This is a genomic window from Pseudomonas sp. NFPP28, assembly GCF_900115535.1.
GTDB classification, from domain to species: Bacteria; Pseudomonadota; Gammaproteobacteria; order Pseudomonadales; family Pseudomonadaceae; genus Aquipseudomonas; species Aquipseudomonas extremorientalis.
Map to the genome: position 1 here is coordinate 111000 of NZ_FOWT01000002.1, position 112262 is coordinate 223261.

116 protein-coding genes and 1 tRNA gene (2 of these 117 cut by a window edge) are annotated in these 112262 nt (G+C 61.2%); 57 read left to right on the forward strand and 60 right to left on the reverse strand.

Annotated elements, in window-relative coordinates:
* The 3 genes in view from BM110_RS05880 to BM110_RS05890 are tightly spaced (at most 10 nt apart) and all read right to left on the reverse strand, a layout consistent with a single transcriptional unit that may run on beyond the window.
* Window positions 1-1040, reverse strand: the 5' portion of a protein-coding gene (locus BM110_RS05880) for a carboxylate-amine ligase (RefSeq protein WP_093512727.1). 79 nt of this gene lie to the left of the window's left edge; the window shows 1040 of its 1119 coding nt (coding positions 1-1040); the start codon lies at window positions 1038-1040; the stop codon falls past the left edge of the window.
* Between the two features lie 5 nt (window positions 1041-1045).
* The gene (locus BM110_RS05885) at window positions 1046-1990 is read right to left on the reverse strand and encodes a methyltransferase (RefSeq protein WP_093512729.1); all 945 of its coding nucleotides are present in this window, start codon (window positions 1988-1990) and stop codon (window positions 1046-1048) included.
* A gap of 10 nt (window positions 1991-2000) precedes the next feature.
* Complete coding sequence (locus BM110_RS05890; protein WP_093123728.1) at window positions 2001-3380, reverse strand: iron-containing redox enzyme family protein; 1380 nt, start codon at window positions 3378-3380, stop codon at window positions 2001-2003.
* Between the two features lie 901 nt (window positions 3381-4281).
* Here BM110_RS05890 and BM110_RS05895 point away from each other — a divergent pair.
* From BM110_RS05895 to BM110_RS05905, 3 genes are read left to right on the forward strand one after another with little or no spacing between them, the layout of a single operon-like run.
* Window positions 4282-5523, forward strand: a complete 1242-nt coding sequence (locus BM110_RS05895) for a YcaO-like family protein (RefSeq protein ID WP_093512731.1) — start codon at window positions 4282-4284, stop codon at window positions 5521-5523.
* Window positions 5520-6401 (forward strand): class I SAM-dependent methyltransferase, encoded by an 882-nt coding sequence (locus BM110_RS05900; RefSeq protein WP_092245173.1) that lies wholly within the window; start codon window positions 5520-5522, stop codon window positions 6399-6401. Before BM110_RS05895 ends, BM110_RS05900 begins: the two co-directional genes overlap by 4 nt.
* The gene (locus tag BM110_RS05905) at window positions 6398-7264 is read left to right on the forward strand and encodes an alpha/beta fold hydrolase (protein ID WP_093512733.1); all 867 of its coding nucleotides are present in this window, start codon (window positions 6398-6400) and stop codon (window positions 7262-7264) included. The genes BM110_RS05900 and BM110_RS05905 overlap by 4 nt, the downstream gene beginning before the upstream one ends.
* Before the next feature lie 45 nt (window positions 7265-7309).
* On the opposite strand, the gene BM110_RS05910 is transcribed toward BM110_RS05905, so the two are convergent.
* From BM110_RS05910 to BM110_RS05935, 6 genes are read right to left on the reverse strand one after another with little or no spacing between them, the layout of a single operon-like run.
* Window positions 7310-9052, reverse strand: coding sequence for an ABC transporter substrate-binding protein (locus BM110_RS05910; RefSeq protein WP_093512735.1), 1743 nt, complete (start codon window positions 9050-9052; stop codon window positions 7310-7312).
* 32 nt (window positions 9053-9084) lie between these two features.
* The gene (locus tag BM110_RS05915; RefSeq protein WP_003232363.1) at window positions 9085-9357 is read right to left on the reverse strand and encodes a DUF2160 domain-containing protein; all 273 of its coding nucleotides are present in this window, start codon (window positions 9355-9357) and stop codon (window positions 9085-9087) included.
* Between the two features lie 10 nt (window positions 9358-9367).
* Complete coding sequence (locus BM110_RS05920) at window positions 9368-10168, reverse strand: carbohydrate ABC transporter permease (protein ID WP_071491788.1); 801 nt, start codon at window positions 10166-10168, stop codon at window positions 9368-9370.
* A 10-nt stretch (window positions 10169-10178) separates the two neighbouring features.
* Window positions 10179-11045: a carbohydrate ABC transporter permease gene (locus BM110_RS05925; RefSeq protein WP_010209674.1), complete on the reverse strand. Its 867-nt coding sequence runs from the start codon at window positions 11043-11045 to the stop codon at window positions 10179-10181.
* Window positions 11042-12139: an ABC transporter ATP-binding protein gene (locus tag BM110_RS05930; protein ID WP_093123738.1), complete on the reverse strand. Its 1098-nt coding sequence runs from the start codon at window positions 12137-12139 to the stop codon at window positions 11042-11044. Before BM110_RS05930 ends, BM110_RS05925 begins: the two co-directional genes overlap by 4 nt.
* Window positions 12139-13233, reverse strand: coding sequence for an ABC transporter ATP-binding protein (locus BM110_RS05935; RefSeq protein WP_071491790.1), 1095 nt, complete (start codon window positions 13231-13233; stop codon window positions 12139-12141). The genes BM110_RS05930 and BM110_RS05935 overlap by 1 nt, the downstream gene beginning before the upstream one ends.
* A gap of 255 nt (window positions 13234-13488) precedes the next feature.
* Here BM110_RS05935 and BM110_RS05940 point away from each other — a divergent pair, with 255 nt between their 5' ends.
* Window positions 13489-15306: a sigma-54-dependent Fis family transcriptional regulator gene (locus BM110_RS05940; RefSeq protein ID WP_093512737.1), complete on the forward strand. Its 1818-nt coding sequence runs from the start codon at window positions 13489-13491 to the stop codon at window positions 15304-15306.
* Here BM110_RS05940 and BM110_RS05945 read toward each other — a convergent pair.
* The 8 genes from BM110_RS05945 to BM110_RS05980 all read right to left on the reverse strand — a co-directional run bounded on the left by BM110_RS05945 (window position 15303) and on the right by BM110_RS05980 (window position 23150).
* Window positions 15303-16235: a FecR family protein gene (locus BM110_RS05945; RefSeq protein ID WP_092245161.1), complete on the reverse strand. Its 933-nt coding sequence runs from the start codon at window positions 16233-16235 to the stop codon at window positions 15303-15305. The two genes, BM110_RS05940 and BM110_RS05945, sit on opposite strands and share 4 nt — an antisense overlap.
* The gene (locus BM110_RS05950; protein ID WP_071491793.1) at window positions 16232-16774 is read right to left on the reverse strand and encodes a sigma-70 family RNA polymerase sigma factor; all 543 of its coding nucleotides are present in this window, start codon (window positions 16772-16774) and stop codon (window positions 16232-16234) included. Before BM110_RS05950 ends, BM110_RS05945 begins: the two co-directional genes overlap by 4 nt.
* A gap of 81 nt (window positions 16775-16855) precedes the next feature.
* A complete protein-coding gene (locus BM110_RS05955; RefSeq protein ID WP_093512739.1) occupies window positions 16856-18967 on the reverse strand; it encodes a TonB-dependent receptor family protein in 2112 nt (703 codons plus the stop codon).
* Window positions 18968-19157: 190 nt separating this feature from the next.
* Window positions 19158-19427 carry a hypothetical protein gene (locus tag BM110_RS05960; RefSeq protein WP_092245155.1) on the reverse strand — a complete coding sequence of 90 codons (270 nt, stop codon included), beginning with the start codon at window positions 19425-19427 and terminating at the stop codon, window positions 19158-19160.
* Window positions 19428-19563: 136 nt separating this feature from the next.
* Window positions 19564-20313, reverse strand: coding sequence for a hypothetical protein (locus tag BM110_RS05965; RefSeq protein WP_071491796.1), 750 nt, complete (start codon window positions 20311-20313; stop codon window positions 19564-19566).
* Between the two features lie 421 nt (window positions 20314-20734).
* Complete coding sequence (locus tag BM110_RS05970) at window positions 20735-21052, reverse strand: hypothetical protein (protein ID WP_170856081.1); 318 nt, start codon at window positions 21050-21052, stop codon at window positions 20735-20737.
* A 510-nt stretch (window positions 21053-21562) separates the two neighbouring features.
* Complete coding sequence (locus BM110_RS29730; protein WP_256575358.1) at window positions 21563-22129, reverse strand: hypothetical protein; 567 nt, start codon at window positions 22127-22129, stop codon at window positions 21563-21565.
* Between the two features lie 930 nt (window positions 22130-23059).
* A tRNA-Ser gene (locus tag BM110_RS05980) sits at window positions 23060-23150 on the reverse strand.
* Window positions 23151-23302: 152 nt separating this feature from the next.
* Here BM110_RS05980 and BM110_RS05985 point away from each other — a divergent pair.
* Window positions 23303-23974 carry a Bax inhibitor-1/YccA family protein gene (locus BM110_RS05985; RefSeq protein WP_093123758.1) on the forward strand — a complete coding sequence of 224 codons (672 nt, stop codon included), beginning with the start codon at window positions 23303-23305 and terminating at the stop codon, window positions 23972-23974.
* 62 nt (window positions 23975-24036) lie between these two features.
* Here the strand turns inward: BM110_RS05985 and murB are convergent, their stop codons facing one another.
* The 8 genes from murB to BM110_RS06025 all read right to left on the reverse strand — a co-directional run bounded on the left by murB (window position 24037) and on the right by BM110_RS06025 (window position 30867).
* On the reverse strand, window positions 24037-25056 hold the full coding sequence (gene murB, locus BM110_RS05990; RefSeq protein WP_092245147.1) for a UDP-N-acetylmuramate dehydrogenase: 1020 nt from the start codon (window positions 25054-25056) through the stop codon (window positions 24037-24039).
* Window positions 25053-25517 carry a low molecular weight protein-tyrosine-phosphatase gene (locus BM110_RS05995; RefSeq protein ID WP_071491863.1) on the reverse strand — a complete coding sequence of 155 codons (465 nt, stop codon included), beginning with the start codon at window positions 25515-25517 and terminating at the stop codon, window positions 25053-25055. Before BM110_RS05995 ends, murB begins: the two co-directional genes overlap by 4 nt.
* Window positions 25517-26281 (reverse strand): 3-deoxy-manno-octulosonate cytidylyltransferase, encoded by a 765-nt coding sequence (gene kdsB / locus BM110_RS06000; RefSeq protein WP_093512742.1) that lies wholly within the window; start codon window positions 26279-26281, stop codon window positions 25517-25519. The genes BM110_RS05995 and kdsB overlap by 1 nt, the downstream gene beginning before the upstream one ends.
* Window positions 26278-26463: a Trm112 family protein gene (locus tag BM110_RS06005; protein WP_003174668.1), complete on the reverse strand. Its 186-nt coding sequence runs from the start codon at window positions 26461-26463 to the stop codon at window positions 26278-26280. Before BM110_RS06005 ends, kdsB begins: the two co-directional genes overlap by 4 nt.
* A 24-nt stretch (window positions 26464-26487) precedes the next feature.
* Window positions 26488-27498 (reverse strand): tetraacyldisaccharide 4'-kinase, encoded by a 1011-nt coding sequence (gene lpxK / locus BM110_RS06010; RefSeq protein ID WP_093512744.1) that lies wholly within the window; start codon window positions 27496-27498, stop codon window positions 26488-26490.
* Window positions 27498-27926: an ExbD/TolR family protein gene (locus BM110_RS06015; protein ID WP_058425436.1), complete on the reverse strand. Its 429-nt coding sequence runs from the start codon at window positions 27924-27926 to the stop codon at window positions 27498-27500. The genes lpxK and BM110_RS06015 overlap by 1 nt, the downstream gene beginning before the upstream one ends.
* Window positions 27923-28558, reverse strand: a complete 636-nt coding sequence (locus BM110_RS06020) for a MotA/TolQ/ExbB proton channel family protein (RefSeq protein ID WP_058425437.1) — start codon at window positions 28556-28558, stop codon at window positions 27923-27925. Before BM110_RS06020 ends, BM110_RS06015 begins: the two co-directional genes overlap by 4 nt.
* Window positions 28559-28641: 83 nt before the next feature.
* The gene (locus BM110_RS06025; RefSeq protein ID WP_093512746.1) at window positions 28642-30867 is read right to left on the reverse strand and encodes a DNA internalization-related competence protein ComEC/Rec2; all 2226 of its coding nucleotides are present in this window, start codon (window positions 30865-30867) and stop codon (window positions 28642-28644) included.
* Window positions 30868-31002: 135 nt separating this feature from the next.
* Here BM110_RS06025 and BM110_RS06030 point away from each other — a divergent pair, with 135 nt between their 5' ends.
* Window positions 31003-31518, forward strand: a complete 516-nt coding sequence (locus BM110_RS06030; protein ID WP_071491867.1) for a DUF2062 domain-containing protein — start codon at window positions 31003-31005, stop codon at window positions 31516-31518.
* Here BM110_RS06030 and BM110_RS06035 read toward each other — a convergent pair.
* Together BM110_RS06035 and BM110_RS06040 are read right to left on the reverse strand one after the other, a co-directional pair.
* Entirely contained in the window at window positions 31515-32885 is a 1371-nt protein-coding gene (locus BM110_RS06035; protein WP_093512748.1) for a sensor histidine kinase, read from the reverse strand. The genes BM110_RS06030 and BM110_RS06035 overlap by 4 nt on opposite strands.
* Window positions 32872-33600: a response regulator transcription factor gene (locus BM110_RS06040; protein ID WP_093123780.1), complete on the reverse strand. Its 729-nt coding sequence runs from the start codon at window positions 33598-33600 to the stop codon at window positions 32872-32874. The genes BM110_RS06035 and BM110_RS06040 overlap by 14 nt, the downstream gene beginning before the upstream one ends.
* Before the next feature lie 205 nt (window positions 33601-33805).
* Here BM110_RS06040 and BM110_RS06045 point away from each other — a divergent pair, with 205 nt between their 5' ends.
* The 4 genes from BM110_RS06045 to BM110_RS06060 all read left to right on the forward strand — a co-directional run bounded on the left by BM110_RS06045 (window position 33806) and on the right by BM110_RS06060 (window position 38614).
* A complete protein-coding gene (locus BM110_RS06045) occupies window positions 33806-36559 on the forward strand; it encodes a response regulator (protein WP_092245126.1) in 2754 nt (917 codons plus the stop codon).
* Window positions 36560-36711: 152 nt separating this feature from the next.
* The gene (locus BM110_RS06050) at window positions 36712-37701 is read left to right on the forward strand and encodes a 2-hydroxyacid dehydrogenase (RefSeq protein WP_092245123.1); all 990 of its coding nucleotides are present in this window, start codon (window positions 36712-36714) and stop codon (window positions 37699-37701) included.
* Between the two features lie 71 nt (window positions 37702-37772).
* Window positions 37773-38213 carry a hypothetical protein gene (locus tag BM110_RS06055; protein WP_093512749.1) on the forward strand — a complete coding sequence of 147 codons (441 nt, stop codon included), beginning with the start codon at window positions 37773-37775 and terminating at the stop codon, window positions 38211-38213.
* A complete protein-coding gene (locus BM110_RS06060) occupies window positions 38210-38614 on the forward strand; it encodes an META domain-containing protein (protein WP_071491873.1) in 405 nt (134 codons plus the stop codon). The genes BM110_RS06055 and BM110_RS06060 overlap by 4 nt, the downstream gene beginning before the upstream one ends.
* A 78-nt stretch (window positions 38615-38692) precedes the next feature.
* Here BM110_RS06060 and BM110_RS06065 read toward each other — a convergent pair whose 3' ends face one another.
* The gene (locus tag BM110_RS06065) at window positions 38693-39154 is read right to left on the reverse strand and encodes a TlpA disulfide reductase family protein (RefSeq protein WP_071491874.1); all 462 of its coding nucleotides are present in this window, start codon (window positions 39152-39154) and stop codon (window positions 38693-38695) included.
* A gap of 115 nt (window positions 39155-39269) precedes the next feature.
* On the opposite strand from BM110_RS06065, the gene arsC reads away from it, so the two are divergent.
* The 3 genes from arsC to BM110_RS06080 are packed head-to-tail and all read left to right on the forward strand — an operon-like array spanning window position 39270 to window position 40625.
* On the forward strand, window positions 39270-39623 hold the full coding sequence (gene arsC, locus BM110_RS06070; RefSeq protein WP_093512752.1) for an arsenate reductase (glutaredoxin): 354 nt from the start codon (window positions 39270-39272) through the stop codon (window positions 39621-39623).
* Window positions 39620-40234, forward strand: a complete 615-nt coding sequence (wrbA, locus tag BM110_RS06075) for an NAD(P)H:quinone oxidoreductase (protein ID WP_071491876.1) — start codon at window positions 39620-39622, stop codon at window positions 40232-40234. The genes arsC and wrbA overlap by 4 nt, the downstream gene beginning before the upstream one ends.
* Window positions 40218-40625: a DUF2069 domain-containing protein gene (locus tag BM110_RS06080; protein ID WP_071491877.1), complete on the forward strand. Its 408-nt coding sequence runs from the start codon at window positions 40218-40220 to the stop codon at window positions 40623-40625. The genes wrbA and BM110_RS06080 overlap by 17 nt, the downstream gene beginning before the upstream one ends.
* Window positions 40626-40719: 94 nt before the next feature.
* Here the strand turns inward: BM110_RS06080 and BM110_RS06085 are convergent, their stop codons facing one another.
* Both BM110_RS06085 and ttcA read right to left on the reverse strand, forming a co-directional pair.
* Window positions 40720-41391 (reverse strand): DNA-3-methyladenine glycosylase I, encoded by a 672-nt coding sequence (locus tag BM110_RS06085; protein ID WP_093512754.1) that lies wholly within the window; start codon window positions 41389-41391, stop codon window positions 40720-40722.
* A 67-nt stretch (window positions 41392-41458) separates the two neighbouring features.
* Window positions 41459-42283: a tRNA 2-thiocytidine(32) synthetase TtcA gene (gene ttcA, locus BM110_RS06090; RefSeq protein WP_058425451.1), complete on the reverse strand. Its 825-nt coding sequence runs from the start codon at window positions 42281-42283 to the stop codon at window positions 41459-41461.
* 270 nt (window positions 42284-42553) lie between these two features.
* Between ttcA and BM110_RS06095 the strand changes: the two genes are divergently transcribed.
* Together BM110_RS06095 and BM110_RS06100 are read left to right on the forward strand one after the other, a co-directional pair.
* Window positions 42554-43156, forward strand: coding sequence for a Yip1 family protein (locus tag BM110_RS06095; RefSeq protein ID WP_058425452.1), 603 nt, complete (start codon window positions 42554-42556; stop codon window positions 43154-43156).
* Between the two features lie 127 nt (window positions 43157-43283).
* Window positions 43284-43778, forward strand: a complete 495-nt coding sequence (locus BM110_RS06100) for a SprT family zinc-dependent metalloprotease (RefSeq protein WP_071492040.1) — start codon at window positions 43284-43286, stop codon at window positions 43776-43778.
* A gap of 91 nt (window positions 43779-43869) precedes the next feature.
* On the opposite strand, the gene BM110_RS06105 is transcribed toward BM110_RS06100, so the two are convergent.
* On the reverse strand, window positions 43870-45033 hold the full coding sequence (locus BM110_RS06105; protein WP_093512756.1) for a CaiB/BaiF CoA transferase family protein: 1164 nt from the start codon (window positions 45031-45033) through the stop codon (window positions 43870-43872).
* A gap of 157 nt (window positions 45034-45190) precedes the next feature.
* Between BM110_RS06105 and tusD the strand changes: the two genes are divergently transcribed.
* From tusD to BM110_RS06135, 6 genes are all read left to right on the forward strand, one after another.
* Window positions 45191-45583 (forward strand): sulfurtransferase complex subunit TusD, encoded by a 393-nt coding sequence (tusD, locus tag BM110_RS06110; protein WP_093123798.1) that lies wholly within the window; start codon window positions 45191-45193, stop codon window positions 45581-45583.
* Window position 45584: 1 nt separating this feature from the next.
* A complete protein-coding gene (gene tusC, locus BM110_RS06115; protein ID WP_071491881.1) occupies window positions 45585-45935 on the forward strand; it encodes a sulfurtransferase complex subunit TusC in 351 nt (116 codons plus the stop codon).
* Window positions 45935-46213 carry a sulfurtransferase complex subunit TusB gene (gene tusB, locus BM110_RS06120; protein ID WP_071491882.1) on the forward strand — a complete coding sequence of 93 codons (279 nt, stop codon included), beginning with the start codon at window positions 45935-45937 and terminating at the stop codon, window positions 46211-46213. Before tusC ends, tusB begins: the two co-directional genes overlap by 1 nt.
* Complete coding sequence (locus tag BM110_RS06125) at window positions 46210-46545, forward strand: TusE/DsrC/DsvC family sulfur relay protein (RefSeq protein WP_093123803.1); 336 nt, start codon at window positions 46210-46212, stop codon at window positions 46543-46545. The genes tusB and BM110_RS06125 overlap by 4 nt, the downstream gene beginning before the upstream one ends.
* Complete coding sequence (locus BM110_RS06130) at window positions 46542-47543, forward strand: glycosyl transferase family protein (protein WP_093512759.1); 1002 nt, start codon at window positions 46542-46544, stop codon at window positions 47541-47543. Before BM110_RS06125 ends, BM110_RS06130 begins: the two co-directional genes overlap by 4 nt.
* Window positions 47544-47631: 88 nt before the next feature.
* On the forward strand, window positions 47632-48627 hold the full coding sequence (locus BM110_RS06135) for a glutathione S-transferase family protein (protein WP_092245104.1): 996 nt from the start codon (window positions 47632-47634) through the stop codon (window positions 48625-48627).
* A 105-nt stretch (window positions 48628-48732) separates the two neighbouring features.
* On the opposite strand, the gene cysG is transcribed toward BM110_RS06135, so the two are convergent.
* From cysG to BM110_RS29260, 7 genes are read right to left on the reverse strand one after another with little or no spacing between them, the layout of a single operon-like run.
* On the reverse strand, window positions 48733-50127 hold the full coding sequence (gene cysG, locus BM110_RS06140) for a siroheme synthase CysG (RefSeq protein ID WP_093123813.1): 1395 nt from the start codon (window positions 50125-50127) through the stop codon (window positions 48733-48735).
* Window positions 50128-51408 (reverse strand): serine--tRNA ligase, encoded by a 1281-nt coding sequence (gene serS / locus BM110_RS06145; RefSeq protein ID WP_093123817.1) that lies wholly within the window; start codon window positions 51406-51408, stop codon window positions 50128-50130.
* A gap of 16 nt (window positions 51409-51424) precedes the next feature.
* Entirely contained in the window at window positions 51425-51799 is a 375-nt protein-coding gene (crcB, locus tag BM110_RS06150) for a fluoride efflux transporter CrcB (RefSeq protein ID WP_071491888.1), read from the reverse strand.
* Window positions 51799-53121, reverse strand: a complete 1323-nt coding sequence (locus BM110_RS06155) for a replication-associated recombination protein A (RefSeq protein WP_071491889.1) — start codon at window positions 53119-53121, stop codon at window positions 51799-51801. Before BM110_RS06155 ends, crcB begins: the two co-directional genes overlap by 1 nt.
* 27 nt (window positions 53122-53148) lie before the next feature.
* The gene (gene lolA, locus BM110_RS06160) at window positions 53149-53772 is read right to left on the reverse strand and encodes an outer membrane lipoprotein periplasmic chaperone LolA (protein WP_071491890.1); all 624 of its coding nucleotides are present in this window, start codon (window positions 53770-53772) and stop codon (window positions 53149-53151) included.
* A 54-nt stretch (window positions 53773-53826) separates the two neighbouring features.
* A complete protein-coding gene (locus BM110_RS06165) occupies window positions 53827-56235 on the reverse strand; it encodes a DNA translocase FtsK (protein WP_071491891.1) in 2409 nt (802 codons plus the stop codon).
* Complete coding sequence (locus BM110_RS29260; protein ID WP_139212897.1) at window positions 56210-56452, reverse strand: hypothetical protein; 243 nt, start codon at window positions 56450-56452, stop codon at window positions 56210-56212. Before BM110_RS29260 ends, BM110_RS06165 begins: the two co-directional genes overlap by 26 nt.
* A gap of 282 nt (window positions 56453-56734) precedes the next feature.
* Between BM110_RS29260 and aat the strand changes: the two genes are divergently transcribed.
* The 3 genes from aat (at window position 56735) to infA (ending at window position 58497) form a co-directional block, all read left to right on the forward strand.
* Window positions 56735-57415 carry a leucyl/phenylalanyl-tRNA--protein transferase gene (gene aat, locus BM110_RS06170; protein WP_071491892.1) on the forward strand — a complete coding sequence of 227 codons (681 nt, stop codon included), beginning with the start codon at window positions 56735-56737 and terminating at the stop codon, window positions 57413-57415.
* Window positions 57416-57470: 55 nt separating this feature from the next.
* Window positions 57471-58178: an arginyltransferase gene (locus BM110_RS06175; RefSeq protein ID WP_071491893.1), complete on the forward strand. Its 708-nt coding sequence runs from the start codon at window positions 57471-57473 to the stop codon at window positions 58176-58178.
* 100 nt (window positions 58179-58278) lie between these two features.
* Window positions 58279-58497 (forward strand): translation initiation factor IF-1, encoded by a 219-nt coding sequence (gene infA, locus BM110_RS06180; protein ID WP_002553999.1) that lies wholly within the window; start codon window positions 58279-58281, stop codon window positions 58495-58497.
* A gap of 183 nt (window positions 58498-58680) precedes the next feature.
* Here infA and clpA read toward each other — a convergent pair whose 3' ends face one another.
* Together clpA and clpS are read right to left on the reverse strand one after the other, a co-directional pair.
* Window positions 58681-60951, reverse strand: coding sequence for an ATP-dependent Clp protease ATP-binding subunit ClpA (clpA, locus tag BM110_RS06185; RefSeq protein ID WP_071491894.1), 2271 nt, complete (start codon window positions 60949-60951; stop codon window positions 58681-58683).
* 29 nt (window positions 60952-60980) lie between these two features.
* A complete protein-coding gene (gene clpS, locus BM110_RS06190) occupies window positions 60981-61349 on the reverse strand; it encodes an ATP-dependent Clp protease adapter ClpS (protein WP_071491895.1) in 369 nt (122 codons plus the stop codon).
* A 218-nt stretch (window positions 61350-61567) separates the two neighbouring features.
* On the opposite strand from clpS, the gene cspD reads away from it, so the two are divergent.
* Entirely contained in the window at window positions 61568-61834 is a 267-nt protein-coding gene (gene cspD / locus BM110_RS06195) for a cold shock domain-containing protein CspD (protein ID WP_093512762.1), read from the forward strand.
* 76 nt (window positions 61835-61910) lie between these two features.
* Here cspD and icd read toward each other — a convergent pair whose 3' ends face one another.
* Window positions 61911-63167, reverse strand: coding sequence for an NADP-dependent isocitrate dehydrogenase (gene icd / locus BM110_RS06200; protein WP_028616796.1), 1257 nt, complete (start codon window positions 63165-63167; stop codon window positions 61911-61913).
* Window positions 63168-63660: 493 nt separating this feature from the next.
* On the opposite strand from icd, the gene BM110_RS06205 reads away from it, so the two are divergent.
* From BM110_RS06205 to BM110_RS06320, 24 genes are all read left to right on the forward strand, one after another.
* Window positions 63661-65886 carry an NADP-dependent isocitrate dehydrogenase gene (locus tag BM110_RS06205; RefSeq protein WP_093512764.1) on the forward strand — a complete coding sequence of 742 codons (2226 nt, stop codon included), beginning with the start codon at window positions 63661-63663 and terminating at the stop codon, window positions 65884-65886.
* Window positions 65887-66111: 225 nt separating this feature from the next.
* Entirely contained in the window at window positions 66112-66558 is a 447-nt protein-coding gene (locus BM110_RS06210) for an NUDIX hydrolase (RefSeq protein WP_093512766.1), read from the forward strand.
* A gap of 59 nt (window positions 66559-66617) precedes the next feature.
* Entirely contained in the window at window positions 66618-67742 is a 1125-nt protein-coding gene (gene mnmA / locus BM110_RS06215) for a tRNA 2-thiouridine(34) synthase MnmA (RefSeq protein ID WP_071491899.1), read from the forward strand.
* The gene (hflD, locus tag BM110_RS06220; protein WP_016969254.1) at window positions 67739-68362 is read left to right on the forward strand and encodes a high frequency lysogenization protein HflD; all 624 of its coding nucleotides are present in this window, start codon (window positions 67739-67741) and stop codon (window positions 68360-68362) included. Before mnmA ends, hflD begins: the two co-directional genes overlap by 4 nt.
* A 125-nt stretch (window positions 68363-68487) precedes the next feature.
* A complete protein-coding gene (purB, locus tag BM110_RS06225; protein ID WP_071491900.1) occupies window positions 68488-69858 on the forward strand; it encodes an adenylosuccinate lyase in 1371 nt (456 codons plus the stop codon).
* An 84-nt stretch (window positions 69859-69942) separates the two neighbouring features.
* Complete coding sequence (locus tag BM110_RS06230; protein ID WP_093512768.1) at window positions 69943-71109, forward strand: ribosomal protein uL16 3-hydroxylase; 1167 nt, start codon at window positions 69943-69945, stop codon at window positions 71107-71109.
* Window positions 71102-71524 (forward strand): GNAT family N-acetyltransferase, encoded by a 423-nt coding sequence (locus tag BM110_RS06235; RefSeq protein ID WP_093512770.1) that lies wholly within the window; start codon window positions 71102-71104, stop codon window positions 71522-71524. Before BM110_RS06230 ends, BM110_RS06235 begins: the two co-directional genes overlap by 8 nt.
* 229 nt (window positions 71525-71753) lie before the next feature.
* Window positions 71754-72491 (forward strand): secretin N-terminal domain-containing protein, encoded by a 738-nt coding sequence (locus BM110_RS06240; protein ID WP_071491903.1) that lies wholly within the window; start codon window positions 71754-71756, stop codon window positions 72489-72491.
* Window positions 72492-72982: 491 nt separating this feature from the next.
* Complete coding sequence (gene aceA / locus BM110_RS06245) at window positions 72983-74308, forward strand: isocitrate lyase (protein ID WP_093512772.1); 1326 nt, start codon at window positions 72983-72985, stop codon at window positions 74306-74308.
* Between the two features lie 599 nt (window positions 74309-74907).
* Complete coding sequence (locus BM110_RS06250) at window positions 74908-75321, forward strand: NADH-quinone oxidoreductase subunit A (RefSeq protein WP_003219575.1); 414 nt, start codon at window positions 74908-74910, stop codon at window positions 75319-75321.
* Window positions 75322-75331: 10 nt separating this feature from the next.
* Window positions 75332-76006: a NuoB/complex I 20 kDa subunit family protein gene (locus BM110_RS06255; RefSeq protein ID WP_003174719.1), complete on the forward strand. Its 675-nt coding sequence runs from the start codon at window positions 75332-75334 to the stop codon at window positions 76004-76006.
* 72 nt (window positions 76007-76078) lie between these two features.
* Entirely contained in the window at window positions 76079-77863 is a 1785-nt protein-coding gene (gene nuoC / locus BM110_RS06260; protein ID WP_092245059.1) for an NADH-quinone oxidoreductase subunit C/D, read from the forward strand.
* 2 nt (window positions 77864-77865) lie between these two features.
* Complete coding sequence (gene nuoE, locus BM110_RS06265) at window positions 77866-78363, forward strand: NADH-quinone oxidoreductase subunit NuoE (RefSeq protein WP_003174721.1); 498 nt, start codon at window positions 77866-77868, stop codon at window positions 78361-78363.
* Window positions 78360-79715: an NADH-quinone oxidoreductase subunit NuoF gene (nuoF, locus tag BM110_RS06270; protein ID WP_025858970.1), complete on the forward strand. Its 1356-nt coding sequence runs from the start codon at window positions 78360-78362 to the stop codon at window positions 79713-79715. The genes nuoE and nuoF overlap by 4 nt, the downstream gene beginning before the upstream one ends.
* 135 nt (window positions 79716-79850) lie before the next feature.
* On the forward strand, window positions 79851-82565 hold the full coding sequence (nuoG, locus tag BM110_RS06275; protein ID WP_093512776.1) for an NADH-quinone oxidoreductase subunit NuoG: 2715 nt from the start codon (window positions 79851-79853) through the stop codon (window positions 82563-82565).
* Window positions 82562-83569: an NADH-quinone oxidoreductase subunit NuoH gene (gene nuoH / locus BM110_RS06280; RefSeq protein ID WP_071491905.1), complete on the forward strand. Its 1008-nt coding sequence runs from the start codon at window positions 82562-82564 to the stop codon at window positions 83567-83569. The genes nuoG and nuoH overlap by 4 nt, the downstream gene beginning before the upstream one ends.
* Before the next feature lie 11 nt (window positions 83570-83580).
* Window positions 83581-84129 (forward strand): NADH-quinone oxidoreductase subunit NuoI, encoded by a 549-nt coding sequence (gene nuoI / locus BM110_RS06285; protein ID WP_003174725.1) that lies wholly within the window; start codon window positions 83581-83583, stop codon window positions 84127-84129.
* A 9-nt stretch (window positions 84130-84138) separates the two neighbouring features.
* On the forward strand, window positions 84139-84642 hold the full coding sequence (gene nuoJ, locus BM110_RS06290; protein WP_016974048.1) for an NADH-quinone oxidoreductase subunit J: 504 nt from the start codon (window positions 84139-84141) through the stop codon (window positions 84640-84642).
* Between the two features lie 2 nt (window positions 84643-84644).
* The gene (gene nuoK, locus BM110_RS06295; protein ID WP_003174727.1) at window positions 84645-84953 is read left to right on the forward strand and encodes an NADH-quinone oxidoreductase subunit NuoK; all 309 of its coding nucleotides are present in this window, start codon (window positions 84645-84647) and stop codon (window positions 84951-84953) included.
* Window positions 84950-86803 carry an NADH-quinone oxidoreductase subunit L gene (nuoL, locus tag BM110_RS06300; RefSeq protein ID WP_071491906.1) on the forward strand — a complete coding sequence of 618 codons (1854 nt, stop codon included), beginning with the start codon at window positions 84950-84952 and terminating at the stop codon, window positions 86801-86803. The genes nuoK and nuoL overlap by 4 nt, the downstream gene beginning before the upstream one ends.
* A 49-nt stretch (window positions 86804-86852) precedes the next feature.
* On the forward strand, window positions 86853-88385 hold the full coding sequence (gene nuoM / locus BM110_RS06305; RefSeq protein ID WP_010209575.1) for an NADH-quinone oxidoreductase subunit M: 1533 nt from the start codon (window positions 86853-86855) through the stop codon (window positions 88383-88385).
* Window positions 88386-88392: 7 nt separating this feature from the next.
* Window positions 88393-89856 carry an NADH-quinone oxidoreductase subunit NuoN gene (nuoN, locus tag BM110_RS06310; RefSeq protein WP_058425023.1) on the forward strand — a complete coding sequence of 488 codons (1464 nt, stop codon included), beginning with the start codon at window positions 88393-88395 and terminating at the stop codon, window positions 89854-89856.
* Between the two features lie 239 nt (window positions 89857-90095).
* The gene (locus BM110_RS06315) at window positions 90096-90446 is read left to right on the forward strand and encodes a type II toxin-antitoxin system RelE/ParE family toxin (RefSeq protein WP_093513166.1); all 351 of its coding nucleotides are present in this window, start codon (window positions 90096-90098) and stop codon (window positions 90444-90446) included.
* Window positions 90436-90750, forward strand: coding sequence for a helix-turn-helix domain-containing protein (locus BM110_RS06320; protein WP_093512778.1), 315 nt, complete (start codon window positions 90436-90438; stop codon window positions 90748-90750). The genes BM110_RS06315 and BM110_RS06320 overlap by 11 nt, the downstream gene beginning before the upstream one ends.
* A 354-nt stretch (window positions 90751-91104) precedes the next feature.
* Here the strand turns inward: BM110_RS06320 and BM110_RS06325 are convergent, their stop codons facing one another.
* Together BM110_RS06325 and BM110_RS06330 are read right to left on the reverse strand one after the other, a co-directional pair.
* Complete coding sequence (locus BM110_RS06325) at window positions 91105-91857, reverse strand: outer membrane beta-barrel protein (protein ID WP_093512780.1); 753 nt, start codon at window positions 91855-91857, stop codon at window positions 91105-91107.
* Window positions 91858-91983: 126 nt separating this feature from the next.
* Window positions 91984-92817, reverse strand: a complete 834-nt coding sequence (locus BM110_RS06330; protein ID WP_093512782.1) for an arylamine N-acetyltransferase family protein — start codon at window positions 92815-92817, stop codon at window positions 91984-91986.
* 120 nt (window positions 92818-92937) lie between these two features.
* Here BM110_RS06330 and BM110_RS06335 point away from each other — a divergent pair, with 120 nt between their 5' ends.
* The 4 genes from BM110_RS06335 (at window position 92938) to BM110_RS06350 (ending at window position 96014) form a co-directional block, all read left to right on the forward strand.
* Complete coding sequence (locus BM110_RS06335) at window positions 92938-93174, forward strand: DUF6555 family protein (protein ID WP_058425027.1); 237 nt, start codon at window positions 92938-92940, stop codon at window positions 93172-93174.
* A gap of 214 nt (window positions 93175-93388) precedes the next feature.
* Window positions 93389-94372 carry a DUF1852 domain-containing protein gene (locus BM110_RS06340; RefSeq protein WP_093512784.1) on the forward strand — a complete coding sequence of 328 codons (984 nt, stop codon included), beginning with the start codon at window positions 93389-93391 and terminating at the stop codon, window positions 94370-94372.
* 27 nt (window positions 94373-94399) lie between these two features.
* Window positions 94400-95434: a methionine synthase gene (locus BM110_RS06345; protein ID WP_092245041.1), complete on the forward strand. Its 1035-nt coding sequence runs from the start codon at window positions 94400-94402 to the stop codon at window positions 95432-95434.
* A gap of 70 nt (window positions 95435-95504) precedes the next feature.
* The gene (locus tag BM110_RS06350) at window positions 95505-96014 is read left to right on the forward strand and encodes a flavin reductase family protein (RefSeq protein ID WP_092245038.1); all 510 of its coding nucleotides are present in this window, start codon (window positions 95505-95507) and stop codon (window positions 96012-96014) included.
* A gap of 21 nt (window positions 96015-96035) precedes the next feature.
* Here the strand turns inward: BM110_RS06350 and BM110_RS06355 are convergent, their stop codons facing one another.
* Together BM110_RS06355 and BM110_RS29545 are read right to left on the reverse strand one after the other, a co-directional pair.
* A complete protein-coding gene (locus BM110_RS06355) occupies window positions 96036-96236 on the reverse strand; it encodes a DUF6021 family protein (protein ID WP_083351478.1) in 201 nt (66 codons plus the stop codon).
* A 14-nt stretch (window positions 96237-96250) separates the two neighbouring features.
* Entirely contained in the window at window positions 96251-96427 is a 177-nt protein-coding gene (locus tag BM110_RS29545; RefSeq protein WP_175486688.1) for a hypothetical protein, read from the reverse strand.
* Between the two features lie 113 nt (window positions 96428-96540).
* Here BM110_RS29545 and BM110_RS06360 point away from each other — a divergent pair, with 113 nt between their 5' ends.
* Complete coding sequence (locus tag BM110_RS06360; protein WP_093512786.1) at window positions 96541-97062, forward strand: DUF3087 family protein; 522 nt, start codon at window positions 96541-96543, stop codon at window positions 97060-97062.
* On the opposite strand, the gene BM110_RS06365 is transcribed toward BM110_RS06360, so the two are convergent.
* Genes BM110_RS06365 through BM110_RS06375 form a run of 3 tightly spaced genes read right to left on the reverse strand, consistent with a single transcriptional unit; the run spans window position 97059 to window position 100084 of the window.
* Window positions 97059-97526, reverse strand: a complete 468-nt coding sequence (locus tag BM110_RS06365) for an MEKHLA domain-containing protein (RefSeq protein WP_256572974.1) — start codon at window positions 97524-97526, stop codon at window positions 97059-97061. The two genes, BM110_RS06360 and BM110_RS06365, sit on opposite strands and share 4 nt — an antisense overlap.
* 16 nt (window positions 97527-97542) lie before the next feature.
* Window positions 97543-98673, reverse strand: coding sequence for an MFS transporter (locus BM110_RS06370; protein ID WP_093512789.1), 1131 nt, complete (start codon window positions 98671-98673; stop codon window positions 97543-97545).
* A gap of 46 nt (window positions 98674-98719) precedes the next feature.
* Window positions 98720-100084: an MFS transporter gene (locus BM110_RS06375; protein WP_092245025.1), complete on the reverse strand. Its 1365-nt coding sequence runs from the start codon at window positions 100082-100084 to the stop codon at window positions 98720-98722.
* A gap of 179 nt (window positions 100085-100263) precedes the next feature.
* Here BM110_RS06375 and BM110_RS06380 point away from each other — a divergent pair, with 179 nt between their 5' ends.
* Window positions 100264-100989 (forward strand): carbonic anhydrase, encoded by a 726-nt coding sequence (locus BM110_RS06380; RefSeq protein WP_092245022.1) that lies wholly within the window; start codon window positions 100264-100266, stop codon window positions 100987-100989.
* On the opposite strand, the gene BM110_RS06385 is transcribed toward BM110_RS06380, so the two are convergent.
* The 7 genes from BM110_RS06385 to BM110_RS06415 are packed head-to-tail and all read right to left on the reverse strand — an operon-like array spanning window position 100990 to window position 104815.
* Window positions 100990-101442 (reverse strand): alpha/beta fold hydrolase, encoded by a 453-nt coding sequence (locus BM110_RS06385; RefSeq protein WP_093512792.1) that lies wholly within the window; start codon window positions 101440-101442, stop codon window positions 100990-100992.
* Window positions 101435-102184 carry an HvfC/BufC N-terminal domain-containing protein gene (locus tag BM110_RS06390; protein ID WP_093123878.1) on the reverse strand — a complete coding sequence of 250 codons (750 nt, stop codon included), beginning with the start codon at window positions 102182-102184 and terminating at the stop codon, window positions 101435-101437. The genes BM110_RS06385 and BM110_RS06390 overlap by 8 nt, the downstream gene beginning before the upstream one ends.
* Window positions 102181-103005 (reverse strand): MNIO family bufferin maturase, encoded by an 825-nt coding sequence (locus BM110_RS06395; protein WP_071491920.1) that lies wholly within the window; start codon window positions 103003-103005, stop codon window positions 102181-102183. The genes BM110_RS06390 and BM110_RS06395 overlap by 4 nt, the downstream gene beginning before the upstream one ends.
* Window positions 103006-103059: 54 nt before the next feature.
* The gene (locus tag BM110_RS06400; RefSeq protein ID WP_093512794.1) at window positions 103060-103332 is read right to left on the reverse strand and encodes a BufA2 family periplasmic bufferin-type metallophore; all 273 of its coding nucleotides are present in this window, start codon (window positions 103330-103332) and stop codon (window positions 103060-103062) included.
* A gap of 26 nt (window positions 103333-103358) precedes the next feature.
* Entirely contained in the window at window positions 103359-104120 is a 762-nt protein-coding gene (locus BM110_RS06405; protein WP_093512796.1) for an alpha/beta fold hydrolase, read from the reverse strand.
* Between the two features lie 18 nt (window positions 104121-104138).
* Window positions 104139-104546: a DoxX family protein gene (locus tag BM110_RS06410; RefSeq protein WP_093123889.1), complete on the reverse strand. Its 408-nt coding sequence runs from the start codon at window positions 104544-104546 to the stop codon at window positions 104139-104141.
* Window positions 104543-104815, reverse strand: coding sequence for a BufA1 family periplasmic bufferin-type metallophore (locus BM110_RS06415; RefSeq protein ID WP_049712652.1), 273 nt, complete (start codon window positions 104813-104815; stop codon window positions 104543-104545). The genes BM110_RS06410 and BM110_RS06415 overlap by 4 nt, the downstream gene beginning before the upstream one ends.
* A 571-nt stretch (window positions 104816-105386) precedes the next feature.
* Between BM110_RS06415 and BM110_RS06425 the strand changes: the two genes are divergently transcribed.
* Both BM110_RS06425 and BM110_RS06430 read left to right on the forward strand, forming a co-directional pair.
* The gene (locus tag BM110_RS06425; protein WP_093513167.1) at window positions 105387-108203 is read left to right on the forward strand and encodes an ATP-binding protein; all 2817 of its coding nucleotides are present in this window, start codon (window positions 105387-105389) and stop codon (window positions 108201-108203) included.
* Between the two features lie 213 nt (window positions 108204-108416).
* Window positions 108417-108839 carry a hypothetical protein gene (locus BM110_RS06430; RefSeq protein ID WP_092245004.1) on the forward strand — a complete coding sequence of 141 codons (423 nt, stop codon included), beginning with the start codon at window positions 108417-108419 and terminating at the stop codon, window positions 108837-108839.
* 32 nt (window positions 108840-108871) lie between these two features.
* Here BM110_RS06430 and BM110_RS06435 read toward each other — a convergent pair whose 3' ends face one another.
* The 5 genes in view from BM110_RS06435 to sctQ are tightly spaced (at most 10 nt apart) and all read right to left on the reverse strand, a layout consistent with a single transcriptional unit that may run on beyond the window.
* A complete protein-coding gene (locus BM110_RS06435) occupies window positions 108872-109918 on the reverse strand; it encodes an EscU/YscU/HrcU family type III secretion system export apparatus switch protein (protein WP_093512798.1) in 1047 nt (348 codons plus the stop codon).
* 3 nt (window positions 109919-109921) lie between these two features.
* Entirely contained in the window at window positions 109922-110734 is an 813-nt protein-coding gene (sctT, locus tag BM110_RS06440; RefSeq protein WP_071491925.1) for a type III secretion system export apparatus subunit SctT, read from the reverse strand.
* A 6-nt stretch (window positions 110735-110740) separates the two neighbouring features.
* Window positions 110741-111010, reverse strand: a complete 270-nt coding sequence (locus tag BM110_RS06445; protein WP_093123897.1) for an EscS/YscS/HrcS family type III secretion system export apparatus protein — start codon at window positions 111008-111010, stop codon at window positions 110741-110743.
* Between the two features lie 10 nt (window positions 111011-111020).
* Window positions 111021-111674 (reverse strand): type III secretion system export apparatus subunit SctR, encoded by a 654-nt coding sequence (gene sctR, locus BM110_RS06450; protein ID WP_017137580.1) that lies wholly within the window; start codon window positions 111672-111674, stop codon window positions 111021-111023.
* Window positions 111671-112262: the 3' portion of a type III secretion system cytoplasmic ring protein SctQ gene (sctQ, locus tag BM110_RS06455; RefSeq protein WP_093512800.1), read on the reverse strand. It continues 410 nt past the right edge of the window; 592 of the gene's 1002 nt are visible here — the last part of the coding sequence; its start codon lies off the right edge, out of view — the gene reads right to left on this strand; it ends in the stop codon at window positions 111671-111673. The genes sctR and sctQ overlap by 4 nt, the downstream gene beginning before the upstream one ends.

The window sequence follows — 112262 nt, forward strand, 5'->3', positions numbered from 1 at the left end:
CGGGCGTCGGCATGGCAGCGCAATTGATCGACGGCGCTGTTGCCTGACGCCAGCAACCTATGCAGGTCATCAAACACCTGAGGCTCGCCCATGGCCCCGGCGGTGGCCGCGAAGATGCGTTGCGCCTCTAGCAGCCACTGTTCAGCAGTGCCCATCGTCCCCTGGTCATCCAGCGCAAAGCTGCCCGCAGCACCGTAGCGCTTGGCCTGCCAGCGATTCTCCTTGAGCAGCCAGCGCGCCTCGGCGGTGAACCCGGCGCCGGGATGTTCCAGGGCACAGGCATGAGTGACCATTACCCGAAATAAGGTGGCGAGCACCAACGCATCCGCCAGCCTGGGGCAGGCATCGGTCATGCGCAGTTCCAGGGTGGGATAACGCGCCGCAGGCCGAATGCCCCACCACCCGTTGCCATCGGACTTGATCGCACCGACGCGCTGCAGCAATGCCAAATAGCGCAAGTACGCCGACCAATCGGTGAAGTGCTCGGGAACGCCCATGCGTGGCCACTCATCGCACGCGGCCTGGCGATAGCTCATGAACCCTGTGGGTGCGCCCTCCCAGAACGGTGACGAGCAACTGAGGAGCAGCAATAACGGCAACCAGGGCGAGACCTGATTCATCACCGCGATGCGGTCGATTCCGGCCGGCACCTCGACATGCACGTGCAACCCACAGAGCACACTGCGACGCGCGACGTACTGGATGTCTTCGAACAATTGCTGGAAATGCACGCGGTCGGTGGCCGTTTGCTCGCGCCATGCCGCCAAGGGATGGCTGCCGGCACAGACCACACCGAGACCGAATGCGCCCAAGGAGCGGGCGAGGTTGTGGCGCACGGTGGCCAGGTAATCCGCCGCCTCACTGCTGGCCTTGAACACCGGGGATGCCACCTCAATCTGGCCCTGGAACATCTCGAGGGCGAAGCCCGGGCCAATCGCCTGCCGGCAGGCCGCCAGCACCGCCGCCGACGGTTCGCCGACCATGTGCCGCGTGTGCAGGTCGGTGATGAAGTATTCCTCTTCGATACCGAAAGTGAGCATGACCTTCAGCGCAGACGGGTGACGGTGAGCGCGACCACCGCAATCCGCTCTACCCGCTCGTAGCCCGGCTGATCCAACTCTTCGCCAAATACGTCAGGGTCCAGTTCACGGTAGGTCCAGCCGAACACATCGCTGCCGAGCAATGGCTTGACCGCCGCCAGGAACGGGTCCTCGCCCGCGACTATCGCCACACCGGTATACAGCACCAGGCTGCCGCCAAGGGCCAGGCGACCCAGGGATTCGCCGGCGATGCGCACCGACAACTGCTCACCCAATGCACCGCCACCGTGGCGATAGGCGCGTTGACGGTCATCATTCATGTACGGCGGGTTGGCCACGATCAAATCGAACTCGCCCTCCACGCTTGCCAGCACATCGCTGTGGTAGGCGCTGACATTGCTCAGCCCGGCCAGCTCGGCATTCACGGCGGTCATGCGCAGGGCGCGCGGGTTGATATCCACCGCCAACACCTGCGCGTCATGTCGAGCGCGGCCGATCACCAGTGCCCCTACACCCGCGCCGCAGCCGATATCCACGGCGCGCTTGAGCGGTTCGAAGCGCTGTTGCAGATGGGCTTCGATCACCTGGGCGAAGCGGTAGCTGTCGGGGCCGAAGAACACGGCATCCGGTTCAGTGGTGGGGTATGCGGAATGCGCAAACAGAAGATCGTCCAGGCTGGACCAACGCACCGCGCTGCGCCACAGCGCGCCATGCGGTTCGACGAGATCGGCTTGTTGCAGGTCCTCGCGGAAGGTGTCGGGCACCAGGTCGCGGTCAAACGGCATCGACCAGCCGAATACGTCGCGAATGTCCGATGCCTGGGAGGCAGCCCGACGTTGATAGACGCGTTCGTGGGTCAAGGGCGTCGGGGTGATGAAACGGTAGCCGCGCTGCTTCAACCCGCGGCCCAGGTTCAACAGGGCGCGATCGGCCAGGTGTTGTGCAAACATGGGAAGTTCCTTAGCGCAATCGCGCGCGCAATTGAATAAAGCGGCGGGTCGCGTACAACCCGGCGGGCGTGCAATGGCGTCGCGCCGACATCCACGGGATCAGTGCGTTGAGCTGCTGTTGATCGGACAGGTTGCACAATGAATCAACCAGCGCCTGGGTGTCCGGGTCCGTCGGGCGTTGCTGCTCGCGGGAAAACCGGCTGCCGCGCCCGGGCCGCACGGGCGGCACACGTTTGTCACTGATCCAGTCGCCGGCGATCCAATCGTGCAGCATCTGTTTTTCATAGCCGCTGAACACGCCGAACATCGCCGCGCCCGCGCCCTCGATCAGTTGCCAGAATCGACTTTCGGCCGGGTCCTGGTTGCGCTTGATCCAGCCCTTGTCTTCCAGTGCCTGGAGAAAGGCGCCGATCTGCCCCGGCTGACCCAGCCACTGGTTGACGGTCTTGCCTTCGAAGCGGCAATAGTCCGAGTGCATGTGTTGGCCGAAGCTGCGCTTGCGCTCGAGCATCGCGACCACTTCGTCCTGCAGGTTGAAACCGCTGATAATCGCGGTGGTTCCCGGGCCCAGGTCGTTGAGGCGGTACCCCTCGGCCACCCGGCGGTAGAAATCCGCCCTGCCCTCGCCCAGCGGCAGCAGGCTCAGTACCGACTGCGCTGCCTTGCAGGCGTGGCCGCTGCTGGCGTTGTCGATGGTCACGTGCAGGGTGAAGTAATACGGATCGATGCCCAGTTCGCTCAACTCGTAGGCGGTGATCAACAGGTGCAGGGGCAACTGTTCGTAGCCCAGGTTGAAGCCGATGATCTCGGGCAGAAAGTCCTGCGCGCACAGGCCCAAGGCCATTTGCAGGGCGCCCTGCAGGTAATGCGCGTCTTCAAGGCCGGCTTCGCTGTCGGCATCGTGCTCGCTGAGCAGTTTGCGGTAGATCACCACATGGTTCTGTGCAGCTATACCATCGCCCAGTTCCTCAAGATACGTGGTGAGCAGACCGTCAAAGCGGGGGTCCAGCCAGTGGCGCAGCAGGCCATTGAGCCAAGCGCCGTCGACCTGTTTGGTCGGGGCTACGTGTTGCAGGAAATACAGCGCATGGGCCTTGTTCTGGAAATAGCGACGTGGCCGACCTTGTTGGCGTTGTTCAAGGTAATCGGCATAGGCCTGGGCCACCTGCGCGCAACGCTGCTCGACCCAGGCGGGCAGTTCCTCGGGCACCGGGGGCAAGTCGCCGGGGCGGTCCTGCACCTGCGCCAACTGCGCTTGCAGGAACTCCCGCGCCGCCCGTTCAGCGCCCTGGGCTTCACCATAGAGCTGCTGATAAATCCCCTGGTACTGGCCAGGAGCTGAAGGGGTGATGGAGGCCGGCTGGCCCGACAACGCGGTAAGAAGCGTCATGATGGCAGTTTCCACAAAGTCCGATACAACCAGGCCTCCCGACAAGGAGGCCCCGCAAGAGCGCTCAGTACCACACGCTTCTAAAGTGAAGAGCATCGTGGTGTGCGGAAAATTCAATCGGGGTTGAAGAGGGGCGGATCGACGGTCAGGAGCGGTACGGTCTTGAATGCCTCCCGCCACGGTGGGGTCACTTTGCGGCACATGCTGCGCCTCCACCAGAGCGTTCAGCCGGGCGCAAAGGCTACCACCGGCGCGGGATACGGCGCGGACTCCAGGCGATTACAAACGCCAGCGGCGTAACAGCCAGTAAAGGCTGTATGCAGGAACCGGGCATGCCGCATCGGTTTTTTTGTAAACGATGTCGACAGGTTCTGTAGTACCCCGACGACGATCACCTCCCTGGGCGCTCACCACCGTTTCAACATCGCGAAAAGCCCAACGCGCCCGAAAGAATATCCAGCAGCTCCCCACGGCAACGCCCTAATGGGCGCATCGTTGGACGATGGCTATCACCGCAGGCGCAGCCCGTGGTTTTTGGGCATCCCCCCCTTTCGGCAATGGTCAACAATTGGAGTGAATGGATTTGTTTCCACCGCCCCGCGCCGTGGTCTTCGCAACAGTTGCTCACATTTGCCTGACAGTCCCCATTTTTTATAGGTTCTAGCCGTGCTCATCGAGAGCACGCGACTCCACCCAATCAAACAACAAAAGAGGTTCAGATATGGGATACATGGCTAGCTTGAACGCAAACAAAATCGCCGAGATGGAACAACTGGAGCAGGAGCATACGGACGACTTCATCGAGGCGCTGCAACTCACTGACACGGAAAAAGCCGAGCTGGAAGCCGAGTAAGTGAGTCGGGGAGAGGCGCTGCCTCTCCTCCTTCCGGGAGTCATCGTCATGCACACCACCCACGCCATCGCCCCTGAACGCAGCCAGTCCCTGGAGCATGCACACCAACAAATTCTCTCCCAGCTGAAGGCGCTCAAGTTGCGCTCACACCTGCGCACCGTGGGTGAAGAAGCGCTTTGCGTGCAGGCCTGCCTGTACGACGCGCAGTCAACCGAAGTCGCACGCGGTGCAGGCAAGGGCCACCTGGAAGCGGCACGCGTCGGCGCCCTCTATGAAGCACTGGAACATTATCTGAGCGACGACCTGCATGCATCGCCCCTTCATCGCCAGTCGTCCGGTTACTTTGCCAGTCACTCACGCTTTGAGGATGACGGCGCACTGGCATTGCTGGCCGTACAACAAGAAGACGCCATCGTCTGCCGCACCTACCGCAGCCTGGTGGATGATCAGTGGTTTTCCTACCCACTGGCGTTGACCTGCCCGCGCTACTGCGAACAACCGCTGCACGACGATCCGACTGACCTGCGCGCGCTGCGCCGTTATTCGAGCAACAGCGGAACCGCCATCGGCGCCACCCGCGACGAGGCATTGCTCCATGCCTTGAATGAAAATATTGAACGGGATGCCCTGTCTCTGTTTCTGCTGGAACACTTTTACTATCAGCACCCATCCGGCCTGCGCCGGGTCGAGCCACACAGCCTCGATCCCGAGTCCAGGAGCGTGCTGGATGCACTGCGTCAGCAGTTCAACGCCGAAGTGGTTGTGCTGGACATCAGCCGTGAGTTCTGTACGACCACCTGCCTGGCGTTCATCAATACGCCTTCGACAACGCCCGTGGTGTACGGCAGCGGCACCTCCCTGACGCCCACTCATGCGGCCTGGCGTGCGCTGGCAGAACTTGCACAACTGCAGGCGCTGGCGGCCGAACCGCTCTTGAGCCGCCACTTGCTCAATGCCCAGCGGCATCTTGCCCCATTCGCGCGCCTGCAACGCTGCCTGCAATTCTCCCCGGAACACCTGATGGCGCAACCTGTCGAGTGGGTGCTACTGCACGAGCACGAGCCCCTATCGGATCTCGGCGAGCAGATCACCCGTCTGGTGGACGACATGGCCCGCCACAACCTGACACCCGGTGTATGCAACCTGTTTCAAAGCCGGCTCGGTACTACGCTCGTGCAGGTAGTGATCCCTGGGCTGGAACGGTTTTTCCTGGTCTCTACCGGCAATATCGTGGTGCCGCAACAACGCGGCCGGCGCCTGCGCGGTGAGCCGCTGGGTGTCTCGCGATGAGCGCCGCGTCCTTGCAACGCCATCTGGAGCCGCTGGGGTTCGGGCTGGCTCGGCTGTTTGTACTGGATACCGGAAGCGTTCGCTGGGCTGGCCGCAACAGACCGTTGCCCGCCCACCAGGGGCAACGCCGCCTGAGCAGCATCTTGCACCCGGCCATGCTGCTGGGCCCGCTCACCGAGCAACACTGGAGCAATGAAGGTGTTGCGTTGTTTTATCAAGCCACGACAGCCGCGGCCAAGCATCATGCATTTATCGAAGCCCGACGCAATGCCCACAGCGAAGTGTGCTTTCCCTACCCACCACTGGGGCCGCACGCCGAGGAGTTCATCTGCCCGCCAGACTTCTGGGAGTGCGACGATGCGCGTGCCGCGCAGTTGAACATTGATGAAGCGCACTTTCGCGAACGCTGTGTCGCCGTACTGCGCGAACGCCTCAAGCCGGGAGCGCTGATCCATGACCCGGCGTGCTCAACCGGCGAGTTGATCGCTCATCTGGCCCAGGCACTCCCCCGCTGCCTGTGCCTGGGCTCGGACCTTTCGGTTTCGATGGTCCGCTATGCAGCGCAGCGCCACGCCGGCTTGCCCGTACGTTTCAGGCAAGCGGACGCCGCACGCGAAAGCCCTGCCTGTGATGCATTGATCCTGCGCTTCCTCAATGCCGAAGTGGTCACCCGGCATGATGCCGACACCTTGCTGCGCACGTTGCTCGGAAGCCTCAAGCCAGGCGGCGTGGCCCTGGTATTTGGCCATACGCCCGTGCTGCCGGCAGTTCGCTGGGTTGCACAAACACTGGGCATCACCCTGGAAGCCTGTATCGCGGCCCGGCCGGGCCAGCTTGAATTGTTCCAGTTCTACCAGCTCACCCGTCCTTCTGCATGACGCACCTTCAAAGCAGCGGTTACTTGCCGGTATCCGATAACCACCAGTTGTACTGGGAGCGACACGGTCGGGAAGGCGCCGAGCCGGTGTTCTTCCTGCACGGTGGACCAGGCGGCTGCTCCAGCCGTGATCACCTGGCGTTTTTCAACCTGGAGCACTTCGATATCGTGCTGTTCGACCAGCGCGGTGGCGGGCGCTCAACCCCTCACGGTGAGCGGCTAGGCAACGAAACGGAACGGATCATCGACGACATTGAGACGCTACGCGAGCATTTCGGTTTTGCCCAAATCACTGTGCTCGGGGTTTCCTGGGGCAGTTGGCTGGCGTTGAAGTATGCCTGGCAGCGTCCATCGCACGTACACCGGTTGGTACTGGCATCGCTGTTCGTCCCCAGCCCGGAGAATCTGGTGATCTACCACCACGCCGTGACTCGGTACTTGAGCGCCAAGGCGTTCACGTCGTTCGAGCAGGTGTGCGAGGACCTCGACCAACCTTGCCGGCAGCTGCAGCGCCAGGCGGCGCTGGCGTGGGTCGGCGCGGCGCTGCACCTGAATCGCCAACGCATGGACAAGGCCGCCCTGGAGCACTTTATCGACGATGTCGCCGTGCGCGCGATTCGCCTGGAAGTGCACTACCATCGTGCCGGCTATTTTTTTCACGAACAGGATCAAGGGCTGATGCTGCGCTGTAGCTGCCAAGTGATACAGGGCATCCATGACCCTGTCGGGTTGTCGAGCCTGCGTTGGTTGCGTCAGCGGGCATTGTTGAAATGCAGGCTGTTTCGCGCCGGGCATGACGCCTTCGATCCCGTACTGGTGAGTGGGATTGAGCAAAGCCTGATGGCGACAAACAGGGGACCGTAAAACGGCACGCAAGCGTGCCGTAATGCCCTCCTCCACTGACCGCTATTACTTGCGCGCAGCCTCCCACTGCTTGAGCAGGTCGCCGTAGGCCACGGTCTCGCCTTTCGGTTTCTCGTTGGCCAGTTTCGGCTTCGGCGCACCCGGCTGGTCGAACCAGTATTGCGCGTCACGCTCGGGGTTCATTTTCGGGCCACACACCGGTTGCACCTTGGAGCGTTCCAGGCGCGTCATGATCGCGTCCTGTTCCTTGGCCAGGTTGTCCAGCGCCTGTTGCGGGGTTTGCTCGCCGCTGGCAGCCCTGGCGATGTTGCCCCACCACAGTTGCGCCAGGCGTGGGTAGTCCGGCACGTTGGTGCCGGTCGGGGTCCACTCGACGCGGGCCGGGCTGCGGTAGAACTCCACCAGGCCACCGAGTTTCGGCGCCATGTCGGTCATGGCCTGGGAGTTGATGTCGGACTCACGGATCGGCGTGAGGCCAACGATGGTTTTCTTCAGCGACACGGTTTTCGAGGTCACGAACTGCGCGTAGAGCCAGGCCGCGAGTTTCTGTTTCTCAGGTGTCGACTTGAGGAAGGTCCAGGAGCCTACGTCCTGATAGCCCTTCTTCATGCCCTTTTCCCAGTAAGGTCCCACCGGCGACGGCGCCATACGCCATTTCGGCGTGCCGTCGGCATTCACCACTGGCAAGCCCGGTTTGGTCATGTCGGCGGTAAACGCGGTGTACCAGAAGATCTGCTGGGCGATGTTGCCTTGGGACGGCACCGGGCCGGATTCGGAGAACGTCATGCCCGCCGCTTCCGGCGGCGCGTAGGCTTTCATCCAGTCCACGTATTTCTGCGTGGCAAACACTGCGGCCGGGCCGTTGGTGTCGCCGCCACGGGTGACGCTGGAGCCCACCGGGTGGCAGTCCTCCACGCGAATGCCCCACTCGTCCACCGGCAGGCCGTTGGGCAGGCCCTTGTCGCCGCCACCGGCCATGGAGAACCAGGCATCGGTGAAGCGCCAGCCCAGGGACGGATCTTTCTTGCCGTAGTCCATGTGCCCATACACGCGCTTGCCGTCGATTTCCTTGACGTCTTCGCTGAAGAACTTGGCGATGTCTTCATAGGCCGACCAGTTCACCGGTACGCCGAGGTCGTAGCCGTATTTTTCCTTGAACTTGGCTTTCAGCTCCGGGCGCTCGAACCAGTCGGCGCGGAACCAGTAGAGGTTGGCGAACTGCTGGTCAGGCAACTGGTAGATCTTGCCGTCCGGCGCGGTGGTGAAGGAGATGCCGATAAAGTCCTTGATATCCAGGGTCGGCGAGGTGAAGTCCTTGCCTTCGTTGGCCATCAGGTCGGTGATGGATTCGGTCTTGCCGTAGCGAAAGTGCGTACCGATCAGGTCAGAGTCATTGACCCAGCCGTCGTAGATGTTCTTGTCGGACTGCATCTGGGTTTGCAGCTTCTCCACCACGTCGCCTTCCTGCAACAGGTCGTGGGTCAGCTTGATCCCGGTGATTTCCGTGAAGGCCTTGGCCAGCACCTTGGACTCGTACTCGTGGGTGGTGAGGGTTTCCGACACCACGTTGATCTTCATCCCACGGAACGGTTCGGCGGCCTTGATAAACCACTTCAATTCCGCCAACTGCTGGTCGGCCGTGAGGGTGGACGGTTTGAACTCGCTGCCGATCCATTTTTTCGCGGCATCTTCGTACGCATCGGCCCAGGCCGAAGCGCTCAAACCGCTCATAGCCAGTACGGCGGCCAATGAAATGCTATGTCGCAGCTTATTGTTCTTATTCAACATAGAGACCTCCTGGTTGTTTATTCATAAGGGCATCAGCCCCAACGCATCACACTCAACAGCCATACCAGGGAGAGCGCGGACGCTACCCAGATGCTCCAGTCGGTAACGCCGATCACCAGCAAATGCAGGTAGGCGCTGCCGAGAAGACCGATAAACAAACGATCACCACGGGTGGTGCTGATCGGCAAAAAGCCCCGTCGGGGGATACTCGGCGAACGCAGCTCCCAGGTGGTCATGCCCGCGAGGATCAGGGCTATACCGCCAAAGAACAGCGCGGTGGGGGTGGTCCAGGCCATCCATTCCATCATCGACTCCTCAGACCCGGCCCAGGGCAAAGCCCTTGGCCACGTGGTTGCGAACAAACCAGATCACCAGCATGCCGGGCAGGATAGTCAACACCCCCGCCGCCGCCAGCACGCCCCAATCGATACCCGATGCCGACACCGTGCGCGTCATCACTGCCGCAATCGGCTTGGCGTTGACCGAGGTCAGGGTGCGCGCCAGCAGCAGCTCGACCCAGGAAAACATGAAGCAGAAAAACGCCGTCACACCGATGCCGGAGCCAATCAATGGGATAAAAATCTTCACGAAAAACTTCGGAAACGAGTAGCCATCGATGTAGGCGGTTTCGTCGATTTCCTTGGGCACGCCGGACATGAAACCCTCCAGGATCCACACCGCCAACGGCACGTTGAACAGGCAGTGGGCCAGGGCCACGGCGATGTGCGTGTCGAACAACCCAATCGACGAATACAGCTGGAAAAACGGCAGCAGAAACACCGCCGGTGGCGCCATGCGGTTGGTCAGCAACCAGAAGAACAGGTGCTTGTCACCGAGGAAGCGGTAGCGCGAAAACGCGTAGGCCGCCGGCAGCGCCACGCTCAGGGAGATCACCGTGTTCAGGCTCACGTAGTACAGCGAGTTGAGGTAACCGGTGTACCAGCTCGGGTCGGTGAAGATCACCTTGTAGTTGGCCAGGGTGAAGTCCTGCGGAAACAGCGTCAGCCCGCCGAGGATTTCGGTGTTGCTCTTGAAGGACATGTTCAGCAGCCAGTAGATCGGCACCAGCAGGAACAGGATGTAGATCAGTAGCGGTATCAGCTTTCTCTTGTTCATGTTGGCGGCCTCAGCGGTTGGCGTCGGAGTGGGTCATGGCGGTGTAGAACAGCCAGGACACCAACAGGATGATCAGGAAGTACACCAGCGAAAACGCCGCCGCCGGGCCCAGGTCGAATTGGCCTACGGCCATCTGGGTCAGGGTCTGACTCAAGAACGTGGTGGCGTTACCCGGTCCACCGCCCGTCAGGACGAAGGGCTCGGTGTAGATCATGAAACTGTCCATGAACCGCAACATCACCGCGATCAGCAGCACGCTTTTCATCTTCGGCAACTGGATATGTCGGAACACCGCCCAGGGCGATGCACGATCAATCCGTGCAGCCTGGTAGTACACGTCCGGAATCGCCCGCAACCCCGAATAGCAGAGCAGCGCCACCAGTGAGGTCCAGTGCCATACGTCCATGACCAACACCGTGACCCAGGCGTCCATGGTGTTGGCGGCGTAGTTGTAACTAATGCCCAGGGCATTGAGGCTGTAACCCAACAGGCCGATGTCGGCGCGACCGAAAATCTGCCAGATGGTGCCCACCACGTTCCACGGGATCAGCAACGGAATGGCCAGGATGATCAGCACCAGCGACGACCAGCGGCCCTTGGTCGGCATGGTCAGGGCAATGGCGATGCCCAGCGGGATTTCGATCAGCAGCACACAGGCCGAGTAGATGAACTGACGCAGCAACGAGTCATGCAGGCGCGGGTCGAGCAGCACCTGCTTGTACCAGTCGGCACCGACGAAGTAGCGGCTGGACTGGTCGAAGATGTCCTGCACCGAGTAATTGACCACGGTCATCATCGGGATCACCGCACTGAACGCCACCAGCAGGAACACCGGCAACACCAGCCACCAGGCCTTGTTGTTCTGCACCTTGTTCATGGCTGCACCTCCAGCAGGTAGTCGTCGGCATACACCATCAGCCATTGCGCCGGAAAGCTGATGGACGCCTTGCCTTCCGGCACGGGCTTGTCTTCGGCCAGGCGCACCTTGAGCAGCGCGCCGTCGAGGTTGAGGGTGACGATCTTGTAGGTGCCAAGGTCTTCAAGATGTGTGACATCGGCCTGCAGGGCGTCAGGGTTGTACTCGTCCCATACGTGGATGAATTCCGGGCGGATGCCGACCTGCAGCTTCTTGTAGTCGGTGTTGGCAATACGTTGCTGCAACGCCTCGGACAAGGGCAAATGAATCTCGGCAAAGCGCACCCCGCCCGCCTCGGCTTGCACCTCGATCAGATTCATCCCTGGGCTGCCGATGAAATAGCCGACAAAGGTGTGGCTCGGCCGTTCGAACAGGTCACGCGGCGTGCCGAACTGCACGATCTGCCCGCCGTACATCACTGCGATCTTGTCGGCGAAGGTCGAGGCCTCCAGTTGATCGTGGGTCACATAGACCATGGTGATGTTGAATTGCTCGTGGATCTGCTTGAGTTTGCGCCGCAGTTTCCACTTGAGGTGCGGGTCGATCACCGTCAGCGGTTCATCGAACAGGATCGCCGATACGTCGTCGCGCACTAGGCCACGGCCCATGGAGACTTTCTGTTTTTCGTCGGCGGTGAGGTTGCGCGCCTTTTTGGTCAGCAGGTTTTGCAGGTCGAGGACTTCGGCAATTTCCTGCACCTTGCTGTGAATTTTCGCCTCGGCCATGCCCTGGTTGCGCAGCGGGAATGCCAGGTTGTCGAACACCGTCATGGTGTCGTACACCACCGGGAACTGGAACACCTGGGCGATGTTGCGTTTTTCCGGGGTGAGGTCGTTGACCACTTGAGTGTCGAACAGCACCTGGCCTTCGGACGGGCTGAGCAGGCCGGAGATGATGTTGAGCAACGTCGACTTGCCGCAGCCCGACGGCCCGAGCAAGGCGTAGGCCCCGCCCTGCTCCCACACGTGGTTCATTGCTCGGATAGCGTAGTCTTCAGGCCCTTTCGGCGCAGGGCTGTAGCTGTGCGCCAGGTTCTGCAAATGGATCTCGGCCATCAGGCAACCCTCGCGACACGGCGTCCGGGAGCCTGGACCAAACGGCCCTGGCCATCGAACACAAACAGTTTATGGGTGGGGATATACACGCGGATCGGCGCATCGACGTCGTACTCGTGCACCCCCGGCAGGTGCAGCACCAGCAGGAAATGTTCGCTGCGCACATGCAGGAAAGTTTCCGAACCGCTGATCTCGGCGACTTCTACGGTGACCGCCAGCTCCAGGTCGTCATCGTTGCTCGGCACCAGGCTGATGTGGCTGGGGCGTACGCCAAACCGGAACTCGCCTTCGCCGATGGGACGCAGGTCGACGTTGAGTGGGAAGTGCACGAAATTGGCGAAGCTCACTTCATTGCCACTGATGCGCCCCGGCATCAAGTTGATCGGCGGTTCGGAAAACAACTCCGCGGCCAGCACAGTCTGCGGCTGGTGATACACCTCGGCCGCCTTGCCGCTCTGGATCACCCGGCCTTCGTGGAGGATGGTCGTGGTGCCGCCCAGGGCCAGGGCTTCGTTGGGCTCGGTGGTGGCGTAGATCGCGATGGTATGGCGTGCGGCGAACAGTTCGCGCATTTCCTGACGCAGCTCTTCGCGAAGTTTGTAGTCCAGGTTCACCAGCGGCTCATCGAACAGGATCAGTTCGGCATCCTTGACCAGTGCGCGGGCCATGGCCGTGCGCTGCTGCTGGCCGCCGGAGAGTTCCAGGGGGTGACGCTGGAGGAATTTTTCGATGCGCAGCATCCTGGCGGTTTCCAGCACCTTGCTCTGGATCAGCTCGCTGGACACACCCGCCTGGCGCAACGGCGAGGCGATGTTTTCGAACACGGTCATGGTCGGGTAGTTGATGAACTGCTGATACACCATCGACACGTTGCGCAGCCGCACCGGTTTTTGTGTGACATCCACGCCGTTCATCAGGATGCGGCCGCTGTCGGGCTTGTCCAGGCCGGCCATCAGGCGCATCAGGCTGGTCTTGCCGGACAGCGTGCGACCGAGCAAGACGTTGAAGGAACCGGCTTCGAAACGCAGGTTGGCGTCGTCGATCCAGGTCTGGCCTTCGACAACGCGGGAGACATGTTCCAGGGTCAATGACATGACACGACCTTTTTATTATTGGAATGAATCTGGCCAGGTGACAGAGCGAGTTTCGTGCCAAAACGACAAGTGGTTGATGTGCAAGGAAATCAGCTGAAAGCGATGTTCAGGAGTGAACAATTTGGCTGAACAACTGAACATTCAGGGCCTTGACAATGAACAGTTCTGAACAACACTCTGACGACCAATACAGTGGAATGATTTCCAGCAGTCCGTTGCGCAAGACCCCATAACAATAAAAACGAAGGTCACCCCATGGCCGAACCACTGGCTCACGACACCCTTATCCAGGAATCCTGGCGCCGTTGCCGCGCCTTTGGCCTGGACCACCAGAGCACGCCCAGCTTCGACCAGCTCCCTGCCGAGGGCATCAACCAATTGCTGGAGAGCCAGCATTCGCTGGTGCAGACCACCCGCCAGGAAGTGCTGCCCTACTACGAGAACATCCTGAGCAATTCCAACTGCCTGATCATGCTGGCCGACAACCAGGGCCAGGTGCTGACCAGTTGGGGCACCCAGCGCTTTATCGAGCCCAAGCTGGCCCGTGGTTTCAACCCCGGCGCCAGCTGGATGGAGCGTTCCAGCGGCACCAATGCCATCGGCACCGCGTTGGCCTGCGCCCAGGCGGTGCATATCGAACACGATGAACACTTTCTCAAGGCCAACCGCTTCATGACCGGCTCGGCGGCGCCGATCTTCGACGCCCAGCGCGAGATCATCGCGGTGCTGGATGTGTCCAGCGACAGCTACCTGCCGCCCTCCCACACCCTGGGCATGGTCAAGATGATGAGCCAGACCGTGGAGAACCGGCTGATCCTCAACCTGTTTCGCGGCGAACATTTCCAGCTGACCTTCAACACCGGGCTGAGCAACCTCGACAGCCAGTGGGCCGGCCTGCTGATCTTTGATGAAAGCGGCCAGGTGCTGTCGGCCAATCGACGTGCCGACAACCTGCTGGGCATCAGCCTGTCGCGGGTGATGATCGACAGCCTGTTCAAGGTATCGTTGCTGGAACTGTTGAACCAACCGGAAGGCCTGCCCTTCTCCCTGCAAGCGGCGGGACGCAATCGCTTCCAGTGCTTGTTGAAGCGTCCCAGGCAGATGCCGGTGCAGGCGCGCGTGTTCACCGAGCCGGCGCCATCGAAGCCTGCGCCGATTGGCCTCAAGACTTTGCATTTCGGCGACGCGCGCGTCGAGAAAGCCGTGCGCCAGGCCGAGCGCCTGCTGGAGAAAGACATCCCGCTGCTGATTCACGGCGAAACCGGCGTGGGCAAGGAGGTGTTCGTCAAAGCCCTGCACCACGCCAGCTCGCGCAGCCAGAAGGCATTTATCGCGGTGAACTGCGCGGCGATTCCCGCCGAATTGGTGGAATCGGAGCTGTTCGGCTATGAAAAGGGCGCGTTCACCGGCGCCAACCAGAAAGGCAGCATCGGCCTGATCCGCAAGGCCGACAAGGGCACGCTGTTTCTCGACGAGATCGGTGATATGCCGCTGCCCACCCAGGCCCGCTTGCTACGGGTGTTGCAGGAGCGTTGCGTGCAACCGGTAGGCAGCAGCGAGTTGTTCCCGGTGGATTTGCGCATCATCTCGGCCACCAACCGTGCACTGCGGGATCTGGTACAGGCTGGGCGTTTCCGTGAGGATTTGTACTACCGCATCGGTGGCCTGACCCTGGAACTGCCGCCGTTACGCGAGCGCACCGACAAGCGGGCGCTGTTCCAGCAACTGTGGCAGCAACACCGCGAGCCGACACAATGGGCGGGCCTGAGCGCCGAAGTACTGGCGCTGTTCGAGCGGCACCCGTGGCCGGGGAATTTGCGCCAGGTGAGCAGTGTGTTGCAGGTGGCGCTGGCCATGGCCGAGGAACAGCCGATCCGTGCAGAGCACCTGCCGGACGATTTCTTCGTGGATTTGAACGTCGCGGCGCCGCCGCCCGCCAGTGAGTACCTGGATGACAGCATCGACCTGAACCAGCGCTTGAAAGCTGCCGGCGGCAATATCTCCCATCTGGCACGAGAGCTGGGGGTGAGCCGCAATACCCTGTACAAACGCCTGCGCCAGAACGAAGGCTAGCGCGGCTTGACCACCACCAGCAGGTCGGTGAAGTACTCCACCTGGATCGGCAGGTTATCGGCCAGTGACGACAACGCCGCCGACGTGTCGTCCAGCTTGAACACCCCGGACACCCGCAGGTTTTGCAGGGCCTGGGGGTCGAAACGCAGCAAGCCGTGGCGGTAGCTGGCGAGGGTTTGCAAGACCTCGCTCAAGGGTTGGTCGTTGACCTTGAGCAGGCCGCGGGTCCAGGCGTCGGGATCGCTGTCACCGATGGCTTGCGGTGGCTGGGCGCGGCCGTGGTCGAGCACCGAACGCTGGCCGGCCGTGACCTTGACCCCATCGCCGGCATCGCCTTTGATCGCGACCGTGGACTCGATCACCGTGACCACCGTGGTGCCGTCTGCCGCGCGCTTGACCAGATAACGCGTGCCCAGCGCAGTGGCCGTGCCCTGGTCGGTGCGAACCACGAACGGCCGTTGCGCATCCTTCGCCACCTCGACCCAGAGCTCGCCTTGCAGCAGTTCGATCACCCGTTGATGACCGTCGAACTGCACATCCACCGCCGAGTTGCTGTTGAGCTGCAACTGGCTGCCATCTTCGAGGGCGATCTGCCGACGCTCACCGACACCGGTACGTTGGTCGGCCATCCACACCGGCAAGTGTTGCAGGCCCAGCCAGCCGCACAAAACCAGGCCAAGCACACCCACCACCTGCGCGCCACGTGGGCGTCGCGGGGTGAAGGCGCGGTTCAGGGCAATGCGCGCTGGCTTGGCGGGCAAGGCATCGAGGCTGCCCCATAACGCACTCATGCGCTCGATGGCCACGGCGTGGCGCGGGTCGGCCTGGCGCCAGGTGTTGAACGCCTGGCGGTCGGCGTCGGTCACGCCTTCGTCGTGCAGGCGAGTCAGCCACTGTGCGGCTTGCTGGATGATCTGCTCGGAACTCATGCCAGCGGGTCTGCCGGGTGCAGGCTGTGGTAGCAATGCACCAGGGCGCTGGAAATGTAGTTTTTGACGGTGCTGGAGGAAACGTCCAGGCGCAGGGCGATTTCGCTGTAGGTCAGCCCGTCGAGGCGGCTCAACAGGAATGCTTCGCGGGCTTTGAAAGGCAAGCCGGCGAGCATCTCTGCGATACGCTCCAGGGCTTGCAAGGCCACATGAATCGCAGCCGGGTCGGGCATGTCGGCGTCTTCGCACTGGATCACCAGGGCTTCCATGTAGGCTTTTTCGATACGACGGCGACGGGCACTGTCGATCAACAACCGACCAGCCGTGGTGGCCAGGAAAGCGCGAGGCTCCTTGATACTCTGCGGCTCGGCCAGCATCAGGACGCGGATAAACGCGTCATGGGCCAGGTCGGCGGCCTGCTGGGAACACCCGAGTTTCTTGCGCAGCCAGCCGTGCAACCAGCCGTGGTGCTCGCTGTACATCGCCGTGAGGGTCTGCTGGCGAACGGAGTCGCCCAGCGCGGCCGGAATGTCATGCATGCGCAAAAAGATCTCAAATGGGAAGAGTTACCAATTGCGCGAACAATGCCAGTAAAACCCGCTTGGGGCAAGGGCCTGTCTTTAACGCCAACTCCAGGACACGCCGGTGTAGATGCCACGGCCATCCGCCGGCGTAGAACGCGCTACATCCAACCCCTTGTCGTCATAACCCGGCGTCACGGTATTGGCGTAACGACGGTTGGTCAGGTTGCGCAGGTCGACCCAGGCTTGCCAGTCCTGCTTGGGCGCGTCGTAGCCGAACGTGGCGCCGAGCAGGGTGTAGGACGCGGCGTAGTAGGAATTGGCGTAGTCCACCGCCACCCGTGAGGAATACTCGGTGTTGAGGCTGGTGTAGAAACCCGTCGGATGGCTGTAGCGCAATTGCGCCTGATAGTAGTGCCTGGGGATGCCGGGCAAGGTGTTGTCGCCGAAGCGGTCATCGTCGCGGTAATGGAAGTCGCTGAAGGTGTAGGCCTGGCGCAGCGCAATCCGGCCGTTGCGACCGCCGTCCCACAACGGGCTGAGCAGACTCAGTTCCACACCCTGGTGTACGGTGGGGCTGGCGTTGGACTCGGCGACGATGGCATTGCTGGTAGAGGTTTGCGCCTGGGTTTCCACGGTGAGCAATTCGTGGCGCACTTCGGAGCGGTACAGGGCCAGGTCCCACTGGCCGAGCCAGGCCTCACCGCGCCCGCCGATCTCCAGGGTGGTGGCGGTCTGGTTTTTCAGGCTCACGCCCTCCCGTGCCAGGCCTTTGGCCGGACCACCGGTAAAGTATTTGTTGGAACCCCAGATCATCGACCACGCATGCGGCGGCTCGACCGAGCGGCTCAGGTTGCCGTACACCTGCAATTGTGGGGTGAAGTCGTAGCGCAGGCCGATGCGTGGTGCGTAGTCCCAGTCGTGCTGGCTGAGCGGCGCCTGGCCTTCAGGGTAGGTGACCTGGGTTTCGCGGCGGGTATAGATCGCCGCCAGGCCAGTGGTCAGCCACAGGTCAGGCACCAGTTCCAGGTCGTTGCCGATATGCAACACGGTGTCGGAGCCCAGGTAGCTGTAGTCGCGGGTCTTGGTGCCGGGGGCGTAGGTTGCGGTATTGCCGGCGGGCGTGCGCACGTACTCCGAAGCGCCGTTATTGGGCATCGCCTGGGTGGTGCGCAGGCCGACAGTGGTTTTACTGTCATGGCCGAACAGCGTGTCCTGGCGGATGTAATTGAGGGTGCTGCTGATATCGGTGTAGGCGACTTTCAGGCGGTTGGTGCCTTCGCGCAAGTCCATCGGGTAGTCGTGGTAAGCCAGCCCGACTTCGACCCGCGCGTTGTCGTCCAATTGCAGGGAGGTCTTGTTGGCGATCCAGGTGGAGCCCGGTTGCAGGCGCTTGGAATCCCGGGCGGCGTTGAGGCTGTTGGCCGCACGCGGGTCGTGGCTGATCTGGCTGCGCGTGAGTTTGCCTGGGGTGTCGTTGGTGGTTTCGCGGTAACGGAAGTAGAAGCGGGTTTCCAGGTCCGGGTTGAAGCGGTAGCCGAAGTTAGCGGCCACGCCTTTGCCGGTGGCAGCGCTCTGGCGCTGGTAGCCGTCGGATTCGGAATCGGTGACGCTGATGTAGTAGTCGGCATCCCCCAATACCTGGCCCGAGCTGATCTCGCGCTGGGCGTAGCCTTTGCTGCCCGCTTCGTAACGTAGTTGCAGCTTGGGTGCATCGTAGCCCGTGCGGGTCACATAGTTGACCGCGCCGCCCAAGGCCAACGCGCCCTGATCAAAACCGTTGGCGCCGCGCAGCACTTCGACCCGGCTTTGCCACAAGGGATCTTTCAGCTCATAAGGCGTGCCGCCGGGGCCGGTGAGTGGCAGGCCATCGAACATTTCATACAAGCCGGAGGCATGGGCACCGGGGCTGCGGTTCAGCCCCGAACCACGAATCGAGAGTTTCACCCCTTCGTTGTTGGCCGCCTTGGCATACACTCCGGCCTGGTACTTGAACACGTCTTCGTTGGTGCTCACCCTTCCCTGCTGCACGCTGTTCATGTCGATATAGTTGGTGCCGCCGGGCACGCTCTTGAGTTGCGCCTGGGCCACTTCACCGTCGCTGGCTTGGCTGCCGGTGACTTCGACCGGGGCCAATTGCAGGTCTTCGGCGTGCACCAGTGAGCTTAAGGTCAGGGCGGCAAACAAGAGCGGAGGTTGGCGCAGCAGCATCGGGCAGGTCCTTGGAATTCGGGGGGCACCTGGTGGGAAGACAGGGGCGCCCGCCAGGTCACTCCTTATTAACGGACCAGACCCTTCCCACACCAACGTCGGACCAAGACTATTCGCTGCACGAGGGTGGCAGAGCAGCAGGAAGTGGCGAGCGGGCTTGTCCCGCTCGCCACAGTTGCAGTGTCAATCCTCAATGGGAGGGTATCAGCCAGGTTTGCATCAGTTCATCTGCTTCTGATCCCGGAGCAAACCGGAATCCATACATTTCATCCGCACTGAGGATTTTGTCCAGCGCTTCCAATAATTGCGCCTCGGTCGGCGAGTCCCGCAATAACTTGTGCGCTGGCAGCAACACCTCGGCAGAAACGCCTTGGACACTCGCCGCATCGATCACGGCAAAAAGGATAAAACGCAAACGTATTTCGCGATCAGTGGGCCAAACCGTCTTTTGCTTACCCATGGTAGAGGCCTCAAGCTTTCGGAAAAATCCGAGGCTATTGATGAGTACAGGGTGTTTCAACCATCGAGGTACAAGATAGGCCTCTTCCTACAAGGGAAAACGAAACACCGTACCAATCACCCGAGGAAACCGAGCTTTATTGCACCGGCAGAAAATTCATCAGCAACAAGCTCTGCGCGTAATTGAGACCGATGCGCCGGTAGCGCTCGTCGAGCATCTGGGTCAGCAGGTCGAGGCGCGCAACGATCTTGCCGAACTCCACCGCGAAGCTGAGGTTGCTGCCCTCCTCCGATATCTCGTTGGAGAACAACAGCAGCACGCCATTGGCATCCTGGCGCTTGCTCAGCAGCCAGGTGGCCTTCTCGATATTGCGCGCGGCGTTGCTGACAAACTGCGGGTTGATCGAATCGGTGATGTAGAACTCAGTACGCCCACCGTGGGCGGTCACGATCATGCTGCCGATGGCGTAGATAAACGCGCCGACACGATCGCCTTTGAACTCCGGACTCAGGGAATAACTCAGCGCCGCCAAGTCGCGGCGATCATCCAGGGCCGGCAGCGATCGACGTTGCTCGATGGCCTGGCGGATCTCTCGCGCAGCGCTGACCGCATCTGGATAACCCGACTGACGCCACTGGCTGGGGTTGCGCAAATAGAGCTTGTTCATCAGCAGATACAGGCTTTGCAGGTTGTCGCGCATGCCCAGCGTGGCCATGCGGTCGACACTGGTCTGGAAAAACTCATCGGGTTTGCCGTTGCTGAACTGCTTGGCGATATCCCGCCCCTGTTGCTGGCTGCAACCGCTGGCGCAGAGCATCAACACAGCGGCGAGCAGCAAGGGCTGGCAACCGCGTTGAAGGTTGAAACGAGGAAATGTGCGATCCATCGGCACCCGATCTGATTCATCTGCCCACGCGGGAAATCGGCAGGGCTGGGAAAAGGATAGAGCGGAGAAATCCAAAAAAGTGCAGTGGATCCAGGCAGATAGTTGTAAGCAGAGACCACCGGGCAGGTGAATCGGCGCAATCGTGAAGGATTCGTTTCAGGGCCTATACTGAGAGCAATAGCTGCGTGTGTTTTTTGCGCATTTGCTCATAAGCAGCTGTATAGGAGGTGACGGCAATGAAACATCCAATTCGGGCGCAAATGGTTGTTCAAATGATTTGCCTGCTTTCGGTAGCTCAGCTTTTTTGCTGAACAACGTGTCACCGACTTCAAATTCAGCCGCGGCTGCGGCGCAGGAAGGTATTGCCTGCAACACCCTCAGCATCTGGCCCGACACCCATTGGCCGGGCCAGAACGTGCAACTACAGCAAGACCGTGGCCAGCATGCCCAGAGCCCCCAAGCAAAACCCGATCAGGGCACCTCGCCCGGGCATTTCCTGGAACAGCGCCCAGATCACCACAGGCTCCAGCAGCAATAACGAGGTGATGGAAACGACTGTCACCACCCAGATATCACCGACCGCCCGATACCCCAGCCAGTAAGCTCCCAGCAGGCAAAGCCCGGCAAAACACATCACCACCACCGGCATGACGAACGCCTGCCATGAACCGTCGCCCGCCTGAGCCAGCCGGGCGGTGATTACCTCGCTGTAGATTGCACAAAATTCACCAAGGACCATCAACCCTAGAGCAGAAACTCCGAGTAGTTCTTTGGACATATCAAAAACTCCTTCGTATTCAACGCACTGTTGTTCAACTCCCAGCGGGCGATGCCATTGCCGAGGGTTTTGTTGCAACGATACGAAGCAGCCTTGAACAGGCCTGAATTGCCGAAGTGCTTTTGCATGCTCGTGTCCTTGAAAAGGGGGTGAGTCCCGGCGACCGTAGAGGACGCCCGGCCTGATCATACGTTTGGGCAGGTGTCTTGGACAACCGGCTGCAGTATCGGCGTGGTCTTTTTTCCGGGGAGGATGAGCTGGATGCCGATGCCCTGTTGAGCCATGCGGGTGGGGAGATGTACCGGGTGAGGAGGCAGCGGTTTGCGACTGATCAACACCGCGCGCGCCGATTAAAAGCCAATGCCCCGACGTGTCGGGGCATTGGCTTTTGTAGTCCTGGGCAAATCAAGCAGAAATGAACATCTTTTTCAGCGTTTCAACTGGCAAAAGACTCACCCTGACGTGGAACGATTATTTGGCTTGGCGAAGCACAAGCTCCGTCAAACGGGTCTTGACCCGGAAGCAGAACTCACGAATTTGAAATTGATAGGCCGGCATGACCATGTAGTTCAAATCAGCACCCAACGAGTCTTTGACTTCCATGTACTTGGCCGTCTTGGCAGCAATGGCCTGGTATTGCGCCTCGTATTTATCGTAAGACGCCTTGTTGTACACCCTTAGAACATCGAGCTCTTTACGGCATTGCTCGGCGCGATTCTGGTTCAAGTTTGTTTCAGATTCTTCCTGAGCAGCCTCCTGGGAGACATTGATTGGGGCTACAGGACGTGGGTTCGCAGGTGCAGCCTCATATCGCACAGTGAAATTTTCTGGTGGTGTCGAAGGCGCGGCTTCAGCGGGTGCTTCATGGACGACGGCTGGAGGGGGAGTCTCTTTAGGTTTTTCTGGGGTTTTCGTAGCGCATCCCGAGAGAGCAAGACCTACCACTACAACGATGCCACACATTTTATTCATCGGTTTCACCAAGAGGTATTTGGGGTTGGCTGAGTCGTTAGGTTCTGGGTAAAAGTCATCACTCAATCCATGATCGAGCGTACATTTTCTACCAGACTCAAGGCGCTCAGCCGCTCTTCCTTGAGTGCGCAGGTGAACAATAGTAGTAAAAAATCAAAGAGATGACGAGGAAAAGCTTGGCAGGAATGGTACACGCAGTTCACCCCCAATGTGATTCATACATCAATCAGCGCTGTAGAAAATTTGAATTAGTCAGTTGTCCGTCCGGTCAGGAATTATGAACGCAGTAAATCTGATGAGGTGACAGCAATGACTATCCAAGCAGAGACACTCGTACAACTGACCCAAGCGCTTCAGGGACGCGGGATGAAGATGGTTTCAGACGTCCATTTCATCCGTGCGCCATATCGGCACAATCATCGCTGGATCTGTTCTGTAGAGGAGTAGTCATTGAAAGCCAGCCGGAAACGACTGGCTCGAATGGATATAGCCGAAAGGACCTTAGGTTGAGCGACCCTCGCTACGATTTTGTTGTTTTTTAACGCCCTTCCCGTTTTTACGTTCGTATTGATGGTGAATAAACCAAGCGACGAGCAGTACGCCAGCCAGACCAAAAACGAACAGCAACAGCTCTATTGCGGGACCCTCGTGTGAAAACATGTTTCGTTCCTCGTCCTGAAGTATCGCGCCTCAAAAACTGGCGCCTCCGAAATTATTCGTAACAATCCATACATTTTCAGGGTAGACGCCGAAGCTCGAGGTGACAACCCCAATACTCACGGAACCATTGATCTAGACACGTCACTCGTCGAAAAAACGTTCGCGAGCGCGCTAGCGTCAGCGATACGAGCACAAGAAGGAGGTCGTGACTACTGCACCTGCCCCAATCGCAAACAGCTTGAAATGATGCGGAAACGATCAGGCTTGAAGCGGGGTAGCCGCCCCAAACCCCAGAAACACAAAAGCCCCGCATTCGCGGGGCTTTCGTTTGAATCTTGGCGGGAAACCAGGGATTCGAACCCTGGAGACGCTATTAACGTCCGCCGGTTTTCAAGACCGGTGCATTCAACCACTCTGCCAATTTCCCTTGTGCATCACAGGATTATAGTAGCCTATCCCGTCTCAGCGGGCGCCATAATACCCGAATGAAACACACTGTCAAACTCTCGCCATAGCTTGTTACAGAGCGTCTGTTATGATCTTTGCGACTGAACGTTTCAAAACTGAAGGAGTGTCGCCATGCGCGAACAGAATTACGCAGTGAATGGTAACGCGCAGGCTGAGCAGCTTGAAGTCAGCCGCGTGTTGCGCAACACCTATGGCTTGCTCGCCCTGACCCTCGCATTCAGCGGCGTGATGGCGTTCGTGGCCCAGCAGATGCGCGTTGGCTACCCGAATATCTTTGTGGTGCTGATCGGCTTCTATGGCCTGTTCTTCCTCACCAACAAACTGCGCGACTCTGCGTGGGGCCTAGTGTCGGCATTTGCCCTGACCGGCTTCATGGGCTTTATCCTCGGCCCGATCCTCAACCGTTACCTCGGCATGGCCGGCGGCGCGGAAGTGGTCAGCTCGGCGTTTGCCATGACGGCGCTGGTGTTTGGTGGTCTGTCGGCCTATGTGCTGATCTCCCGCAAGGACATGAGCTTCCTGGGTGGTTTCATCACCGTTGGTTTCTTCGTGTTGCTGGCGGCAGTGGTTGCGGGCATGTTCTTCCAGATCAGCGGGCTGCAACTGGCGATCAGCGCAGGTTTCGTGCTGTTCTCCTCGGTGTGCATCCTGTTCCAGACCAGCGCGATCATCCACGGCGGTGAACGTAACTACATCATGGCGACCATCAGCCTGTATGTATCGATCTACAACCTGTTCATCAGCCTGTTGCAGATCTTCGGCATCATGAGCCGCGATGACTGATTACTTGCCTCAATAAAAATGCCCCGCATCGAAAGATGCGGGGCATTTTTGTTTTCAGAAGATCAGTACTGGTTGGGTTCCATTTCCAGATCGACCTTGAAGCGCTCCAGAATGTCTCGCTGAATGCGGCGGGCCAGGTTGGCAATGTCATGCCCCGAGGCGGCGCCATAGTTGACCAGCACCAGCGCCTGCAGTTTGTGCACGCCGGCGTCCCCCTCACGGAAGCCCTTCCAGCCGGCCTTGTCGATCAGCCAGCCGGCGGCGAGCTTCATCTGCCCGTCAGGTTGCGGGTAGGCCACCAGGTCCGGATACAGCGCCTGCAGCTCAGCCGCCAGCACCTGGGAGACCAACGGGTTCTTGAAGAAGCTGCCGGCATTGCCAAGCTCCGCCGGATCCGGCAGTTTTTCACGGCGAATGCTGCAGATGGCACGGCTGACGTCGCTCGGCGTCGCCTCGGTGATCCCCTGCGCCGCCAGGCGCTGCTGCACCGGGCCGTAGTCGAGTTTCAGGTGGCTGGCGCGGCTGAGGGCGAAGCGCACGCGCAGGATCAGCCAGCGCCCGGTCTCGTGCTTGAACAGGCTGTCACGGTAGGCAAAGTTGCATTCTTCCAGGCTGAAGTCGCGCAGTTCGCCGGTGCGGCGGTCCAGGGCGGTCAGGCCAGCGAATACATCCTTGATCTCGACACCGTAGGCACCGATGTTCTGCATGGGCGCGGCGCCGACGGTGCCGGGGATCAGGCTGAGGTTTTCCAGGCCACAGAAACCTTGGTCCAGGGTCCACAGCACGAAGGGGTGCCAGGCTTCGCCCGCCTCGGCCTCGACCACCACGTGCAGGCCGTCGTCGTGCAGCACACGAATGCCCTGGGTGGCCATGCGCAGCACCAGCGCCGGAATGTCCTGGGTCAGCAACAGGTTGCTACCGCCGCCGATCACCAGCAACGGCACATTGTGTGCGGTGGAATAGGTGAGGGCCTCACGCACATCGCTGTCGCTGTGGGCCTCGGCGAACAGCTGGGCATGCACATCAATGCCAAAACTGTTGAATGGCTTGAGCGATACCTGCGCAAGCACCTGCAAGGTCATAACCGCCCCTTCAATTCGATCACCAATAAATCACAGGCCTGTTCGATCAGGTCCAGGACCCGTTCGAAGCCTTGTTCACCTTCGTAGTACGGATCTGGCACTTCGTCCACTTCGGCATCGTAACGGCGCAGGAACAGGTCCAGCTCCGCCTTGCCCTGCCCCGGCTGCATCGCCTTGAGGTTGCGCAGGTTGCTGTGATCCATGGCCAGGATCAGGTCATAGCGCGCAAAGTCGGCGCGGGAGACCTGCCGGGCACGCTGGGCCGACAGATCGTAGCCGCGGGCCAACGCCGCACGCTGGCTGCGCTGGTCCGGCGGGTTGCCGACATGCCACTCACCGGTGCCGGCGGACGCGACATCGACCTGCCCAGTCAGCCCCGCTTCGCGCAGTTTGTGACGCAGCACGCCTTCTGCGGTGGGCGAGCGGCAGATATTACCCAGGCAGACAAACAAAACCTCCATCAGGCCCCCAGCAGGCGACGGACGCGCTCAAGGTCTTCGGGAGTGTCGACACCAGCCGGCGGCGCTTCCAGTGCATCGCCCACGTGGATGCGCACGCCGTGCCACAGCGCCCGCAGTTGCTCCAGGGATTCGGTGTTTTCCAGCCAGCACGGGCCCCAACTGACGAAGTCATGCAGGAAACCGGCGCGGTAGGCATAAATGCCGATGTGACGGCGATACGGCACGCCTTCCGGCAGTACATCCGGTTGCTTGGCAAACGCATCGCGTGCCCACGGCAGGGTCGAACGGCTGAACGTCAGCGCCAGGCCGTTGATATCGCTGACCACCTTGACCACATTCGGATTTAACAGGGTCTCGACGTCTTCGATCGGCTCAGCCAGGGTCGCCATGCGCGCTTCGCCATGGGCGGCCAGGTTGGCGGCCACCTGGTCAATAACGCCGGGCGGGATCAACGGTTCGTCACCTTGCACGTTGACCACGATGGCGTCGGGCGCCAGGCCGAGCTTTGTGGCCACTTCAGCCAGGCGGTCGGTGCCGGAGTTATGGTCTTCACGCGTCAGCACCGCCTCGGCGCCGAAGCCTTTGCAGGCCTCGATGATGCGTGGGTCATCGGTGGCCACCACTACGCGCTCGGCGCTGCTTTTGCAGGCCTGCTCCCACACCAGTTGGATCATCGGCTTGTTGCCGATCAGTTGCAGCGGTTTGCCCGGCAGGCGGGTCGACGCATAGCGGGAGGGAATGACAACGGTAAAGGCGGTGGTCATTTATCCAGGCGCTCATCGGTGGTCAGGGTACGGGCTTCGCTTTCCAGCATTACCGGGATGCCATCACGGATCGGGTACGCCAGGCCGGCGCCTTTGCTGATCAGCTCGGTTTTGTCGGCGCTGAGTTTGAGCGGGCCTTTGCAGATCGGGCAAGCGAGGATGTCGAGCAGTTTGGTGTCCATGAGTGTTTCCTGGAAAAAAGCGGTTTAAGGCAAAAGACGGGCTGGCAACAGACGCATAAGCTGCGTGTCGAACCAGGCGATGAACGCCGGCGACGGCAGCGCATCCACCGCAAGGTACCACCAGTCGGGCTGGGCGAAGGCGCGGCACTTCACCGCGTCCTTCTCGGTCATGACCAGCGGCAATGAAGGCGTAAAATTCAGGACCTCGGCGCTGTAAGTCGCGTGGTCGGCAAACCCATGGGGTATCGGCTGCCAGTGTAGCGTTTCAAGGGTATTGAAGAAACGTTGCGGGTTGCCGATGCCGGCGACCGCATGCACCTGCTGGCCCGCCGCAAAATGATCCACTGGCCGGCGCTCGCCGGTTTGCAGGTTGACCAGTGCAGTAGGCTGCAAACGAAAGGCAAAGCCGTCCTCGCGGTCGCCAGCGGCGCCGTTGTACAGCAACGCATCGACACTCTGCAGCCGCTCCACCGGTTCGCGCAACGGCCCCGCCGGCAGGCAGCGACGGTTGCCCAGGCCACGGGCGGCATCGATCAGCACCAGTTCAAGGTCGCGGGCCAGGCGGTAATGCTGCAGGCCGTCGTCGGAGAGGATCAGGTCCAGAGTGTCGCTGGCCAGCAGCGCCTTGACCGCACGGCTGCGATCGGGATCGATCATCAAAGGTACGCCGCAGCGCTGCACGATCAATAACGGTTCGTCACCCGCCACCTCGGCGCTGTGGCTGGCTTCGACCCGCCACGGCAACTGTGGTGGCTTGGCGCCATAACCGCGACTGACCACACCCACACGCAAGCCGCTGCGCCGACAGTGTTCGATCAACCACAGGATCAACGGCGTCTTGCCGGTGCCGCCCACGGTAATATTACCGACCACCACCACCGGCACCGGCGATTGGTAAATATCACCCTCTCCCGCCAGGAACCGTGCGCGCTTGCGCTGCACCACCCGGCGATACAGGGACTCCAGCGGCCGCAGTAGCGAAAGTGCCGGGTGGCCCTCGTACCAGGCCTTGAGCAAACGATCGGACATGGCCATCAGGGTTGGCTCGCCGCCTCGACGGTACTCATGCGCAAGTGGCTGAAACCGAGCTTGCCGGCAGCGTCCATCGCGGTGATCACAGCCTGGTGCTGGGTCTTGCCATCGGCACTGATGGACAGTGGCAACTGCGTGTCGCCGCCGGACTCTTTCTGCAAGGCTTCCATCAAGCTGGCAAGGTCGTTTTTCTCCAGCAACTGGTTGTTCACCGAAAACACCCCGTCGGCGCTGATGGCGATGTCCAGTTGCTTGACTTGCTGGTCTTCGGCCGGCGAACCGCTCACGGCTTCCGGCAGGTCGACGCGCAGCTCGGTTTGCCGGGTGAAAGTAGTGGTGACGACAAAAAACAGCAGCAGGATAAACACCACGTCGATCAGCGACGCGAGGTTGATATCGACATTTTCCCGTTGCTTGCGGCGAAATTTCACGCTTTGCCCCCAACCAGATCCACGTCGCGGTCGCCCTGCACCACTTCCACCAACTTGATGGCTTCCTGCTCCATGCCCACCACCAGCTCATCAATGCGGCGCTGCAGGAAACGGTGGAAGAACACCGAAGGAATACCCACCATCAGGCCGGCCGCCGTAGTGATCAGTGCCTTGGAGATACCACCGGCCAGCACGGCCGCGTTGGTGGTCATGCCGGAGCCCATGAACGAACTGAAAATGTCGATCATGCCCAACACCGTGCCGAGCAAGCCGAGCAATGGCGCCATGGCGGCGATGGTGCCGAGGGCGTTGATGTAGCGCTCCAGTTCATGAATGACACGGGCGGCGGCCTCTTCGATGCACTCCTTCATGATCTCGCGACCATGCTTGGAATTGGCCAGGCCTGCGGCAAGGATCTCACCCAGCGGGGAGTTGGCGCGCAGTTCCTTGAGCTTTTCCTTGTCCAGTTGCTTGTTCTTGATCCAGCCCCAGACCTGCCCCAGCAGATGCTCGGGGGTCACGCGGCTGGCGCGCAGGGTCCACAGGCGTTCGGCGACGATGCCGAGTGCGGCGATAGAGCTCATGATGATCGGCAACATCATCCAGCCGCCGGATTTGACCAATTCCCACACAGTGAATGTCCCCTCGAAAAAGTGCGCCACTTTACCATATAGGTGCGTCGGCCACAGACCCCATCCGCCGAGGCCTTGAACCCCTAGGGTAAGCGCTCGCGCCAGAACCTGCGTTGACTGCGCGCAACGACCGGTGGCGCGAATGCTCCCAGCTGCACACGCACGGCCCCCTGCTCGGCGCTGTCATACACCTGGCTGCCGAGCCGCTGGTAACGTTCCAGCACCTGCGGATGGGGATGGCCGAACGCATTGCCGCGCCCCCGCGAGATCAGCACATTACGGGGGGAGAGCCGCTCGACAAACGCCCTGGAAGAAGAGCTGCGACTGCCATGGTGGGGCGCCTGCAGCCACTCGGTGGGCACCGCCAGAGGCGACGCGAGCATGGCCTGTTCGGCTTCGCGGTCGATGTCGCCGGTCAGCAACAGGCGCTCGCCATTGGCCTGCACCTGCAACACGCAGGACTTTGCGTTACCACTGATAGCTCCAGGCCACTGCCAGAGTTCGAACGTTACCCCGTCCCAGGTCCATCGCTCACCGCTGACGCAAGGTTGCGTACCGATAAATGCCGGCAGCCCATCGGTTTCCCCGCCCACCACGCGCTTGATCGGTATGCCCGTGGCAATCGCCGCCGCGCCGCCGGCATGATCCGCATCGGCGTGGCTGAGCAGCATCAGGTCCAATGCCCTCACCCCGAGTTTTCGTAACGACGGCAGCACCACGCGCGCGCCCAGATCAAAGGTTCCGGTACGCGGTCCGGCGTCGTAAAGCAATGCATGGTGGCGCGTGCGCAGAATCAGCGACTGCCCCTGCCCCACGTCCAACTGCACCACCTCCATCTGCCCGTGGGGCACCAGTTCTCGCGGAGGGAACACCGCCAGCAACAGCATCGGCCAGCCTAATACGCGAAACGGCACGCCCTTGGGCAGCAGTAGCAACACGGCACCCAGCAGACTCACCAGCCAGTAACCCAATGGTACTTGCGCCGGGATCCAGGCCGGCATGTGTCCGGCGAGCCACGCCAGCCCACTGAACAAACCATCCAGAGCGCCGCCCGCCATCCACAGAAGACCTTCGCCAATAAATGGCAATGGCAGCAATGCGGTCCCCGATAGCGCCAGCGGCAACACCACCAGGCTGATCCACGGCACAGCCACGAGGTTGGCCAGCGGTGCGCTCAGGCTGATGGGCAGTCCCAACACCAACAACACCGGAAACAGCCCAATGGCAATCAGCCACTGCGGTCGGGTCCATGCCTGCCACAGGCTCCACGGCCCCAACCGCCCACCAAACGCCAGAATCAGCACCGCCACCGCCGCAAACGACAACCAGAACCCAGGCTGCAAACTGGCCAACGGCTCAAGCACCAGCACCCCATTGAGCGCCAGCAGCAACGGCCACCACAGCCCCAGATGCCGGAAGCGCAGCCGCCACACCAACACCAACCCGACCATCACACAAGCTCGTTGCACCGGCACGCCAAACCCTGCGAGCCAGCCGTAGCCCAACGCAGCGCTGAACGCCAGGCCACACGCCCAGGGCAACCACGGCCAGGTTCGCGGCCAGCAACCGTAGCGGGCCAACCCGGCGATCAGCCCATAGATCAAACCCGCCAGCAAACCGATGTGCTGGCCGGAAATGACCAGCAGATGCACGGTGCCCGTGTCCTGCAACACGTGCCAGTCGGCAGCGGCCAACCCTGAGCCGTCGCCCAGTACCAGGGCAACCAGGCCTGCTTCCCGGCCTTGGGCATCCACGGCCAGCAGGCGCTGACGCACGCTGTCGCGCCAGGCATTGCGGGCTGGCGCCAGGCGCTCGCCATCCTTGACCGAGCCCGTGGCGCCGATGCGTTGGGCCAACAGCCAGGCTTCCTGATCAAACCCGTGGAAATTCAGCAACCCGGTCGGACGCTTGAGGGTAACCGCCAGGCGCCAACGTTCACCACTGCGCACCGGCGGCCCGCCACGCCAGGACACGCGGATGCGTTTGGGTAAGCGGGCATTGCGCGACCGGCTATCGGCCAGTTCGAAGCGCACACCTTCGCCCGTCTGTCGCGGCAACCCGATCACCCGGCCCTCCAGCCAGCGCGTCTGGCCGTCCAGGACAGGCATCAGACGATCATCCAGCGCCCACTGTGCGCTGAGGCATGCCCAACTCAGCCCCAGCAGGAAAAACGCCAGTGGGTAGGTACGAAACGGCAACAACATCAACGCCAGCACCGGCCAGGCAACCAGCCATCCCATAGGCGGCAACGCCGGCAAAAAACGCAGGGCCAGCAGCCCCAGCGCAAACGCGCACATCCCTGTCCTCATGAATCATCCTTTTCAAGTGATCCACTCAGTCTTAGCCGGATGCCCAGGGCGGCCTATGATGTTTTGTCACAAAGTCTGAATTTTCTGTTTATAGAATGCGGGCATACTTGCCCCTCGAACTGACCTGGATCCCTTATGCCCCGGCGCTTATTCAAACGGTACATGCCCGATCCCACGAGTATCAGGGAACATAAGTCATTACAGTTTCTCGGCACGTTGCTGCATGACCCGAACCTCTGGCACCTGAACCGACACTCGGTCGCACGCGCAATGGCCGTGGGTTTGTTCGCCGCGTTTATCCCAATCCCCTTGCAGATGCTGTTAGCCGCGGTCCTGGCGATCACCGTGCGCGGCAACATGCCCATCGCCGTCAGCCTGGTGTGGCTGACCAACCCGATCACCATGCCGGTGGTCTTTATCTGCACCTACATGACCGGCGCGTGGCTGATGAACGTGCCACCGCGCAGCCTGCCCGACGATCTGACCTGGGAATGGATCAGTGGCCAACTGAGCACCTTGTGGCAGCCGTTCCTGCTGGGTTCAGTGGTGTTGGGGCTGGTGCTGGGCGCCCTCGCCTATTGCCTGACCATGGGCTACTGGCGCTGGTGGGTGGCCCACCAGTGGAAAAAGCGCAAACAGCGTCGCGCTTAGCAGGCCCGCAAGCGCAGGTGCACGCGCAGGCCTTGCCCGGTATTTTCCGCCCACAGGCTGCCGTCCTGGCGCTGCACGGCGTTGCGGGCGATGCTCAGGCCCAGTCCGAAGCCGCCATCGCCGGGGCGTGAACCGTCCAGGCGAGTAAAAGGCGCGAAGATCCGTTCCAGATCCCCTTCATCGATCCCGCCGCCCTGATCCTCCAGCCAGACATGCCAACAATCACCTTCGCGACGCCCGTCCAGGCTGACCACACCGCCCAACGGTGAATGGCGGATAGCGTTGCGCAAGATGTTTTCCAAAGCCTGGGCCAACGCATTCAGGTTGCCTCGCACCCAGCAGTCCACCCCCAGCAGGCATGGCAGCCGCGACGCTGGCCAGTCGCTCTCATAGCAGGCGTTTTCGCGCAACATGTCCCACAGCGCTTGAAGCTGGATAGCTTCCTGGGGCAGCGGCGCCCGTTCGGTGTCGAGCCAGGCCAGTTGCAGGCTGTCTTCCACCAGGCGTTGCATCGCGTCGATTTCACGGCCGAGCCGCTCGCGCAACTGCGTCAGGTCTTGCTCACTGTCACAGGCCACTCGCAGTCGACTCAGCGGGGTGCGCAGCTCATGGGACATGTCTCGCAGCAACTGTTGCTGCAACACCACGGTGCCCTGCAAACGCTCGGACATATGGTCGAACGCTCGCCCCAGTTCGCCCAACTCGTCCTGGCGACTGGTCGCGTCGTGGGACAACCGCGTATTCAACTGATCGGCGCGCCAGGCATTGGCCTGCTCGCGCAGTTGATTGAGGGGCATGATCAGCAGCCGATACAGGCCGATGCACAGCAACAGGGTAAACAGGCCGGGAATCACCCCGTTGGTCACCACTCGCCAGAACAGTTGGTAGCGCCCCGGCATAAAGCGCTGGGGTAACTCGATCACCAGCGACCCCGCATGGGGGTCGGTCGGAAACGGGATCTTCAGCCATGGCAGGCCTTTGACATGCCGGCTCACCGGCCAATCCAACCCACGCAGAAAGGTCAGTCGCTGGCTTTCGTTGTCGCTCAGCGGGATGCTGCTCAACGATTGCAGGTCATTGCCGATCACGCCTATCCAGGTACTTTCACGCTTGCCCATCGCCTGCAGCCAAGCGTCGACGCCGGCACTGCCATCGCGAGTCCACGCCTGCTCAGCCGCGACCGCATAACCACTCAAGGTGACTCGCGCCTCATCGGACAGGTAGGCGTTCTTCTGCTCCATGTAGCGGCCCCAGGACCAACTGAGCCAGATCATCAGCAAGCAAAAGGCAATCAGCAGGCAGGCCAGCTTCCAGAATAACGAGTGCCGGCCCGGCAGCCGTTTCAAGGGGCGTTCAAAGCCCGTCATCGTGACCGCTCAGCACATAGCCCTTGCCCCACACCGTGCGCACTTCGCGCTCGGTGTAGTTGATCGCCTTGAGCTTGCGGCGGATCTGGCTGATATGCATGTCGAGGCTGCGGTCATGGGGCGCATAACCGCGTTGCAGCACATGCTGGTACAGGAAAGGTTTGCTGAGGACTTCTTCGCTGTTGCGATGCAGGGTTTCCAGCAGGCGGAATTCGCTGCGGGTCAAGCCGGCCCAGTGGTCAAGATGGAAGACATCACACCGTTCATCATCGAAACGCAGGGTGCGGGCATCGTCGTGCACCGGCGCCGAGATCGGCAGCGGACGGCGGTCGAGGGCCACCCGGCGCAGGATGGCTTCGATGCGTACGCGCAGCTCGATCATGCTGAACGGCTTGGGCAGATAGTCATCGGCCCCCAGGCGAAAACCACTGATGCGATCGGCTTCGGCGCCCAGTGCAGACATCAGGATCACCGGGATCGAATGGCTCTGGCGCAGATGAGTGAGGATCGACAGGCCGTCCATCCCCGGCAACAGGATATCCATCAACACCACGTCAAAGGCCTGCTCGCGCGCCATCTGCAGGCCCTGCTGGCCATTCTGGCACCAGGTCACGTGGAAACCACAGCGGCCCAGGTGCTCATGGACATAAGCGCCCAGCACGGGGTCATCTTCAATAGTCAGGATACTGGGTAGGCCAATTGCTGCGGGATTCATTAGTATCTGCAAGTCATTCTCAATGGCTGATTATTCAAGATTACCCCGCCACGGGCAATCGCCACCGGGCGCCGAATGGCGCGAAGATTGCCATATGTCATTAATTTGCAAGATTCCACGCTGCGCAAATGGCTACACTGCGCAGGTGGCGCGGGCCGGATGCCCGTGTGAATCATCGATATCAATGTGGTAGCAGGAGAGTGGCGTGCTGACAAGAATGGGGATAAAAGGCCGCGTACTGTTGCTGACCTTATTACCGACCAGCCTGATGGCTTCGTTGCTGGGCGGCTATTTCACCTGGATGCAGTTGTCGGAACTGCAGACCCAGTTGCTGCAACGTGGCGAAATGATCGCCGAGCAGTTGGCGCCACTGGTGGCGCCCGCCTTGAGTGCACGCAACACCGACCTGCTGGAGCGCATCGCCACCCAGTCCCTGGAGCAGCCGGACGTGCGCACCGTGTCGTTCCTCAGCCCGGACCGTGCGACCCTCGCCCACGCCGGCCCGACCATGCTCAACCAGGCACCCATCGGCAACAGCTCACACCTGTTGCAACGCACCGGCAATGACGCCACGCGCTACCTGCTGCCTGTGTTTGGCCGCCATCGCAACCTCGCCGGCGACCTGATCCCGGATGAAGCCGACCGCCTGCTGGGCTGGGTCGAGGTGGAACTGTCCCACAATGGCATGTTGCTGCGTGGCTACCGCAGCCTGTTCGCCAGCCTGCTGCTGATCGCCATCGGCCTGATCTGCACCGCGGCACTGGCCCTGCGCATCAGCCGCACCATCAACGCGCCGATCGGCCAGATCAAGCAAGCCGTGGCCCAGCTCAAGGACGGCAACCTGGAAACCCGCCTGCCGCCCCTGGGCAGCCAGGAACTGGACCAGCTCGCCTCTGGCATCAACCGCATGGCCGAGACCCTGCAGAACGCCCAGGAAGAACTGCAACACAGCATCGACCAGGCCACCGAAGACGTACGCCAGAACCTGGAAACCATCGAGATCCAGAACATCGAGCTGGACCTGGCGCGCAAGGAGGCGCTGGAGGCCAGTCGCATCAAGTCGGAGTTCCTGGCCAACATGAGCCATGAGATCCGCACGCCGCTCAACGGCATCCTGGGGTTTACCCACTTGCTGCAAAAGAGCGAGCTGACCCCGCGTCAACTCGACTACCTGGGCACCATCGAAAAATCCGCCGACAACCTGCTGGGCATCATCAACGAGATCCTCGACTTCTCGAAAATCGAAGCCGGCAAGCTGGTCCTCGACAGCATTCCGTTCAACCTGCGGGACTTGCTGCAAGACACCCTGACCATCCTCGCCCCCGCCGCCCATGCCAAACAGCTCGAACTGGTCAGCCTGGTCTACCGCGACACGCCGCTGGCATTGGTCGGCGACCCGCTGCGCCTCAAGCAGATCCTCACCAACCTGATCAGCAACGCGATCAAGTTCACCCGCGAAGGCACCATCGTGGCGCGAGCGATGATCGAGGACGAGCAGGAAGACAGCGTGCAATTGCGCATCAGCGTGCAGGACACCGGCATCGGCCTGTCCAACCAGGACGTGCGTGCCCTGTTCCAGGCCTTCAGCCAGGCCGACAACTCACTCTCGCGCCAACCCGGCGGCACGGGCTTGGGCCTGGTGATTTCCAAGCGCCTGATCGAACAGATGGGCGGCGAAATCGGCGTCGACAGCACGCCGGGCGAAGGCTCGGAGTTCTGGATCAGCCTCAACCTGCCCAAGACCCGCGACGACGTGGAAGACCTGCCGTCGGCGCCCCTGCTGGGCCATCGTGTTGCGCTGCTGGAAAACCACGAACTGGCACGCCAGGCGCTGCAGCACCAACTGGAAGACTGCGGCCTGGACGTCACGCCGTTCACCAGCCTGGAAAGCCTGACCAACGGCATTACCAGTGCCCACCAGACCGAGCAAGCCATTGACCTTGCGGTCCTTGGTGTTACTGCCAACGACATCCCGCCCGAGCGCCTCAACCAGCACCTGTGGGACCTCGAACACCTGGGCTGCAAAGTGCTGGTGCTGTGCCCCACCACCGAACAGATGCTGTTCAATCAGTCCGTACCCAATCCCAACAGCCAATTGCAGGCCAAGCCGGCCTGTACGCGCAAATTGCGGCGTGCCTTGTCCGACCTGATCAGCCCGCGCCCCACGCGCAGCGAACCCGGCGAACCCTTGTCCAGTAGGGCACCGCGTGTACTGTGTGTGGATGACAACCCGGCGAACCTGTTGCTGGTCCAGACCCTGCTGGAAGACATGGGCGCCCGGGTACGCGCCGTGGAAAGCGGTTATGCGGCCATCGACGCGGTGAAGCAGGACACCTTCGACCTGGTGCTGATGGATGTGCAAATGCCGGGCATGGACGGCCGCCAAAGCACCGAGGCGATCCGCCAGTGGGAAAGCGAACGCAGCGGCACGCCATTGCCGGTAGTCGCCCTCACCGCCCACGCCATGGCCAACGAAAAACGCGCCTTGCTGCAAAGCGGCATGGACGACTACCTGACCAAACCCATCAGCGAACGCCAACTGGCCCAGGTGGTGTTGAAATGGACCGGCCTGGCCCTGCGCAATCAGGGGCCGGAGCGCGCGACCGACAACCTCGGCCCTGGCGTGCAATTTCCGGTGCTCGATCACGAGGAAGGCCTGCGCCTGGCGGCCGGCAAGGCTGATTTGGCAGCAGACATGCTCGCCATGTTGCTTGCCTCCCTGGAAGCCGACCGACTCGCCATCACCATTGCCCGTGACGCCAACGACAACAACGCCCTGATTGAACGGGTGCATCGTCTGCACGGCGCCACCCGTTACTGTGGCGTACCGCAACTGCGCGCCGCCTGCCACCGTGCCGAAACCCTGCTCAAGCAGGATGACGCCAAGGCCATGCATGCGCTGGACGAACTGGACATGGCGATTGCACGGCTGGCCAGCGAGGCGCGGGTCAGCGCCTGAGAGACTTTGACGCCGATCAGCTGTGGGAGGGGGCTTGCCCCGATAGCGTCGTATCAGTCGAAGCATCTGTAGCTGACACACACTAATCGGGGGCAAGCCCCCTCCCACAGTTGTCCAGCGTTTCCAACTGATTAATTGCGGGGAGCCTTTTGATGCGCGTGATTCTATTCAGCAGCCAAACCTACGACCGCGACAGCTTTCTCGGCGAACCGTTGCCCGTAGGCCTGGAGCTGCAATTCCAGCCCGCCCGGCTCAACCTCGACACCGTGGCCCTGGCCGAACATCACGAGGTAGTCTGCGCCTTTATCAACGATGACCTCAGCGCCCCGGTGCTGGAGCAGTTGGCCAAGGGCGGCACGCGGTTGATCGCCCTGCGCTCGGCGGGCTACAACCATGTGGACCTGGCCGCCGCCAAGCGCCTGGGCCTGACCATCGTGCGCGTACCGGCCTACTCGCCCCATGCGGTGGCCGAACACGCCGTCGCGCTGATCCTCGCCCTCAACCGCCGCCTGCCCCGCGCCTGCAACCGTACCCGCGACGGCGATTTCAGCCTGCATGGCCTCACCGGTTTCGACCTGGTGGGCAAGACCGTCGGCGTGGTCGGCACCGGACAGATCGGCGCCACCTTCGCCAACATCATGGCCGGCTTCGGCTGCCGGCTGCTGGCCTACGACCCCTTCCCCAACCCGCAGGTCCAGGCCCTGGGCGCGCAGTACGTGAGCCTGCCCGAACTGCTGGCCCAGGCGCAGATCATCAGCCTGCACTGCCCGCTCACCGCCGACAGCAAACACCTGATCAACGCCCGCTCCCTGGCGCAGATGCAACCGGGTGCGATGCTGATCAACACCGGTCGCGGTGGGCTGGTCGACACCCCGGCGCTGATCAAGGCGCTCAAGGACGGCCAGCTCGGCTACCTCGGTCTGGATGTCTATGAGGAAGAAGCGCAGTTGTTTTTCGAGGACCGCTCTGATCTGCCCTTGCAGGACGACGTGCTCGCACGCCTGCTGACCTTCCCTAACGTGATCATCACTGCCCACCAGGCGTTTCTGACCCGCGAGGCCCTGGCCGCCATCGCCGGCACGACGTTGGCCAACATTGCCGCCTGGGCCGATGGCCGGGCACAGAACCTCGTCGAAGGATGATCAGTGGTTACATACCAGGCTCATGATGAGCCAGCACCCGTGATAGGATGCCGCGCCTATTTGGAGGATCCATGGCCGAACACGATTTCCGCTTCAGTTTGCTGAGCCCGCAACACACCCTGATCGAATGCCGCGCCCTGGTGCCGGGCCGTTACCAGGTCACCGGCAACGGTGGCTCGATCAAGCATGGCGACGTTCTGATCGTCTCCCTGCGCGGCAGTAAAACCCTGTCGATGCGCCTCACCGTCGAAGGTGACGCGCGCTACTCCATCCGCCCGGCGGGCCAGTGGGTCGCCATGGCCCAGGGGCCGAAGTTCGGGGAGTTGGAGATTCACACCTGGAAGGTCAACTGCGACAACTGCGACGCCGTGTTGGACTTCGAGTTTGCGGTGGAAACCAAGCTGACCAAAGAACCGCTGCAACCGGCCGCCAATGCGCGGATCGCCGAGTTGGGCTGGACCAGCGAGGGCGACAAGCACCGCTGCCCGAAATGCCAGAAGGCTGCGCAATGAGAGGCCTGTTTCTGCTCGCCGCCCTCGGGGCGGGCCTGACCGGCTGTGCCGGCGACGCGGTCAAGCTCAAACAGGATCACAGCTACGTGGTGGAATGGATTGGCGAGCGGCCGCTGATGGATTACGCGCACCTGACCGTCACCCTCGGCGCCGATGGTCGCGCCTATGGCAACGGCGGCTGCAACCATTGGTTCGCGCCCTACACCGTCGACGGTGAGAAGCTCAGCTTCGGCCAGATCGGCAGCACCCGCAAACTCTGCGCCGAAGCGTTGATGGAACAGGAACACCGCTTCTTCCAGGCCCTGCAAGGCGTGCAGCGCTGGGATATCTCGCCGATCGAGCAGACCCGGTTCTGGCCGGCCGAGGGCAAACCGATACGATTGTGGCTCGAAGAAGGCTGATTTTCCCAATCCATGGATTGATGGAAGCTAAATGTGGGAGGGGGCAAGCCCCCTCCCACATTTGATTCCGGGTAGCCCCTAGCCGCGCAAGGCCTTGAGCCTGGCCAGCACGCCTTCCGCCGTCTGCTCGCCCATCAACGTCTCGCGCACCTTGCCCTTGTCATCGATGATGTAGGTCACCGGCAACGCTTCGCTGCGTGGAATATCGAAAATCTCTTCCGGGTTCTGCGCCAGCACCGTGAACTTGATGCCCAGCTTGTCGCTGGCGGCTTTCAGCTCTTCGCCCTGGACATTGTCGAAGTTGACCCCGAACACGCCCACGTTCTGCGCCTTCAACTGTTCGGCCAAGGCATTGAGTTCAGGGATTTCCGTGCGGCACGGACCACACCATTCGGCCCAGTAATTGACCACCAGCCACTGCTTGTCCAAGCGTTCGGACGCCACCTTCTTGCCAAATTGGTCAACGCCGTAATCGTTACCGCAGCCGCTGAGCAGCAGGGTTGTGATGATCGCCAATGCACCGATCAGTCGCCTTGTCATGGGGTAATCCTTCGCAAAAATGAACGTTGGCTGCGGCCTATCGCCTCTTACGGTTTAAGGACAGGTCGCTGCACGGGTAGAATACCCGCCACCTTACGCAAGATGCGACCCGCACATGACCGATCTGACGCTTTATCACAACCCGCGCTGCTCGAAATCCCGCGGTGCGCTGGAGCTGCTGGAGGCCCGTGGCCTCACCCCCACCGTCGTACGCTACCTGGAAACCCCGCTGGACGCCGCGCAACTCAAGGCGCTGCTCGGCAAGCTGGGTATCAGCGCGCGCCAACTGCTGCGCACCGGCGAAGATGAATACAAAACCCTGAACCTGGCCGACGCCAGCCTCAGCGAAGCCCAGTTGATCGCCACCATTGCCGATCACCCGAAATTGATGGAACGCCCGATCCTGGAAACCGCCGACAAAGCCGTCATCGGCCGGCCGCCGGAAAACGTACTGGAGATCCTGCCGTGACGTCGCCGTATGTGCTGGTGCTGTATTACAGCCGCAATGGCTCGGTCAGCGAAATGGCCCGGCAGATTGCCCGGGGTATCGAGCAAGGCGGGATGGAGGCACGCTTGCGCACCGTGCCGGCGATCTCCACCGAGTGCGAAGCCGTGGCACCGAGCATTCCGGAGGAAGGCGCGCTGTATGCCAGCCTCGACGACCTGAAACACTGCTCCGGCCTGGCCCTGGGCAGCCCGACCCGCTTCGGCAACATGGCCGCGCCGCTCAAGTACTTCATCGACGGCACCAGCAACCTGTGGCTCACCGGCGCCCTCGTCGGCAAGCCGGCCGGGGTGTTTACCTCCACGGCCAGCCTGCACGGCGGCCAGGAAACCACGCTGATGTCGATGCTGCTACCGTTGCTGCACCACGGCATGCTAATCACCGGCCTGCCCTACAGCGAACAGGCCTTGCTCGATACCCAGGGCGGCGGCACGCCCTATGGTGCCAGCCATCACGCCGGGCCGGACGGCAAGCGCATGCTCGACCAGCATGAGATCGCCCTGTGCCGCGCCCTGGGGCTACGCCTGGCGAACACCGCCACCCTGCTGGAGGGCGGTCGTGGCCAGGAAGCCTAAGGTCCTGCCGCCCCAGGCGTGGCTGGAGCCACGGGTCAGAATTGCTCGCGCGCTGAGCCTGCTGGCGTTTTTTGGCCTGGTGGGGTTGCTGTGCGTGTACTACCTGTTTGTTGCTGATCTGCACGGCGCACGGCCGTGGGTGATCCTGCTGATCGAACTGGTGCCCTTGCTGGTGCTGGCGCCAGGCATGCTGCTGGGCAGCGCGCGCGGGCACTCATGGATGTGCTTTGTGGTGAACCTGTATTTCATCAAGGGCGCGCTGGCGGCGTATGACCCGAACCGGCAGTGGTTCGGGGTGCTGGAGATGCTGGCGAGCCTGGCGGTGTTTTGCACGGCACTGTTGTATGTGCGCTGGCGGCATCAGTTGAACCGGCGGTTGGCAGCGGCCTGAAGCCCCTCATCGGGGGCAAGCCCCCTCCCACACTTTTACCGCGCCGCCTATCAAATGTGGGAGGGGGCTTGCCCCCGATGGCATCATCCCGGCCTCAATGGTTGACGGTGTACGCCAACATCATCGACAACTGGCACATCGGCCGTCCACTCTCGGTGTGCCACTGGTTGAACGCGCCCTGCACCGTCGCCAGGTCGCGCAGGCTGGTCGGCGCCTTGTCGACGATCTTCTGCGCGTTCAACGCCGCCACCACGTCATAACTCGGCACAAAGGTATCCTTGCCGACCATGCGTAAAAAGCGCGGCGCTGACAACCCGCCGAGCTGGTGGCCGTGTTTGCTCAGGTACTTCCACAGGCCGACAATGTCGGTCACCGGCCAATCGGCGATGAACGCGCCGAAGCTGCCCTTCTCCTGCTCGATATCCAGGATCATCTGCGCATTGCGCGGCACGCTCTTGAGCTTGCCCAGGTGGCGGATGATGCTGGTGTCCTGCATCAGCCGCTCCAGGTGCTCGGCGCCCATCAGTACGACTTTTTCCGGGTCGAAGCCGAAAAACACCTTTTCGAACGCCGGCCACTTGGCGTCCACCACGCTGTGCTTCAAGCCTGCACGAAACACGCGCAACGCCAGGGTCGACAGGTAGCGATCATCACTGATCTTGCGTAATTGCGCCGCAGTCTTGGGCACAGGCAGGTGGGCTTCCAGCTCGGCTGCCGAACCGAAGCGGTTCAGACAATATTCGTGCAGCCACTTGTAATCGCGCATGCCCTCTCCTGGCAATTGAATGGAAAACGGCGCCCGCGAGCGCCGTGTGTCAGAGCCTTGAATGGGCTCAGAGGTTCACAACATTGACGAAGCGCGACGCGGCGGTCTCATCGATTTTCAGGCTGGTGAAGTCGAACAGGTTGCGGTCGGCCAACTGTGAGGGGATCACGTTCTGCAGGCTGCGGAAGATGCTTTCGGTGCGGCCCGGGGTCTTGCGCTCCCAGTCCAGCAGCATTTCCTTGACCACCTGGCGCTGCAGGTTCTCCTGGGAGCCACACAGGTTGCACGGGATGATCGGGAATTGCTTGAAGTCGGAGTAAGCCTGGATGTCTTTCTCGTTGCAATACGCCAGCGGGCGGATCACCACGTTGCGCCCGTCATCGGCACGCAGCTTGGGCGGCATGGCCTTGAGCGAGCCGTTGAAGAACATATTCAGGAAGAAGGTCTCGACGATATCGTCGCGATGATGCCCCAGGGCCATCTTGGTCGCGCCAATCTCATCGGCGAAGGTGTACAGCGTGCCACGGCGCAGGCGCGAACACAGCGAGCAGGTGGTCTTGCCTTCCGGGATCAGTTCCTTGACCACCGAGTAGGTGTCTTTCTCGACGATGTGGTACTCGATGCCCAGTTCCTTGAGGTAGGCCGGCAGCACATGCTCAGGGAAGCCCGGTTGTTTCTGGTCCATGTTGACGGCGACGATCTCGAACTTGATCGGTGCGACCTTTTGCAGGTGCAACAGCACGTCGAGCATGGTGTAGCTGTCTTTGCCGCCGGAGAGGCAGACCATGACCTTGTCGCCGTCCTCGATCATATTGAAATCGGCGACCGCTTCACCGGCCAGGCGACGCAGGCGTTTTTGCAGTTTGTTCTGGTTGACCGTAAGAGTGCCCATGGCGCTTGGATCCGCTGGAGGTGTGTGACGAAAAGCCCAGCATTTTACCGATAAGAATCACCGAGTTCCAATGTGGGAGGGGGCTGCATTCCAATCTGCGATTAACCCCAACGTTTACAGCGCAATTTGCTCTAAAGGCCCTACAGTTATTCCGGTCATCCCTTCCTATACTGCGACAAGAGGTCGCACAGCTATCCAGGACCTTTGAGGCCATTTGGCCCGTGGGCGCTCCGATGGGGGGCGATGGCAATAACGACAGGAGTGACTGGCATGATCCATCACGTCGTGGGGCTTTTTACCCATCCCGACCAGGAATGGCGGGAAATCCGTGGCGATAAAGAAGAAAGCATCGGCCACATGTACCTCACTCACACCCTGATTCTCGCGGCGATTCCCGCCGTTTCCGCGTTTATCGGTACCACCCAGGTCGGCTGGGTCATCGGCAACCGCGCGCCAGTGATGCTGACCCAGGAAAGCGCACTGTGGATGACCATCATGTCCTACGCCGCGATGCTCGCCGGCGTGGCGGTGATGGGTGCATTCATTCACTGGATGGCGCGTACCTATGACGCCAACCCGAGCATGGCCCGCTGCGTGGCGTTTGCCACCTACACCGCCACGCCACTGTTCATCGGCGGGCTGGCGGCGCTCTATCCACATATGTGGCTGGGCATGGTGGTAGGCACGGCGGCCATCTGCTACACGGTGTACCTGCTTTATGTAGGTGTGCCGACCTTTATGAACATTGATCCGGATGAAGGCTTCCTGTTTTCCAGTTCCATACTGGCCGTGGGGCTGGTGGTGCTGGTGGCGATCATGGCCTTTACCGTGATTGTCTGGGGCTTGGGCGTAGGCCCGATCTATACCAACTGAGCAGATGAACCGTGGGCAAAGCCACCGCAAGGTGGCTTTGTGCATCATGCATGACCATTCGGCGCCTGACAGATTCGGAAACACCCAGCTTTGCGGCATACTGGGCGTCTCTGGAGATATGTACAGCATGCCCGAGCAACTCAATACCCGCGTCGAAGATTGTTTCCTGCTAGCCGAATCCTTTTTCAAACGAAGCTTCAAACGTCCCCAGGTCAGCCTCAAGCTGCGGGGCCAGAAGGCCGGTGTCGCGCATTTGCACGAGAACCTGCTGCGCTTCAACCCGCAGTTGTACCGAGAAAACAGCCAACATTTCCTCAAGCAGACCGTAGCCCATGAAGTGGCGCACCTGATTGCCCACCAGTTGTTTGGTGAACGCATCCAGCCCCATGGCGAGGAATGGCAATTGATCATGCGCGGGGTCTACGAACTGCCGCCGGACCGTTGCCACACCTATGCCGTGAAGCGCCGCCAGGTGACCCGCTATATCTACAAGTGCCCGTGCGCGGACAGTGACTTTCCGTTCTCGCCCCAGCGCCATGGCATGGTGGCTCAGGGCCGAAGGTATTTGTGCAGGCGGTGCCGGCAGACGCTGGTGTTTACCGGTGAAACCCGGGTGGAATGAGGGCCTCATCGGGGGCAAGCCCCCTCCCACCTGTTGACCACGCCGCCTATCGAGTGTGGGAGGGAGCTTGCTCCCGATTGCGTCGGTCCAGTCACCCTACTACCTTGGTCCGCCGCAGATCCTGTATGCGCTGAACACTGAACCCCAACTCCGCCAGCACCTCATCACTGTGCGCCCCCACAGCAGCGCCTATATGCCTGGGCGCTGGCAACCCCTCCGAGAACTTCAACGGGCAGGCAATCTGCGCCTGGCTCGAGCCATCCCCCCTGGGCACCTGACTGACCAACGCCCGCGCCCTTAACTGCGGATGTTGCACCGCTTCACTCAGGCTCAACACCGGCTCCACACACGCATCCACCCCGGCAAACAACTCACACAACTCATCAAAGCTACGTTTCTCGAATTCAACCTGCAGCGCCTGCTTGAGTGTGGGCGACAGGCCCAGCGCCGCCAACTCCGGCCGTCCCAGCGCGTCACAGAGTTGCTGCATAAACCCAGGCTCCAGACTGCCGACCGACATCCAACGCCCATCCCGCGAGCGGTAATAATCGTAAAAACTGCCACCGTTCAGCACATGGCTTTCGCGTTCAGGCTCGACATCGCACGCCAGGAAGCCCGCACCCGCCATGGCGTTCAGGCTGAACGAGCAGTCGGTCATGCTCACATCCAGGTACTGGCCTACCCCGCTCTGCTGCCGGGCGATGACCGCCGCGAGCATCCCCACTACCGCATGCAGCGACCCGCCGCCCACATCCGCCAGTTGTACGCCCAGTGGCAACGGGCCGCTGTCCCGGCGCCCGGTGTAGCTGGCCACCCCGGCCAGCGCCAGGTAATTGATGTCGTGCCCGGCGCGGTCCCTGTACGGGCCAGTCTGGCCATAACCGGTGATCGATACATATATCAGCCGGGGGTTGATCGCCTTCAATGCCTCATACCCCAACCCCAGTCGCTCCATCACCCCAGGGCGGAATTGTTCAAGCAGGATGTCGTATTCCTTGACCAGCGCCCGTACGATCTCCAGCGCCTCGGCCTGCTTGAGGTCCAGCGCCAGGCTGCGCTTGTTGCGGTTGAGGTAGGCGTGGCTGGCCGACGTGCCCTGGTCGTGGGGTGGCAGTACGCGCAACAGGTCCATGCGCGTGGGTGATTCGATACGCAGCACCTCGGCGCCCATGTCTGCCAGCAACAGCGACGCAAACGGGCCAGGCAGCAAGGTGGAAAAATCCAGCACTTTGAGGGACGCCAAGGGACCTGACATGGGCACTCCATTTCGGTTTTGAATGCCCACAGACTAGGCAGCCTTGCGCCGGTCGGCAATCGCCGGAACGGTCACCGACAGTGACCGTTTTGATCACGGCGGGCTTTTTCGCGGCGGCGGCTTTATCATTGGCCCACGTTTGCTTGCAGAGTGTTCCATGAAGTTTGCGATTGCAGTGTTTTGTGCCGCCCACGCGCCCTCCTCGCGCCGCGCCCTGCTGTTTGCCCGGGCGGCACTGGCCGGCGGGCATGAGATTGTGCGGCTGTTTTTCTACCAGGACGGCGTGTACAGCGCGTCCAATTCGGTTGTTGCGCCCCAGGATGAGCAGGACATCGCTCGCCAATGGCGTGAGTTTGTCAGCGCGCACCAACTCGACAGCGTGGTGTGCATCGCCGCTGCCTTGCGTCGTGGCGTGCTCAACGAGGAGGAAGCCACGCGTTATCAACGCAGTGCAGTCAACCTCGATGCGCCGTGGGAGCTGTCGGGCCTGGGGCAATTGCACGACGCCGCCCAGGCCGCCGATCGCCTGATCTGTTTTGGAGGGCCGTGACATGTCCAAATCCCTATTGGTGATCAGCCGCCAGGCACCTTGGTCTGGCCCGGGCGCACGCGAAGCACTGGACATCGTGCTGGCTGGCGGTGCCTTCGATCTGCCCATCGGCCTGCTGTTCCTCGACGACGGCGTGTTCCAACTGGCACCACATCAGGACGCCAAGGCCGTGCAGCAGAAGGACCTCGGCGCCAACCTGCAGGCGCTGGGCCTGTTCGGTATCGACGAGGTATTCGCCTGCCACCATAGCCTGGCCGAACGCGGCCTCACGACGCCCGCCAGCGCACAGCCGCTGGACAGCGCTGCGATCTCCCAGTTGATTGACCGTTACGACCAGGTGATAACCCTCTGATGTCGACTCTACATGTGGTTTCCCACTCCCCGTTTACCGATAGCCGCCTGGACAGCTGCCTGCGTATCTGTGGCGTTAATGACGCCATCCTGCTCTGCGGCGACGGCGCCTATGGGCTGCACAACGCGGCGCTGCAAACCAAAGGCGTGAAGGTGTTTGTGCTGGCCGAAGACATGCAGGCGCGCAACCTGCCCTTGCCGGACTGGGCCGACAGCGTCGATTACCCGGGTTTCGTGCAGTTGTCGCTCGACTACGACAAGGTCAACAGCTGGCTATGAACACCCTGACCGTAGGCACACGCACCCTGGAACTGGACAAGGACGGCTATCTGGTCGACCTGAACGCCTGGTCCGAGGAAGTCGCCAACGCCCTGGCCGCCGCCGAACCCCTGGCGTTGACCGCGGACCATTGGGAAATCCTCACGCTCTTGCGCCAGTTCTACAGCGAATTCCAGCTGTCCCCGGCCACGCGCCCGCTGATCAAGTACACCGCCTTGAAGCTGGGCCCGGAAAAGGGCAACAGCCTGCACCTCAACAAACTGTTCAACGGCACTCCCGCCAAACTCGCCGCCAAGCTGGCGGGCCTGCCCAGGCCGACGAATTGCTTATGACCGACTTTGCCCCGCTGACTCTTCAAACCCCTGCCGAGCACCCGTTTGCACCATTCGTGCGCATTCTGGGCAAAGGCAAGCGCGGTGCGCGCAACCTCACCCGTGAGGAGGCCCGCGAAGCCATGGGCATGCTGCTCGACGAAAAAGTCGAGGACACCCAGCTCGGCGCCTTCCTGATGCTGCTGCGCCACAAGGAAGAAAGCCCGGAAGAACTGGCCGGTTTCACCGAAGCCGTGCGCGAACGCCTGGATGCCCCGGCACTGAACGTGGATGTCGACTGGCCGACCTACGCCGGCAAGAAACGCCACCTGCCGTGGTACCTGCTGGCGGCCAAGTGCCTGGCGCAAAACGGCGTGCGCATCCTCATGCACGGCGGCGGCGCCCACACGGCGGGACGGCTGTACACCGAGCAATTGCTGGGGGGTTTGCAGATCCCGCTGTGCCGCAACTGGCAGCAGGTCGAGGCCGCTTATGCACACGGCAACCTGGCGTTTATCCCGCTGGGCGACTGGGCGCCGCAATTGCAACGCATGATCGATCTGCGCAACACCCTGGGCCTGCGCTCGCCGATCCACTCCCTGGCGCGCCTGCTCAACCCACTGAATGCGCGGCTGGGCCTGCAAAGTATTTTCCATCCGGGTTACCAGGGCGTGCACCGCGATGCCAGCGGCCTGCTCGGCGACAATGTAATCGTGGTGAAGGGCGACGGCGGCGAGATCGAGATCAATCCCGACTCGGCCAGTCACCTGTACGGCACCACTGGAGGCGAAAGCTGGGACGAAGAGTGGCCCGCCCTCTCCGCCCAGCGCCACGTCAAACCGGCCACACTCGAACCCGAGCATCTGAACGCGCTGTGGCGCGGTGATGTCGAAGACAGCTACCCACAACTGGCCCTGATCGCGACCATGGCCCTGGCCTTGCGTGGCCTGGGTCATTCACGGGAACAAGCGTTCATCCTGGCCCAGCAATACTGGGACGCGCGGGACAAATCGATTTAATTGATCATTAACGCCCGGTCTTTGCGCTTTTAAATCGAACTCAGCCCTTTAGACTGGCCTCCAACGCTTATTAGCCAAGGAGCCAGTCATGGGTTTGCTGATCGAAGGGCACTGGAAAGACCAGTGGTACGAAAGTAGCGCGGACGGCGCGTTCCAGCGCGAACAGGCGCAGCGCCGCCACTGGGTCACCGCCGACGGCGCGCCAGGCCCGAGTGGCGAAGGCGGCTTCACAGCCGAGGCCGGCCGCTACCACCTCTATGTCTCCCTGGCCTGCCCCTGGGCTCACCGCACGCTGATCCTGCGCAAGCTCAAGGGCCTGGAAAGCCTGATCGACGTGTCCGTGGTCAGCTGGTTGATGCTGGAAAACGGCTGGACCTTCGACAAGGCCCACGGCTCCACCGGCGACAAGCTGGATGATTTCGACTTCATGCACCAGCGCTATACCGCCGATACCGCCGATTACACCGGACGCGTCACCGTGCCGGTGCTGTGGGACAAAAAGCTCAAGCGCATCGTCAGCAATGAATCGGCGGAGATCATCCGCATGTTCAACGACGCCTTCAATGAATTGACCGGCAACACCCTGGACTTCTACCCCCAGCCGCTGCGCACGACCATTGACGCGTTGAACGAACGCATTTACCCGGCGGTGAACAACGGCGTGTACCGCGCAGGCTTCGCCACCTCACAGCAAGCGTATGAAAGTGCGTTTGATGATGTGTTCGCCGAGCTGGGTCATCTGGAACAACACTTGAGCGATCATCGCTACCTGGCCGGTGAATACCTGACCGAGGCAGATGTGCGGCTGTTCACCACGCTGATTCGCTTTGATGCGGTGTACTACAGCCATTTCAAATGCAATTTGCGCAGGATTGCGGATTACCCGAACCTGTCGAATTGGTTGAGGGAGATGTACCAGTGGCCGGGGGTGGCCGAGACGGTCGATTTCGAACACATCAAGGGGCATTACTATGCCAGCCATCGCACGATCAACCCGACGGGGATTGTGCCGAAGGGGCCGTCGCAGGGGTTTGATGAACCGCACGATCGGAAGCAATTGATTGGCAAAGGCGTGTGGAACTGATCCGACGTATTGGCTGGCTTTTAGGGCCTCATCGGGGGCAAGCCCCCTCCCACACAGGAATGCAGTCCAATGTGGGAGGGGGCTTGCCCCCGATGCTTTCAAGGCTCAGACCTGCGACTGTGCGCCTTCAAACCACTTCAGCTTCTCGCGCAACACCACCACTTCGCCGACGATCACCAGTGTCGGCGCATGCACTTCATGCTCCGCCACCATCCGTGGCAAGTCGGCCAGGGTGCCGGTGAACACGCGCTGGTTGGACGTGGTGCCCTGCTGGATCAAGGCCGCCGGGGTATCCGCCGCACGCCCGTGCTTGATCAACTGATCACAGATGATCGGCAAGCCGATCAAGCCCATGTAGAACACCAGGGTCTGCGAGGGGCCCACCAGGTCATGCCAGGGCAGGTCCGAGGTTCCGTCCTTCAAATGCCCGGTGATAAAGCGCACCGACTGCGCATAGTCGCGATGGGTCAGCGGAATTCCGGCATATGCCGCGCAACCGCTGGCTGCCGTGATTCCCGGCACCACCTGGAACGGAATGCCATGGGCGGCCAGTTCCTCGATCTCTTCGCCACCACGACCAAAGATGAACGGATCGCCCCCCTTGAGGCGCAACACCCGCTTGCCCTGCTTGGCCAGGTCCACCAGTTGCTGGTTGATCTGGTCTTGTGGCACGGCGTGGTCGGCGCGACGCTTGCCGACGTAGATACGCTCGGCATCCCGGCGGCACAGTTCGAGGATCGCGGGCGCCACCAGACGGTCGTACAACACCACATCGGCTTGCTGCATCAGGCGCAGGGCACGGAAGGTCAGCAGGTCGGGATCACCCGGACCCGCACCCACCAGATAAACCTCGCCCGGCGCATAAGGCGGCGCGCCGTTGACCTTCTCGATCAGCAAGCGCTCGGCCTCATCGCCCTGCCCGGCCAACTGGCGGTCGGCAATCGGGCCCTGGAACACTTCTTCCCAGAACGCACGGCGCTGCTGCACATCCGGGTACAAGCCTTTGACCTGGGCACGAAAACGCGCCGCCAGCCCGGCCAGCTGCCCGTAAGTGGATGGAATCCAGGTTTCCAGCTTGGCGCGGATCAAGCGTGCCAGCACCGGCGCATCGCCACCGCTGGACACGGCGATCACCAAGGGCGAACGGTCGACGATCGCCGGGAAGATCACGCTGCACAAGGCCGGCGCGTCGACCACATTGACCGGTACGCAACGGCGCTTGGCATCGCTGGACACTTGCGCGTTCAGCGGCTCGTCGTCGGTTGCCGCGATGATCAGGGTGCAGCCGTCGAGGTCGGCCTCCTGATAACCGCGCAGAATCAGTTCCCCGCCACTGCCCAGTACCAGTTCACGCAACTGGTCTTCGATCTGGGGAGCAACCACCCGCAGCAACGCCCCGGCGTCGGCCAGCAGCCGGGATTTGCGCAAGGCAATCTCCCCGCCACCGACGACCAGCACACGACTGCCGCGCAGGTTATGAAACAGCGGCAGAAATTCCATTTAGCGAATGACCTCAACGCCCGCCATGTAAGGCTTGAGCACTTCCGGTACGCGGATCGAACCGTCAGCCTGCTGGTAGTTTTCCAGCACCGCCACCAGGGTACGGCCTACGGCCAGGCCGGAACCGTTGAGGGTGTGTACCAGCTCCGGCTTGCCGGTTTCCGGGTTGCGGAAACGCGCCTGCATGCGACGGGCCTGGAAATCACCGCAGTTGGAGCACGACGAAATCTCGCGGTACTTGTCCTGGCTCGGCACCCACACTTCGAGGTCGTAGGTCTTCACGGCGCTGAAACCCATGTCACCGGTGCACAGGGCCAGCACGCGGTACGGCAGTTCCAGCAGTTGCAGGACGCGCTCAGCGTTGGCGGTCAGGCCTTCCAGGGCGTCCATCGAGGTCGACGGCTCGACGATCTGCACCATCTCGACCTTGTCGAACTGGTGCTGGCGGATCATGCCGCGAGTGTCGCGGCCCGATGCGCCGGCTTCACTGCGAAAGCACGGGCTGTGGGCGACGAACTTGATCGGCAGTTGCCTGGCGTCGAGGATCTCGCCGGAGACGATATTGGTCAGCGACACTTCGGCGGTCGGAATCAGGTACAGGTCGGCTTCGCCGTCGCGGCTGATCTTGAACAGGTCTTCTTCGAATTTCGGCAACTGGCTGGTGCCCATCAGCGCCGGCGCCTGCACCAGGTACGGGGTGTAGGCCTCTTCGTAACCGTGCTCGCCGGTGTGCAGGTTGATCATGAACTGCGCCAGTGCGCGGTGCAGGCGCGCAACCGGGCCGCGCAACAGCGAAAAGCGCGCGCCGGACATCTTGGCGGCGGTTTCGAAATCCAGGCCACCGCTCAGTTCGCCCAGGGCGACGTGGTCCTTGATCTCGAAATCAAAGGCCTTTGGCGTGCCCCAGCGACGCACTTCGACGTTGCCGTCTTCGTCTGCGCCGATCGGCACCGATTCGTGGGGGATGTTGGGGATGCCCAGCAGGATCGAATCCAGTTTGGACTGGATCTTTTCCAGCTCGACTTTACCCTCGGACAGCTCGGTGCCCATGCGCTCGACATCTGCCATCAACGGTGCGATGTCTTCGCCGCGCTGCTTGGCCTGACCGATGGATTTGGAACGCGCATTACGCTCAGCCTGCAGTGCTTCGGTGCGGGTCTGGACGGTCTTGCGCTGTTCTTCCAGCGCTTCGATGCGCGCAACATCCAAGGCAAAGCCACGGGATGCCAGGCGGTCCGCTACGTCCTGAAGGTTGCTACGTAACAGTTTGGAATCGAGCATGTCGGTCTCTCGTTTATCAAAGTTTGGTCAAGGACAGGCCGGCCCAGGTAGCGAGCAGCCCGCCGAATACGCTGATGCCCAGGTACCCGAAGGCTATCAGGGCCTGCCCGCTTTCCAGCAGGCGCAACGTATCCAGTGAAAAGGATGAAAAGGTCGTCAGACCGCCTACAAAGCCGACAATCAAGCCGGCGCGAATTTCAATCGGTACTTCCGGGCGCAACAGGAACCAGCCGTACAACAGCCCGATGATCAGGCAGCCCACCAGGTTGACCGCCAGGGTCGCCGCGTAAAAATGCCTGGGCCAGTTGGCGCTGACCCAGGTGCCGGTGGCGAAACGCAATAATGTACCAGCGATGCCGGCTGCGGACACGGCAAGAATCGTCTTGAACACTACTTTCTCCGCTGTCTGGGGCTGAGTCGATCGAGTTGCGCGAGGTGATTGAGCTTTTCGCCGATCTTCAGCTCCAGGCCACGGGGCACCGGCTGATAGAGCGGCAACGGTTCAAGCTCATCGGGAAAATAGTCTTCACCGGCCGCGTAGGCATCCGGCTCATCGTGGGCGTAACGGTATTCATCGCCATAACCCAGCTGCTTCATCAGCTTGGTCGGCGCGTTGCGCAGGTGCATCGGCACTTCGAGCGAGCCATATTCGGCGGCGGCGCGCAATGCGGACTTGAAGCCCATGTACACCGCGTTGCTTTTTGGCGCGCAGGCCAGGTAGGTGATGGCCTGGGCCACCGCCAACTCGCCTTCCGGGCTACCGAGGCGTTCCTGTACGTCCCATGCCGCCAGGCACAGGCTCAGTGCACGCGGGTCGGCGTTGCCGATGTCTTCGCTGGCCATGCGCACCACACGGCGAGCGAGGTACAGCGGGTCGCAACCGCCATCGATCATGCGTGCAAACCAGTACAGCGCACCGTCGGGGTTGGAGCCGCGCACGGATTTGTGCAGTGCCGAGATCTGGTCGTAGAAGGCCTCGCCGCCCTTGTCGAAGCGGCGCCGCGTGTCGCCGAGCAGGCTTTGCAGGAGGTCGACGCCAATCTCACCGCCGTCTTCGGCCAGGTCGGAGGCGTTTTCCAACAGGTTGAGGAAACGACGACCATCGCCATCGGCGGCCGTCAGCAGGATCTTGAAGCCCTCTTCGCTCACGCTCAGTTGGCGCTTGCCCAAGCCCTTGTCTTCGTTCAAGGCGCGCTGCAGCAGCTTCTGCATCGCCGCCTCGTCCAGGCTTTTGAGCACATAGACCCGCGCCCGCGACAGCAAGGCGTTGTTGAGCTCGAACGAAGGGTTTTCGGTGGTGGCGCCGATGAAGATCAGCGTACCGTCTTCCACATAGGGCAGGAACGCATCCTGCTGCGACTTGTTGAAACGGTGCACTTCGTCGACGAACAGGATGGTGCGCTTGCCGTACTGCCCCGCCTGCTGCTTGGCGACTTCCACCGCCTGGCGGATCTCCTTGACCCCGGCGAGTACCGCCGAGACCGTTTCGAAGTGCGCATCCGAGACCTTCGCCAAGAGCCGCGCCAACGTGGTCTTGCCCACCCCCGGCGGCCCCCAGAAAATCATCGAGTGCAGCGCACCCTGCTCCAGGGCTTCACGCAGGGGCTTGCCGCGAGCGAGCAGGTGTTCCTGACCGACGTACTCGTCCAGGTTGGTCGAACGCAGGCGTGCGGCCAGTGGCTGGGCAATCGGGTCACTTCGAAACAGGTCCATGGGCAGCGTTTGAAACCTCTGGGGAATTTATTCCTGGATCACGTCGGCACCCTTGGGGATGTCGAACTTGAACTTGGACGCCGGTACCGGCTGGTTGGCCTTGACCCCGGAGAACAGGATATCGGTGCGCTGGCCGACGCTGTCGATCAGGCGCATGTTGTTGATCACGCCGTTACCGAACGACAAGGACAGGGTGTCAAACAGCGTGTCCTTGGATTTCGGCTTGAGGGTGAATTCGATCACGTTGCTGGTCTGCTTGGAGGTGATGTCGAAGCTGTCGTTGATCTTCGACACGTCACCTGAGAGCAACAGCGCCGGGGTCTGGTTCAGGCGCGGGTCGAGCTTCTTGATGGTCGCCTGTTCCAGGTCCGGGTCCCACAGGGTGACCTTCTGGCCATCGGACACGATGGTCTGCTCGGCCTTGCCCTCGGTGTGCCAGTAGAACAGGCCAGGACGCTGCACGGCCATTTCGCCGGCGGTTTCCTGCAACTGGGTGCCGCCGGCATCCAGGGTCAACTGGGAGAAGCGCGCGGTCAGGGTCTGGGATTTGTCGAGCAGATTCTTCAGGCTGGCGACGGAGGCCGGGTCAGCGTGAGCCGAAACAGCGGTCAGGGCCAGTGCCGGCAACAACAGCATGCGGATAAAGCGCATGGGAGTCCTCATTGAGTAGTCAGGACGCGCCGCGTGCTGTCACGCGGCGCGGGATCAGTCGCGCATCTGCCCGGGGGCAATGACTTCACGCGAGCCGTTGGTGTTCATTGCGGTCACGACGCCAGCGTTTTCCATGGCTTCGATCATACGAGCGGCACGGTTGTAGCCGATTTTCAACTTGCGTTGCACCGCGGAAATCGAGGCTCGACGGCTTTCGAGCACGAACGCCACGGCTTCATCGTACAGCGCATCGGTCTCGGCATCATCGTCGCCACCGCCGCTGCCGCCATCGAAGCCGCTGCCGGCTTCTTCCACGCCCGCGAGGATGTCATCGTTGTACTCCGGTGCGCCGCGCAGTTTCCAGGCTTCCACCACACGATGCACTTCATCGTCGGAAACAAAGGCGCCGTGCACCCGGATCGGCAGGCTGGTGCCCGGCGGCATGTAGAGCATGTCGCCATGGCCGAGCAGTTGTTCGGCGCCCCCCTGGTCGATGATGGTCCGCGAGTCGATCTTGCTCGACACCTGGAACGCCATGCGCGTCGGGATGTTGGCCTTGATCAGGCCGGTGATCACGTCCACCGACGGCCGCTGGGTGGCAAGGATCAAGTGAATACCGGCGGCACGGGCCTTCTGGGCAATACGCGCGATCAGCTCTTCAACCTTCTTGCCGACAATCATCATCATGTCGGCGAATTCGTCGACCACCACCACAATGGTCGGCAGCTTGGTCAGCTTTGGCGCTTCGTCGTGAATGCTTTCGCGCCGGTACAACGGATCGTCGATGGTCTCGCCGCGTTCCTGGGCTTCCTTGATCTTGGCGTTGAAGCCCGACAGGTTACGCACGCCCATCTTCGCCATCAGCTTGTAGCGGCGCTCCATCTCGGCAACGCTCCAGCGCAGGGCGTTGGCGGCGTCCTTCATGTCGGTGACCACCGGGCACAGCAGGTGTGGAATGCCTTCGTAGATCGACAGTTCCAACATCTTCGGGTCGATCATGATCAGCTTGGCGTCTTCCGGGCCGGACTTGAACAGGATCGACAGGATCATCGCGTTCACCCCCACCGACTTACCGGAACCGGTGGTACCGGCGACCAGCAGGTGGGGCATCTTCGCCAGGTCGGTGATCACCGGCTTGCCACCGATGTCATGGCCCAGGGCCAGGGTGACCGGCGACTTGAAGTTGTCGTACTCGGGCGTCGACAGCACTTCGGAGAAGCGCACGATCTGGCGGTCTTCGTTGGGAATCTCGATACCCACGGTGGTCTTGCCGGGAATGACTTCCACCACGCGCACGCTGGTCACGGCCAGGGAGCGGGCCAGGTCTTTCGCCAGGTTGGCGATGCGGCTGACCTTCACACCGGCGGCCGGCTGGATTTCGTAACGGGTGATCACCGGGCCGGGATGGATGGAGTCCACCGAGACTTCGACGCCGAATTCCTTGAGTTTGATTTCCAGCAGGTGGCCGACGGCCGCCAGGGACTCTGGGGAATAGTTGAGTTGTTTCTTTTCGGCCGGGTCGAGGATCGAGATCGGCGGCAAGGTGCCTTCGACGGCGCTGTCGATGAACAACGGCGCCTGTTTCTCTTTCTGTACGCGATGGCTCGGTTCGGCCGGCTTGGGCGGCGCGGGAGCAATCACTGGCGGCACCTGCTTCTCGCGGTCCGACATGTGCTTGCTCAAGGCCTGTTCGCGTTCGATCAGGCGTTCCTTGACCTTGGCCTGCTCACGCCGGTCCGGTGTGCTCGGGGCCACCACTTCGTTGACACGGGTGTCGACCTCACGCAGTTGGGCCACCATGCGCTTGCGGTCGACACGGGCCGCCCACCAGCGATTGGCGGCGCCCTGGAACAGCTCCAGCAGGTCGAGGGTGATCTTGCCGGTCACGTCCATCACCTTGAACCATGACAGGTCGGTGAACACGGTGAGGCCGAACAGGAACAAGGCGATGAACATCAGGGTACTGCCCTGGATATTCAGGGTCCGGCGCGCCAGGTCGCCGAGGCTTTCGCCCAGCGCACCACCGGCGCCCGCCGGCAGGCCGGTGGGTGCATGGAAATGGATATGCGCCAGCGCCGCGCCGGACAACACCAGGAACACCAGGCCGATCAGGCGCCAGGAGAACAGCCAGCCGCTCCACTGCCACGGCTCATGGCGCTGGCGGAAGATCTGCCAGGTCTTGATCGCCAGCAGCAACGGGAAGATATAGGCGAAGTAACCCAGCACCATGAACAGGATATCGGCGCTGTAGGAACCGGCAGGGCCACCGAAGTTCTGCACGTCTTCGATCTTGCTGTTGTGGCTCCAGCCCGGATCGTCCTTGCCATAGGTCAGCAAGGCCATCATCAGGAACAGGCACAGCGCGCCGATCGCGATCAGCGCACCTTCCTTGAGGCGATAATGCAGGTGCTGGCGCCAGGCCGGCACGACTGCTGCTTTAGGTGTTGCGGCGGATTTCTTCAAAACGGGTCTTTTCCTGCGCCTTTAGCGCGTCCATCTGTTGAATGACTGCAAATACTGCCCAATCCGAGCAGCTGAAAAATGAACGAGCGTCGTTGAATCTACTGTTTAACACCGGACTATTGCTGGATGAAATGACGATAACGCCACAATGGCCGCATTGTACGGGTTTGTGTCCCTGATGCCACGCCGCTTGGCGCTCTTCCAGCAGCATAGCCAATTGTGTGTCACAAGATGTTCAATTTGAGCATGCATTGTCTTTGCTGACAAAGGCTTATGAGCTGTTTTTACCAATCGAGGCAAGCTTGGCAAATGGCCTGCATGGAACAGACCCGATTACGACCACGCCCCCGGCATAGAGTTGCAGAAACACCTGCTCACGCTAATCCACCTTAATGTCCGATCCGGGCTGGTCCGATGGCGCCAGGTCGACAATAATCAGCACTGCCGCCGCAGGTGTCATTCCTGCCACTCCCCTCCCCTTCCGTAAAGCCTGGATGCCATGCTGACCTGGTTACAACGCGATTCACTGACTTTCCCCCCACTGGCCAAGGCCATGCGCGAACCCAATGGCTTGCTCGCCGCCGGCGGTGATCTCAGCGCCGAACGGCTGATCCAAGCCTACCGTCATGGCTGCTTCCCCTGGTTTTCTGAGGGCCAACCGATCCTCTGGTGGTCGCCCGACCCACGCACCGTGATATTCCCCGACGAACTGCATGTATCGCGCAGCCTGGGCAAACTGTTGCGCCAACAGCGCTACAGCGTGACCTTCGACCAGGACTTCGCCGCCGTCATCCAGGCCTGCGCGGCGCCACGCGCCTATGCCGATGGCACCTGGATCACCGAAGGCATCCAGAGCGCCTACTTGGAACTGCACCAGCGCGGCTACGCGCATTCGGTGGAGGTCTGGGACAAGGGTGAACTGGTAGGCGGCCTCTACGGCCTCGCAATGGGCCAGCTGTTTTTTGGTGAGTCCATGTTCAGCCGCGCGGACAACGCTTCGAAATTCGGCTTTGCCACGCTGACCCATCAATTGCAGGCCTGGGGCTTTGTGCTGATCGACTGCCAGATGCCCAACGATCACCTGCACAGCCTGGGTGCCCGCGCCATATCCCGCAGCGACTTCGCAGGGTTCCTGCACGACCATCTGGACCAGCCCAACGCCGGACCGTGGGTTTCCTAGGCGACATCCGCGCTCCTGGCTTACACTTATTTCAAAGCTTATCCGAGGGTTGATCATGACCGAGTTGGCGCGTTTGAAGTTTTATGCCACTCAACCCCACTCTTGCAGCTATCTGCCCGACGAGCAGGCCACCACGCTGTTCCTCGACCCCAGCCAGCCTATGGACGTGCATGTGTATGCCGACCTGTCGGAGATGGGGTTTCGGCGCAGTGGCGACCATCTGTACCGGCCGCATTGCCAGAACTGTAATGCCTGCGTGCCCGCACGCATCCCCGTTGCGCAGTTTCTGCCGGACCGCAACCAGAAACGCATCCTCAAGCGCAACGCCGACCTGACGGTGACGTCGGCCAAGCCGCGCTTCACCGAAGAATATTTCGACCTTTACCAGCGCTACATCGAACAACGCCACGCTGACGGCGATATGTTCCCGCCCAGCCGCGATCAGTTTTCCACGTTCCTGGTCCGCGACCTGCCCTTCTCGCGCTTCTACGAATTTCGTGCGGACGGCCGGCTGGTGGCTGTCGCGGTGACCGATCTGTTGCCTAACGGCCTGTCGGCGGTCTACACCTTCTATGAACCCGCCGAAGAACGCCGCAGCCTGGGACGCTTTGCGATCCTCTGGCAGATTGGCGAAGCCTTGCGCCAGGAACTGGAGGCGGTGTACCTCGGCTACTGGATCAAGAACTGCAAAAAGATGAACTACAAGACCCAATATCGGCCCATTGAACTGCTGATTAATCAAAGATGGGTCGTGCTTAACTAGAACCCCTTGGCTTGAACACCCTTTTTCGGGCACAATGCACGCCGCTTTTGCCTGGCGCAGTTGCACCGGGCCATTCACTGGATACCGAGGGCTTTACTGCATGTCGAAAGAAGACAGCTTCGAAATGGAAGGCACTGTCGTCGACACCCTGCCCAACACCATGTTTCGTGTGGAGTTGGAAAATGGGCACGTCGTAACCGCGCATATCTCCGGCAAGATGCGCAAGAACTACATTCGTATTCTTACCGGTGACAAAGTGCGCGTCGAGCTGACGCCCTATGACTTGAGCAAAGGGCGCATCACTTACCGCGCTCGCTAAGCAAGTCAATACAAAACGCCCGGTTATGCCGGGCGTTTTTGTGTGCGTGCTATTTACCAAGTGCCACAACCCAATGCGGGAGGGGGCTTGCTCCCGATAGCGGTGAATCAGTCACCCATGTAGCGACTGAAACACTGCTATCGGGGGCAAGCCCCCTCCCACATTGAAGCTCGCCGCTATGGATCAGGCCATTTCAGCTGTAGTTTCAAACTCGAAGGTCAGCTCGCCGTCCTTCAGGTCGATGTGCACTACGCCACCATGGTCGGAAAGCTCGCCAAACAGGATCTCTTCGGCCAGCGGCCGCTTGATCTTGTCCTGGATCAGACGCGCCATTGGGCGTGCGCCCATTGCCGCATCGTAGCCGCCTTCGGCCAGCCAGCTGCGCGCCGCGTCCGTGACCTCCAGCTGCACGCGCTTGTCTTCCAACTGCGCCTGGAGCTCGGTGAGGAACTTGTCCACCACGCTCTTGATAACCTCATGGCTGAGGCGACCAAACTGGATAATGGTGTCCAGGCGGTTGCGGAACTCAGGCGTGAAGCTCTTCTTGATGACTTCCATCGCATCGGACGAGTGATCCTGATGCGCGAAGCCAATGGAAGCCCGCGCGGCCGTTTCGGCACCGGCGTTGGTGGTCATGATCACGATCACGTTGCGGAAATCCGCCTTGCGCCCGTTGTTGTCGGTCAGGGTCCCGTGATCCATCACCTGCAACAGCAGGTTGAAGACTTCAGGGTGGGCCTTCTCGATTTCATCGAGCAGCAGCACGCAATGCGGTTGCTTGGTGATCGCCTCGGTCAACAGGCCGCCCTGGTCGAAACCGACATAACCCGGAGGCGCGCCAATCAGGCGCGACACGGTGTGACGCTCCATGTATTCGGACATGTCGAACCGCACCAGCTCGATACCCATGGCCTTGGCCAGTTGCCGGGCCGCTTCGGTCTTGCCGACACCGGTCGGGCCGGCAAACAGGAACGAACCCACCGGCTTGTCCGGCGACTTGAGGCCTGCACGCGACAGCTTGATCGCGGTGGACAGCGAGTCGATGGCCGCATCCTGACCGAACACGGTCAGCTTGAGGTCGCGCTCCAGGTTACGCAGCAGCTCCTTGTCGGAGCTGGTGACGTGTTTTGGCGGAATCCGCGCGATCTTCGCCACAATATCCTCGACCTGCGGCACGTCGATGCGTTTTACACGCTTCTCGACCGGCTGCAGACGCTGGTAGGCACCGGCTTCGTCGATTACGTCGATGGCCTTGTCCGGCATGTGCCGGTCATTGATGTAGCGCGACGCCAGCTCAGCGGCTGAACGCAGTGCTTCATCGGTGTACTCGATGCCATGGTGCGCCTCGAAGCGCCCCTTGAGCCCGCGCAGGATGCCGATGGTGTCCTCTACCGAAGGTTCGGACACGTCGACCTTCTGGAAGCGACGTGCCAGGGCACGGTCTTTCTCGAAGATGCCACGGAATTCCTGGAACGTGGTCGAGCCGATGCAGCGTATATCACCCGACGACAGCAGCGGCTTGAGCAGGTTGGAGGCATCCATCACCCCACCGGAGGCCGCACCGGCACCAATGATGGTGTGGATTTCGTCGATGAACAGGATCGCCTGCGGGCGTTTTTTCAGCTCACCGAGCAGCGCCTTGAAGCGCTTCTCGAAGTCGCCACGGTACTTGGTCCCGGCGAGCAAGGCGCCCAGGTCAAGGGAGTAGACGACGCTGTTGGCCAGCAGGTCCGGCACCTGGTTATCCACGATGCGCTTGGCCAGGCCTTCGGCAATCGCGGTTTTACCCACGCCTGCCTCGCCCACCAGCAACGGGTTGTTCTTGCGACGACGCGCGAGGATCTGCGCGACACGCTCAACCTCGAGCTCACGCCCCACCAGCGGATCGATCCGCCCCTGGCGCGCCAGTTCGTTGAGGTTGCTGGCATAGGCATCCAGTGGATTGCCCGAAGAAGAAGACTCACCGCCCTCGTCGTCCTGCATATCCTGCTCACCCTCGGAATGATCGCCGTGCCCGGGCACCTTGGAGATACCGTGGGCGATGTAGTTGACGACATCGATACGGGCAACGCTCTGCTGTTTGAGCAGGAACACTGCCTGGCTTTCCTGTTCGCTGAAAATCGCCACCAGCACATTGGCGCCCGTGACTTCACGCTTACCGGAGCTCTGAACATGGAACACGGCACGCTGAAGCACCCGCTGGAAGCCCAGGGTTGGCTGGGTCTCACGGTCTTCATCGTGGACTGGAATAAGTGGCGTTGTGGAGTCGATAAACTCCTGCAGGTCATGCTTGAGTTTGTCGAGGTTGGCGCCGCACGCACGTAGAACGGTGGCGGCAGCTTCGTTATCCAAAAGTGCCAGCAGCAGGTGTTCGACGGTCATGAACTCATGACGCTTCGAACGAGCCTCCTTGAAGGCAAGATTGAGGGTGACTTCGAGCTCGCGGTTTAACATAGCTTCACCTCATACCCAAGTGGTCGGCGTTAACCGTCCTTCTCGATTTCACAGAGTAGCGGATGCTGGCTTTCCCTGGCGTACTGGTTGACCTGCATGGCCTTTGTCTCGGCGATGTCGCGGGTAAACACTCCACATACTGCCCGTCCTTCTGTGTGAACGGCCAGCATTACCTTGGTCGCCAACTCGCGGTTCAGGTTAAAAAACACCTCGAGCACTTCGACCACGAAATCCATCGGTGTGTAGTCATCATTGAACAAAACCACCTTGTACATCGGCGGCGCCTGTAGAGCAGGCTTGGCCTCCTGAACAGCAATGCCTGCAGAACCGTCGTCATCATGTTGCTGATCCGGTCGATCCTGATTGAATGTTAGTCGAATCTGGCTGTTTGCATGCATGGAAAGAAAGGTTCGTCAGTGGTTCAAATACAGTGGTGGGGGCGACCTGTCAGAATTTCAACTCTGACCGACTGGTCGCCTTGACTATCGGCGAAACGGTGTTACAACCAATAGAACCCACATTGGGTAAAAAAGGTCCGCGCAGTCAACCTTATTTATTCGGGTTAGGACGGATAAACTGGATGATACTCCAGTGATGGAGTCTGGTGCAGAGGGATATGGGTATGGCAAGCGGTAAGGTCAAGTGGTTCAACAATGCCAAAGGGTACGGCTTCATTATTGAAGACGGCAAGGATGAAGACCTTTTTGCGCATTACTCAGCGATCAAAATGGACGGTTATAAAACGCTGAAAGCGGGGCAGCCGGTCTCCTTTGACATTATTCAGGGGCCCAAAGGCAAGCACGCGATCGAAATCAGTGCGCCAGTCACCATCGGCACAGCCAGAGAGGGCGTCGCTCAAAAATCAAAAGAGCAATTAGCCTGATCAGCCACCGAGCAGGCGCCCAATAAAAAAACCGGCCATCCCGTTTACGGTGTGGCCGGTTTTTTACCCCTGTCGCTTACATGTGCGAGATCAGCGCATCACCGAAGCCAGACGAAGACACCAGGGTGGCGCCATCCATCAGACGCTCGAAGTCATAAGTCACAGTCTTGGCAGAAATCGCGCCATTAGTGCCCTTGATGATCAAATCCGCCGCCTCGGTCCAGCCCATATGGCGCAGCATCATCTCTGCCGACAGAATCAGCGAACCCGGATTGACCTGATCCTTGCCCGCATACTTCGGCGCAGTACCGTGGGTCGCCTCGAACATCGCCACGGTATCCGAAAGGTTGGCACCCGGCGCAATACCGATCCCCCCCACTTCCGCCGCCAGGGCATCAGACAGGTAGTCGCCGTTCAGGTTGAGGGTGGCGATCACATCATACTCAGCCGGACGCAACAGGATCTGCTGGAGCATGGCGTCGGCGATAGCATCCTTGACCACCACATTCTTGCCAGTCTTGGGGTTCTTGAACTGCATCCACGGGCCGCCATCCAGCAGCGTCGCGCCAAATTCTTCAGCCGCCACCTCATAGGCCCATTCCTTGAAGGCACCTTCGGTGAACTTCATGATGTTGCCTTTGTGCACGATGGTCAGCGAGTCGCGGTCGTTATCCACTACATATTGCAGGGCTTTGCGCGCCAGGCGCTTGGTACCCTCCTTCGAGACCGGCTTCACGCCAATCCCGCAATCCTGGTCGAAACGGATCTTGGTCACGCCCATTTCTTCCTTGAGGAACTTGATCACCTTGATCGCCTCAGGCGAACCGGCCTTCCACTCGATACCGGCGTAAATATCTTCGGAGTTTTCCCGGAAGATCGTCATGTCCACGTCGCCAGGCTTCTTGACCGGGCTGGGCACGCCTTCGAACCAGCGCACCGGGCGCAGGCACACATACAGGTCGAGTTGTTGGCGCAGGGCCACGTTCAGCGAACGGATGCCGCCACCCACCGGGGTGGTCAGCGGGCCCTTGATGGAGACCACGTAATCCTTGACCGCATCCAGGGTTTCCTGGGGCAGCCAGGTGTCCTGGTCGTAGACTTGAGTTGCTTTCTCGCCAGCATAAACCTCCATCCAGGAGATCTTGCGCTTGCCGCCGTAGGCCTTTTCAACAGCGGCGTCGACTACCTTGATCATCACCGGGCTGATGTCGACACCGATACCGTCACCTTCAATGTAAGGGATGATCGGTTGGTCAGGAACATTGAGAGAATGGTCTGCATTGACGGTGATTTTGTCGCCGACTGCCGGAACCTGAATCTTCTTGTATCCCATGCTGAACTCCATCTATGGATTGAACATCTGGCTGCGTTCGAGCCTACTCCAGATAAATGGCGACTGAAACCTCGCGCCATGCTCATTTGCATCGAAAACAGCATAATTTGTCGCCTACAAGCCTGAAAGCAAAGGCAAAATCGCCAATCTTGAGCACATCGTGCGACTTTCGTCGCAATCGGGTACCTGCGACCTTTAGACCAATGGACGACACACCTTTTGTATGAAGGCTCGGCGTAAGCATAGCGACCTATGTATAATGCCGCCGCTGACCAAAGAGTCACGACGGCGGACCGCTCTAGAACACAGCCTTCCGCTACAAAGCAGGACTATTACAATAGTCCACCCGCTTGACGCTCGACTGATGCAACCCAACATCACCGCGAAGAAACCTCGACATTTCGCTCATGGATGACTTTGAACGAACGCGCTCCACCCGGCGCATCTCGAGTTTCTGCGCACGCTTTCAGCAAAGAAGAGAGTTAATCCGAATATGCCCACCCGCTCGAAGATCATCTACACCTTCACCGACGAAGCCCCGGCCCTCGCCACCTATTCACTGCTGCCTATCGTAGAGGCCTTCACCGCTTCCGCTGATATTGCCGTGGAAACCCGCGACATCTCCCTCGCCGCGCGCATCCTCGCAAGCTTCCCCGAGCAACTGGGTGCCAAGGCTATCCCGGACCACCTCGCCGAACTGGGCGACCTGGCCGTTACGCCTGAAGCCAACATCATCAAACTGCCTAACATCAGCGCCTCGACCCCGCAGCTGCAAGCCGCGATCAAGGAACTTCAGGCCCAGAGCTACGCCCTGCCGGACTACCCGGAAACCGTAACCACCGACGCGGAAAAAGAAACCCGCGCACGTTACGACAAGGTCAAGGGCAGCGCCGTGAACCCGGTACTGCGCGAAGGCAACTCCGACCGCCGCGCACCGCTGTCGGTCAAGAACTACGCGCGCAAGCACCCGCACAAAATGGGCGCCTGGACTGCCGACTCCAAGTCGCACGTCGCCCACATGAGCAATGGCGACTTCTACGGCAGCGAAAAAGCCGTACAGATCGAAGGCGCTGATGCTGTCAAAATCGAGCTGATCGCCCAGGACGGCACCGCCACCGTCCTGAAGGAAAAGACCTCGGTACAGGCCGGCGAAATCATCGACACCGCCGTGCTGAGCAAGAAAGCCCTGCGTGCGTTCATCGCCGCTGAAATCGAAGACGCCAAGAAACAAGGCGTGCTGCTGTCGGTTCACCTGAAAGCCACCATGATGAAGGTCTCCGACCCGATCATGTTCGGCCAGATCGTTGCCGAGTTCTATAAAGACGCCCTGGCCAAGCACGCCACCGTGCTGGAGCAGATCGGTTTCAACCTGAACAACGGCATCGGCGACCTGTACGCGCGCATCAAGGCCCTGCCGGCCGAGCAGCAAGCGCAGATCGAAGCTGACATCCAGGCCGTCTACGCGGCTCGCCCTGCCCTGGCGATGGTCAACTCCGACAAAGGCATCACCAACCTGCACGTGCCGAGCGACGTGATCGTCGACGCCTCGATGCCGGCCATGATCCGTGACTCCGGCAAGATGTGGGGCACCGACGGCCAGCTGCACGACACCAAGGCGGTGATCCCGGATCGCTGCTACGCCACCATCTACCAGGCGGTCATCGAAGACTGCAAGGCCAATGGCGCCTTCGACCCAACCACCATGGGCAGCGTGCCGAACGTCGGCCTGATGGCGAAGAAAGCCGAAGAGTACGGCTCCCACGACAAGACTTTCCAGATCAAGGCTGACGGCGTAGTCCGCGTCACCGACAGCAAGGGCAACCTGCTGATGGAACAGAAAGTCGAAGCCGGCGACATCTTCCGCATGTGCCAGACCAAAGACGCGCCGATCCAGGACTGGGTCAAACTGGCCGTCAACCGTGCCCGCGCCAGCAACACCCCGGCCATCTTCTGGCTGGACCCTCAGCGTGCACACGACGGCGTCGTGGTCGAGAAGGTTCAGGCTTACCTGAAAGACCACAACACCGAAGGCCTGGACATCCGCATCATGTCGCCGGTCGACGCGATGAAGTTCACCCTGGAGCGCACCCGCAAGGGCCTGGACACCATCTCGGTGACCGGCAACGTTCTGCGCGACTACCTGACCGACCTGTTCCCGATCATGGAACTGGGCACCAGCGCGAAGATGCTGTCCATCGTGCCACTGATGAACGGCGGTGGCCTGTTCGAAACCGGTGCCGGCGGTTCGGCGCCGAAGCACGTACAGCAACTGGTGGAAGAGAACTTCCTGCGCTGGGATTCCCTGGGCGAGTTCCTGGCCCTGGCTGCGTCCCTCGAGCATTTGGGTGTGACGTACAACAACCCGAAAGCCCTGGTCCTGTCCAAGACCCTGGACCAGGCCACCGGCCAGTTCCTCGACAACAACAAGTCGCCATCGCGCAAAGTCGGCAACATTGACAACCGCGGCAGCCACTTCTACCTGGCGCTGTACTGGGCTCAAGCCCTGGCCGCCCAGACCGAAGACACTGCACTGCAAGCGCAGTTCGGCGAACTGGCCAAGACCCTGACCGAGAACGAGGCAACCATCGTTGCCGAGCTCAACGCCGTCCAGGGCAAGCCAGTGGACATCGGCGGCTACTACGCGCCGAACCCGGAACTGACCAGCAAGGCCATGCGCCCAAGCAACACCCTCAATGCGGCGATTGCCAAGTTGAAGTAAGGTTGTAAGGATGCAAACAAGCCCCGGCCCTGTGCCGGGGTTTCTGTTTATGTGCCTTTTTGCTGAAAAAACCCAATCAAAATGTGGGAGGGGGCTTGCCCCCCGATAGCGGTGGGTCAGGCACAGATAGATCAACTGACACGCCCTCATCGGGGGCAAGCCCCCTCCCACACTGACTGTTATCCTGTTCCAGGACAGCACCGCATCTTAAATCCAGAGGCAACCATGACCTGGCAACCCCACATCACCGTCGCCACCCTCGTCGAAGACGACGGCAAGTTCCTGATGGTCGAAGAACTCAAGGGCGGCCGCGCCGTGCTCAACCAGCCCGCCGGCCACCTCGACCCGCATGAAACCCTGACCGAAGCCGCCATCCGCGAAACCCTCGAAGAAACCGGCTGGGACGTCGAGGCCACTGGTATCGTCGGCATCTACCTGTACACCGCCCCCAGCAACGGCGTGACCTACCAACGGGTCTGCTTCATCGCCAAAGCCCTGAAACACCACCCGGACTATCAACTCGACGAAGGCATCATCCGCGCCCGCTGGCTGAGCCGTGACGAGCTGATGGCGGTACGCGAAGACTGGCGCAGCGAGCTGATTATCCGCTGTATCGATGATTATCTGGCCGGCCAGCGCCATAGCCTCGAATTGATCCGCCCTTCTCTTTAGCCTTGAAGGCCTGAGCCTGATAGAATCGCGTCCTTTTTCAAGACACCCGTTGAAACCCTATGCGTGATCCAGCCCCTTCTGACACACAAAAGAAGCGCGTCATCGTCGGCATGTCCGGCGGCGTGGATTCTTCCGTTTCCGCCGTTCTGCTCATGGAGCAGGGTTATGAGGTGGAAGGCCTGTTCATGAAGAACTGGGAAGAAGACGATGGAACGGAATATTGCACCGCCATGGACGACCTGGCGGACGCCCAGGCCGTGTGCGACAAGATCGGCATCAAGCTGCACACCGCCAACTTTGCCGCCGAGTACTGGGACAATGTGTTCGAGCACTTCCTGGCCGAATACAAGGCCGGCCGCACGCCCAACCCGGACATCCTGTGCAACCGCGAAATCAAGTTCAAGGCGTTCCTCGACTACGCCATGATGCTCGGCGCCGACCTGATCGCCACTGGCCACTACGTGCGCCGCCGCGACATCGATGGCCGCACCGAACTGCTCAAGGGCCTGGACCCGAACAAGGACCAGAGCTACTTCCTGCATGCCGTCGGCGGCGAACAGATCGCCAAGACCCTGTTCCCGGTAGGCGAGCTGGAAAAACCCGAAGTGCGCAGGATCGCCGAGAAACACGGCCTGGCTACCGCCAAGAAGAAGGATTCCACCGGCATCTGCTTTATCGGCGAGCGCCGCTTCAGCGACTTCCTCAAGCAATACCTGCCGGCGCAACCGGGCGAGATCCACACCACCGAAGGCGACGTCATCGGCCGTCACCATGGCCTGATGTACCACACCATCGGCCAACGCCAGGGCCTGGGCATCGGCGGCTTGAAAGACGCCGGTGAAGAGCCGTGGTACGTGCTGGTCAAGGACCTGGAAAACAACGTGCTGATCGTCGGCCAGGGCAACGAGCACCCGCTGTTGTTCTCCGGCGCTCTGCTCGCTTCGGAAATCTATTGGGTCAACCCGATCGACCTGAGCACGCCACGCCGCCTGACCGCCAAAGTGCGCTATCGCCAGAGTGATCAGCCGTGCACCCTGGAAAAAACCGCCACCGGCTACCGCGCCACCTTCGATGACCCGCAACGCGCGGTCACCCCTGGCCAGTCCGTGGTGTTCTACGACGGCGAAATCTGCCTGGGCGGCGGCGTGATTGAAATCGCCGAAGCCTGGAGCCAGAAGGCATGAGCCCGACCCAGGAGCAATTGACGGCACTGGGCGGGGTGTTCCTCGCCGCGGTATTGGTGGACAAGATTGCCAAGACCGGCCAGGTCACCGAGGCCGGCCTGACCTGCATGCTCGGCAGCTTGCTGATCCGCGACCCCAAGGACACCCTGGAGGTCTACGGCGGCGACGACCTGGCGCTGCGCGAAGGTTATCGCGCACTGATCGGCGCATTGGAGCGCGACCCCAGCACCCTGCAACGCGAGCCGTTGCGCTATGCCCTGTCGATGCTCGGCCTCGAGCGTCAACTGGCCAAGCGCGAAGACATGCTGGAAACCATCGGCAAACGCCTGCCGCAGATCCAGTCCCAGGTGGAACACTTCGGCCCGGCCCACGAAAACGTGATCGCCGCCTGTGGCGCGCTGTACCAGGACACCTTGAGCACCCTGCGCCAGCGCATCCAGGTGCACGGCGACATGCGCAACCTGCAGCAACCGAACAACGCCTCGAAAATCCGCGCCCTGCTGCTGGCCGGTATTCGCTCGGCGCGGTTGTGGCGCCAGTTGGGTGGTCATCGTTGGCAGTTGGTGATCAGCCGTCGCAAATTGCTCAAAGAGCTTTACCCGTTGATGCGCAACGAATAAGTCGCAGCAACAGGCCATTTTCAAGCCGTTACGCGTAATACGCCGGTCAGTTGGCAACGGACCGGCGGATTTTTTCATGTATGATACGCGCCCCATTTCGTTGCCCGACTGTCCGAGAACACCCCATGCAGCTCTCTTCGCTCACTGCGGTTTCCCCTGTAGACGGCCGCTACGCCGGCAAAACCCAGGCCCTGCGCCCTATTTTCAGCGAATACGGCCTGATCCGTGCTCGCGTACTGGTTGAAGTGCGCTGGCTCCAGCGCCTGGCCGCTCACCCCGCCATCAGCGAAGTGCCGGCGTTTTCCGCGCAAGCCAACGCTGTGCTCGACGCTCTGGCGGAAAACTTCTCCCTGGAGCACGCCGAGCGTGTGAAGGAGATCGAGCGCACCACCAACCACGACGTAAAAGCCATCGAATACCTGCTCAAAGAGCAAGCGGCCAAGCTGCCGGAACTGGCCCAGGTCAGCGAATTCATCCACTTTGCCTGCACCAGCGAGGACATCAACAACCTGTCCCACGCCCTGATGCTGCGCGAAGGCCGTGATGACGTGATGCTGCCGCTGATGCGCCAGACCGCCAATGCCATCCGCGAACTGGCCATCCGCTTTGCCGACGTGCCGATGCTGTCGCGCACCCACGGCCAGCCGGCGTCGCCGACCACCCTGGGCAAAGAACTGGCCAACGTGGTGTACCGCCTGGAACGCCAGATCGCTCAAGTCGCCGCCGTACCGCTGCTGGGCAAGATCAACGGCGCCGTAGGCAACTACAACGCCCACCTGTCGGCCTACCCGGAGATCGACTGGGAAGCCAACGCCCGCGCCTTCATCGAAGACGAGCTGGGCCTGGGCTTCAACCCCTACACCACGCAGATCGAACCGCATGACTACATTGCCGAACTGTTCGACGCCATTGCGCGCTTCAACACCATCCTGATCGACTTCGATCGCGATATCTGGGGCTACATCTCCCTGGGCTACTTCAAGCAGCGCACCATTGCCGGTGAAATCGGTTCGTCGACCATGCCGCACAAGGTCAACCCGATCGACTTCGAAAACTCCGAAGGCAACCTCGGCATTGCCAACGCCCTGTTCCAGCACTTGGCCAGCAAGTTGCCGATCTCCCGCTGGCAGCGCGACCTGACCGACTCCACCGTGCTGCGCAACCTCGGCGTGGGCTTCGCTCACAGCGTGATCGCATACGAAGCCAGTCTGAAGGGCATCAGCAAGCTTGAGCTCAATGAGCAGAAGATCGCCGCTGACCTGGACGCATGCTGGGAAGTCCTGGCCGAACCAATCCAGACCGTGATGCGCCGCTACAACATCGAAAACCCGTACGAAAAGCTCAAAGAGTTGACGCGCGGCAAGGGCATCAGCCCTGAAGCACTGCAAACTTTCATCGACGGCCTGGACATGCCAGCCGCCGCCAAGGCCGAGCTGAAACTGCTCACCCCGGCCAACTACATTGGCAACGCTGTAGAGCAAGCCAAGCGCATCTGATCATCGCAAGACCCTTTGAGACGCCCGGCCGCGCCGGGCGTTTTTATTCCAGTCTGAAAAGTGCTTTTTTTCAATAGGTTACACATGAATCCTGATATCCCTCTTCAACTTCTGGGCGGCATCACGGCACGGGAATTCCTGCGCGACTACTGGCAGAAAAAACCGCTGCTGATCCGCCAGGCCATCCCTGATTTCGAAAGCCCGATCGACGCCGACGAACTGGCCGGCCTGGCGCTGGAAGAAGAAGTCGAGTCGCGCCTGGTGATCGAGCATGGCGAGCGCCCGTGGGAGCTGCGTCGCGGCCCGTTCGCCGAAGATGCCTTCAGCACCCTGCCCGAGCGCGAGTGGACCCTGCTGGTACAGGCGGTCGACCAGTTCGTGCCGGAAGTGGCCGAGTTGCTGGAGCAGTTCCGCTTCCTGCCGAGCTGGCGCATCGACGATGTGATGATCAGCTTCGCCGCACCGGGCGGCAGCGTTGGCCCGCACTTCGACAACTACGACGTGTTCCTGCTGCAAGCCCAGGGCAAGCGCAACTGGAAGATCGGCCAGATGTGCAGCTCCGAAAGCGCGCTGCTGCAGCACGCCGACCTGCGTATCCTCGCCGAATTCGAAGAAAGCGCCGAGTGGGTCCTGGAACCGGGCGACATGCTTTACCTGCCGCCGCGCCTGGCGCACTTCGGCATTGCCGAAGACGACTGCATGACCTATTCCGTGGGCTTCCGTGCACCGAGCGCGGCCGAAGTGCTGACCCACTTCACCGACTTCCTCAGCCAGTACCTGACCGACGAAGAGCGCTATACCGACGCTGACGCCCAGCCGGTCAGCGACCCGCACCAGATCCAGAGCGACGCCCTGGACCGCCTCAAGAGCCTGCTGGCCGAGCACATGAGCGATGAGCGCATGCTGCTGACCTGGTTCGGCCAGTTCATGACCGAACCGCGCTATCCTGAACTGGTGGCCGGCGAAGAGTTGGGCGAAGACGACTTCATCAGCAGCCTGCAGGACGGCGCCATCCTGGTGCGCAACCCGAGCGCACGCCTGGCCTGGTCCGAAGTGGACGACGATGTGTTGCTGTTTGCCAGCGGCCAGAGCCGTTACCTGCCGGGCAAGCTGCGTGAACTGCTGAAGCTGGTGTGTTCGGCCGATGCGCTGCACAGCGAGAACCTGGGCGAATGGCTGGCAGACGAAGACGGTCGCGACCTGCTGTGTGAATTGGTCAAGCAAGGAAGCCTGGGATTTGCCGATGAATAGGATTCACGTAAGTGTCGCGGACTGGCAAAAGGATATCGCCGAGATTCGGCGCATTCGTGAAGCGGTGTTTATCGCTGAACAATCGGTTCCACCGGAGCTGGAGTGGGACGCGGACGACGCCGGCGCAGTGCATTTCCTTGCATTCGAAGGTGATTTTCCGATCGGTACCGCCCGCCTGCTACCCAGCGGCGAGATTGGCCGCGTGTCGGTCCTCAAGGACTGGCGCGGGCTGAAGGTCGGCGACAAGCTGATGGAAACGGTGATTAGCGTGGCCGAACAACGTGGCCAGACCAGGCAGTTCCTGAGTGCGCAGGTGTATGCAGCACCGTTTTATGAGCGGCTGGGCTTCAAGATCGTCAGTGACGAATTTCTTGAAGTCGGGATTCCGCATGTGGATATGGTGCGCGAGGGCTGATCCGAGATCGCGTCGCTGCCATCGGGGGCAAGCCCCCTCCCACTTTTTGACCGAGTAAGTCCTTTGGAATGCGGCCAAGTGTGGGAGGGGGCTTGCCCCCGATAGCCATTTCAGCAACACCAACAATGCCCTGCCATGCCAGGGCATTTTGCCGTCTACGATTCAACTTGCACCCGGCCAGGCCGACAAACTGGCACTATCCAGCCTTTGACTCGCAGAGATAACGGACATGTCCCTACGCACCCTGCTCACCGCCCTCCTCCTGACCGCCAGCGCCGCGGCCATGGCCGACACCGAAGTCGTCAACCTGAGCAACCGTACCAGCGCCGACCTGCTGCCAGTGGCACAGAACTTCATCGGCAAGGACGGCACCGTCAGCGCCTACGGCAACCAACTGATCGTCAAGGCCGACCCCGGCAAGATCCAGGACCTGCGCGCCCTGCTTTCCCAGCTGGATACGCCGGCCAAACGCCTGCTGATCACCGTCGACACCAACGAAAACAACCAGCAGAACACCGGTGACAGCCAGACCCGCATCATCAGCTACGGCACCACCAGCCGCGACGGCGGCGTCCAGCAGATCCAGGCCAGTGAAGGCGTGCCCGCGCTGATCCAGGTCGGCCAGAGCGTACCGCTCACCACCACCCAGCAGGACAGCTATGGCCGCCTGCAGAACCAGACCCAGTATCGCAACGTGACCCAGGGCTTCTACGTGACCGCCAGCGTCACCGGCGAGACCGTACACCTGGCGATCAGTACCAACCGTGACCGCATGAGCCAGGAGCGTCCCGATGTAGTGAACGTACAGAGTACCGACACAACCGTCAGCGGGCGCCTGGGTGAATGGATCACCCTGGCCGGCATCAATCGCGAGACCCAGGCCGACAAATCCTCTGCAACCCGCAGCTACTCTACTCAGGGCCGCGATGACCTGACAGTACGGGTCAAGGTCGACACCCTGAACTGAAGCACCAAAAACTGACTGACGAGTCGTATTAGACTAAAGATGTAGTGCTTGAAAAAAAGCACTACAAAACATTTGACGATCCAAAAAAGCATGGGCATGATGGCCTCGCTCCCGCTAATCAGAGGCCCTGGCAAGGGCCTTCGGATCGTCGCTCCAAGCTACCCACCCGAGCCGATTCGTGTCTGTACCGCCCACAAGGCGTGTTTGACGAGGTTGCGACTGGAACGAAGTTGTCCCGAGGGACGGAAGCTAACCAGGTAACCCGGCTACACGCTGTTGAACACCCGAGGGCCCACGACGCCCGGAGACTGTTCTCGGTCCACCTGTACCTGCTCCACCCTCTCGCCAATCGTTCATCCCGTCGCATTCCCCGTCAGACCCGACATGACCGCCTAAGCTTCTGGTCAGCGAGCAGCCCTGCCCACGCATTTGAATGCAGGGCTGGCAAATGGATTTTTCCACCACACGAAGACGCGACGAGGTTTACTTCCATGGCACTGACACGCGAACAGCAAATTGCAGCCCTCGAGAAAGACTGGGCTGAAAACCCACGCTGGAAAGGCGTGACCCGCGCTTATTCCGCTGCTGACGTCGTCCGCCTGCGTGGCTCGGTTCAACCTGAGCACACCTTTGCAAAACTCGGCGCCGAGAAGCTGTGGAACCTGGTGACACAAGGTGCCAAGCCGGCCTTCCGTCCCGACAAAGATTTCGTCAACTGCATGGGCGCCCTCACTGGCGGCCAGGCAGTCCAGCAGGTGAAAGCCGGTATCCAGGCGATCTACCTGTCCGGCTGGCAAGTGGCGGCGGACAACAACTCCGCTGAATCCATGTACCCCGACCAATCGCTGTACCCGGTGGACTCGGTGCCGACCGTGGTCAAGCGCATCAACAACTCGTTCCGTCGTGCCGACCAGATCCAGTGGAAAGCCGGCAAGAACCCGGGCGATGAAGGCTACATCGACTACTTCGCGCCGATCGTGGCCGACGCCGAAGCCGGTTTCGGCGGCGTACTCAACGCCTACGAACTGATGAAGAGCATGATCGAGGCTGGCGCTGCCGGCGTGCACTTCGAAGACCAGCTGGCGTCCGTGAAGAAATGCGGCCACATGGGCGGCAAGGTACTGGTTCCGACCCAGGAAGCCGTACAGAAACTGACCGCTGCCCGCCTGGCCGCTGACGTTGCCGGCACGCCGACCATCATCCTGGCGCGTACCGATGCCAACGCGGCTGACCTGCTGACATCGGACTGCGACCCGTACGACCAGCCATTCGTGACTGGCGAGCGCACCCAGGAAGGTTTCTATAAGGTACGTGCCGGTCTCGACCAGGCCATCGCCCGCGGCCTGGCCTACGCGCCGTATGCCGACCTGATCTGGTGCGAAACCGCCAAGCCGGACCTGGACGAAGCCCGTCGCTTCGCCGAAGCGATCAAGAAGGAATACCCGGACCAACTGCTGTCCTACAACTGCTCGCCTTCCTTCAACTGGAAGAAGAACCTGGACGACGCGACCATCGCCAAGTTCCAGCGCGAACTGTCCGCCATGGGCTACAAGCACCAGTTCATCACCCTGGCCGGCATTCACAACATGTGGCACAGCATGTTCAACCTGGCGCACGACTACGCCCGCAACGACATGACCGCCTACGTGAAGCTGCAGGAGCAGGAGTTCGCTGACGCCGCCAAGGGCTACACCTTCGTGGCACACCAGCAGGAAGTGGGCACCGGCTACTTCGACGACATGACCACCGTGATCCAGGGCGGCACCTCGTCCGTGACCGCGCTGACCGGTTCGACCGAAGAAGAGCAGTTCCACTGATTGACTGAGTACACGGCCACTGCAGCCCCAGGGAAGACCTAACCGCAGTGCCGCACAAAGATCACGCCCCGACCTGTTCGGGGCGTTTTTTTGCCCCGTGAAAAACCTCCCTGTCAAAATGAAGATCAACCTGTGGGAGGGGGCAAGCCCCCTCACACACTGGAAATGCCGACGAGGCTCTGGATTTTGTGCAAAACATTGATCCAGAGCGGTATTTGCAGGGATCAAATCGGTTAAAAGATCCCCGTCGGCAACTAAGCGGTATTCAACCAAGTAACAGCAACTTCCCCCGCCCCACCACACACACCCGCTTAAAACCCGCGCAAACAATATTCATTATCATTTAGCTCGTGAAAACTTCGTTACCGGTTAAACAAAACACATTTGATTAAATGCCCGCTAATGCCCGCCACACAAGGGCTGCAGCCCCAAGAAGGTGCACTATGTGCTTATTCCATCGAATAATTTCGCTATCGGAATTTTACTTGCCCGGTGTTTAGCCATAAAATCACCGCGATTGATTGCAGTGCGACATATCGTCACTGCATCGTTACTTTTTCGAGCTCAGAGACCTTTGCTCTCTGTTAAGGATTTCCAGCATGACCGAAGCGACAGGACTCATGGCCCACAACTGGGGCTTTGCCATTTTCCTCCTCGGTGTTGTCGGCCTCTGCGCCTTCATGCTCGGTGTTTCCAGCCTCCTCGGGTCAAAAGCCTGGGGCCGCAGCAAAAATGAACCGTTCGAGTCCGGCATGCTGCCTACAGGTGGCGCCCGCTTGCGGCTCTCAGCCAAATTCTATCTGGTCGCGATGCTGTTCGTGATCTTCGATATCGAAGCCCTCTTTCTCTTTGCCTGGTCTGTGTCCGTCCGCGAAAGCGGCTGGACCGGATTCGTCGAAGCCCTCGTTTTCATAGCAATTCTGTTGGCAGGTCTTGTCTACCTATTCCGAGTGGGCGCCCTTGACTGGGCTCCGGAAGCTCGTCGTAAGCGGCAAGCGAAGCTGAAACAATGAGGCTTTGGCGATGCAATACAATCTCACCAGGATCGACCCGGATGCTCCTAACGAGCAGTACCCCATCGGCGAGCGGGAAACCGTTTCCGACCCGTTAGAAGACCAAGTCCACAAAAACATCTACATGGGCAAGCTGGAAGACGTGCTGAGTGGCGCGGTCAACTGGGGGCGTAAGAACTCCCTGTGGCCGTACAACTTCGGTCTTTCGTGCTGCTACGTGGAAATGACCACCGCCTTCACGGCGCCCCACGACATCGCGCGCTTTGGCGCCGAAGTTATCCGGGCCTCGCCGCGCCAGGCGGATTTCATGGTTATCGCCGGCACCTGCTTCATCAAGATGGCGCCGATCATCCAGCGTCTCTACGAGCAAATGCTCGAACCGAAGTGGGTTATCTCCATGGGTTCGTGCGCCAACTCCGGTGGCATGTACGACATCTATTCCGTCGTTCAAGGGGTGGACAAGTTCCTGCCCGTGGACGTCTACGTGCCTGGCTGCCCGCCTCGCCCTGAAGCGTTCCTGCAAGGCTTGATGCTATTGCAGGAATCGATTGGCAAGGAGCGTCGCCCGCTTTCCTGGGTCGTCGGCGATCAAGGCGTATACCGCGCCGAGATGCCCTCGCAAAAGGAACAGCGCCGCGAACAGCGTATCGCAGTCACCAACCTGCGCAGCCCCGACGAAGTCTGATCCAGCACCGCTTCTTTTATAGAACGAACACCTGGCTTCATTCTTTACGTTGACCGAAAGCGATAAAAAACCATGACTACAGGCAGTGCTCTGTACATCCCGCCTTATAAGGCAGACGACCAGGATGTGGTCGTCGAACTCAATAACCGTTTTGGCCCTGACGCCTTCACCGCCCAGGCCACACGCACCGGCATGCCGGTGCTGTGGGTGGCGCGTGCCAGGCTTGTCGAAGTCCTGACCTTCCTGCGCAACCTGCCCAAGCCGTTCGTCATGCTCTATGACCTGCACGGTGTGGACGAGCGTCTGCGCACCAAGCGTCAGGGGCTGCCGAGCGGCGCCGATTTCACCGTGTTCTACCACCTGCTGTCGATCGAACGTAACAGCGACGTGATGATCAAGGTCGCCCTGTCCGAGAGCGACCTGAGCGTGCCGACCGTGACCGGTATCTGGCCGAACGCCAGCTGGTACGAACGCGAAGTCTGGGACATGTTCGGCATCGACTTCCCGGGCCACCCGCACCTGACGCGCATCATGATGCCGCCGACCTGGGAAGGTCACCCGCTGCGCAAGGACTTCCCTGCGCGCGCCACCGAATTCGACCCATTCAGCCTCAACCTCGCCAAGCAACAGCTTGAAGAGGAGGCTGCACGCTTCCGTCCGGAAGACTGGGGCATGAAGCGCTCCGGCACCAATGAGGACTACATGTTCCTCAACCTGGGCCCGAACCACCCTTCGGCCCACGGCGCCTTCCGTATCATCCTGCAACTGGACGGCGAAGAAATCGTCGACTGCGTGCCGGACATCGGCTACCACCACCGTGGTGCCGAGAAAATGGCCGAGCGCCAGTCGTGGCACAGCTTCATCCCGTACACCGACCGTATCGACTACCTCGGCGGCGTGATGAACAACCTGCCGTACGTGCTCTCGGTCGAGAAACTGGCCGGTATCAAGGTGCCGGACCGCGTCGACACCATCCGCATCATGATGGCCGAGTTCTTCCGGATCACCAGCCACCTGCTGTTCCTGGGGACCTATATCCAGGACGTCGGCGCCATGACCCCGGTGTTCTTCACCTTCACCGACCGTCAGCGCGCCTACAAGGTCATCGAAGCCATCACCGGTTTCCGCCTGCACCCGGCCTGGTACCGCATCGGCGGCGTGGCCCACGACCTGCCGAACGGTTGGGAACGCCTGGTCAAGGAATTCATCGACTGGATGCCCAAGCGCCTGGACGAATACCAAAAGGCCGCGCTGGATAACAGCATCCTCAAGGGTCGTACCATCGGCGTCGCGCAGTACAACACCAAGGAAGCCCTGGAATGGGGCGTCACCGGTGCCGGCCTGCGTTCCACCGGCTGCGATTTCGACCTGCGTAAAGCACGTCCGTACTCCGGGTATGAGAATTTCGAATTCGAAGTCCCGCTGGCGGCCAATGGCGATGCCTACGACCGTTGCATCGTGCGCGTCGAAGAAATGCGCCAGAGCCTGAAGATCATCGAGCAGTGCATGCGCAACATGCCGGCCGGCCCGTACAAGGCGGATCACCCGCTGACCACGCCGCCGCCGAAAGAGCGCACGCTGCAGCACATCGAAACCCTGATCACGCACTTCCTGCAGGTTTCGTGGGGCCCGGTCATGCCGGCCAACGAGTCCTTCCAGATGATCGAAGCGACCAAGGGTATCAACAGTTATTACCTGACGAGCGATGGCGGCACCATGAGCTACCGCACCCGGATCCGTACCCCGAGCTTCGCCCACTTGCAGCAGATCCCTTCGGTGATCAAAGGCGAGATGGTCGCGGACTTGATTGCGTACCTGGGTAGTATCGATTTCGTTATGGCCGACGTGGACCGCTAAGCATGAACAGCACGCTTATCCAGACAGACCGTTTCACCTTGAGTGAAACCGAGCGCTCGGCCATCGAGCACGAGCTGCATCACTACGAAGACCCGCGCGCGGCGTCGATCGAAGCCTTGAAGATCGTCCAGAAGGAACGAGGCTGGGTGCCGGACGGCGCCCTCTACGCCATCGGCGAAATCCTCGGCATCCCTGCCAGCGACGTTGAAGGGGTGGCCACGTTCTACAGCCAGATCTTCCGTCAGCCGGTGGGCCGCCACATCATTCGCGTGTGCGATAGCATGGTCTGCTACATCGGCGGCCACGAATCGGTGGTCAGCGAGATCCAGAACAAGCTGGGCATCGGCCTCGGCCAGACCACCCCGGACGGCCGCTTCACGCTGCTGCCGGTGTGCTGCCTGGGCAACTGCGACAAGGCGCCGGCGTTGATGATCGACGACGACACATTCGGTGACGTGCAGCCCGCTGGCGTGACCCAATTGCTCGAGGGCTACCCATGACCCTGACTTCTTTCGGCCCGGCCAACCTGATCAAGCGTTCGCCCGAGACCCATCCGCTGACCTGGCGCCTGCGTGACGATGCCGAACCGGTATGGTTCGACGAGTACCAGGCCAAGAACGGCTACGCGGCTGCGCGCAAAGCCTTCGCGGACATGGCCCAGGACGATATCGTCCAGACCGTGAAAGACGCCGGCCTCAAAGGCCGCGGCGGTGCAGGCTTCCCCACGGGCGTGAAGTGGGGCCTGATGCCCAAGGACGAATCCATCAACATCCGCTACCTGCTGTGCAACGCGGATGAAATGGAGCCGAACACCTGGAAAGACCGCATGCTGATGGAGCAACTGCCCCATCTGCTCATCGAAGGCATGCTGATCAGCGCCCGCGCGCTGAAAACCTACCGGGGCTACATCTTCCTGCGTGGCGAGTACACCACCGCCGCCAAGCACCTCAACCGTGCCGTGGAAGAAGCCAAGGCCGCCGGCCTGTTGGGCAAGAACATCTTGGGTTCGGGTTTTGACTTCGAACTGTTCGTGCACACCGGCGCCGGGCGCTACATCTGCGGTGAAGAAACCGCACTGATCAACTCCCTCGAAGGTCGCCGCGCCAACCCGCGCTCCAAGCCGCCCTTCCCTGCCGCCGTGGGCGTGTGGGGCAAGCCGACCTGCGTGAACAACGTCGAGACCCTGTGCAACGTGCCGGCGATCATCGCCGACGGCGTGGACTGGTACAAATCGTTGGCCCGCGAAGGCAGCGAGGACATGGGCACCAAGCTCATGGGCTTCTCCGGCAAGGTCAAGAACCCTGGCCTGTGGGAGCTGCCGTTCGGCGTGACCGCACGCGAGCTGTTCGAGGACTACGCCGGCGGCATGCGCGACGGCTACACCTTGAAAGCCTGGCAGCCAGGCGGCGCCGGTACCGGTTTCCTGTTGCCCGAGCACCTCGACGCACAAATGTACGCCGGCGGCATCGGCAAGGTGGGCACCCGGATGGGTACCGGCCTGGCGATGGCGGTCGACAACACCGTGAACATGGTCTCCTTGCTGCGCAACATGGAGCAGTTCTTTGCCCGCGAGTCCTGCGGCTTCTGCACACCATGCCGCGACGGTCTGCCATGGAGCGTGAAGCTGCTGATGGCCCTGGAAAACGGCGAAGGCCGCGAGGGTGATATCGAAACCCTGCTGGGCCTGGTCGGTTTCCTCGGCCCGGGCAAGACCTTCTGTGCTCACGCACCGGGCGCCGTGGAGCCATTGGGCAGCGCAATCAAATACTTCCGCTCGGAGTTCGAAGCCGGCATCGCGCCTACCAGCGCTGCCGTCCCGCCTCTGGCAAGGCCGATCGTAGTCGGCGCGTAACGCTTTAAAAGGCGAAGGGTCCGTGCCCTTCGCTTTCTCATGGGCTGACGCCGTAGAGGCTGTGTTGAGGCCCATGAATAACAAGATTCCATTAGCCACGCCCGCTGACAACGGGCCAACGAAGAACTTTGAACCATGGCCACTATCCACGTAGACGGCAAAGCGCTCGAAGTCGATGGGGCAGACAACCTGTTACAGGCCTGTCTGTCGCTCGGTCTCGATATCCCGTATTTCTGCTGGCACCCCGCGCTTGGTAGCGTCGGGGCCTGCCGCCAGTGTGCGGTCAAGCAGTACACCGACGAGAACGACACCCGTGGTCGTATCGTCATGTCCTGCATGACCCCAGCCACCGACAACACCTGGATCTCCATCGACGATGAAGAATCCAAGGCGTTCCGCGCCAGCGTCGTCGAATGGCTGATGACCAACCACCCCCACGACTGCCCGGTCTGTGAGGAAGGCGGTCACTGCCACCTGCAAGACATGACCGTGATGACCGGCCACAACGAGCGCCGTTATCGCTTCACCAAGCGTACCCACCAGAACCAGGACCTCGGCCCGTTCATTTCCCACGAAATGAACCGCTGCATCGCCTGCTATCGCTGCGTGCGCTTCTATAAGGACTACGCCGGCGGCACCGACCTCGGCGTATTCGGCGCCCACGACAACGTGTACTTCGGTCGTGTTGAAGACGGCGTGCTCGAAAGCGAGTTCTCCGGCAACCTCACCGAGGTCTGCCCGACCGGTGTGTTCACCGACAAGACGCACTCCGAGCGCTACAACCGCAAGTGGGACATGCAGTTCGCCCCGAGCATCTGCCATGGCTGCTCCAGCGGTTGCAACATCTCCCCGGGCGAGCGCTACGGCGAATTGCGTCGCATCGAAAACCGCTTCAACGGTTCGGTCAACCAGTACTTCCTGTGCGACCGTGGCCGTTTCGGCTATGGCTACGTCAACCGCGAAGACCGCCCTCGCCAACCACTGCTCGCCGACGGCGCCAAGCTGAGCCTGGACGACGCGCTGGATAAAGCTGCCGACCTGCTGCGCGGCCGCAACATCGTCGGTATCGGTTCGCCCCGCGCCAGCCTCGAAAGCAACTTCGCGTTGCGCGAGCTGGTGGGCGCCGAGCACTTCTACAGCGGTATCGAAGCCGGTGAACTGGAGCGCATCCGCCTGGTCCTGCAGGTGCTGAACGACAGCCCGCTGCCCGTACCGAACATGCGCGACATCGAAGACCACGACGCGATCTTCGTGCTCGGTGAAGACCTGACCCAGACCGCCGCCCGCATCGCCCTGTCGCTGCGCCAGTCGGTCAAGGGCAAGGCCGAAGACATGGCCGATGCCATGCGCGTCCAGCCTTGGCTCGATGCTGCAGTGAAAAACATCGGCCAGCACGCGCTGAACCCGCTGTTTATTGCAAGCCTGGCTGAAACCAAGCTCGACGACATCGCCGAAGAATGCGTCCACGCAGCGCCGGACGATCTGGCGCGCATCGGTTTCGCCGTGGCCCACGCCCTGGACGCCAGCGCGCCTGCCGTCGAAGGCCTGGACACTGAAGCCGTCGAACTGGCCCAGCGCATCGCCGATGCCCTGCTGGCTGCCAAGCGCCCATTGATCATTGCCGGCACCTCGCTGGGTTCCAAGGCGCTGATCGAAGCCGCTGCCAACATCGCCAAGGCCCTGAAGCTGCGCGACAAGAACGGTTCCATCAGCCTGGTCGTGCCGGAAGCCAACAGCCTTGGCCTGGCCATGCTCGGTGGCGAGTCCCTGGACGCCGGCCTGCAAGCGGTGATCGACGGCAACGCCGACGCCATCGTGGTACTGGAAAACGACCTGTACACCCGCACCGATGCCGCCAAGGTTGACGCGGCACTGAACGCGGCCAAAGTGCTGATCGTTGCCGATCACCAGAAGACCGCCACCAGCGACCGCGCCCACCTGGTACTGCCGGCCGCCACCTTCGCCGAAGGCGACGGCACCCTGGTCAGCCAGGAAGGCCGTGCCCAGCGCTTCTTCCAGGTGTTCGATCCGAAGTACATGGACGCCAGCATCCTGGTTCACGAAGGCTGGCGCTGGCTGCATGCCCTGCGCGCGACCCTGCTGAACCAGCCGATCGACTGGACCCAGCTCGACCACGTCACCGCAGCCACCGCTGCCAGCGCCCCGCAACTGGCGCGGATTGTCGACGCGGCACCGTCCGCTTCGTTCCGCATCAAGGGCTTGAAACTGGCCCGTGAACCGCTGCGTTATTCCGGTCGTACCGCGATGCGCGCCGACATCAGCGTGCACGAACCGCGTACCCCGCAAGACAACGACACCGCGTTCGCCTTCTCCATGGAAGGCTACTCGGGTTCGGTCGAGCCGCGTCAGCAGGTGCCATTCGCCTGGTCACCGGGCTGGAACTCGCCGCAGGCCTGGAACAAGTTCCAGGACGAAGTCGGTGGTCACCTCCGCGCTGGCGACCCTGGCACCCGCCTGATCGAAAGCACCGGTGATGCGCTGAACTGGTTCGCCGCCGTACCGCGTCCGTTCAACCCGGCCCAGGGCACCTGGCAGGTTGTGCCGTTCTTCCACCTGTTCGGCAGCGAAGAGAACTCTTCCAAGGCCGCGCCGGTGCAAAGCCGCATCCCTGAAGCCTACGTATCCCTGGCCAAGTCCGAAGCCGACCGCCTGGGCGTCAACGACGGTGCCCTGCTCAGCCTGAACGTGGCCGGCCAGACCCTGCGTCTGCCGCTGCGCATCAACGATGAGTTGGGTGCAGGCCTGGTTGCACTGCCAAAAGGCCTCGCCGGTATTCCGCCTGCGATCTTTGGCAAAACCGTTGACGGTCTGCAGGAGGCAGCGCAATGACCTGGTTCACCCCTGAAGTGATCGACGTGATCATCTCGGTCGTCAAGGCCATCGTGATCCTGTTGGCCGTGGTCGTCGCGGGCGCCCTGCTCAGCTTCGTCGAACGTCGCCTGCTGGGCTGGTGGCAGGACCGCTACGGTCCGAACCGCGTTGGCCCGTTCGGCATGTTCCAGATCGCCGCCGACATGTTGAAAATGTTCTTCAAGGAAGACTGGACCCCGCCGTTTGCCGACAAGGTGATCTTCACCCTGGCACCGGTCGTGGCCATGAGCGCCTTGCTGATCGCCTTCGCGATCATCCCGATCACCCCGACCTGGGGCGTGGCGGACCTGAACATCGGCTTGCTGTTCTTCTTCGCCATGGCCGGCCTGTCGGTCTACGCGGTACTGTTCGCCGGCTGGTCGAGCAACAACAAGTTCGCCCTGCTGGGCAGCTTGCGGGCCTCGGCCCAGACCGTGTCCTACGAAGTGTTCATGGGCCTGGCGCTGATGGGCATCGTGGTGCAGGTCGGCTCGTTCAACATGCGCGACATCGTCGAGTACCAGGCACAGAACCTGTGGTTCATCATTCCGCAGTTCTTCGGCTTCTGCACCTTCTTCATCGCTGGCGTCGCCGTGACTCACCGTCACCCGTTCGACCAGCCGGAAGCGGAACAGGAACTGGCCGACGGTTACCACATCGAATACGCCGGCATGAAGTGGGGCATGTTCTTCGTCGGTGAATACATCGGCATCATCCTGATCTCGGCCCTGCTGGTCACGCTGTTCTTCGGCGGCTGGCACGGACCGTTCGGCATCCTGCCGCAGTTGGCGTTCTTCTGGTTCTTCCTGAAGACCGCGTTCTTCATCATGTTGTTTATCCTGCTGCGCGCTTCCATTCCGCGTCCACGATATGACCAGGTGATGGATTTCAGCTGGCGCTTCTGCCTGCCGCTGACCCTGATCAATTTGCTGGTGACTGCTGCCGTGGTGCTGATGCACACGCCAGCGGCTGCGGTTCAGTGAGGATTTGACCCATGTTCAAATATATTGGCGACATCGTTAAGGGTACCGGTACCCAGTTGCGAAGCCTGGTGATGGTGTTCGGTCACGGCTTTCGCAAACGCGACACCCTGCAATACCCGGAAGAAGCGGTATACCTGCCGCCGCGCTATCGCGGCCGCATCGTACTGACCCGCGACCCCGATGGCGAAGAGCGTTGCGTAGCCTGCAACCTGTGCGCCGTGGCGTGCCCGGTGGGTTGCATCTCCCTGCAGAAAGCTGAAACCGAAGACGGTCGCTGGTACCCGGACTTCTTCCGCATCAACTTCTCGCGCTGCATTTTCTGCGGCCTCTGCGAGGAAGCTTGCCCGACCACCGCGATCCAGCTCACACCGGATTTCGAGATGGCCGAGTTCAAACGTCAGGACCTGGTGTACGAGAAAGAAGATCTGTTGATCTCTGGTCCCGGTAAAAACCCTGATTACAACTTCTATCGTGTTGCAGGTATGGCCGTTGCCGGTAAGCCGAAAGGCGCCGCACAAAACGAAGCCGAGCCGATCAACGTGAAGAGCTTGCTGCCTTAAGGAAGAAAGATGGAATTCGCTTTCTATTTCGCATCGGGTATCGCGGTTGTGTCCACGCTTCGCGTGATCACCAACACCAACCCCGTGCACGCCCTGCTCTACCTGATCATTTCGCTGATCGCCGTGGCCATGACCTTCTTCAGCCTCGGCGCGCCGTTCGCCGGTGTGCTGGAAGTGATCGCCTACGCCGGCGCCATCATGGTGCTGTTCGTGTTTGTGGTGATGATGCTCAACCTGGGGCCGGCTTCGGTCGCCCAGGAACGCGTCTGGCTCAAGCCCGGCATCTGGCTCGGCCCGGTTGTCCTGGCAGCGCTGCTGCTGGGTGAACTGCTGTATGTGCTGTTCGCTCACCAGAGCGGCCAGGCCATCGGCCACACCACCGTGGATGCAAAAGCCGTGGGCATCAGCCTGTTCGGCCCGTACCTGCTGGTGGTCGAACTGGCGTCGATGCTGCTGCTCGCTGCAGCCGTCACCGCCTTCCACTTGGGCCGCAACGAAGCCAAGGAGCAATGACGATGCCTGCTATCCCTTTGGAGCATGGTCTGGCGGTCGCCGGCATCCTGTTCTGCCTTGGCCTGGTCGGCCTGATGGTCCGCCGTAACATTCTGTTCGTGTTGATGAGCCTGGAAATCATGATGAACGCCGCGGCACTGGCGTTCATCGTTGCGGGTGCACGTTGGGGCCAGCCGGATGGACAAGTCATGTTCATCCTGGTGATCAGCCTGGCAGCCGCCGAGGCCAGCATTGGCCTGGCGATCCTGCTGCAACTGTATCGTCGCTTCCACACGCTTGATATCGACGCTGCCAGTGAGATGCGCGGATGAACATGATCTTTCTGACTTTCGTATTTCCCCTGATCGGTTTCCTGCTGCTGTCGTTCTCCCGTGGACGCTGGTCGGAAAACCTGTCTGCCCTGGTGGGCGTGGGTTCCATTGGCCTGTCGGCGATCGTTGCCGCCTACGTCATCTGGCAATTCAACGTGGCGCCGCCGGAAGGCGGTCACTACACCCTGGTGCTGTGGCAGTGGATGTCGGTGGAGGGCTTCAAGCCCAACTTCGCCCTCTACGTCGACGGCCTGTCGATCACCATGCTCGGCGTGGTGGTCGGCGTGGGCTTCCTGATCCACCTGTTCGCGTCCTGGTACATGCGCGGTGAAGCCGGTTACTCGCGCTTCTTCTCGTACACCAACCTGTTTATCGCCAGCATGCTGTTCCTGGTGCTCGGCGATAACCTGTTGTTCCTGTACTTCGGCTGGGAAGGCGTGGGCCTGTGCTCGTACCTGTTGATCGGTTTCTACTACAGCAACCGCAACAACGGTAACGCAGCACTCAAGGCCTTTATCGTCACCCGCATCGGCGACGTGTTCATGGCCATCGGCCTGTTCATCCTGTTCCAGCAAGTGGGCACGCTGAACATCCAGGAACTGCTGGTGCTGGCACCGCAGAAATTCCAGGTTGGCGACTTCTGGATCACCTTGGCCACCCTGATGCTGCTCGGCGGCGCCGTGGGTAAATCCGCGCAACTGCCACTGCAAACCTGGCTGGCGGACGCGATGGCCGGCCCTACCCCGGTTTCCGCACTGATCCACGCCGCCACCATGGTAACCGCCGGCGTCTACCTGATCGCCCGTACCCACGGCCTGTTCACCCTGGCGCCGGACATCCTGCATCTGGTCGGCATCGTTGGTGGCGTGACCCTGGTCCTGGCTGGCTTCGCTGCCCTGGTACAGACCGACATCAAGCGCATCCTTGCCTACTCGACCATGAGCCAGATCGGCTACATGTTCCTGGCCCTGGGCGTTGGCGCCTGGGACGCGGCGATCTTCCACCTGATGACCCACGCCTTCTTCAAGGCCTTGCTGTTCCTCGCTTCCGGTGCGGTGATCGTGGCCTGCCACCACGAGCAGAACATCTTCAAGATGGGCGGCCTGTGGAAAAAACTGCCACTGGCCTATGCCAGCTTCATCGTCGGTGGTGCCGCCCTGGCCGCCCTGCCGCTGGTGACCGCCGGTTTCTACTCAAAGGATGAAATCCTCTGGGAAGCCTTCGCCAGCGGCAACCAGAACCTGCTGTACGCAGGCCTGGTGGGTGCGTTCATGACCTCGCTGTACACCTTCCGCCTGATCTTCATCACCTTCCACGGTGAAGCCAAGACCGAAGCTCACGCAGGCCACGGCATCTCGCACTGGTTGCCATTGTCGGTACTGATCATCCTGTCGACCTTCGTCGGCGCCATGATCACCCCGCCTCTGCACGGTGTACTGCCGCAAAGCGTCGGCCATGCCGGCGGCGAAGCCCAGCACAGCCTGGAAATCGCCTCGGGCGCCATCGCCATTGCCGGTATCCTGCTGGCGGCCCTGCTGTTCCTCGGCAAGCGTCGCTTCGTGACGGCCGTCGCCAACAGTGGCATCGGCCGCTTCCTGTCGGCCTGGTGGTTCGCCGCCTGGGGCTTCGACTGGATCTACGACAAACTGTTCGTCAAGCCTTACCTCGCCATCAGCCACATTCTGCGCAAGGACCCGCTCGACCAGACCATCGGTCTGATCCCGCGTGCCGCCAAGGCCGGTCACACCGCCCTGAGCCGCAGCGAGACTGGCCAACTGCGCTGGTATGCAGCCTCCATGGCGGCCGGTGCCGTGCTGGTAATCGGCGCCATCGTCGTGGTAGCGATATGACTATGAACATTGCGATCTTTGCGAACTTGCGAAAGGAAACGAGCCTGTCATGATTCTGCCCTGGCTAATCCTGATCCCCTTCATCGGCGGCCTGCTCTGCTGGATGGGTGAACGCTTCGGCGCCACCCTCCCCCGCTGGATTGCGTTGCTGACCATGTCCCTGGAACTCGCGCTCGGCCTCTGGCTGTGGGCCCATGGCGACTATTCATTTGCTCCGGCACCGGGTGTCGATCCGACCTTCGCGCTTGAATTCAAGCACGTGTGGATCCAGCGCTTCGGCATCAACGTGCACCTGGCCCTGGACGGCCTGTCGCTGTTGATGATCCTGCTGACCGGCCTGCTGGGTATCCTCTCGGTACTCTGCTCCTGGAAAGAGATCCAGCGTCACGTGGGTTTCTTCCACCTGAACCTGATGTGGATCCTGGGCGGTGTCGTCGGCGTGTTCCTCGCCCTCGACCTGTTCATGTTCTTCTTCTTCTGGGAAATGATGCTGGTGCCGATGTACTTCCTCATCGCGCTCTGGGGTCACAGTTCTTCGGACGGCAAGAAAACCCGGATCTACGCGGCGACCAAGTTCTTCATCTTCACCCAGGCTTCCGGCCTGATCATGTTGGTGGCGATCCTGGGCCTGGTACTGGTCAACTTCAATAACACCGGCGTGATTACCTTCAACTACGCCGACCTGTTGAAGACCAAGATGTCCCTGACCACCGAGTACATCCTGATGCTGGGCTTCTTCATCGCCTTCGCGGTGAAGCTGCCGGTGGTGCCGTTCCACTCCTGGCTGCCCGATGCGCACGCCCAGGCGCCGACTGCCGGTTCCGTGGACCTGGCCGGTATCCTGCTGAAGACTGCGGCCTACGGCCTGCTGCGTTTCGCCCTGCCGCTGTTCCCGAATGCCTCGGCCGAGTTCGCGCCGATCGCCATGACCCTGGGTCTGATCGGGATCTTCTACGGTGCGTTCCTGGCGTTCGCGCAAACCGACATCAAGCGTCTGATTGCCTTCTCGTCCGTTTCCCACATGGGCTTCGTACTGATCGGCATCTACTCCGGCAGCCAACTGGCGCTGCAGGGCGCGGTGATCCAGATGCTGGCCCACGGTGTCTCGGCCGCAGCCCTGTTTATCCTGAGTGGCCAGCTGTACGAGCGCCTGCACACCCGTGACATGCGTGAAATGGGTGGCGTGTGGTCGCGCATCGCCTACCTGCCGGCGATCAGCCTGTTCTTCGCCGCCGCGTCCCTGGGCTTGCCGGGCACCGGTAACTTCATCGGCGAGTTCCTGATCCTGATGGGTGCCTTCGTGCAAACGCCGTGGATCAGTGCGATTGCTACCTCCGGCCTGGTGTTCGGTTCGGTCTACTCGCTGATCATGATCCACCGCGCCTACTTCGGCCCGGCCAAGTCCGACACCGTCCTGCAAGGGATGGATGCTCGCGAACTGATCATGGTGCTCGGCCTTGCGGTACTGCTGATCTATATCGGCGTGTACCCGCAACCGTTCCTGGACACTTCTGCCGCAACGATGCATGGCGTGCAGCAGTGGTTCGGCACCGCCTTCTCTCAACTCGCTTCGGCCCGGTAAGAGCGCTATGGAATTCACGATCCAACACTTTATCGCGCTTGCGCCGCTGCTGATCACCAGCCTCACCATCGTGGTGGTGATGCTGGCAATCGCCTGGCGCCGCAATCACTCGCAAACGTTCCTGCTGTCCTGTGCCGGTCTGAACCTGGCCCTGCTGTCGATCATCCCGGCCCTCAAGGTCGCGCCATTGGCGGTCACGCCTTTGATGATGGTGGATGACTTCGCCCTGCTGTATATCGCGCTGATCCTGGTCGCGACCCTGGCCTGCGTCACCCTCGCCCACGCCTACATGGGCGAAGGCGGCACCGGTTACCCAGGCAACAAGGAAGAGCTGTACCTGCTGATCCTGCTGGCCGCGGCCGGTGGCATCGTGCTGGTCAGCGCACAGCACCTGGCCGGCCTGTTCATCGGCCTGGAACTGCTGTCGATCCCGACCTACGGCCTGGTGGCCTACGCGTTCTTCAACAAGCGCTCGCTGGAAGCCGGCATCAAGTACATGGTGCTGTCCGCCGCCGGTTCCGCGTTCCTGTTGTTCGGCATGGCCCTGCTCTACGCCGAAGCCGGCAGCCTGAGCTTCACCGGTATCGGCCACGCCCTGGCCACCACCAGCCTGCCTGCGCCGATTGCCCAACTGGGCCTGGCCATGATGCTGATCGGCCTGGCGTTCAAGCTGTCGCTGGTGCCGTTCCACCTGTGGACCCCGGACGTGTACGAAGGCGCCCCGGCGCCGGTGGCCGCGTTCCTGGCGACCGCGTCGAAGGTTGCGGTGTTTGCGGTGATGGTGCGTCTGTTCCAGATCTCGCCTGCTGCCAACACTGGCGTGCTGAGCAACGTGCTGACCGTGATCGCCATCGCGTCGATCCTGTTCGGTAACCTGCTGGCCCTGACCCAGAACAACCTCAAGCGTCTGCTGGGTTACTCGTCCATCGCTCACTTCGGCTACCTGCTGATCGCCCTGGTGGCGAGCAAAGGCCTGGCCGTGGAAGCCATGGGTGTGTACCTGGTCACCTACGTGATCACCAGCCTCGGCGCGTTCGGCGTGATCACCCTGATGTCCTCGCCGTTCAAAGGCCGTGACGCCGACGCCCTGTACGAGTACCGCGGCCTGTTCTGGCGCCGTCCGTACCTGACCGCCGTACTGACCGTGATGATGCTGTCCCTGGCCGGTATTCCGCTCACGGCGGGCTTCATCGGCAAGTTCTACATCGTCGCCACCGGCGTCGAAGCGCACGAGTGGTGGTTGGTTGCCTCCCTGGTACTGGGCAGCGCCATCGGCGTGTTCTACTACCTGCGCGTGATGGTCACCCTGTACCTGATCGAGCCGAACCTGCGCCGTGTGGATGCCGAACTGCACTGGGAACAGAAGGCAGGCGGTGTAATGCTGCTGGCCATTGCCCTGCTCGCGTTCTTCCTGGGTGTGTACCCACAACCGCTGCTCACCCTGGTGCAGCACGCGGTGTTGGGCGTTTGATCGCTTAGCGGGATGCAGTCAACAAAACGGCGCCTTCGGGCGCCGTTTTGCATTCTGGGCAATGGGTTCAAACACCCTCTTCAACTCACGGAAATTTCCTCTTCCACTCGCCTACTCATCTGGCATATGCACGCCGAAGCCCGCCGTATGGTGTTTGAGTTTTAGGAAAGTTCCCACAGCCAGGTCACTTGACCATAAGCAGGTGGGCCACCAAACTCTACGCAGGCTACGTACAGAACATGGATGCTCTATTTATCGAACTGCCGCCCTTCGAGCGGCATCGCAAGGACTATCTGAGTGACGAGCTTTTCCAGGGTTTTCAACAAGAGTTGATGAAGAACCCGGAAGCAGGAGATGTGATCGAGGGAACAGGCGGACTGCGCAAGGTTCGCTTCATCGACGAGCGACGCAACAAAGGCAAGCGCGGTGGCCTGCGGGTCATTTACTACTGGTGGTCGGGCGGCACGCAATTCTGGCTGTTCACCCTGTACGGCAAGCACGAACAGGATGACCTGACACCACAGCACAAAAAAGCCCTAAAACACATGCTGGACAGGGAAATCAAAGCGAGAACACATCATGAAACGTGAAATCTTTTCCGAACTGGTCGAAGGCTTCGACGCCCTGGCAAGCGAACGCCAGGGCAAAGTCACCCTGCGAACCCATAAGGTTCATCTCAATCAACTGGAGCCGCTTACCGCCGAGGAGGTGGTGGCCGTGCGTCAACAACTCAACCTCTCCCGGTCGGTGTTCGCCATGTACCTGCGCACCAACACCCGCACCCTGGAAAACTGGGAACAAGGTCGGGCCAAGCCAAATGCCCAGGCCGCCACCCTGATTCGCCTGGTGGCACGTTTCCCGGAAACCGTAGCGCAACTCGCTGCATTGGGTTGATCAACAAAGCCCCGACAGGTTCGGAGCTTTTTCATTCAGCACTATGGGCCGCCGAGCATGTTATGCGCAGCCACCCCCAGTCCTGGCGGTCCACTAGCGTTCGCGCAGGTGATACGGGGTGCGGTTCTGCGAGCGGATGCGAGTGGCCACGCCCAACGCGCCGAGGTGAAAATCGCCCAGGCCAGGGTCTGGTAGGCGATGCGGGGCATGGCCCCCCTCTCTTCTCAGGATATGGAAAGCAGGTTCCACACTAAGGCAGCGACGCGACTGCGTTGAGGGTTTTGGCGGACACAAAGGGGGGCTGGCGGGGACAGTTGAACGTGGGCGTTGGCCGCCCACGTCCGGGCGATGCACTTAGAACGCGATACCGACCTTGAACCCGTACTCATCTCGCTTGAGTTTGGTGTTGTCAGCTACTTCAGAGTTACCGTTGAGTTTGTACTCGGTGCGGGTGTAGTACAAGCCCGCGACCACCGGCAGGTCACCCTTCTGATTCATCAACAGGCTGACTTCGGCGTAGGGGTTGGTGCGGTCCTTGAGGTCCACGGTGTCGCTGCCGAAATCTTCCACCTTGAGCTTGGTACGACCGTCGATGGTGCGACGGGCGCCGGCTTCGAGACGCAGGGTCATGTCATCGAACTGGTGGTTATAGCCCAGGGCCGCCTTGGCGAACGGCGATTTGTTGGTGAGCTTCACGTCGAGGTCGTTGATCTCTGGCTCGTAGCGGGTCCAGCTGTAGCCACCGCCAACGATCACGTCGACAAAGTTGCGCGCATCCAGCGCGGCGCGCCAGCCGAGATCCAGGTCTGCCTGGCCTTCCTTGAGTTTGTTATCGCTCTTTTCGCCGTATTTGGCTTCGATACCGGCCTGGTAGATAAAGCCGGATTCGGCGGTGAGCTTGTTGCCGAAGTTGTAGAACAGGCCCGCCTCAGGCATGTGGCTCTTGTCGCTCTGGCTGCCGCCTTCGAATTTGAAGTCGTTGTAGCTGCCCAGGATCCCGAAGGTGGAGATCGGGTCGGTGGACGGTGCGGCGAACACCACGGCAGGCGCAGCGACCAGCGCCAGCAGCGAGGAACCCTTGAAGAGTTTTCCGAATAGCTTGGACATCGTTTTACATCTCCTTGTCTGGTGAGCAAATTATTCAGGAAACGGTTCGAACCCCGGCATGCGCCAAAGGTTCGAATTAATTTGCGTGGGTTTGGAGATAAAACGGTTCAGCGAGGCTCTATCTCACTATTCACGGGAGGCAGCCAGGACCAGGCCATCCAGGGTTTGCCGAAGCGTTGCCGTGTCCGGCACGCGAATCCTGAAGGTTTCAGTCAGCACCTGCACCACCTCATCGGCACTGCCAAGCGTGCGTTTTTCGCTCGGCCAGTCCAGGGAGTGGATCGCATAGTGGGTGTTGTTCAGGGTATGGCGCTTGCCCGGTGCCAGGCGTGCGACTTTCAGTTGGCCCACGAATACCGAATCCGGGTGGGTGGAGACGTACCAGTTGCCGATTTCGTAATCGATATCCGCCTGTACTTGCAGGTCGAACACATACAGGCCACGCCACTCCTCGGCCACTTGTGCCCACAAGGTGTAACTGCCCTGCCCGTCGAAAGTCAGGCGATACGGTTCATGGGCCGTGGCCTGCACCGCTTCGGTGTCCAGTTGCAACGGGCTGCTGGGCACCATGCCGCCAAAGCCGACATCGGTGATGTAGCGCACGCCGTCCAGGGTCACCAGGCTCAAACGATGGGTACGCGCCGTGCGTGCATCCGGCGCCCCGCCCATCACCACCCGGCCGGTGATGCCACGCGCCTCGAAGCCGAGTTCCTGCAGCAAGGCCAGGAACATCTGGTTCAGCTCATAGCAATAGCCTCCCCGCCCGTCCAACAGTACTTTTTGTTCGACACTGGGCAGGTCGATCGGCACCGGCAGGCGTATCAGGCTCGACAGGTTCTCGAAGGCAAAGCTGCACACGTGGCGCAGTTGCAGGGCCTGCAAGGTGTGCAGGGTGGGCGCCGGCGGCGTGTCATAACCCAGGCGTTGCAGGTAGAGACGGCTATGGGTCAGCAGAGGCATGGCGCGATCCTTGGGCACAGGAAGAAGGCATCACTATGCCGCGCCAACCTGCAGATTGTCATTTTGAATGAACCTTTTTGAACGCTGCCCTATCCATCTATAACAACACAGGGAGGCAACATGAGTACCGCAAAAATCTACACGATCAATTATCAGCTGCACGGTCAACCGAAAACCTTTGTGGTGCGTGCTGAAGTGATGAACAACGCCGAGGCCTGGCACTGGGCGGCGGTGGATGCCGATATTGCCCATGTCAGTCGCGTGGGGCGCGTGGGGCATGAGCAAGTCAAGAAAACCACCCGGCCCTGGGCGGAGAAGTTTGGGATTACGGATGTCACGTGGATCGCACCCAAGTAAGTGCACAGCCCCATCGTACAAGGTGGGGCTTTTAACACCCTCTGCAGTTGACCAATTGCCCATCATGAACAGGGCTAACGCTTCAGTGAAATCAATTCAATTTCACTCGACCCATGCGCTGCCTAAACTACATCCTAATTATTGATTCTAGAAATCAATCTGGCACCTGAACAACCTATCAGGTGTATTCCGGAAATCAGGATGTCAGGCCACAATGAACAGCGAGTTTGCCTTTACCCTCAAAACCCTGCGTTTCGACGAACATTATCAGCCCTCGAAAAACACGCGCATCACCACCAACTTTGCCAACTTGGCCAGGGGCAAAAGTCGCCAGGAAAATCTGCGCAATACATTGAGGATGATCAACAATCGTTTCAATGCGTTGGCGCAGTGGGATAACCCCAAGGGTGATCGCTACAGAGTGCAACTTGATATCGTCTCGGTTGAAATGGACATTGCCCCTGAACAGCGTGGCAACGCCATCCCGCTGATTGAAATATTGAAAACGACGATTGTCGATCAACACACCCATGAACGCATTGAGGGTATTGTCGGCAACAACTTTTCCTCCTACGTTCGCGACTACGATTTCAGCGTTGCCTTGTCAGCACACAACAAGAATCAGACCGAGTTCAGCACACCCGAGAACTTTGGCGACTTGCATGGAAAACTGTTCAAGCACTTCGTCAACTCAGACACGTACAAAGAAAACTTCAAGAAGCCGCCGGTGATCTGCCTGAGCGTTTCGAACACCAGGACCTATCATCGGACAGAAAACCAGCATCCTGTATTGGGCTTTGAATACCAACAGGACGCCTACTCCTTGACCGATGAGTACTTCAATAAAATGGGTTTGAAGGTTCGCTACTTCATGCCTTCAAACAGTGTTGCGCCGCTGGCCTTTTATTTTTCCGGTGATTTGCTGGCGGATTACAGCAATCTTGAACTCATCAGCACCATCAGCACCATGGACACTTTCCAGAAGATTTACCGGCCCGAGATTTACAATGCCAATTCTGCCGCCGGCAAATTCTACCGACCCAGCTTGAAGCACCAGGATTATTCACTGACGTTGATTGTCTACGATCGAGAAGAACGCAGCCGCCTGGCGATTGAACAGGGAAAATTTGTTGAAGAGCACTTTATCAAACCCTACCAGGCTGTTCTTCAACAGTGGTCCGCCCACTGCGCGCTTTGACGCATTAATACTACAAGGTCATCCCTGATGAAAAAGTTGTTACCTACTTCGACCGCCGGCAGTTTGCCTAAACCTTCCTGGCTGGCTCAACCTGAAACACTGTGGTCACCCTGGAAACTGCAGGATGAGGCATTGACCGAGGGCAAACACGACGCCTTGCGCCTGTCCCTGCAGGAACAACAGCACGCGGGCATTGATATCGTCAGTGATGGTGAACAGACGCGCCAACACTTTGTGACGACGTTTATTGAACACCTCAGCGGTGTTGATTTCGAGAAACGCGAGACCGTGCGAATCCGTGATCGTTATGACGCAAGCGTGCCAACGGTCGTAGGGGCTGTTTCCCGCCAGAAACCCGTGTTTGTCGAAGACGCCAAGTTCTTGCGCCAGCAAACCAGTCAACCCATCAAGTGGGCGCTGCCTGGCCCCATGACGATGATCGACACGCTGTATGACAACCATTACAAGAGTCGTGAAAAGCTCGCCTGGGAATTCGCCAAAATCCTCAACCAGGAAGCCCTTGAATTAGAAGCCGCCGGGGTGGATATCATCCAATTCGACGAGCCCGCCTTCAACGTGTTCTTTGATGAGGTGAACGACTGGGGCGTGGCCACCCTGGAAAGGGCCATTGAAGGCCTCAAATGCGAAACCGCCGTGCATATTTGCTACGGCTACGGCATCAAAGCCAATACTGACTGGAAAAAGACGCTGGGATCAGAGTGGCGTCAATATGAAGAAGCCTTCCCCAAGCTGCAGCAATCCAGTATCGATATCGTCTCGCTGGAGTGTCACAACTCCCATGTGCCCATGGAGCTGATTGAACTTATCCGCGGCAAAAAAGTGATGGTCGGCGCCATCGACGTGGCCAGCCACACCATTGAAACACCCGAGGAAGTCGCCAACACCTTGAGAAAAGCACTGCAGTTTGTCGATGCCGACAAGCTCTACCCTTGCACGAACTGTGGCATGGCGCCGCTGCCTCGTCACATCGCCAGGGGCAAGCTGAATGCGTTGAGTGCCGGCGCAGCGATTGTCCGAAACGAACTCTCGAACCCGTACTGAGAATACGCAAGGCCTGACGATGTCAGGCCTTGCCTGGCGCATTCGCACGTCACCCCATTCAGGACCGCCCATGTCACCTCCCATCGAGCCCTCGCGCTTTCGAGAAGCCCTCGGGCACTACGCGTCCGGTATCACAGTGATTACCTCCCACGTTGACGGCGAGCCGATCGGCTTCACTTGCCAGTCGTTCTACAGCGTGTCGATGAGCCCGCCACTGGTGTCATTCAGCGTCATGTCCAATTCAGCCAGCTATCCGAGGATGCGCCAGGCCGGCCGGTTTGCCGTCAATATCCTGTCCGGCGAGCAGGTCAGGATTTCCAACCAGTTCGCTCGGCGAGGCACAGACAAGTGGCACGGCGTAGAGTGGCAGGCATCACCACTGGGCAATCCGCTCATTGCCGGCAGCCTGCACTGGCTGGATTGCGAAATTCACGCCGAACACGTCGCGGGTGATCACCTGATCGTGATCGGCGAAGTGAAAGCCATGAACCCGCCTGAAGCGACTGCTTCGCGGCCATTGCTGTACTTCAAAGGACAGTATCGCGACCTCGCCACGCACGATGCGTGTCGGCAAGAATGAGCCGCAAGGACCGTGGCCGGATCAAGTCTTCAAATCTCCCAGCGGATCGTAAGGTGGTTTGCGCTCGTCCTTGTCGGTATTTTTCTTATCCAACGGCGCGATAGCCGGGCCAATCGGGTCTACCTGCGGATCCGATACATCCGGTGAATCCGGATCAAACCCCAGTTCATCCTGAACACTGGAATGCTCGCCCGAAGCCGGGCCTTTTGATGTGTCACTCACGGCGTTCTCCTCATTTAAAGTGGGCGAGCCTTGTCATGGAGGCGTTCAAGGTCATCCTCGACGCGCTCCACGTCGTCTTCCTGGCGCTCCGCCGGGTCGTTGGGGCGCAACGCATCGTTGTCGCGCTCTTCCTCTCCGGGTGTGCGGTCAGGGTTCGGGGTACCGGGCGGTGGTTGCTTGTATTCGGGCATGATGGCTCACCTCAAAGGGTCTACATCAATTTAGAGAAACCGCCGTGCAGCATCGTTCAACTTGTTTGCCCAAGCGTGAGATGATGCCGGCCCCTTCTGGAGAAATGCCCCGGATGTTCGAGCTCAAACCCTGCGACCCTGTCACCTTCCGTCAACAGACCCGGCGCAGCACGCTGATCGTGGCCGTGTTGTTCGTCGCCCTGGCGATGCTGCTGTCGAGCCTGGCGGTGATGCTGTTTGGTGAGCCCGGCGGTGACAATTTCCGCTTCAATGTCGGCGGTGTGTTCGCCGGGGTGCTGATCACCATGGCCCTGATCCGTGGCCCGTTCTGGACCCAGGGGTGGCTCGCGCCGGCGGTGTATGGCTGGCAGCTCAAGCGCAGCCTGATGAGCGTGACCAATGTGATGCACAAGGTCATCGAGCGGGTGCAGGCCAATGACCCGGCGGCGATCAAGGTGCTGCGCTTCTACCACTTGGGCTTGACGCAGATGCATGAGCTGGAGGCCAACTCCAGCGCCCAGGTGCAGTTGGTGGCTGAGGTCGAGGCGCACAAGGCCAGGATGCAGGCGCTGGGGATCGACACCGAACAAACCCGTCTCGACCCCGCCTGGCTGGCAGCCTTGAAAACCGCTTAAGCCAACTCGCCGATGCGCTGCTCGTCGGGCCAGAACAGCGCCGCCTGGCCACACGGCTGGGCGGCGTCATCGAGCAAGGTCCATACCACCCCGGCATGAATCATGAACGGCTGGTTGTGCGCATCCACCCGCCAACCGCTGTAGCCCTCGGCGATGCCGTTGGCGGTGACTTGCTCCAGCAGCAGCTGGCGCGCATCGCGGTCGAGGGCCGAAGCGCTGAAGCGTGAGGGCATGCCGATAAAGCTCTCGCGCGGGTATTTGAAGCACTGCAGGGCGCATTCATTCACATACGTAAATCGCGGATCTGCGCCGCCGTCATGGGCCAGCAGGCTGTAAGGTGCGTCGCGGTGCAGCCAGGCCAGGCGCTGTTGTGCGTCCAGGTGTGCCGGGGCCGGCAGTCCCTGGCCGGTCCAGTGTCGATAGGCCTTGTCCAGCACGTCTACGAAGCTTTCTTGAGAGGACACGTACAACCTCACATCATCAGTTGGGATTTTTTGCCCGCCAGCAGAACACCGCGCTGACGGCGATGGCTGCACCGGCCAGGCCAAACACCCACGGCGCCGAGGCGATCGGCAGCAGCAGGCCGGCGAGCAAGGGGCCGAGGCCGGCGCCGATATCGCGCCACACGGCATTCGAGGCCAGGGCCGACACCCGCATCGACCCGGGATTGCGCTCCGCCACCAGGGTAGTCACCAGCGGCAGTTGCAGTGCGCGCAACACCAGTACCGCCGCCGCGCCGACAATCACCCAGTAACTGCCGAACGCCGTCAGGGCCAGGGCACTCAGGAACGAAAACAGCAACAGCATCGAGGTGGCGCCAAACCGCTGGGCCGCTCGACCGCCCAAAGGGCTCAGGAGCATTTCCGAGACATAACGCAACGCCATCAGGCCGCCGGCGATCAGCACCGCATCCCCGCCCAGCAGCTTCTGCGCCTGGATCGACAGGCCGAAGATAAACAGCCCGTCCAGCGCCACGCCCTCGATAAACGACCACACTGCCACACTGTCCGGCCATTTGAAGCGTCGGCCCGGGGTGCTGTGCAAATCATGCCCGACCGTAGGCAAACCGCGCGCCATCCACAAGCCCACCAGGCAACACCCGGCCAGAATCAGAAAGATCGGACGCGGCCCGGCCCACAGCGTCAGCCAGCCGCCCAGGGGCAGCGCCAGCATCGGCCCCAGGGCGATCAACGCCCGTGAGCGCCCGGCGCGGCGTGCGGCGCCGGCAGGTTCCGACGTGGCCAGCACTTGGGTCGACAGGTTCAACGCTGCAAAGCACAAGCCCCACACCAGGCGCAGGCAGAGCAATGCGGCAAACCCGGACAACATTGAGTTGCCCACCGCACACAACGCTGCGGCGCCGGCGGCGATCATGCAGGTCAGGCGGTCGCCGTTGCGTGCGTAGAAATTGAGCACATGCCGGTAGCCGAAAATCCGCACCAGGCGGTTGGCGGCCAGCAACACCCCGGCCTGGGCCAGGGTGATGCCGAACGCCTGGGATTCCATGGGCAGCAACAGGTAGAGCAACACGTCACTGGGCAGGCATAACGCCAGGGTCAAAGCGGCGCGGCGGGAGCGGGTATCAGCGGTGCGGAGGGCCAGGCTGGACATAAATCTGAAACATCCCGAAATATTCAGGTCGCCACGGTAGCGTTAATCAGCCCTTTTTCCCATAGGGCAACAAACGCAGACCACTGGCCACGGCGCCCAACAGTGCAAACCCGCAGCCCAGCCACAGCGCATAATGCGGGCCGCTGCCCACGGACAGGTGGAAACACAACGCTACCAGCGATGCGCCCAGCGTCTGGCCCAACAGGCGTGAAATCGCCACGATGCCGCTCGCCCCGCCACTGCGCGCCAGCGGTGCGCTGGTCATCAACGCCTTGAGGTTGGGTGACTGGAAAAAACCGAACCCGGCCCCGCACAGCGCCATGCGCCAGCCGATATCAAATGCCGAGGCGCCACTGCCCAGGGTGGCCAACGCAGCCATCCCCACGCTGAGCATCAACAAGCCGATGCCGCACAGCACGCCCAGGGACACACGGTCCGCCAGACGCCCCGCAACCAGCGCCATCACCGCCACCACCGCCGGCCATGGCGTCATCAGGAAACCGGTTTCCACCTGGCTATGGCCGAGCACCGCCTGCAACAAAAACGGCAGCGACACAAAGGCCAGGCCCTGGGCGCTGAAGGCACACACGGCCGTCAAGGAAGACAAGGCAAACACCGGGCGCTTGAACAGGTCGAGCGCCAGCATCGGTGCCGGGTGCCCGGCCTGGTGCCGCAACAGCAGCACGCCGCAGACCAGTGCCACCGCAATCACACCCAGCGTCAGCGCACCCTGGGCACCGTGCACCGCCGTGCCCAGGCCCAGCACCAGCAGGGCGAACAGCCCGGCGCACAGTACGGCGGCAAGACGGTCGAAGGCATGCCCGGTCATTGGCAGGGTCGGCAACGAGCGCACGCCCAACCCCAAGGCCAGTAACCCCAGCGGCACGTTGATCAGATACAACCAATGCCAGGTCGCCACCGACAGAATCGCCGACGCAGCCGTCGGCCCAAGGGTAAAGGCCAACCCCACCACCAACGAGTTATAGCCCAGCCCGCGCCCGAGCATTTTTGACGGGTAGATATGCCGCAGCAACGCCGTGTTCACGCTCATGATCGCCGCCGCCCCAAGCCCCTGCGCCACTCGCGCGGCAGTCAGGGTGAGCAGCGAGCCGGCCAACCCGCAAAATAGCGACGACACAATAAACAGCAACAACCCGCCGAGGTACACCCGGCGATGCCCCAGCACATCGCTGAGCGAAGCAAACGGCAGCACCGTGGCGATGATCGCCAACTGGTAGGCATTGACCACCCAGATCACCGAAGCGGAATCGGTGCCGATCCCCTCGGCCAGGGTCGGCAACGCCGTGTTGACGATGGCCGTGTCCAGGGTCGCCATGCCGATCCCCAGGGAGATCGCGATCACGGCCGGCAGGCGTTTATCGAGGGGCAACCCATCGGCAACAGAAGACATGAACAATCCGCGCAGGTGACTAAGGCGGTTAGATTAATGGCAGCCGCGAATTTATTCAGTGGCCGATTGGCTAACTGTCCGTATTTTCATGTTCGCGCCTATTGAAAGAGACCTCCTACATTGTCCCGCTGCAATTTTTGCGAGGGTGACGTTCCTCTGCCCTTACGAGAAACTCACTGATGGACAACGATCGTGAAACCGCGCATTGCGATGCACGCCGGCATTTTCTGCGCCTGGCGGCCACCAGCGCCGGGGCTGTGCTTCTGGCAGGTCAGTTGCCAATCGCCTCGGCTCACACGGCCGACACGTCAACCAGCATTATCGACCCGCAGCAGGCGTTGGCGCGGTTGATGGAGGGTAACAGCCGCTACGCCGCCGACGTGACAAAGCGCCGCGACCTGATGGTGGAGCGCGAGGCCTTGGTGAGCGGCCAGCATCCGTTCGCGGCAGTACTCGCTTGCGCCGATTCGAGGATTGCCCCCGAATACATCTTCGATACCGGCCTGGGGGAACTGTTTTGCGTACGGGTAGCCGGCAACTTCGTGACGGAAAACGGCCTCGCCAGCCTCGAATACGCCGTCGTGATGCTGGGGACGCCATTGATCCTGGTGTTGGGGCATGACAGCTGCGGCGCCATTTCGGCCGGGGTCAAGGCCGTCAAGGATAACGTGACCTTCCCCGGTAAAATCCAGAGTCTGGCGGATGCGATCAAGCCTTCCGTGAACAAAATCCTGAAAGCGCCCGGCAACCTGCTCGACAACGCCATTGCGCAAAATGTCCGGGACACCGTGGCACGGCTCAAGGGCGAATCGACCGTGCTGGCCGATGCCCTTGCCCAAGGAAAACTCAGCATTGTCGGCGGCACTTACCGACTGCGCAGTGGCAAAGTGGAGTTCCTGGCGTGATCAGGTTCGCCAGTGTCCAGTCTTCGTCATCACCCCTACCGCCTCGGCAAAACCCGCCTGGGGCACTGTGTTGAGCGTGACCAGCCCCACGCAGCGTGTCGGTTTCAGGGTAGCCGTGTGCGTCGCCACGCGTGCGCCCTGTTCCACACCGGCCAGCACCGCCTCGGGGATATGCAGCGCGTTCATCAGTTCCAGCACATCCTGGCCGAGCGTCACGTCATCGGCCTCGCGCAGGTACGGCACGATCACCCTGAAACCCTGCGCCGCCAGCGGCCCGCTGACCGCCGCAAACACGTGCACATCCGCCGCCAGCAAGATGATCGCATGGCCGTCCTCCGGCCCGAACTGCTCATAACGCACCTCCCCCTCATCCGTGCTCACCTGTTGCAGCGCAAACGCCGGGGCGGCGATCACCACCGTCGCCAGCAGTAAAAATCCACGACGGTCAAACATCACTCACCCCCACGATCAATTCACTGCCCAGCCAAGCGGCCAGGTATTCACCTGCCTGCATCACGCCCGCGCCCTCCCCCAGGCGTTGCACCAGGCACTCACACAGCCCGGCGAAACTGCCGTCAGCCTGTACCTGCTGCACCGCCTGAAGTTCCAGCGCATCGACCTGACGCAGCCGCGAGGTGAATTGCCGCCGCCACACCAGCAAACCGCCCGCCTGTTCCAGCATCACCGCTTCCGGCGCGGACGTTTCCTGCCACAGCGCCGACCAGATAGCCTCGGCATTGGTGGTCAAGCCGTGGCAACGCAACGACGGTGTGAGCTGCAATACCGCCGTGTCCCAGTCCAGCTCGGCCAGCGCTTCCAGGGCCAGCGGTTGCGCGTCAGCGGCGACAAAGGCCTCATTCAGGGCCGACTCGATCCAGGCCAGCTCATGCACATCCGGATTCAGTGGAAACACATCCTTCAAGGTGGCGTGGAACCCCTCGGGGTACGCATCCAGGGTCCAGGCATGGGGCGGATGGTTGTCGATATGGGTAATGCTCGCGGCCAGAAACGCTTGCTCTCCAAGCCAACGGCGCAGGTTGGGGAACGCCTGTTCGAGGCAGCCCACCAACTGGGCGCGGTAATTGTTCTGGTACACCGCCAAACCGACGTGATTGCTGCCCAGCAACTGCGCGGATTCATCGGACGCGTTCACCAGCCAGCGGCGAAAAGCCTGCTGAAATTGCGCCAGGTTCATAGCGCCGCCCCCAATGTCCGGGCCATCGACAGTTCCTGAAGCAGCTCGGCGAGCGGCGGGATCTCATCATCACGCTCGATCATGGTCGCCACCGGCCCCAGCCGTTGCATGGCCCGTGCGTACAGTTCCCAGACGCCGGTGCACACCGGGCTGTCATGGCTGTCGATCAAGATGTCACGGCCCTGGCTGTGGCCGGCCAGGTGCACCTGGCGTACTCGCTCGGCGGGGATGCCGTCGAGAAACGCCAGGGCGTCGAAACCGTGATTGCTCGCACTGACAAACACATTGTTGACGTCCAGCAGCAGTTCACAGCCGGTGCGCCGGGCCATGGCCGTGATGAACTCCCACTCGGTCATGCAGGCACCCTCGAACGCCAGGTAACTCGATGGGTTCTCGAACAGCATCGTACGGCCCAGCACGTCCTGGGCCTGGTGGATATTGGCGCAGACCCGGTCCAGCGCTTCGTCGGTGTAGGGCACCGGCAACAAGTCATGGGCATTGAAACCGCCACTGCGCGACCAGCTCAGGTGGTCGGAGACAAACAGCGGTTCAATTTCATCCACCAGCGACTTGAGGCGCCGCAGGTAATCGGTGTCCAGCCCTTCGGCGGTGCCGATGGACATGGACACGCCATGCAGTGCCACCGGGTAGCGCTCGCGCACCTGGCGCAGGATGTGCCGGGGCTGGCCGCCCGCGACCATGAAGTTTTCGGAGATCACTTCGACAAAATCCACGGGCACCGAAGTCTCCAGGAAGTCGCAGTAATGCTCCTTGCGCAGCCCCAGGCCGTAGCCTGAAAAGTGAGGGTTGGATGTCGACATGACGGATCTCCGCAACGAATAAGTGGCGAGCCCACACAGGGCCCGCCGGGTGGATTACTTCGGTTCGGTCAAGGTGCCACCGGCCTTGAGGCACTCGGACGGGGTCTTGACGATCACGCCTGCGCCCTTGCAGCTGTTGAGACCCTTGCAGTCGTTCTTGGCGGTGGCACACAGGCTGGTGCCTTTACAGGTGTTGACGCCGTAGCAGCGCCCGGGTTTTTCCTGTTGGTCGGCGGCGCTGGCGGCGCTGGCGAATGAGGCCGAGGCCATGGCGATAAGGGCGGCAGCGGCAGCGAGGCTCAGGCGGGATTTGAGTGCAGTGTTCATGGGTGTTTCTCCAGGGTTGGGGTGAATTACTTGATAACGGACGCAGCGTCTTCGATGACCTTCGCCACAGCCTCGGGCTGGGAGATGTACACCGAGTGGCTGGCCTTGATTTCGGTGACCTTGGAACCGGCACGCTTGTACATCCAGCGCTGCAGGTCGGGGCTCAGGGCACGGTCTTCGGTGGAGACCACCGCGTAGGTCGGCTTTTTGTGCCAGGCCGCGGCCCACACGGTGCCGCCGAACAGGGCAGTGGTCGCGGGCACCTGGGAGGCGGCCATGAAGTCGGTGCGGTTGGTGGTCAGGTCGGCGGCAAAGTCGGCGTTGAACCTGGCACGGTCGAAGAACAGGTGACCGTCGCGGCTCTGCTTGATGTCATCGCCGGGCGCCGGCATGGAGCCGATCAACTGGGCCATGTTCTCGCCCACTTCCGGTTGCAGCGCCGACACGTAGACCAGCGACTTGACCTTGTCGCGGTCGCCGGCAATCGAGATCACCCCGCCACCGGAACTGTGACCCACCAGCACCACCGGGCCGACTTGCTGCTCCAGCACTTCGCGCGCCTCGGCCACGTCGGCGGCCAAATTCTCGTGGCCCTGGTGCACCACCGTGACCTTGTAGCCTTTGTGAATCAGGATGTCGTGCACCACACGCCAGCCGGAGCCGTCGACAAACGAACCGGGCACGATCACCACGCTTTTACCGGTGCCGGGCTGTGGGGCATCCGCGGCCTGGGCCAGCATCGGAACGGTCAAGGCCATGGCAATGGCCAGGGAAGAAAGCATACGCATGGGAAATCTCCATCAAAGTTAAGAACGTTTGCCCAGCATCAGGCGGTCCAGCGACCAGGCCCCACCGCCATAAGCCAGCAGCGGCAACAACAGCCCCGCCCAGGTCAGGTGCACCGGCCAGGCATCGGGGTACACAAACACCTCGATCACCAGGGTCATGCCCAGTAGCGCGGCGGCGGCCGGACGGGTCAGCAGGCCCAGCACCAGCAACAGCGGGAACAGGTGCTCGGCGTAGGTCGCCAGGTGCGCCGCCCACTCCGGCGGAATCAGCGGCAAGGCGTACTCCGAGCGGAACAGCGTGTAGGTCGACGGCTTGAGTTCAATCCAACCGGTGACCTTGGTGCGTCCCGACAGAAAGAACACCGCCGCGATCGCCACCCGGGCCACCAGCAACAGCAGGGCTTCGGGCAGCAGGCGCTGGATCACGGTTGCTCCGTGAGGCTGCCGAAGCCTTTAGGGGTCTTGATCTGGGTGCAGGTGCCTTTGTCCACCAGCACCCAGGCATTGCCCTGGTAGTCGGTGGTGGCGGTGCCGGCACACGAGGTGCCTTTGCCGGCGGCGCAATCGTTGGCACCGGCAAGGGACACGCCAAAGCATTTTTCCTGGGGCTTGGGCTCGTCGGCGTGGGCCACGGCCGCGAAGGCGCTGAGGGACAGCGCAAGGGTTGCAGCGAGGGCTGCGTAAGGACGCTTCATAAGAGTCTCCTGGCTTGACTGAGGGTGGCCAGGGCGCTTGGGGTCGGTGACCGCCTGCGCCAGCTGGTGAGCAGAGTTAAAGCCAGGCGTGTATCCGCTCTGTGTCGCGAACGCGACAGAACGTCATGCAGGTGTATCAGGATGGTGCAGGGATACAGTTCGATACACAGTCAATAAAACAGTGCCAAAACCCCGGCGCTTTATTCGGCATCCCGAACGACACAATTAGAAATATTCGCCTTTCCGAACGAAGGCCCTCCCGTGTCGTCGACGACCGCAAAAATCACCATAAATTTCATGCGGTTGTTGTCATGTTTGTTACATGCCAACTGGCATACATTCTGCTTTATCAGTATTTCTAGTAATAAAATGTTTCAGCTCTGAGACAGTCTCATCCCCTGAAACAGGCTCCGTGACGTCACCATAAAAACGACCACGCCCCAAAGGAGGGCAGCCTTTAACACGGTTGATCGACATCATTTTTCCAAGACTGCTGCTGCACATCTGTACCCCAAAAAGGGCGAATGGCCTGATCGCCAATAACAAGCCTGACTATAAAAAGGACGATTTGATGAGCTCGAGCAAGAACCACGCAGTGTCCTTCCTGGACGCAGACCATCCCGCGCCGGCCGCCCCTGACAGCACCCTGGGCTTTGGCCCCTATCTATTACTGGCCAAGCAGCATGTGTTGTTGCGCAACGGCGTGCCGGTCACCCTGGGCAGTCGCGCGCTATACCTGTTGATTGCCCTGGTGACCCGTGCGGGAGAATTGCTGGAGAAGGCCGAACTGATCGCCTTCGCCTGGCCCAAGGTGGTGGTGGAGGAATGCAACCTGCGCGCACAGATCGTCGCGCTGCGCCGCGCGCTGGGTGACGATGGCAACTGCAGTTATATCGTCACCGTGCCGGGCCGCGGCTATCGCTTTGTCGCCCCCGTCACCGTACAGGCGGCCAGTGAAGAGCACCTGCCCGCGCCCTATGTGCGTGTGGATGAGCCCAACCTGCCGACGCCGACGGCTGAGGTGATCGGCCGCGACGCCTTGATCGCCAGCCTGGCCGACCAGGTCATGAGCCAGCGCTTCGTCACCCTCACCGGCCCCGGCGGAATCGGCAAGACCACTGTGGCCATGGCGGTGGCGCAGCGTCTGGCCGGTGAACTCAATCTGGGCACGTGCTTCGTCGACCTGGCCCCCGCCACTGGCGGGCAATGGGTGGCCGGCATGCTCGCCAGTGCATTGGGTATCCAGACCGTCAGCGCAGACCCGCTGCACTGTGTGGTCGCCAGCCTGGCCAACCGCCGCTTGCTGCTGGTGCTCGACAATTGCGAACACGTACTGCCGGCCACCGCCGACGTGGTCGAAATCCTGCTGCGCAGCGCCCCGCAATGCTGTGTGCTTACCACCAGCCGCGAACCGCTGCGTGCACACGGCGAACGGGTGCATGACCTGGCGCCGCTGGAGGTGCCCGACGCACACGCCCACCTCAGCGCCCAGCAAGCCCTGGCATGGTCCGGCGTGCGTCTGTTTGTGGAACGCGTACGCGCCCTCGACCCGGGTTTTGTGTTCACCGACGCCGACGTCGCGGCCGTCAGTGCGATCTGCCGCAAACTCGACAGCAACGCGCTGGCGATCGAAATCGCCGCCGCCCGCGTGCGCACCTTTGGCATCCAGGACCTGGTGGGCCTGCTCGACGGCAGCTTCCGCCTGCAAATGACTGGCCGGCGTACCGCCCTCGCCCGGCACCGTTCCCTGAGCGCGACCCTGGACTGGACCTACGCCATGCTCAGCGACGACGAACAGGCCATGCTGCGCCAGCTCGCGGTGTTCACTGGTTCCTTCACCCTGGAGGCCGTCAAGACGATGACCGCCAGCAGCCGCCTGGCCCCGCGCAACGCCCTGCCCTTGCTCGAAAGCCTGATGGACAAGTCGCTGCTGATCGCCAGCGAATCCACCGTGCCCAAGCACTACCGCCTGCTGGAAACCACCCGCGCCTACGCCCTGGAAAAACTCGACGAACAGGGCGAAACCCGTACCACTTGCCAGCGTCATGCGCGCTATGCGCTCGGCGTGCTGCAGGAAGCCGGGCGAACCCTGGATGGCTTGTCGCCGGGCACCTGGCTGGCCCTCTACGCTGCGCAGATCAATACCATCCGGGCAGCCCTCGACTGGGCCTACTCGCCCACCGGCGACCTGTCCCTGGGCATCGAATTGACCCTGGGCGGCGTGCCGTTGTGGCTGCGGGTGTCCTTGATCAGCGAGTGCCGCAGTTGGGTCGACAAAGGCCTGGCCAGCGACGCCCTCATCCCGCTGCCCTTGCGCCAGCGCATGTTGTTGCACACCGCCCTGGCCAGCGTGCTGATGCTCACCTACGGCACCGGCGGCCCGATGCGCGACGCCTGGCGCCAGGTATGCGAAGACGCCCGCGACCTCGGCGATGCCGAGCACAAGTTGCGTGCCCTGTGGGGCCTGTGGACCGACCGCTGCGGCTGCAACCAGTACACTGAAGCCCTGGAACTGGCCGAGCGCTACATCGCGCTGAACAACAGCGGCAGCCAACAATTGCTCGGCAAGCGCATGCGTGCCGTGGCGCTGTTCCATATGGGTGACCTGATGGGGGCACGGCAGAACATCGATGAAGCCCTGGGCTCGCCGTCGGCACCGCGTTCGCACATCATCGACCTGCAATTCGACCAACGCATCGCCGCCCGCTGCCTCAAGGCCAAGGTGCAACTGCTTGAAGGCGATGTCGACCCGGCGCTGCGCCTGATCGGCAGTTGCGTCGACGAAGCCATCTCCCTCGAACACCCTGCGACCCTCTGGTACACCCTGTGCCTGGGTGCCATACCCCTGGCACTGCTGGCATCCAACCTGCCGAAAGTGCGCTATTACCTGGGCCTGCTGCAAGACAGCACCACCGGCCAGGACCTGCATATCTGGCGGCAATTTCGCCTGTGTTTCGAAAACATCCTGCTGATCCGCGAAGGCGCCCCGGAAACCGGCGTGCCGCAACTGGGCGAAGCCTTGCATCACCTGCAAGGCCAGGGCGACAGCCAGCTCTACAGCCTGCTGCGCTGTGAGTACGCCCTGGGCCTGGCGCGCCTGGGCCTGGAAAAACTCGCCCTGGAAGTGCTCGAAGACACCCTGCAATTGGCCCTCGGCCGCCATGAACGTTGGTTCGTGCCGCAAATACTGCGGATCAAGGCGCAACTGATCCTGCGCCAGGCGCACTACGGCTCGGTGGACAAGGCCACCGTGCTGCTGCGCCAGGCCTGGGTGGACGCGCAGTTGGCGGGCGCGCATTTTTGGCGGGCGCAGATCGCGACCGACCTGGCGCGGTTGCAGGAACCCAAGTTGCGCATCGCCTCGTTGCCGCGGCTCCAGCACCGGTAGTGATTGAACATGGGATGAATCGCACAAGCTTTTACAGCGGTGAAATGACCCTGTCAGGCAGACCAGGATAAGTACTCGCTCAAACCGTCGGAGTGGACCAACGACAACCACGATGTCGGAATTGATTGAACCCAGCAGTAAGAAATGGAACTGATGGAGGCGCTCTGGACACTCATGATCGGCTTCCGTCCCGGCTAATGAAGGACCCTACCTATGTTTCCATTTCTTGCTGCAATCATTCCCGCCTTGATTGGCGCTGGCAAAGCAATCGCTGTCGGTGCCGTCACCGGTGTGGCCACTGCCGGCGCCACCTACGGCACAGGTAAAGCGATTAAAGCCATAGCAGGTGACAAGACGGCTAAACCAGCACCCGACAAGGAACCAGCCGCCGCGCCCCCCAAAAAACCGCCGGTATCGCTTGAGCCGTCCTGGAAAGCCTTGAAAAACGAGGTCCCCGAACATCTGCGCCCCCCGGAAAAACCTGCCGTGAAAGAGGCGACCTCTGTCGATTCACCTGGCCCCTCAGTCGATACCGCCCTCGAAAAGGCGCCAACAGTCGTAGGCGCAGCCAATCCGGTTGCGCCTGTCTTACCCGTTGTGGCGGCGGCCCCAACCTCTGGAGCCATGCGCGTCTGATCTGAAGTAAAGGCGATGACACCGTCTTTACTTCAGATCAGACGGGCTGCCACCAACCAGTCCGCTACTGCCTGGAATGCGGCATCAGGTACCGGGTCGCCAGCCACCGCCTTTTTTGCGATGTCCGCTGCCAGGGTTTTGTCCGGCGCATGGGGAATGCCCAGGTCATACGCCTCCTGCAGCATCAACAACGCATCCTCCGGCGAAGCCCGGCACACGATCACCGGCACCGGCGTTTCCCCGCGCACATAACGCACGCCAACCACCCAACCGTCGGTGGTGCCGATCATCAAGGACGCACGGCCCAAACCCAACTTGGTCGCCAGTGCCTGCATCTCGTTGCGCTGGCGGCGGCGTTCGCTTTTGATCAGCGGGTCGCCGTCGATGTCCTTGCGTTCGCGCTTGGTCTCGCTGCGGGTCATCTTCATGTCGCGGCCGAACAGCCAGCGTTGCATCATCACGTCCACCCCGCCCACCAGGATGAATGCGCACAGCACGGTAAACACCAGCGGCTTGAGCACCAGGAAGAATGTCGACTGCATGCACTCGGCACCGCAGCGCGACGACTCCATCAGCGCCTGCAATGCATGCTTGCCCACCACGTAGAACGCGATTGCCAGCACCTGCACCTTGATCAGGCCCTTGATGAACTCCACCAGGTTGCGCAGCGCAAAGATCTTCTTCATGCCCTCCGCCGGGTTGATGCGTTTGAACTCGGGTTTGATCGGGTCCGTGGAGAACACAAACCCGCGCATGGTGATGATATTGGTCAGGATCACCACGCCGGTGGTCACCGCCATCACCGGCAACGTGATGCCGATCACCAGTTGCTCGGCATGGTCGAGCACCCGTGGCCACACCGTGGCGAACGGTTCGACGTAGATCAGCGCGGTGAGGTCGATCAGCGCCGTGACCTGGGCCTTGGCCCGTGGCGCCAGAATGGAAATGCACAGCGTGCAAAACAGGATGACCATGCCCGACACCAGGTCCTGGCTCTTGGCAACCTGGCCCTTTTTGCGTGCGTCCTGGAGTTTCTTGTCCGTGGCTGGCTGGGATTTTTCTTCGCTGGTATCGGCCATGGGCTACTCCATGCCGGCCAGGGTCTTGAGCAGTTCGACCGTGCCGCGAAACTCCGCCAGTTGGTCGAGCATCAGCGGGATCAGGAAGCCGATGTAGACCACCATCAGGATCGTGAAAAACAGGTTTTTCACCGGCAGCGACAGGTCGAAGATATGCAGGTTCGGCGCCATGCGCGACAGGTAGGCGAGCATCAGGTCGGTCACCAGCAGTGCGATCAGCAACGGCGAGACCATCAGCACGCCGACGCGCATGATCTGGTCAAGGATCGACAACACCGCCAGCAGCGCCGAGCTGGCGAACACCGGCGTGAACGCGGTGACCGGCCAGAGCTGGTAGCTGTGGTAATAGCCGTCGACCATCAGGATGAACCCGCCGGACATGAAGAACAGCGTGATCAGCATCACCGTGAGCAGGGTCGCCATCACGCTGGATTCCCCGGACGACAGCGGGTCCACCAGTTGCGCCATGGTCGAGCCGCGTTGCAGGTCGATCAACTCCCCCGCCACCTCGGCGGCCCAGAATGGAATGCCGAACAGCAGGCCGATCAAAATACCGATCAGGAATTCCTTGATCAGCAACCCGGCGATAAACAGGCTGCCGTGCTCCGGCATCGATGTCAGCGCGTCGAACACCGGGAAGAACATCGGGATGGAAATCGCCACGGCCACACAGCCGCGAATCATGCCGGTGAGGCCCAGGCGGTTGAACGCCGGGGTGATCACCACCACGCCCATGGCACGGCAAGCGGCAAGCGACGCGGAGCTGATCACCGGGTAGGCGACTTCGAGGAACTGCGCGGTCAGGCTGGCATCCATGGGCGGTCAGCGCGTCCACATCGCAAAGTTGTCCAGCACCTGGCCGCCGAGTTCCGCCACCTGCCCGGCGAGTACCGGCCCCAGGAACACGATGGTCAGCAACACCGCGACCAGCTTCACTACCTGCGGTAATGTCTGGTCCTGGATCTGCGTCAGCGCCTGGAACAGGCCCACGCTCAAGCCCACAAGAATCGCCACGCCCAGCGCCGGTGCGGAGAGCATCAGCACCGTCATCAGCGCCTGTTTCATCAATGACAGGAATACGTCCTGGCCCATGGGTCGTGCCTCAGCCGTAACTCAGAATCAAACCGTGCATCAAGCGCGACCAGCCGCTCAGGGACACGAATAAAAAAATCTTCAGCGGAATGGAGATCAGGTTCGGCGAGACCATCGACATGCCCATGGCCATCAGCACGTTGGACACCAGCAAGTCCACCACCAGGAACGGGATGTACAGCAGAAAGCCGATCTCGAAGGCGCGGGTCAGTTCCGAGCTGACGAACGCCGGGATCAGCACCACCAGGTCGTCGTCACGCAAATCGGCGCGTGCTTCAGGCGACCAGATGGTCTCGGTGGCCTGCACGAAAAAACCGCGCTCGGACTCATTGGCAAACCGCTTCAGGTGCGCTTGCAACGGTGGACGCAATGCATCGCCCAAATCCTTGAGTTGCTCCACATGCTCGATGTTGAGGTCGCGCCCCTCCACCTGCCGGTACATGTCGCCAATCAACGGCGTGGTCACGTACACCGACAGGATCAACGCGATGCCGTACAGCACCAGGTTCGGCGGCGTCTGTTGCACGCCAAGGGCGTTACGGATCAGGAACAGCACCACCGAGATCTTCATGAACCCGGTGAGTGTCACCACCGCCAGCGGGATCAGCCCGATCGTCGCAACGACCAGGATGATCTCGATCAGGTTCGGCTGATAACCGGTCATGGGGTGGCAAAACTCAGCAGGCGCACACCCAGGCCGTCACCGATTTTCACCAGTTGGCCCTGGCCGACGCGGCGGCCGTTGACCATCAGGTCGACGCTGTCCACGCCCGGCGTGTCGAGCTGCAACAGGCTGCCGGCGCCCAGTTCACGCAATTGCGCCAGGGTCAGTTCCAGGCTGCCCACCTGGCACACCAGTTTCAACGGCAGGGCATCCAGCGCAACGGCGGCATCAACATCAGTCATGGGGTTCTCCGGTTCCACAAAGGGGGCTTTCAAGGCTTCCTGCAGGCGCAGGACTTCGCCCTGGTATTGGCAGCGCGCCTGCAGGCGGCCATCGAGGTCGAGCAACAGGCCCGGGCCTTGTTCCAGCATCAGCACATCACCGGGGCGCAGGCTGCGCAGTTCACCGAGGGACAGCCACTGGCGCCCCGCCACCACCGCCAGGGTCTGGCGCAGGCCTGGCAAGGGGTCGGGTTCGACCTCGGCGTATTGCGCCAGCAACTGCGTGACCAGTACGGCGGCGCTTTCGCTCAGGTCCAACTGGGCGCTCATGGCGGGCTGGTTGCCGAAGGTCAACTCCAGCGCCAGC

Coding starts and splice junctions, on each gene's coding strand:
- BM110_RS05995 (WP_071491863.1), bottom strand. CDS start 25,517: ATGGAGGTTTTGTTTGTCTGCCTGGGTAATATCTGCCGCTCGCCCACC.
- BM110_RS05920 (WP_071491788.1), bottom strand. CDS start 10,168: ATGAACAAGAGAAAGCTGATACCGCTACTGATCTACATCCTGTTCCTG.
- BM110_RS06100 (WP_071492040.1), top strand. CDS start 43,284: ATGCCCGAGCAACTCAATACCCGCGTCGAAGATTGTTTCCTGCTAGCC.
- BM110_RS06400 (WP_093512794.1), bottom strand. CDS start 103,332: ATGAACACTGCACTCAAATCCCGCCTGAGCCTCGCTGCCGCTGCCGCC.
- BM110_RS06205 (WP_093512764.1), top strand. CDS start 63,661: ATGCCCACCCGCTCGAAGATCATCTACACCTTCACCGACGAAGCCCCG.
- nuoH (WP_071491905.1), top strand. CDS start 82,562: ATGACCTGGTTCACCCCTGAAGTGATCGACGTGATCATCTCGGTCGTC.
- sctR (WP_017137580.1), bottom strand. CDS start 111,674: ATGACCGGTTATCAGCCGAACCTGATCGAGATCATCCTGGTCGTTGCG.
- BM110_RS06050 (WP_092245123.1), top strand. CDS start 36,712: ATGCGCGTGATTCTATTCAGCAGCCAAACCTACGACCGCGACAGCTTT.
- kdsB (WP_093512742.1), bottom strand. CDS start 26,281: ATGACCACCGCCTTTACCGTTGTCATTCCCTCCCGCTATGCGTCGACC.
- BM110_RS06105 (WP_093512756.1), bottom strand. CDS start 45,033: ATGTCAGGTCCCTTGGCGTCCCTCAAAGTGCTGGATTTTTCCACCTTG.
- BM110_RS06385 (WP_093512792.1), bottom strand. CDS start 101,442: ATGTTTGACCGTCGTGGATTTTTACTGCTGGCGACGGTGGTGATCGCC.
- BM110_RS06235 (WP_093512770.1), top strand. CDS start 71,102: ATGAATAGGATTCACGTAAGTGTCGCGGACTGGCAAAAGGATATCGCC.
- BM110_RS06375 (WP_092245025.1), bottom strand. CDS start 100,084: ATGTCTTCTGTTGCCGATGGGTTGCCCCTCGATAAACGCCTGCCGGCC.
- BM110_RS06335 (WP_058425027.1), top strand. CDS start 92,938: ATGAGTACCGCAAAAATCTACACGATCAATTATCAGCTGCACGGTCAA.
- BM110_RS05965 (WP_071491796.1), bottom strand. CDS start 20,313: ATGGATCGCACATTTCCTCGTTTCAACCTTCAACGCGGTTGCCAGCCC.
- BM110_RS06055 (WP_093512749.1), top strand. CDS start 37,773: ATGGCCGAACACGATTTCCGCTTCAGTTTGCTGAGCCCGCAACACACC.
- BM110_RS06390 (WP_093123878.1), bottom strand. CDS start 102,184: ATGAACCTGGCGCAATTTCAGCAGGCTTTTCGCCGCTGGCTGGTGAAC.
- nuoF (WP_025858970.1), top strand. CDS start 78,360: ATGACCCTGACTTCTTTCGGCCCGGCCAACCTGATCAAGCGTTCGCCC.
- BM110_RS06415 (WP_049712652.1), bottom strand. CDS start 104,815: ATGAAGCGTCCTTACGCAGCCCTCGCTGCAACCCTTGCGCTGTCCCTC.
- sctT (WP_071491925.1), bottom strand. CDS start 110,734: ATGGATGCCAGCCTGACCGCGCAGTTCCTCGAAGTCGCCTACCCGGTG.
- BM110_RS05940 (WP_093512737.1), top strand. CDS start 13,489: ATGGCCGAACCACTGGCTCACGACACCCTTATCCAGGAATCCTGGCGC.
- lpxK (WP_093512744.1), bottom strand. CDS start 27,498: ATGGCCATGTCCGATCGTTTGCTCAAGGCCTGGTACGAGGGCCACCCG.
- nuoG (WP_093512776.1), top strand. CDS start 79,851: ATGGCCACTATCCACGTAGACGGCAAAGCGCTCGAAGTCGATGGGGCA.
- BM110_RS06030 (WP_071491867.1), top strand. CDS start 31,003: ATGCCCCGGCGCTTATTCAAACGGTACATGCCCGATCCCACGAGTATC.
- nuoE (WP_003174721.1), top strand. CDS start 77,866: ATGAACAGCACGCTTATCCAGACAGACCGTTTCACCTTGAGTGAAACC.
- BM110_RS06125 (WP_093123803.1), top strand. CDS start 46,210: ATGAACACCCTGACCGTAGGCACACGCACCCTGGAACTGGACAAGGAC.
- BM110_RS06395 (WP_071491920.1), bottom strand. CDS start 103,005: ATGTCGACATCCAACCCTCACTTTTCAGGCTACGGCCTGGGGCTGCGC.
- BM110_RS06095 (WP_058425452.1), top strand. CDS start 42,554: ATGATCCATCACGTCGTGGGGCTTTTTACCCATCCCGACCAGGAATGG.
- BM110_RS06350 (WP_092245038.1), top strand. CDS start 95,505: ATGTCACCTCCCATCGAGCCCTCGCGCTTTCGAGAAGCCCTCGGGCAC.
- BM110_RS05895 (WP_093512731.1), top strand. CDS start 4,282: ATGCACACCACCCACGCCATCGCCCCTGAACGCAGCCAGTCCCTGGAG.
- infA (WP_002553999.1), top strand. CDS start 58,279: ATGTCGAAAGAAGACAGCTTCGAAATGGAAGGCACTGTCGTCGACACC.
- nuoM (WP_010209575.1), top strand. CDS start 86,853: ATGATTCTGCCCTGGCTAATCCTGATCCCCTTCATCGGCGGCCTGCTC.
- nuoJ (WP_016974048.1), top strand. CDS start 84,139: ATGGAATTCGCTTTCTATTTCGCATCGGGTATCGCGGTTGTGTCCACG.
- BM110_RS05915 (WP_003232363.1), bottom strand. CDS start 9,357: ATGGAATGGATGGCCTGGACCACCCCCACCGCGCTGTTCTTTGGCGGT.
- BM110_RS06430 (WP_092245004.1), top strand. CDS start 108,417: ATGTTTCCATTTCTTGCTGCAATCATTCCCGCCTTGATTGGCGCTGGC.
- nuoL (WP_071491906.1), top strand. CDS start 84,950: ATGAACATGATCTTTCTGACTTTCGTATTTCCCCTGATCGGTTTCCTG.
- BM110_RS05950 (WP_071491793.1), bottom strand. CDS start 16,774: ATGCATGACATTCCGGCCGCGCTGGGCGACTCCGTTCGCCAGCAGACC.
- hflD (WP_016969254.1), top strand. CDS start 67,739: ATGAGCCCGACCCAGGAGCAATTGACGGCACTGGGCGGGGTGTTCCTC.
- BM110_RS06025 (WP_093512746.1), bottom strand. CDS start 30,867: ATGAGGACAGGGATGTGCGCGTTTGCGCTGGGGCTGCTGGCCCTGCGT.
- aceA (WP_093512772.1), top strand. CDS start 72,983: ATGGCACTGACACGCGAACAGCAAATTGCAGCCCTCGAGAAAGACTGG.
- BM110_RS06255 (WP_003174719.1), top strand. CDS start 75,332: ATGCAATACAATCTCACCAGGATCGACCCGGATGCTCCTAACGAGCAG.
- icd (WP_028616796.1), bottom strand. CDS start 63,167: ATGGGATACAAGAAGATTCAGGTTCCGGCAGTCGGCGACAAAATCACC.
- tusC (WP_071491881.1), top strand. CDS start 45,585: ATGTCCAAATCCCTATTGGTGATCAGCCGCCAGGCACCTTGGTCTGGC.
- mnmA (WP_071491899.1), top strand. CDS start 66,618: ATGCGTGATCCAGCCCCTTCTGACACACAAAAGAAGCGCGTCATCGTC.
- BM110_RS06435 (WP_093512798.1), bottom strand. CDS start 109,918: ATGGCCGATACCAGCGAAGAAAAATCCCAGCCAGCCACGGACAAGAAA.
- BM110_RS05890 (WP_093123728.1), bottom strand. CDS start 3,380: ATGACGCTTCTTACCGCGTTGTCGGGCCAGCCGGCCTCCATCACCCCT.
- BM110_RS06315 (WP_093513166.1), top strand. CDS start 90,096: ATGGATGCTCTATTTATCGAACTGCCGCCCTTCGAGCGGCATCGCAAG.
- BM110_RS05930 (WP_093123738.1), bottom strand. CDS start 12,139: ATGGCCGAGATCCATTTGCAGAACCTGGCGCACAGCTACAGCCCTGCG.
- aat (WP_071491892.1), top strand. CDS start 56,735: ATGCTGACCTGGTTACAACGCGATTCACTGACTTTCCCCCCACTGGCC.
- BM110_RS06320 (WP_093512778.1), top strand. CDS start 90,436: ATGAAACGTGAAATCTTTTCCGAACTGGTCGAAGGCTTCGACGCCCTG.
- BM110_RS06005 (WP_003174668.1), bottom strand. CDS start 26,463: ATGGACACCAAACTGCTCGACATCCTCGCTTGCCCGATCTGCAAAGGC.
- arsC (WP_093512752.1), top strand. CDS start 39,270: ATGACCGATCTGACGCTTTATCACAACCCGCGCTGCTCGAAATCCCGC.
- BM110_RS06175 (WP_071491893.1), top strand. CDS start 57,471: ATGACCGAGTTGGCGCGTTTGAAGTTTTATGCCACTCAACCCCACTCT.
- BM110_RS05905 (WP_093512733.1), top strand. CDS start 6,398: ATGACGCACCTTCAAAGCAGCGGTTACTTGCCGGTATCCGATAACCAC.
- cysG (WP_093123813.1), bottom strand. CDS start 50,127: ATGGAATTTCTGCCGCTGTTTCATAACCTGCGCGGCAGTCGTGTGCTG.
- cspD (WP_093512762.1), top strand. CDS start 61,568: ATGGGTATGGCAAGCGGTAAGGTCAAGTGGTTCAACAATGCCAAAGGG.
- nuoC (WP_092245059.1), top strand. CDS start 76,079: ATGACTACAGGCAGTGCTCTGTACATCCCGCCTTATAAGGCAGACGAC.
- BM110_RS06035 (WP_093512748.1), bottom strand. CDS start 32,885: ATGACGGGCTTTGAACGCCCCTTGAAACGGCTGCCGGGCCGGCACTCG.
- nuoK (WP_003174727.1), top strand. CDS start 84,645: ATGCCTGCTATCCCTTTGGAGCATGGTCTGGCGGTCGCCGGCATCCTG.
- BM110_RS06130 (WP_093512759.1), top strand. CDS start 46,542: ATGACCGACTTTGCCCCGCTGACTCTTCAAACCCCTGCCGAGCACCCG.
- BM110_RS06380 (WP_092245022.1), top strand. CDS start 100,264: ATGGACAACGATCGTGAAACCGCGCATTGCGATGCACGCCGGCATTTT.
- BM110_RS06250 (WP_003219575.1), top strand. CDS start 74,908: ATGACCGAAGCGACAGGACTCATGGCCCACAACTGGGGCTTTGCCATT.
- BM110_RS06445 (WP_093123897.1), bottom strand. CDS start 111,010: ATGGGCCAGGACGTATTCCTGTCATTGATGAAACAGGCGCTGATGACG.
- BM110_RS06210 (WP_093512766.1), top strand. CDS start 66,112: ATGACCTGGCAACCCCACATCACCGTCGCCACCCTCGTCGAAGACGAC.
- BM110_RS06060 (WP_071491873.1), top strand. CDS start 38,210: ATGAGAGGCCTGTTTCTGCTCGCCGCCCTCGGGGCGGGCCTGACCGGC.
- murB (WP_092245147.1), bottom strand. CDS start 25,056: ATGACCTTGCAGGTGCTTGCGCAGGTATCGCTCAAGCCATTCAACAGT.
- BM110_RS05945 (WP_092245161.1), bottom strand. CDS start 16,235: ATGAGTTCCGAGCAGATCATCCAGCAAGCCGCACAGTGGCTGACTCGC.
- BM110_RS06330 (WP_093512782.1), bottom strand. CDS start 92,817: ATGCCTCTGCTGACCCATAGCCGTCTCTACCTGCAACGCCTGGGTTAT.
- BM110_RS06340 (WP_093512784.1), top strand. CDS start 93,389: ATGAACAGCGAGTTTGCCTTTACCCTCAAAACCCTGCGTTTCGACGAA.
- BM110_RS05925 (WP_010209674.1), bottom strand. CDS start 11,045: ATGAACAAGGTGCAGAACAACAAGGCCTGGTGGCTGGTGTTGCCGGTG.
- BM110_RS29545 (WP_175486688.1), bottom strand. CDS start 96,427: ATGCCCGAATACAAGCAACCACCGCCCGGTACCCCGAACCCTGACCGC.
- BM110_RS06405 (WP_093512796.1), bottom strand. CDS start 104,120: ATGCGTATGCTTTCTTCCCTGGCCATTGCCATGGCCTTGACCGTTCCG.
- serS (WP_093123817.1), bottom strand. CDS start 51,408: ATGCTCGATTCCAAACTGTTACGTAGCAACCTTCAGGACGTAGCGGAC.
- BM110_RS05970 (WP_170856081.1), bottom strand. CDS start 21,052: ATGGTCCTTGGTGAATTTTGTGCAATCTACAGCGAGGTAATCACCGCC.
- nuoI (WP_003174725.1), top strand. CDS start 83,581: ATGTTCAAATATATTGGCGACATCGTTAAGGGTACCGGTACCCAGTTG.
- tusB (WP_071491882.1), top strand. CDS start 45,935: ATGTCGACTCTACATGTGGTTTCCCACTCCCCGTTTACCGATAGCCGC.
- clpS (WP_071491895.1), bottom strand. CDS start 61,349: ATGCATGCAAACAGCCAGATTCGACTAACATTCAATCAGGATCGACCG.
- BM110_RS05900 (WP_092245173.1), top strand. CDS start 5,520: ATGAGCGCCGCGTCCTTGCAACGCCATCTGGAGCCGCTGGGGTTCGGG.
- BM110_RS05960 (WP_092245155.1), bottom strand. CDS start 19,427: ATGGGTAAGCAAAAGACGGTTTGGCCCACTGATCGCGAAATACGTTTG.
- BM110_RS06230 (WP_093512768.1), top strand. CDS start 69,943: ATGAATCCTGATATCCCTCTTCAACTTCTGGGCGGCATCACGGCACGG.
- BM110_RS06360 (WP_093512786.1), top strand. CDS start 96,541: ATGTTCGAGCTCAAACCCTGCGACCCTGTCACCTTCCGTCAACAGACC.
- BM110_RS06085 (WP_093512754.1), bottom strand. CDS start 41,391: ATGCGCGATTACAAGTGGCTGCACGAATATTGTCTGAACCGCTTCGGT.
- BM110_RS06155 (WP_071491889.1), bottom strand. CDS start 53,121: ATGGACCTGTTTCGAAGTGACCCGATTGCCCAGCCACTGGCCGCACGC.
- tusD (WP_093123798.1), top strand. CDS start 45,191: ATGAAGTTTGCGATTGCAGTGTTTTGTGCCGCCCACGCGCCCTCCTCG.
- BM110_RS05985 (WP_093123758.1), top strand. CDS start 23,303: ATGCGCGAACAGAATTACGCAGTGAATGGTAACGCGCAGGCTGAGCAG.
- BM110_RS06425 (WP_093513167.1), top strand. CDS start 105,387: ATGAGCTCGAGCAAGAACCACGCAGTGTCCTTCCTGGACGCAGACCAT.
- BM110_RS06325 (WP_093512780.1), bottom strand. CDS start 91,857: ATGTCCAAGCTATTCGGAAAACTCTTCAAGGGTTCCTCGCTGCTGGCG.
- BM110_RS06040 (WP_093123780.1), bottom strand. CDS start 33,600: ATGAATCCCGCAGCAATTGGCCTACCCAGTATCCTGACTATTGAAGAT.
- BM110_RS05910 (WP_093512735.1), bottom strand. CDS start 9,052: ATGTTGAATAAGAACAATAAGCTGCGACATAGCATTTCATTGGCCGCC.
- BM110_RS06370 (WP_093512789.1), bottom strand. CDS start 98,673: ATGTCCAGCCTGGCCCTCCGCACCGCTGATACCCGCTCCCGCCGCGCC.
- clpA (WP_071491894.1), bottom strand. CDS start 60,951: ATGTTAAACCGCGAGCTCGAAGTCACCCTCAATCTTGCCTTCAAGGAG.
- BM110_RS05885 (WP_093512729.1), bottom strand. CDS start 1,990: ATGTTTGCACAACACCTGGCCGATCGCGCCCTGTTGAACCTGGGCCGC.
- lolA (WP_071491890.1), bottom strand. CDS start 53,772: ATGCGCTTTATCCGCATGCTGTTGTTGCCGGCACTGGCCCTGACCGCT.
- ttcA (WP_058425451.1), bottom strand. CDS start 42,283: ATGGGCACTCTTACGGTCAACCAGAACAAACTGCAAAAACGCCTGCGT.
- BM110_RS06135 (WP_092245104.1), top strand. CDS start 47,632: ATGGGTTTGCTGATCGAAGGGCACTGGAAAGACCAGTGGTACGAAAGT.
- BM110_RS05935 (WP_071491790.1), bottom strand. CDS start 13,233: ATGTCATTGACCCTGGAACATGTCTCCCGCGTTGTCGAAGGCCAGACC.
- BM110_RS06345 (WP_092245041.1), top strand. CDS start 94,400: ATGAAAAAGTTGTTACCTACTTCGACCGCCGGCAGTTTGCCTAAACCT.
- BM110_RS05955 (WP_093512739.1), bottom strand. CDS start 18,967: ATGCTGCTGCGCCAACCTCCGCTCTTGTTTGCCGCCCTGACCTTAAGC.
- BM110_RS06240 (WP_071491903.1), top strand. CDS start 71,754: ATGTCCCTACGCACCCTGCTCACCGCCCTCCTCCTGACCGCCAGCGCC.
- purB (WP_071491900.1), top strand. CDS start 68,488: ATGCAGCTCTCTTCGCTCACTGCGGTTTCCCCTGTAGACGGCCGCTAC.
- nuoN (WP_058425023.1), top strand. CDS start 88,393: ATGGAATTCACGATCCAACACTTTATCGCGCTTGCGCCGCTGCTGATC.
- BM110_RS06065 (WP_071491874.1), bottom strand. CDS start 39,154: ATGACAAGGCGACTGATCGGTGCATTGGCGATCATCACAACCCTGCTG.